Origin of the sequence: Citrobacter sp. Cpo030 (genome assembly GCF_030333005.1) — a bacterium.
Taxonomy (GTDB): Bacteria; Pseudomonadota; Gammaproteobacteria; order Enterobacterales; family Enterobacteriaceae; genus Citrobacter; species Citrobacter portucalensis.
This window is the reverse complement of the sequence record NZ_JAOWGT010000074.1, coordinates 230687-344574: the sequence shown is the minus strand read 5'-3', so window position 1 is coordinate 344574 and position 113888 is coordinate 230687. Positions and strand designations below refer to the sequence as shown.

General features: G+C 51.9%; 107 protein-coding genes, 1 tRNA gene and 1 pseudogene (1 of these 109 cut by a window edge). 58 read left to right on the top strand and 51 right to left on the bottom strand.

Translation table 11 applies throughout. The features are described from left to right. Positions 1 to 210: 210 nt before the first annotated feature. From OGY37_RS20945 to OGY37_RS20925, 5 genes and pseudogenes are all read right to left on the bottom strand, one after another. Positions 211 to 2544 carry a primase-helicase zinc-binding domain-containing protein gene (locus tag OGY37_RS20945; protein ID WP_286621747.1) on the bottom strand — a complete coding sequence of 778 codons (2334 nt, stop codon included), beginning with the start codon at positions 2542 to 2544 and terminating at the stop codon, positions 211 to 213. 14 nt (positions 2545 to 2558) lie between these two features. Then, positions 2559 to 2759 (bottom strand): annotated as a pseudogene (locus OGY37_RS20940) (DUF5375 family protein); the annotation flags it as partial. Further along, the gene (locus OGY37_RS20935) at positions 2758 to 2985 is read right to left on the bottom strand and encodes a hypothetical protein (RefSeq protein ID WP_095062104.1); all 228 of its coding nucleotides are present in this window, start codon (positions 2983 to 2985) and stop codon (positions 2758 to 2760) included. The pseudogene OGY37_RS20940 and the gene OGY37_RS20935, both read right to left, overlap by 2 nt. Next, positions 2982 to 3533, bottom strand: a complete 552-nt coding sequence (locus tag OGY37_RS20930; protein ID WP_286621743.1) for a host cell division inhibitor Icd-like protein — start codon at positions 3531 to 3533, stop codon at positions 2982 to 2984. The genes OGY37_RS20935 and OGY37_RS20930 overlap by 4 nt, the downstream gene beginning before the upstream one ends. Beyond that, the gene (locus OGY37_RS20925) at positions 3530 to 3796 is read right to left on the bottom strand and encodes a helix-turn-helix transcriptional regulator (protein ID WP_181517938.1); all 267 of its coding nucleotides are present in this window, start codon (positions 3794 to 3796) and stop codon (positions 3530 to 3532) included. The genes OGY37_RS20930 and OGY37_RS20925 overlap by 4 nt, the downstream gene beginning before the upstream one ends. A gap of 540 nt (positions 3797 to 4336) precedes the next feature. Between OGY37_RS20925 and sid the strand changes: the two genes are divergently transcribed. The 4 genes from sid (at position 4337) to OGY37_RS20905 (ending at position 7196) form a co-directional block, all read left to right on the top strand. After that, positions 4337 to 5080, top strand: coding sequence for a capsid size-determining scaffold Sid (gene sid / locus OGY37_RS20920; RefSeq protein ID WP_286621739.1), 744 nt, complete (start codon positions 4337 to 4339; stop codon positions 5078 to 5080). Between the two features lie 3 nt (positions 5081 to 5083). Further along, positions 5084 to 5323: an ogr/Delta-like zinc finger family protein gene (locus tag OGY37_RS20915; protein WP_286621737.1), complete on the top strand. Its 240-nt coding sequence runs from the start codon at positions 5084 to 5086 to the stop codon at positions 5321 to 5323. Positions 5324 to 5338: 15 nt separating this feature from the next. Beyond that, positions 5339 to 5905, top strand: a complete 567-nt coding sequence (locus OGY37_RS20910; RefSeq protein ID WP_286621734.1) for a phage polarity suppression protein — start codon at positions 5339 to 5341, stop codon at positions 5903 to 5905. Positions 5906 to 6197: 292 nt separating this feature from the next. Continuing rightward, positions 6198 to 7196, top strand: a complete 999-nt coding sequence (locus OGY37_RS20905) for a DUF4365 domain-containing protein (protein ID WP_286621731.1) — start codon at positions 6198 to 6200, stop codon at positions 7194 to 7196. Positions 7197 to 7461: 265 nt separating this feature from the next. On the opposite strand, the gene OGY37_RS20900 is transcribed toward OGY37_RS20905, so the two are convergent. After that, positions 7462 to 8631 (bottom strand): tyrosine-type recombinase/integrase, encoded by a 1170-nt coding sequence (locus OGY37_RS20900; RefSeq protein ID WP_286621729.1) that lies wholly within the window; start codon positions 8629 to 8631, stop codon positions 7462 to 7464. Positions 8632 to 8793: 162 nt separating this feature from the next. Further along, positions 8794 to 8888 (bottom strand) — tRNA-Sec (locus tag OGY37_RS20895). A 290-nt stretch (positions 8889 to 9178) separates the two neighbouring features. On the opposite strand from OGY37_RS20895, the gene OGY37_RS20890 reads away from it, so the two are divergent. From OGY37_RS20890 to OGY37_RS20850, 9 genes are all read left to right on the top strand, one after another. Next, the gene (locus OGY37_RS20890; RefSeq protein WP_279275362.1) at positions 9179 to 10561 is read left to right on the top strand and encodes a glycoside-pentoside-hexuronide family transporter; all 1383 of its coding nucleotides are present in this window, start codon (positions 9179 to 9181) and stop codon (positions 10559 to 10561) included. A 10-nt stretch (positions 10562 to 10571) separates the two neighbouring features. Next, positions 10572 to 12890 (top strand): alpha-xylosidase, encoded by a 2319-nt coding sequence (gene yicI, locus OGY37_RS20885; protein WP_148361313.1) that lies wholly within the window; start codon positions 10572 to 10574, stop codon positions 12888 to 12890. 534 nt (positions 12891 to 13424) lie between these two features. Then, positions 13425 to 14978: a BglG family transcription antiterminator gene (locus OGY37_RS20880; protein WP_148361314.1), complete on the top strand. Its 1554-nt coding sequence runs from the start codon at positions 13425 to 13427 to the stop codon at positions 14976 to 14978. Between the two features lie 26 nt (positions 14979 to 15004). After that, positions 15005 to 15475, top strand: coding sequence for a PTS sugar transporter subunit IIA (locus tag OGY37_RS20875; protein ID WP_063941167.1), 471 nt, complete (start codon positions 15005 to 15007; stop codon positions 15473 to 15475). Positions 15476 to 15494: 19 nt separating this feature from the next. After that, complete coding sequence (locus tag OGY37_RS20870; RefSeq protein ID WP_003827230.1) at positions 15495 to 15815, top strand: PTS fructose transporter subunit IIB; 321 nt, start codon at positions 15495 to 15497, stop codon at positions 15813 to 15815. A gap of 26 nt (positions 15816 to 15841) precedes the next feature. Next, positions 15842 to 16933, top strand: a complete 1092-nt coding sequence (locus OGY37_RS20865; protein WP_003827232.1) for a PTS fructose transporter subunit IIC — start codon at positions 15842 to 15844, stop codon at positions 16931 to 16933. Positions 16934 to 16944: 11 nt separating this feature from the next. Further along, positions 16945 to 17796: a class II fructose-bisphosphate aldolase gene (locus OGY37_RS20860; protein WP_003827234.1), complete on the top strand. Its 852-nt coding sequence runs from the start codon at positions 16945 to 16947 to the stop codon at positions 17794 to 17796. Positions 17797 to 17876: 80 nt separating this feature from the next. After that, the gene (locus OGY37_RS20855) at positions 17877 to 18737 is read left to right on the top strand and encodes a ketose-bisphosphate aldolase (RefSeq protein ID WP_003827236.1); all 861 of its coding nucleotides are present in this window, start codon (positions 17877 to 17879) and stop codon (positions 18735 to 18737) included. A 49-nt stretch (positions 18738 to 18786) separates the two neighbouring features. Beyond that, positions 18787 to 19464 (top strand): D-lyxose/D-mannose family sugar isomerase, encoded by a 678-nt coding sequence (locus tag OGY37_RS20850; protein WP_003827238.1) that lies wholly within the window; start codon positions 18787 to 18789, stop codon positions 19462 to 19464. A gap of 42 nt (positions 19465 to 19506) precedes the next feature. Here OGY37_RS20850 and OGY37_RS20845 read toward each other — a convergent pair whose 3' ends face one another. Further along, positions 19507 to 21216, bottom strand: a complete 1710-nt coding sequence (locus tag OGY37_RS20845) for an AsmA family protein (RefSeq protein WP_286621727.1) — start codon at positions 21214 to 21216, stop codon at positions 19507 to 19509. 121 nt (positions 21217 to 21337) lie between these two features. Further along, the gene (xanP, locus tag OGY37_RS20840) at positions 21338 to 22729 is read right to left on the bottom strand and encodes a xanthine/proton symporter XanP (protein WP_003024026.1); all 1392 of its coding nucleotides are present in this window, start codon (positions 22727 to 22729) and stop codon (positions 21338 to 21340) included. Positions 22730 to 22954: 225 nt separating this feature from the next. Between xanP and gltS the strand changes: the two genes are divergently transcribed. Further along, positions 22955 to 24160 carry a sodium/glutamate symporter gene (gene gltS, locus OGY37_RS20835; RefSeq protein WP_003024029.1) on the top strand — a complete coding sequence of 402 codons (1206 nt, stop codon included), beginning with the start codon at positions 22955 to 22957 and terminating at the stop codon, positions 24158 to 24160. Positions 24161 to 24202: 42 nt separating this feature from the next. Here the strand turns inward: gltS and recG are convergent, their stop codons facing one another. From recG to gmk, 5 genes are read right to left on the bottom strand one after another with little or no spacing between them, the layout of a single operon-like run. Beyond that, positions 24203 to 26284 (bottom strand): ATP-dependent DNA helicase RecG, encoded by a 2082-nt coding sequence (recG, locus tag OGY37_RS20830; RefSeq protein ID WP_286621725.1) that lies wholly within the window; start codon positions 26282 to 26284, stop codon positions 24203 to 24205. Positions 26285 to 26289: 5 nt separating this feature from the next. Further along, positions 26290 to 26979 carry a tRNA (guanosine(18)-2'-O)-methyltransferase TrmH gene (trmH, locus tag OGY37_RS20825; RefSeq protein WP_284969165.1) on the bottom strand — a complete coding sequence of 230 codons (690 nt, stop codon included), beginning with the start codon at positions 26977 to 26979 and terminating at the stop codon, positions 26290 to 26292. 4 nt (positions 26980 to 26983) lie between these two features. Continuing rightward, positions 26984 to 29098, bottom strand: a complete 2115-nt coding sequence (spoT, locus tag OGY37_RS20820) for a bifunctional GTP diphosphokinase/guanosine-3',5'-bis pyrophosphate 3'-pyrophosphohydrolase (RefSeq protein ID WP_286621723.1) — start codon at positions 29096 to 29098, stop codon at positions 26984 to 26986. Positions 29099 to 29116: 18 nt separating this feature from the next. Then, positions 29117 to 29392: a DNA-directed RNA polymerase subunit omega gene (gene rpoZ, locus OGY37_RS20815; RefSeq protein ID WP_000135058.1), complete on the bottom strand. Its 276-nt coding sequence runs from the start codon at positions 29390 to 29392 to the stop codon at positions 29117 to 29119. Positions 29393 to 29446: 54 nt separating this feature from the next. Beyond that, positions 29447 to 30070: a guanylate kinase gene (gene gmk, locus OGY37_RS20810; RefSeq protein WP_003024042.1), complete on the bottom strand. Its 624-nt coding sequence runs from the start codon at positions 30068 to 30070 to the stop codon at positions 29447 to 29449. Positions 30071 to 30331: 261 nt separating this feature from the next. Here gmk and ligB point away from each other — a divergent pair, with 261 nt between their 5' ends. Continuing rightward, positions 30332 to 32011 carry an NAD-dependent DNA ligase LigB gene (gene ligB / locus OGY37_RS20805; RefSeq protein ID WP_286615378.1) on the top strand — a complete coding sequence of 560 codons (1680 nt, stop codon included), beginning with the start codon at positions 30332 to 30334 and terminating at the stop codon, positions 32009 to 32011. Here ligB and OGY37_RS20800 read toward each other — a convergent pair. Further along, entirely contained in the window at positions 32008 to 32625 is a 618-nt protein-coding gene (locus tag OGY37_RS20800; RefSeq protein ID WP_003024049.1) for a trimeric intracellular cation channel family protein, read from the bottom strand. The genes ligB and OGY37_RS20800 overlap by 4 nt on opposite strands. Before the next feature lie 444 nt (positions 32626 to 33069). Between OGY37_RS20800 and OGY37_RS20795 the strand changes: the two genes are divergently transcribed. Together OGY37_RS20795 and OGY37_RS20790 are read left to right on the top strand one after the other, a co-directional pair. Beyond that, positions 33070 to 33741 carry a hypothetical protein gene (locus OGY37_RS20795; protein WP_126956508.1) on the top strand — a complete coding sequence of 224 codons (672 nt, stop codon included), beginning with the start codon at positions 33070 to 33072 and terminating at the stop codon, positions 33739 to 33741. A 13-nt stretch (positions 33742 to 33754) separates the two neighbouring features. Further along, positions 33755 to 34195 carry a hypothetical protein gene (locus tag OGY37_RS20790; protein ID WP_149335520.1) on the top strand — a complete coding sequence of 147 codons (441 nt, stop codon included), beginning with the start codon at positions 33755 to 33757 and terminating at the stop codon, positions 34193 to 34195. A gap of 102 nt (positions 34196 to 34297) precedes the next feature. Here OGY37_RS20790 and OGY37_RS20785 read toward each other — a convergent pair whose 3' ends face one another. Then, the gene (locus tag OGY37_RS20785) at positions 34298 to 35161 is read right to left on the bottom strand and encodes a YicC/YloC family endoribonuclease (RefSeq protein WP_003024052.1); all 864 of its coding nucleotides are present in this window, start codon (positions 35159 to 35161) and stop codon (positions 34298 to 34300) included. 125 nt (positions 35162 to 35286) lie between these two features. Between OGY37_RS20785 and rph the strand changes: the two genes are divergently transcribed. Next, positions 35287 to 36003 (top strand): ribonuclease PH, encoded by a 717-nt coding sequence (gene rph, locus OGY37_RS20780; RefSeq protein WP_003024054.1) that lies wholly within the window; start codon positions 35287 to 35289, stop codon positions 36001 to 36003. A gap of 65 nt (positions 36004 to 36068) precedes the next feature. Then, the gene (pyrE, locus tag OGY37_RS20775) at positions 36069 to 36710 is read left to right on the top strand and encodes an orotate phosphoribosyltransferase (RefSeq protein ID WP_003837602.1); all 642 of its coding nucleotides are present in this window, start codon (positions 36069 to 36071) and stop codon (positions 36708 to 36710) included. A 66-nt stretch (positions 36711 to 36776) separates the two neighbouring features. On the opposite strand, the gene slmA is transcribed toward pyrE, so the two are convergent. The 3 genes from slmA to coaBC all read right to left on the bottom strand — a co-directional run bounded on the left by slmA (position 36777) and on the right by coaBC (position 39146). After that, the gene (gene slmA, locus OGY37_RS20770; RefSeq protein WP_003827257.1) at positions 36777 to 37373 is read right to left on the bottom strand and encodes a nucleoid occlusion factor SlmA; all 597 of its coding nucleotides are present in this window, start codon (positions 37371 to 37373) and stop codon (positions 36777 to 36779) included. A gap of 116 nt (positions 37374 to 37489) precedes the next feature. Next, a complete protein-coding gene (gene dut / locus OGY37_RS20765; protein WP_003827259.1) occupies positions 37490 to 37948 on the bottom strand; it encodes a dUTP diphosphatase in 459 nt (152 codons plus the stop codon). After that, positions 37926 to 39146 carry a bifunctional phosphopantothenoylcysteine decarboxylase/phosphopantothenate--cysteine ligase CoaBC gene (gene coaBC / locus OGY37_RS20760; RefSeq protein ID WP_095533115.1) on the bottom strand — a complete coding sequence of 407 codons (1221 nt, stop codon included), beginning with the start codon at positions 39144 to 39146 and terminating at the stop codon, positions 37926 to 37928. Before coaBC ends, dut begins: the two co-directional genes overlap by 23 nt. Positions 39147 to 39317: 171 nt before the next feature. On the opposite strand from coaBC, the gene radC reads away from it, so the two are divergent. The 4 genes from radC to mutM all read left to right on the top strand — a co-directional run bounded on the left by radC (position 39318) and on the right by mutM (position 41592). Beyond that, entirely contained in the window at positions 39318 to 39983 is a 666-nt protein-coding gene (gene radC / locus OGY37_RS20755; RefSeq protein WP_286552015.1) for a RadC family protein, read from the top strand. A 276-nt stretch (positions 39984 to 40259) separates the two neighbouring features. Continuing rightward, a complete protein-coding gene (gene rpmB, locus OGY37_RS20750) occupies positions 40260 to 40496 on the top strand; it encodes a 50S ribosomal protein L28 (protein ID WP_003024071.1) in 237 nt (78 codons plus the stop codon). Positions 40497 to 40516: 20 nt separating this feature from the next. Next, positions 40517 to 40684 carry a 50S ribosomal protein L33 gene (rpmG, locus tag OGY37_RS20745; RefSeq protein WP_003024094.1) on the top strand — a complete coding sequence of 56 codons (168 nt, stop codon included), beginning with the start codon at positions 40517 to 40519 and terminating at the stop codon, positions 40682 to 40684. 98 nt (positions 40685 to 40782) lie between these two features. After that, entirely contained in the window at positions 40783 to 41592 is an 810-nt protein-coding gene (gene mutM, locus OGY37_RS20740) for a bifunctional DNA-formamidopyrimidine glycosylase/DNA-(apurinic or apyrimidinic site) lyase (RefSeq protein ID WP_286621718.1), read from the top strand. Positions 41593 to 41630: 38 nt separating this feature from the next. Here mutM and coaD read toward each other — a convergent pair whose 3' ends face one another. Together coaD and waaA are read right to left on the bottom strand one after the other, a co-directional pair. Continuing rightward, on the bottom strand, positions 41631 to 42110 hold the full coding sequence (gene coaD / locus OGY37_RS20735) for a pantetheine-phosphate adenylyltransferase (protein WP_003024099.1): 480 nt from the start codon (positions 42108 to 42110) through the stop codon (positions 41631 to 41633). An 8-nt stretch (positions 42111 to 42118) separates the two neighbouring features. After that, positions 42119 to 43396 carry a lipid IV(A) 3-deoxy-D-manno-octulosonic acid transferase gene (gene waaA / locus OGY37_RS20730; RefSeq protein WP_003827291.1) on the bottom strand — a complete coding sequence of 426 codons (1278 nt, stop codon included), beginning with the start codon at positions 43394 to 43396 and terminating at the stop codon, positions 42119 to 42121. Positions 43397 to 43804: 408 nt separating this feature from the next. On the opposite strand from waaA, the gene rfaQ reads away from it, so the two are divergent. The 6 genes from rfaQ to OGY37_RS20700 all read left to right on the top strand — a co-directional run bounded on the left by rfaQ (position 43805) and on the right by OGY37_RS20700 (position 50505). Then, a complete protein-coding gene (gene rfaQ / locus OGY37_RS20725; protein WP_149280794.1) occupies positions 43805 to 44872 on the top strand; it encodes a lipopolysaccharide core heptosyltransferase RfaQ in 1068 nt (355 codons plus the stop codon). Continuing rightward, positions 44869 to 45993 (top strand): glycosyltransferase family 4 protein, encoded by a 1125-nt coding sequence (locus OGY37_RS20720; RefSeq protein ID WP_126317225.1) that lies wholly within the window; start codon positions 44869 to 44871, stop codon positions 45991 to 45993. The genes rfaQ and OGY37_RS20720 overlap by 4 nt, the downstream gene beginning before the upstream one ends. After that, the gene (gene rfaP / locus OGY37_RS20715) at positions 45986 to 46786 is read left to right on the top strand and encodes a lipopolysaccharide core heptose(I) kinase RfaP (protein WP_148361320.1); all 801 of its coding nucleotides are present in this window, start codon (positions 45986 to 45988) and stop codon (positions 46784 to 46786) included. The genes OGY37_RS20720 and rfaP overlap by 8 nt, the downstream gene beginning before the upstream one ends. Positions 46787 to 46907: 121 nt before the next feature. Further along, positions 46908 to 48293: an O-antigen ligase family protein gene (locus tag OGY37_RS20710; protein ID WP_286621714.1), complete on the top strand. Its 1386-nt coding sequence runs from the start codon at positions 46908 to 46910 to the stop codon at positions 48291 to 48293. Beyond that, positions 48290 to 49327, top strand: coding sequence for a glycosyltransferase family 9 protein (locus OGY37_RS20705; RefSeq protein WP_003827303.1), 1038 nt, complete (start codon positions 48290 to 48292; stop codon positions 49325 to 49327). Before OGY37_RS20710 ends, OGY37_RS20705 begins: the two co-directional genes overlap by 4 nt. A gap of 71 nt (positions 49328 to 49398) precedes the next feature. Further along, positions 49399 to 50505: a glycosyltransferase family 9 protein gene (locus tag OGY37_RS20700; RefSeq protein ID WP_057066870.1), complete on the top strand. Its 1107-nt coding sequence runs from the start codon at positions 49399 to 49401 to the stop codon at positions 50503 to 50505. Positions 50506 to 50565: 60 nt separating this feature from the next. On the opposite strand, the gene rfaC is transcribed toward OGY37_RS20700, so the two are convergent. Genes rfaC through rfaD form a run of 3 tightly spaced genes read right to left on the bottom strand, consistent with a single transcriptional unit; the run spans position 50566 to position 53513 of the window. Beyond that, positions 50566 to 51528 carry a lipopolysaccharide heptosyltransferase RfaC gene (gene rfaC / locus OGY37_RS20695; RefSeq protein WP_126956496.1) on the bottom strand — a complete coding sequence of 321 codons (963 nt, stop codon included), beginning with the start codon at positions 51526 to 51528 and terminating at the stop codon, positions 50566 to 50568. Between the two features lie 3 nt (positions 51529 to 51531). Further along, positions 51532 to 52578, bottom strand: a complete 1047-nt coding sequence (gene rfaF / locus OGY37_RS20690; protein ID WP_284968662.1) for an ADP-heptose--LPS heptosyltransferase RfaF — start codon at positions 52576 to 52578, stop codon at positions 51532 to 51534. 2 nt (positions 52579 to 52580) lie between these two features. Continuing rightward, positions 52581 to 53513 carry an ADP-glyceromanno-heptose 6-epimerase gene (gene rfaD / locus OGY37_RS20685; RefSeq protein ID WP_003827312.1) on the bottom strand — a complete coding sequence of 311 codons (933 nt, stop codon included), beginning with the start codon at positions 53511 to 53513 and terminating at the stop codon, positions 52581 to 52583. A 214-nt stretch (positions 53514 to 53727) separates the two neighbouring features. Between rfaD and kbl the strand changes: the two genes are divergently transcribed. Continuing rightward, positions 53728 to 54924 (top strand): glycine C-acetyltransferase, encoded by a 1197-nt coding sequence (gene kbl / locus OGY37_RS20680; protein ID WP_286621709.1) that lies wholly within the window; start codon positions 53728 to 53730, stop codon positions 54922 to 54924. A gap of 9 nt (positions 54925 to 54933) precedes the next feature. After that, entirely contained in the window at positions 54934 to 55959 is a 1026-nt protein-coding gene (gene tdh, locus OGY37_RS20675) for an L-threonine 3-dehydrogenase (RefSeq protein WP_003024132.1), read from the top strand. A 52-nt stretch (positions 55960 to 56011) separates the two neighbouring features. Here tdh and OGY37_RS20670 read toward each other — a convergent pair whose 3' ends face one another. Next, positions 56012 to 56698 carry a lipopolysaccharide core heptose(II) kinase RfaY gene (locus OGY37_RS20670; protein WP_003827317.1) on the bottom strand — a complete coding sequence of 229 codons (687 nt, stop codon included), beginning with the start codon at positions 56696 to 56698 and terminating at the stop codon, positions 56012 to 56014. A gap of 484 nt (positions 56699 to 57182) precedes the next feature. Here OGY37_RS20670 and OGY37_RS20665 point away from each other — a divergent pair, with 484 nt between their 5' ends. After that, complete coding sequence (locus tag OGY37_RS20665; RefSeq protein ID WP_003827319.1) at positions 57183 to 58217, top strand: glycosyltransferase; 1035 nt, start codon at positions 57183 to 57185, stop codon at positions 58215 to 58217. Here the strand turns inward: OGY37_RS20665 and OGY37_RS20660 are convergent, their stop codons facing one another. Genes OGY37_RS20660 through gpmM form a run of 3 tightly spaced genes read right to left on the bottom strand, consistent with a single transcriptional unit; the run spans position 58218 to position 61994 of the window. Beyond that, positions 58218 to 59153, bottom strand: coding sequence for a divergent polysaccharide deacetylase family protein (locus OGY37_RS20660; protein WP_286621707.1), 936 nt, complete (start codon positions 59151 to 59153; stop codon positions 58218 to 58220). It lies immediately after the preceding gene. A 3-nt stretch (positions 59154 to 59156) separates the two neighbouring features. Then, the gene (gene envC / locus OGY37_RS20655; RefSeq protein WP_286621831.1) at positions 59157 to 60416 is read right to left on the bottom strand and encodes a murein hydrolase activator EnvC; all 1260 of its coding nucleotides are present in this window, start codon (positions 60414 to 60416) and stop codon (positions 59157 to 59159) included. A gap of 33 nt (positions 60417 to 60449) precedes the next feature. Continuing rightward, entirely contained in the window at positions 60450 to 61994 is a 1545-nt protein-coding gene (gene gpmM / locus OGY37_RS20650) for a 2,3-bisphosphoglycerate-independent phosphoglycerate mutase (protein ID WP_003827325.1), read from the bottom strand. A gap of 247 nt (positions 61995 to 62241) precedes the next feature. On the opposite strand from gpmM, the gene OGY37_RS20645 reads away from it, so the two are divergent. The 5 genes from OGY37_RS20645 to cysE all read left to right on the top strand — a co-directional run bounded on the left by OGY37_RS20645 (position 62242) and on the right by cysE (position 65410). Then, positions 62242 to 62673, top strand: a complete 432-nt coding sequence (locus tag OGY37_RS20645) for a rhodanese-like domain-containing protein (protein WP_003024148.1) — start codon at positions 62242 to 62244, stop codon at positions 62671 to 62673. A 53-nt stretch (positions 62674 to 62726) separates the two neighbouring features. Continuing rightward, complete coding sequence (gene grxC, locus OGY37_RS20640) at positions 62727 to 62978, top strand: glutaredoxin 3 (RefSeq protein WP_003024152.1); 252 nt, start codon at positions 62727 to 62729, stop codon at positions 62976 to 62978. Positions 62979 to 63024: 46 nt separating this feature from the next. After that, on the top strand, positions 63025 to 63492 hold the full coding sequence (gene secB / locus OGY37_RS20635) for a protein-export chaperone SecB (protein ID WP_003024155.1): 468 nt from the start codon (positions 63025 to 63027) through the stop codon (positions 63490 to 63492). Continuing rightward, positions 63492 to 64511: an NAD(P)H-dependent glycerol-3-phosphate dehydrogenase gene (gene gpsA, locus OGY37_RS20630; protein ID WP_008786462.1), complete on the top strand. Its 1020-nt coding sequence runs from the start codon at positions 63492 to 63494 to the stop codon at positions 64509 to 64511. The genes secB and gpsA overlap by 1 nt, the downstream gene beginning before the upstream one ends. 77 nt (positions 64512 to 64588) lie before the next feature. Beyond that, a complete protein-coding gene (cysE, locus tag OGY37_RS20625) occupies positions 64589 to 65410 on the top strand; it encodes a serine O-acetyltransferase (protein WP_003024160.1) in 822 nt (273 codons plus the stop codon). 181 nt (positions 65411 to 65591) lie between these two features. Here cysE and trmL read toward each other — a convergent pair whose 3' ends face one another. From trmL to OGY37_RS20600, 5 genes are all read right to left on the bottom strand, one after another. Next, a complete protein-coding gene (gene trmL, locus OGY37_RS20620; RefSeq protein WP_032945354.1) occupies positions 65592 to 66065 on the bottom strand; it encodes a tRNA (uridine(34)/cytosine(34)/5-carboxymethylaminomethyluridine(34)-2'-O)-methyltransferase TrmL in 474 nt (157 codons plus the stop codon). A 40-nt stretch (positions 66066 to 66105) separates the two neighbouring features. Further along, a complete protein-coding gene (gene lldD, locus OGY37_RS20615) occupies positions 66106 to 67296 on the bottom strand; it encodes an FMN-dependent L-lactate dehydrogenase LldD (RefSeq protein WP_003827330.1) in 1191 nt (396 codons plus the stop codon). Next, positions 67293 to 68069 carry a transcriptional regulator LldR gene (lldR, locus tag OGY37_RS20610; protein WP_003827331.1) on the bottom strand — a complete coding sequence of 259 codons (777 nt, stop codon included), beginning with the start codon at positions 68067 to 68069 and terminating at the stop codon, positions 67293 to 67295. The genes lldD and lldR overlap by 4 nt, the downstream gene beginning before the upstream one ends. After that, positions 68066 to 69721, bottom strand: a complete 1656-nt coding sequence (gene lldP / locus OGY37_RS20605) for an L-lactate permease (protein WP_286621706.1) — start codon at positions 69719 to 69721, stop codon at positions 68066 to 68068. The genes lldR and lldP overlap by 4 nt, the downstream gene beginning before the upstream one ends. Positions 69722 to 69983: 262 nt before the next feature. After that, entirely contained in the window at positions 69984 to 70346 is a 363-nt protein-coding gene (locus OGY37_RS20600; RefSeq protein ID WP_003827333.1) for a YibL family ribosome-associated protein, read from the bottom strand. A gap of 292 nt (positions 70347 to 70638) precedes the next feature. On the opposite strand from OGY37_RS20600, the gene OGY37_RS20595 reads away from it, so the two are divergent. Then, a complete protein-coding gene (locus OGY37_RS20595; protein ID WP_003827334.1) occupies positions 70639 to 70845 on the top strand; it encodes a hypothetical protein in 207 nt (68 codons plus the stop codon). A 12-nt stretch (positions 70846 to 70857) separates the two neighbouring features. On the opposite strand, the gene mtlR is transcribed toward OGY37_RS20595, so the two are convergent. The 3 genes from mtlR to mtlA form a co-directional block, all read right to left on the bottom strand. After that, complete coding sequence (mtlR, locus tag OGY37_RS20590; RefSeq protein WP_003024179.1) at positions 70858 to 71445, bottom strand: mannitol operon repressor MtlR; 588 nt, start codon at positions 71443 to 71445, stop codon at positions 70858 to 70860. Continuing rightward, positions 71445 to 72593 (bottom strand): mannitol-1-phosphate 5-dehydrogenase, encoded by a 1149-nt coding sequence (gene mtlD, locus OGY37_RS20585; RefSeq protein WP_003827336.1) that lies wholly within the window; start codon positions 72591 to 72593, stop codon positions 71445 to 71447. Before mtlD ends, mtlR begins: the two co-directional genes overlap by 1 nt. A 220-nt stretch (positions 72594 to 72813) precedes the next feature. Next, positions 72814 to 74730 carry a PTS mannitol transporter subunit IICBA gene (mtlA, locus tag OGY37_RS20580; protein WP_003827337.1) on the bottom strand — a complete coding sequence of 639 codons (1917 nt, stop codon included), beginning with the start codon at positions 74728 to 74730 and terminating at the stop codon, positions 72814 to 72816. Between the two features lie 530 nt (positions 74731 to 75260). Between mtlA and OGY37_RS20575 the strand changes: the two genes are divergently transcribed. From OGY37_RS20575 to OGY37_RS20535, 9 genes are all read left to right on the top strand, one after another. Beyond that, positions 75261 to 75623: a DUF3302 domain-containing protein gene (locus tag OGY37_RS20575; protein ID WP_003827338.1), complete on the top strand. Its 363-nt coding sequence runs from the start codon at positions 75261 to 75263 to the stop codon at positions 75621 to 75623. Positions 75624 to 75625: 2 nt separating this feature from the next. Continuing rightward, on the top strand, positions 75626 to 76762 hold the full coding sequence (locus OGY37_RS20570; protein ID WP_191228018.1) for an HlyD family secretion protein: 1137 nt from the start codon (positions 75626 to 75628) through the stop codon (positions 76760 to 76762). Positions 76763 to 76859: 97 nt separating this feature from the next. Beyond that, complete coding sequence (locus OGY37_RS20565) at positions 76860 to 77468, top strand: glutathione S-transferase (RefSeq protein ID WP_126317232.1); 609 nt, start codon at positions 76860 to 76862, stop codon at positions 77466 to 77468. A gap of 98 nt (positions 77469 to 77566) precedes the next feature. Then, on the top strand, positions 77567 to 78958 hold the full coding sequence (gene selA / locus OGY37_RS20560; protein WP_126317233.1) for an L-seryl-tRNA(Sec) selenium transferase: 1392 nt from the start codon (positions 77567 to 77569) through the stop codon (positions 78956 to 78958). Beyond that, positions 78955 to 80799 (top strand): selenocysteine-specific translation elongation factor, encoded by a 1845-nt coding sequence (gene selB, locus OGY37_RS20555; RefSeq protein WP_126317234.1) that lies wholly within the window; start codon positions 78955 to 78957, stop codon positions 80797 to 80799. Before selA ends, selB begins: the two co-directional genes overlap by 4 nt. Positions 80800 to 80987: 188 nt before the next feature. Further along, positions 80988 to 82139, top strand: a complete 1152-nt coding sequence (yiaY, locus tag OGY37_RS20550) for an L-threonine dehydrogenase (protein WP_003827343.1) — start codon at positions 80988 to 80990, stop codon at positions 82137 to 82139. A 92-nt stretch (positions 82140 to 82231) separates the two neighbouring features. Beyond that, a complete protein-coding gene (aldB, locus tag OGY37_RS20545) occupies positions 82232 to 83770 on the top strand; it encodes an aldehyde dehydrogenase AldB (RefSeq protein ID WP_003827344.1) in 1539 nt (512 codons plus the stop codon). A 250-nt stretch (positions 83771 to 84020) separates the two neighbouring features. Then, positions 84021 to 84344 carry a DUF3302 domain-containing protein gene (locus OGY37_RS20540; protein WP_003024200.1) on the top strand — a complete coding sequence of 108 codons (324 nt, stop codon included), beginning with the start codon at positions 84021 to 84023 and terminating at the stop codon, positions 84342 to 84344. Positions 84345 to 84349: 5 nt separating this feature from the next. Beyond that, positions 84350 to 85486, top strand: coding sequence for an HlyD family secretion protein (locus tag OGY37_RS20535; RefSeq protein WP_003827345.1), 1137 nt, complete (start codon positions 84350 to 84352; stop codon positions 85484 to 85486). Between the two features lie 7 nt (positions 85487 to 85493). Here OGY37_RS20535 and OGY37_RS20530 read toward each other — a convergent pair whose 3' ends face one another. Further along, positions 85494 to 86456, bottom strand: coding sequence for a LysR family transcriptional regulator (locus OGY37_RS20530; RefSeq protein WP_126317236.1), 963 nt, complete (start codon positions 86454 to 86456; stop codon positions 85494 to 85496). 121 nt (positions 86457 to 86577) lie between these two features. On the opposite strand from OGY37_RS20530, the gene OGY37_RS20525 reads away from it, so the two are divergent. Beyond that, positions 86578 to 87318 carry a MipA/OmpV family protein gene (locus tag OGY37_RS20525; RefSeq protein ID WP_286621703.1) on the top strand — a complete coding sequence of 247 codons (741 nt, stop codon included), beginning with the start codon at positions 86578 to 86580 and terminating at the stop codon, positions 87316 to 87318. 99 nt (positions 87319 to 87417) lie between these two features. Here the strand turns inward: OGY37_RS20525 and OGY37_RS20520 are convergent, their stop codons facing one another. Together OGY37_RS20520 and OGY37_RS20515 are read right to left on the bottom strand one after the other, a co-directional pair. Further along, positions 87418 to 89373: a glycoside hydrolase family 127 protein gene (locus tag OGY37_RS20520; RefSeq protein WP_198579408.1), complete on the bottom strand. Its 1956-nt coding sequence runs from the start codon at positions 89371 to 89373 to the stop codon at positions 87418 to 87420. Positions 89374 to 89383: 10 nt separating this feature from the next. Next, positions 89384 to 90784: an MFS transporter gene (locus OGY37_RS20515; protein WP_286621701.1), complete on the bottom strand. Its 1401-nt coding sequence runs from the start codon at positions 90782 to 90784 to the stop codon at positions 89384 to 89386. Positions 90785 to 91036: 252 nt separating this feature from the next. On the opposite strand from OGY37_RS20515, the gene OGY37_RS20510 reads away from it, so the two are divergent. Continuing rightward, a complete protein-coding gene (locus OGY37_RS20510) occupies positions 91037 to 91852 on the top strand; it encodes a helix-turn-helix domain-containing protein (RefSeq protein ID WP_279275377.1) in 816 nt (271 codons plus the stop codon). A gap of 77 nt (positions 91853 to 91929) precedes the next feature. On the opposite strand, the gene araD is transcribed toward OGY37_RS20510, so the two are convergent. The 8 genes from araD to yiaK form a co-directional block, all read right to left on the bottom strand. Continuing rightward, positions 91930 to 92628: an L-ribulose-5-phosphate 4-epimerase gene (araD, locus tag OGY37_RS20505; protein WP_286621699.1), complete on the bottom strand. Its 699-nt coding sequence runs from the start codon at positions 92626 to 92628 to the stop codon at positions 91930 to 91932. Then, positions 92622 to 93482 (bottom strand): L-ribulose-5-phosphate 3-epimerase, encoded by an 861-nt coding sequence (locus OGY37_RS20500; protein WP_191235924.1) that lies wholly within the window; start codon positions 93480 to 93482, stop codon positions 92622 to 92624. Before OGY37_RS20500 ends, araD begins: the two co-directional genes overlap by 7 nt. Next, complete coding sequence (gene ulaD / locus OGY37_RS20495) at positions 93475 to 94137, bottom strand: 3-keto-L-gulonate-6-phosphate decarboxylase UlaD (protein WP_126956584.1); 663 nt, start codon at positions 94135 to 94137, stop codon at positions 93475 to 93477. Before ulaD ends, OGY37_RS20500 begins: the two co-directional genes overlap by 8 nt. After that, entirely contained in the window at positions 94137 to 95639 is a 1503-nt protein-coding gene (locus OGY37_RS20490; RefSeq protein ID WP_286621698.1) for an FGGY-family carbohydrate kinase, read from the bottom strand. The genes ulaD and OGY37_RS20490 overlap by 1 nt, the downstream gene beginning before the upstream one ends. 98 nt (positions 95640 to 95737) lie before the next feature. Next, positions 95738 to 97057, bottom strand: a complete 1320-nt coding sequence (locus OGY37_RS20485; protein ID WP_286621697.1) for an MFS transporter — start codon at positions 97055 to 97057, stop codon at positions 95738 to 95740. Between the two features lie 31 nt (positions 97058 to 97088). After that, entirely contained in the window at positions 97089 to 98021 is a 933-nt protein-coding gene (locus tag OGY37_RS20480; protein ID WP_286621696.1) for a DUF4862 family protein, read from the bottom strand. A 13-nt stretch (positions 98022 to 98034) separates the two neighbouring features. Next, complete coding sequence (locus tag OGY37_RS20475) at positions 98035 to 98499, bottom strand: YhcH/YjgK/YiaL family protein (RefSeq protein WP_003827357.1); 465 nt, start codon at positions 98497 to 98499, stop codon at positions 98035 to 98037. 11 nt (positions 98500 to 98510) lie between these two features. Beyond that, the gene (gene yiaK, locus OGY37_RS20470) at positions 98511 to 99509 is read right to left on the bottom strand and encodes a 3-dehydro-L-gulonate 2-dehydrogenase (RefSeq protein WP_003827358.1); all 999 of its coding nucleotides are present in this window, start codon (positions 99507 to 99509) and stop codon (positions 98511 to 98513) included. 217 nt (positions 99510 to 99726) lie between these two features. Here yiaK and yiaJ point away from each other — a divergent pair, with 217 nt between their 5' ends. Both yiaJ and OGY37_RS20460 read left to right on the top strand, forming a co-directional pair. Then, the gene (gene yiaJ, locus OGY37_RS20465) at positions 99727 to 100542 is read left to right on the top strand and encodes an IclR family transcriptional regulator YiaJ (protein WP_003827359.1); all 816 of its coding nucleotides are present in this window, start codon (positions 99727 to 99729) and stop codon (positions 100540 to 100542) included. Positions 100543 to 100659: 117 nt separating this feature from the next. Beyond that, on the top strand, positions 100660 to 101133 hold the full coding sequence (locus tag OGY37_RS20460) for a 4Fe-4S dicluster domain-containing protein (protein WP_149280778.1): 474 nt from the start codon (positions 100660 to 100662) through the stop codon (positions 101131 to 101133). A 34-nt stretch (positions 101134 to 101167) separates the two neighbouring features. Here OGY37_RS20460 and avtA read toward each other — a convergent pair whose 3' ends face one another. Together avtA and malS are read right to left on the bottom strand one after the other, a co-directional pair. Next, positions 101168 to 102418, bottom strand: coding sequence for a valine--pyruvate transaminase (avtA, locus tag OGY37_RS20455; RefSeq protein WP_126956466.1), 1251 nt, complete (start codon positions 102416 to 102418; stop codon positions 101168 to 101170). 176 nt (positions 102419 to 102594) lie between these two features. Then, a complete protein-coding gene (malS, locus tag OGY37_RS20450; RefSeq protein ID WP_286621695.1) occupies positions 102595 to 104625 on the bottom strand; it encodes an alpha-amylase in 2031 nt (676 codons plus the stop codon). A 316-nt stretch (positions 104626 to 104941) separates the two neighbouring features. Between malS and OGY37_RS20445 the strand changes: the two genes are divergently transcribed. Beyond that, entirely contained in the window at positions 104942 to 105766 is an 825-nt protein-coding gene (locus OGY37_RS20445) for a protein bax (protein ID WP_003827364.1), read from the top strand. A gap of 44 nt (positions 105767 to 105810) precedes the next feature. On the opposite strand, the gene xylR is transcribed toward OGY37_RS20445, so the two are convergent. Next, positions 105811 to 106989: a D-xylose utilization transcriptional activator XylR gene (gene xylR, locus OGY37_RS20440; protein ID WP_003827365.1), complete on the bottom strand. Its 1179-nt coding sequence runs from the start codon at positions 106987 to 106989 to the stop codon at positions 105811 to 105813. A 361-nt stretch (positions 106990 to 107350) separates the two neighbouring features. On the opposite strand from xylR, the gene xylA reads away from it, so the two are divergent. From xylA to yiaB, 3 genes are all read left to right on the top strand, one after another. After that, a complete protein-coding gene (gene xylA / locus OGY37_RS20435) occupies positions 107351 to 108673 on the top strand; it encodes a xylose isomerase (RefSeq protein WP_003024252.1) in 1323 nt (440 codons plus the stop codon). Positions 108674 to 108744: 71 nt separating this feature from the next. Beyond that, positions 108745 to 110199 (top strand): xylulokinase, encoded by a 1455-nt coding sequence (xylB, locus tag OGY37_RS20430; protein WP_286621694.1) that lies wholly within the window; start codon positions 108745 to 108747, stop codon positions 110197 to 110199. 167 nt (positions 110200 to 110366) lie between these two features. Continuing rightward, entirely contained in the window at positions 110367 to 110732 is a 366-nt protein-coding gene (gene yiaB, locus OGY37_RS20425; RefSeq protein ID WP_126317247.1) for an inner membrane protein YiaB, read from the top strand. On the opposite strand, the gene OGY37_RS20420 is transcribed toward yiaB, so the two are convergent. Beyond that, positions 110729 to 111724, bottom strand: a complete 996-nt coding sequence (locus OGY37_RS20420) for an acyltransferase (protein ID WP_003827371.1) — start codon at positions 111722 to 111724, stop codon at positions 110729 to 110731. The two genes, yiaB and OGY37_RS20420, sit on opposite strands and share 4 nt — an antisense overlap. A gap of 172 nt (positions 111725 to 111896) precedes the next feature. Between OGY37_RS20420 and OGY37_RS20415 the strand changes: the two genes are divergently transcribed. From OGY37_RS20415 to glyS, 3 genes are all read left to right on the top strand, one after another. After that, positions 111897 to 112205, top strand: a complete 309-nt coding sequence (locus OGY37_RS20415; RefSeq protein WP_020996059.1) for a YsaB family lipoprotein — start codon at positions 111897 to 111899, stop codon at positions 112203 to 112205. A gap of 95 nt (positions 112206 to 112300) precedes the next feature. Beyond that, positions 112301 to 113212 carry a glycine--tRNA ligase subunit alpha gene (glyQ, locus tag OGY37_RS20410; RefSeq protein WP_001168551.1) on the top strand — a complete coding sequence of 304 codons (912 nt, stop codon included), beginning with the start codon at positions 112301 to 112303 and terminating at the stop codon, positions 113210 to 113212. A gap of 9 nt (positions 113213 to 113221) precedes the next feature. Continuing rightward, on the top strand, positions 113222 to 113888 hold the start of the coding sequence (gene glyS, locus OGY37_RS20405) for a glycine--tRNA ligase subunit beta (RefSeq protein ID WP_008786433.1). It continues 1403 nt past the right edge of the window; the window shows 667 of its 2070 coding nt (coding positions 1–667); it begins with the start codon at positions 113222 to 113224; its stop codon lies off the right edge, out of view.

The following is a 113888-nucleotide window of genomic DNA, read 5'->3' as shown; positions in this document are numbered from 1 at the left end:
TGTGATTTTTGCTCGTTCTGGATCTGTCCAGTCGGGCGATGCGCGGGGTGATAAAAAAGTTTTTTCAGGTTTTACTGTTCACCTCTGGTTTTTTATTAATAATTTCATAGTGATAAAGGGTGAATAAACGGTGAAGGGTGAACAGTGGATTGTTCACCTTGTGGCAATAGCCAGAAAGGAAAAGACCGGCTGTTGCCGGTCTGAGTGAGGTTATGTTGCTGCGGGGTCGTCGCACTTCGGCAGCCAGTCGCCGTAGCTTTCCTCTTTCAGCGACAGGTTGGTTTGTATCCCCTGCTTGGTGTGTCGCTTCTCATAATTCAGGCCGTACTCTTTCAGCATCATGGGTAGCCCCAGCCCGAACATTTTCAGGCTGAGCACGTTCCTGTACCCGTTAGCCTCCATATAGGCCAGATACGCGTGATAGAGGTATTTACGGTAATTACGCGGGATGATACTGGCATTCCCCATAAACATCCCGTTGGTCTGTGGGAGCATTTCCAGATAGCCGCAAAAATCAAATGTCGGGTCAGCATCGCGCTTAATGCTGAGCGCCTCGTCGGAGTTCTGCTGTGACTGGAGCAGTCCGCGCGCTGCCATCGGGTCGCTGAATTTCTGCATAAGCTGGCGCACGATGACGGCCAGCTCGCGTGCAATTTTATCCCTGAGCTGCGGGTCGCGTTCCTCCGGGGCAATCTGCTCCGGGAAATGAATAATCACCCGGCGACGGGAGACGCCGCCGCTGCGGTCGGTGAAGCGCATCGGGTTATTGTTCACGGCCAGAATCACCGCCGGAATATGCGTTGAGTACGGATTCTGGTATTTCGGGTCAACTGAAACTGCATCGCCGCCGGTGATGGCCTTGAGTCCTGCGCCGTCACCGCTCCATTTTTCCTGGTCTGGCAGACGGATAAGCGAGAAGCCAATCAGGGAGGCACGCTTGCGCGGGTCTTCCAGTGTGTCGATATCGGCTGACGTGGCGTTATCTTCCCCGGCGAGTAGGGTCGCGATTTCGGCCAGAATACTTTTGCCGCTCCCGCCGGGACCGGTGACTTCGAGAAAGAGCTGCCAGTCGTAACGGTTCGCCAGCACCATAAACAGCGCAGCCAGAATCACGTCGCGTTTTTGTGGATTTTTACCGGCCGCACGGTCGAGCCAGCGCCAGAAGTTCGGCGCGTGAGTCTCCAGCGTTTCCCCTTCCACCGGCGGGGTAAAATCCACATCACACAGCGTGCGCAGCCAGTGCGATTTATGGTGCGGGCTGAATACGCCGCTTTGGGTATCGAGTACCCCGTTGCGAAAGCCAATCAGACGACGTGCCGGTGTATCCTGCTGCGGAATAATCAGTTTCAGGGTCTCCACCACCGAGGCAATTTTCCCGGACGAGAACGGGGCGCGCAGACGCTGGAATAAGTCAGCCACATTTCGTGAAAAAGTGGCGGCAGGGATATTTTTCCAGATGCCGTTTTCATAGCGGGACAGGAGCTGGCCGTTCGCATCCACCGCCAGCGCTTCGCCGTAATGCTCATGCACCCGCAGAGCCTTGTCGCTGGCGCTCATGGCGGTAAATTCCGCCTCGCTCATGGTATCAAACGGACTTTGCGCCGGTGGCCGGATGGCGTCATAAATGGCTTTCCGCGTGGCTTCCTCGCCGTGCTGCGTAAACGCATCATTCCAGTCACCGAACACTGGCGGCAGGGCAACAACACCCTCACAGGCTTCTGCGGCCGCGACGGCTTTTTTCTGGCCGTCGCCGTTAAGGTCGCGGTCGGCTGCGAGGACAATCTGACAGGCCGGGTATTTGTGACGGGCAAGGCTCGCCAGAGAAAGGAGGTTTACGGAGGACAGCGCCACCATGACGGTTTCCCCGGTCAGATGATGCACGGTGAGCGCGGTTGCATAACCCTCCGCAATCCACAGGCGTTTTCCGGTCTGTTTCTGTCCTTCGATGATATGACATGCCCCTTTGACCTGGCCGCCTTTCAGGGTGCGTTTGAGACCGTCAGAACTAATAAGCTGAAGGTTAACCAGTGCGCCGGTATCATCATACAGCGGGACAACCACATCGCCGTCGCGGAACGTCACGCCGCCGGTTTTATGTATGGCGGTGAGCGTCAGACATTCCAGAGCGGGGAAACCCTTGCAGGTGAGGTAGGCATTGCCGGTGGCCGGTCGGGTTTTCTCCATGAGCCTGACGGCCAGCGCGGCCGCCGCTTTGCGGTCGGCCTCCGTTTCAGCCTCTGCGGCCGCAATCACTTCCGGGGCAACCGGCGGCAGGTTGCCGGTCACGGCGTTTATCTTTCCGGCAGCCACTGACGGGGTCACGCCAAACACTTTCTCTACCAGCTTAAGCCCGTCACCTGCGCCACACTGATTGCAGAACCACGTCCCGCGCCCTTCTTTATCGTCAAAGCGGAAACGGTCAGAGCCGCCGCACACTGGGCAGGACTGATGGCGGTTTTTAATCACCTTCACACCCAGCGCCGGGAGAATGCGCGGCCAGTGGCCACATGCCTGTTTTACGGTGTCCGTTACGTTCATTTTCATCGTTGTTTTCTCCCTCAGTGCAGTACCGGCGACGTGATATGACGGGCGCAAAGCTCATCCATCACGGCCAGCCCGAGAAAGGACAGCGATGGCGCGGCTTTGAGTGGTCCGGCTTCCATTAAATCCTCCAGCAGTGCACAGGCAATCTGGCGGCCTTTTTCCTCGCCGTGCTGGCGCAGGTAGAAGCCCTCCAGCTCGGCGGCAATGGCTTTTTCATACGTTACCCTCCCCGGTCAGCCACTGCTGATTGCAGCGTTCGACCACGCCGTCGAGCTGGGTGGTCATGAGGTAAATCACGGAGGTGAGCTGTAACTGCTGCGCCGGGTCACGCCTAACGGTCGCGCAGTCCTGCACCTGCATCAGGTCGCCGACGAGCTGGCCGACATTGCGCATATGCTCAAGACATTCGAGGTCGCGGGCGGTAATGGTGGTGTGTCTCATGCGCGCACCTCCGCAACCGGCAGACGGCCAGCGAACGAGAGAACGTAATCGCGAACGAGAGAAAGGCGTGCGGCGTGCTCATCACCGGCAACGGTGCGGAGCATACAAATACGGGGTTTACGGTCTGCGCGACGAACGGCGGCAAACACAAAGACAAATTGCGGGTGTGACGGGGTGAGGGTCGTAGCCATAAGGGCAACCTCCATTGAGTAACGGTTATCGCCACCACCGGAGCTGCAAATCTCATGGGTGGTGGCCCGGACGGGGTTTGCAGTACCGGCCTCAATGGATACCGGCCAGCCCGAAGGCTGCCCCGCCCGGACCACCATTATCTGACAGGAGCCACGGTGTAAACACCACAGCCCGAAAAATGGGTGTGCCTGAGCTACGACGTAAAAAAAGACGCATGGCGCGTCCGGTGTCGCCATTGAGTTACACGGGCTGCAAATCCCGGCTGCCGATTTTGCGACAGCGGGAAAACTATACCTGGAAACGGCGAAAAGAAGCAAGCCAGAAAAAGGGGCTGTTTGCTGAACGGTCATCATCATGCGTCATAGCCCCGGTTGCGCTCGGCAATGCGATCCGCCATCCATGCAGTGATTTCAGACTGCGCCCACGCCACATTTTTTCCACCGAGGGAGATTTGTTTCGGGAAGGCTTCCCGGCTGATGAGGTCGTAAATGGTCGAGCGGGACAGGCCGCACAGATGCATCACTTCGGGCAGACGGATAAAGCGCTCGTGAACGGTATCAGAAACCGGCATCAGCGGGGCGGCAGGGGCAGAAGACGGGGAAGAAAAAGTGGTGTGCATCGGGCTACCTCACAAAGTCCATACAGTGCCGGTCGTGTCCGTCCGGCTTCGGGTAGCTCTCTATTTTGTGAATATTTTTACGCAGGGCAACAAGTCATTTTGTAGTACTCCACCACACAACAGAGCGATTTTTATACAGTGGCAAACGTTGGCCGTTTTTTGGTAAACGTTGGCAAACCGGTGGCCCATTGCTGATTACTTTTGTTTATACATTTCTATTTTTTAATCGCTAAAAAATCTAAGAAGCTGGCTGGCTGAACAAAGTGAAGGGTGAACAGTGGTGAACAGACGGTGAACAGTCAGACCTTCAACTGTTCACCCTTTAACTTACTGTATTACTTATCTTTTTATTTAAGGTGAACAGTGGTGAATAGTTATAAGTAAAAAAACAAACGGTGAGTAAGGTTTTCCTGCGACCTTTCTCTGGCCAGCCGGTTTTTAAGGTCTGTTTGTGCCAGCACTCTGACAACGGTAATGAATCGTGTTGTTGTGCAGGAGGCGTCAGAATCATTTCAGGTTGAACACACGGAGAGCCTGAACATGAAACCCGAACTCATTATCAAAGCCATGCAGACCGTTATCAGTAAACAGGATGAAGGCGCGGAACAACGTATTGCCGGTGCGCTGACCGCACTTAACGAAGCAAAAGACGCACACACGGCCAGCATGGGTAAACTCAGCGACATTGAGGCTTCCATTCAGCGTTGTGAGCAGGAACGACAGACCGCGCTCAGTGAAAGTGCACAGGCCGAACAGGACTGGCGCAGCCGCTTTCGAACTCTGCGCGGCAACCTCACTCCTGAACTGAAAGCTGAACACAGTAATCGTATCGCCAGCCGCGAACTGGCTGATGAGTTCACCGGTCTGATTACCGAGCTGGAGAAAGACAAAGGCCTCGCCATGCTCGACGCATGCTCCTCCGGTACGGCTTATATCAGCGCCCATGAAAAAGCGTTCACCACTTACGCCAACAGCGAGTGGAAGAAGGCGTTAGCCGGTATCAGCCCCGCACTGTTACGTGCCTTTCTGTTGCGTATACGGTCGCTGGAAATGAGCGGAGAAACCTCGCCACGTGCGACCGTGACCCGCGAGCTGGGTGATGCCCTGAATCTGCAGTCAGCCCTGTATCATTTTGATATGGAGCAGGAGCCGGTTCTGTCCGTAACGGGCATGAATCGCCCGGTCATAACCGGGGTTGATATGGCGCTGTTAAGAAGCCCGGCCAGACGGATGAAGCTTGCCGCTGAACTGGCCGCAAAAGATCACGAACAGGCAGAGGGCTGAATTATGTTTCACTGTCCGTTCTGCAAAAAGACCGCGCACGTCCGTACCAGCCGGTATCTGTCGGAAAACGTCAAACAGCGTTATCACCAGTGTACCAATATCGAATGCTCGGCCACTTTCCGCACCATCGAGTCGGTTGACGGTGTGATACGTCCCGCACCGGAGAAAACCGACCCCGCCCCGGTGACGCCATCGCCGCCGCGTAAAGTACAGGGCTGCTACAGCTCGCCGTTCCGGCATTAATCAGGAGAGAGACACGTGACCACTGTGACCATACAGCAGGCCTTCGAGGCCTGTCAGATGAACAAAAATACCTGGCTGAAACGTAAAGCCGAACTGGCAGACCTTGAACGGGAATACCGTGAACAGCTCCTTGCCGGTGACGAACAAATCCCGCGCAGAGTGCAGGATTTGCGCGACAATATCGATGTGAAAAAATGGGAGATTAATCAGGCCGCCGGTCGCTATATCCGCTCACATGAGGAGGTGCAGCACATCAGCATCCGCAACCGGCTCCATGACTTTATGCAGCAGCATGGCGCGGAGCTGGCCGCCACGCTGGCACCTGAGCTGATGGGATATCACGAACAGCTTCCCGCAGTAAAACAGAGCGCCATGCAGCACTCGGTTGATTATCTGCGTGAAGCCCTGTCGGTGTGGCTGGCCGCCGGTGAAAAAATTAATTATTCCGCGCAGGACAGCGACATTTTAACGGCCATCGGATTCAGGCCTGATGCGGCTTCGCGGGATGATAATCGCCAGAAATTCACCCCGGCACAGAACCTGATTTACACCCGCCGACGTGCAGAACTGGCCGCACGGTAGCACGCAAAAAAATCCCCGAAAATTCCGCTATTTTTCCCGAAAAAAGCCATGCATCCATAAGGTGCATGGTTTTGCATGCAAATCCCCGTATTTTATTTTCCCCACCACGCCAGTACCGGCGCGGCCTGAGCCGGTTCATGCACCTGCATTAAAAGCAACCTCTTAAGCGGGCAGGCGTGGCGGGGAGAGCATTGCGCGTGGAGGTTTGCTTCTATAAATAAAGTTCATGGAGTTATACAATAAGTAAAAGCATTCAAAGAATGCGGAATAATAATTCTTTAAGGCGATGACAATGAAATCAATCGATATTAATCATCAAGGGCAGCTTGGAGTTGCATGGGTGACATGGATTGTTGAAGGGCTATGGGGGGCTGGGGTAGAGATCATATCTGCACATAATGATGATGGAATTGACGCGTTGATTATGCTTAAGAGACGGCGTAACTCGTCATATGCAGGACCTACAGGAGATATTATCTTTGCGCAGATAAAAACTGGATATGTTAAAAAATGCCCTACGGGTGACTATTCTATAAATCTAAAAGCCGATTATCTTCAAAGTCATTTGCCTCGATGGTTGTCTTATCCGGGACCAGTAGTAATCATTAATGTTATTCCACCAAGGCTTAATAATGGACAGCCTTTGGCATTCTGGGCGAATTTAAGAACTGATTGTTATAACAAGAGAACTGGCTCTGTTAATTTTCTTTTTAGAAATAAATTTGATCTTTTAAGTAAGTCTGATTATTCAAATTTATGTTGGCGGTGGGCTGAGCTAAGGAAGCTTCCTGTAATAAAGGGAAATAAAGAAGTGCCTCTTGATGTTCCAGAAATAAATATAAAAGATGTTTCTAAATCATCCAAGGGCATTTTGGATTCCGCAAGAAAATATTATCTTCAGTGGAAGGTGTTTAGTAAAAAAAATCCTGATTTGTTTATAGCAAGTATAACATGGCGGGGGTGGAATCATATAACAAGATTCAGCCGACCAAATGATACAAAATTCCAATCATTGCTATTATTGCCCGTTGCCATGCGTATGCTTTTAAAAAAAGAAGGGCTTACTATTACAACATTAAGTGCCAAAGAAAACATGCGCCTAAAATGTGGTCAAGAAAGAGTGAGGTGGTATGAGTCTATAACAGTACGTGTGACTTTCTATGAGCGACATGAAACTGTTATACGACTCATCATGGAATGTACTGAAATAAAACATAAAGGAAAAGTAAAATCCTTTGAAAAATGTTTTTATTCTCTTCATGAATTAGCTAGGAGGAAATCCTTCGGCTAAAGTTGGAGGAATGGGTGTCGGCGCCGTACCTAGAACGATTGTCGCTGTTAAGCTGACCTCACTCCTTTAGATCTCAGGGGAGCACTCTGACATAGGCGATTCCACCCATTCAACCACCACTGATGTTAACAAAGTTGATTTAATTATGCAAATTGCGTTTACTCAGAGATAATCTAAATAAAAGAAGCATGTTCTAACTCTTTAGCTAGAAATAAAGAATCAGTTTGCATATTATTAGAATAAACTATTAATCATTGAAGAATAGTTATTGACTGTATAAGTGATTGGAATACCACTGCATCATTTCTCTCCGTTTTTCAAAATACTGAGCATGATTATAGGTTCCTCGAATACTATTCTTATCAACATGCGCTAATTGCATTTCAATCCAAGCACTATCAAATCCCTGTTCATGCAATATTGTCGACATGGTATGGCGAAAACCGTGACCTGTAGCACGTCCTTTGTAACCCAGTAACTCAATCACTTGTGAAACGCTTTCTTTAGAGATTGGCTTACTACGGTTGTTCCTGCCAATAAAGATGTAAGGGTATTGGCCGGTAATAGGTTTAAGCTGTTTAAAAAGGTCAACTACCTGAGTAGATAAAGGAACAATGTGAGGCCTACGCATTTTCATACGTTCCGCTGGTATCTCCCATATACCTTTTTCGAGGTCTACTTCTTCCCACGTAGCAAAGCGCATCTCCTGCGTTCTTACACCAGTCAGCATGACTATCTTCGTAGCATTTTTGGTGATGATGCTACCGGTATACGCTTCGAGATCCTGAATAAAATGAGGCAATTCTTCGGCAGATAGAAATGGATGATGTTTTTGCTTAGGAACAGCCAGAGCGATGGCTAAATCAGGCGCAGGATTGTATTCAGCGCGGCCAGTTATGATTGCATAGCGATAAACCTCACCGCACCTCTGACGCACCTTACGTGTTTTCTCAAGTGCCCCACGCTTCTCTATTCGTCGCAATACTTCAAGCAGTTCTAACGGTTTGATTTCACTGATAGGGCGTTTACCAATGAACGGGAACACATCTTGTTCAAATGTCTTAATGATTTCTTCGCGATAGGCCACTGTCCAGCGGTCAGCTTTGTTGGCGTGCCATTCTCGACATATAGCTTCGAATGAGTTTTCAGTGGAGAGCTGCTGAACCAGTTTCTGGGCTTTGCGTTCCTCAACCGGGTCAATGCCATTGGCAACTTGCTTACGAGCGGTCTCACGCTTCTCACGTGCTTCAGCTAGGCTCACAAGGTCGTAGCTGCCAAATGACATTAACCGCGCTTTTCCGGCAAAGCGGAAACGGAAACGCCAGCCCTTCGAGCCATCGGGATTGATAAGCAATGACAGGCCTTGCCCGTCGTTCAATGTGTATGGCTTGTCTTGGGGCTTTGCTCGTTTGATTTGTATATCTGTAAGTGCCATGTGTATAAGCCAAAAATGTGTATAAAAAATCTATACACATCACTATACATATTTTTCATGGATTCAGGGAGATCTTGTCGGACTGCTACGGATGATTAATCTACAATGGTGATTGAAAATAAAGGGTTTTTAAGACTTTCTCGGATGGGTGAGGAGGAACTTTGGCGGAAGATCACAGGAGTCGAACCTGCCCGGGACCGCTGGCGGCCCCAACTGGATTTGAAGTCCAGCCACCTCACCGGAGATGACGATCTTCCGCGCCTCGATTGCTACATGGAGGCGGGGCGCATTATAGCTACTTCCAAACGTTTCCACACCCCCTCACTCACTTTTTTAACTTCCGTTTCGCTATACCATGACCAGTTTCAAATAAATCCCCGCAAAATCCATTACTTACACTTAGACACATTTTCAGACGCTACCCTGATCACAGAAAACAAGAATCGTAATTTGATAACGAGATATCGGAATACCCGCGCTCACAGGGATGGTTTACAAGAACTGTAACCGGTATCTGTGCGTGTGAAAGTGCTAACAAGGATGCGTAATGAAAAGTGAGATTTTGTCCGTTAAAGAGAAGATTGGCTACGGCATGGGCGATGCCGCCAGCCACATCATCTTTGATAACGTTATGTTATATATGATGTTCTTCTATACCGATATTTTTGGTATCCCGGCCGGTTTTGTCGGCACGATGTTCTTACTGGCTCGCGCGCTGGATGCTATCTCAGACCCTTGCATGGGACTGCTCGCCGACCGCACCCGTTCGCGCTGGGGGAAATTCCGCCCGTGGGTGCTGTTTGGCGCTCTGCCATTTGGTCTGGTCTGTGTGCTCGCCTACAGCACGCCGGATCTCAGCCTGCACGGCAAAATGATTTATGCCGCAATCACCTACACGCTGCTGACCCTGCTTTATACCGTGGTGAATATTCCCTACTGCGCGCTGGGCGGTGTGATAACCAATGACCCAACGCAGCGTATCTCCCTGCAGTCATGGCGCTTTGTGCTGGCGACGGCGGGCGGCATGCTCTCCACCGTGCTGATGATGCCGCTGGTGAATCTGATTGGCGGTGAAGATAAAGCGCTGGGCTTCCAGGGCGGGATTGCCGTGCTCTCGGTTGTGGCGTTCCTGATGCTGGCGTTTTGCTTCTTCACCACCAAAGAACGTGTGGAAGCGCCGCCGAGCAGCAACTCAATGCGTGAAGACCTGCGCGACATCTGGCAGAACGACCAATGGCGCATCGTCGGCCTGCTGACCATCCTCAACATCCTGGCCGTCTGCGTACGCGGCGGGGCGATGATGTATTACGTCACCTGGATTCTGGGTACCCCGGAAGTGTTTGTCGCCTTCCTCACCACCTATTGCGTCGGCAATCTTATCGGCTCTGCGCTGGCAAAACCGCTGACTGACTGGAAATGCAAAGTCAGCGTCTTCTGGTGGACGAACGCCCTGCTGGCGGTCGTCAGTCTGGCAATGTTCTTCGTGCCGATGCACGCCAACCTCACCATGTTTGCCTTCATCTTCGTGATTGGCGTACTGCATCAGCTCGTGACGCCAATCCAGTGGGTGATGATGTCCGATACCGTTGATTACGGCGAGTGGTGTAACGGAAAACGTCTGACGGGGATCAGCTTCGCGGGCACGCTGTTCGTGCTGAAGCTGGGTCTGGCGTTCGGCGGGGCGATGATCGGCTGGATGCTGGCGGGCGGCGGTTACGATGCCGCAGCGAAAACCCAGAACAGCGCCACCATTAGCATCATTATCGCATTGTTCACGATTGTCCCAGCTATTTGTTACCTGTTGAGTGCCGTGATTGCCAAACGCTTCTATACCCTGAAAACGCCGTATCTGACGGAAATCATGAGTCAGCTGGCTCACGGTGCGCACCGCAATCAGCAGGATTTTTCGACGAAAGAATTACAGAACTAAGGAACCAACGATGAAAATTAGCGACGGAAACTGGCTGACGCAGCCTGGCCTGAATTTAACTCACCCGATTCAGGTGTTCGAGGTCGAACAGCAGGGTAACGAGATGATTGTCTACGTTGCGCCGCGCGATGTGCGTGAACGTACCTGGCAACTGGATACTCCACTCTTCACCCTGCGCTTTTTCTCGCCGCAGGAAGGCGTGGTTGGGGTGCGTATGGAACACTTCCAGGGCGCGTTGGATAACGGTCCACATTATCCGCTGAACGTGCTGCAGGACGTCAACGTAGAGATACAAAACACCGCTGAATTTGCCGAACTGAAAAGCGGTAATTTGAGCGTGCGGGTCACTAAAGGCGAGTTCTGGTCGCTGGATTTCTTGCGTAACGGCGAACGTATTACCGGCAGCCAGCTGAAAAATAACGGCTACGTGCAGGACACCAACAGCGGGAAAAACTATATGTTTGAACGCCTGGATCTGGGCGTTGGCGAAACGGTGTACGGTCTGGGTGAGCGCTTTACTGCGCTGGTACGTAACGGCCAGACGGTGGAAACATGGAATCGCGATGGCGGCACCAGTACCGAGCAGTCTTACAAGAACATCCCGTTTTATCTCACCAACCGTGGTTACGGCGTGCTGGTAAACCATCCGCAGTGCGTGTCGTTTGAAATTGGCTCTGAGAAAGTGTCAAAAGTGCAGTTCAGCGTTGAAAGCGAGTATCTGGAATATTTCGTCATCGACGGCCCTACGCCGAAAGCGGTGCTGGATCGTTATACCCGCTTTACTGGTCGTCCGGCGCTGCCGCCAGCCTGGTCATTCGGTTTGTGGCTGACTACATCGTTCACCACTAATTACGATGAAGCGACGGTGAACAGTTTTATCGACGGGATGGCCGAGCGCAATCTGCCGCTGCACGTCTTCCATTTCGACTGCTTCTGGATGAAAGCCTTCCAGTGGTGCGACTTTGAGTGGGATCCGGTGACCTTCCCTGACCCGGAAGGCATGATCCGCCGCCTGAAAGAGAAAGGGCTGAAGGTCTGCGTATGGATAAACCCCTATATCGGCCAGAAATCCCCGCTGTTCAATGAACTGAAAGAGAAAGGTTATCTGCTCAAGCGCCCGGACGGCTCCCTGTGGCAATGGGATAAATGGCAGCCGGGCCTGGCGATTTATGACTTCACCAATCCTGAAGCCTGCGAGTGGTATGCCAACAAGCTGAAAGGTCTGGTGGATATCGGCGTTGACTGCTTCAAAACTGACTTTGGTGAACGCATTCCTACTGACGTGCAGTGGTTTGACGGTTCCGATCCGCAGAAAATGCACAACCATTATGCGTACATCTACAACGAACTGGTATGGAACGTGCTGAAAGAGACCGTCGGTGAAGAAGAGGCAGTGCTGTTCGCCCGTTCGGCCTCGGTCGGCGCGCAACAGTTCCCGGTGCACTGGGGCGGTGACTGCTATGCCAACTATGAATCAATGGCCGAAAGCCTGCGTGGCGGGTTGTCCATCGGCCTGTCCGGCTTTGGCTTCTGGAGTCACGATATTGGCGGCTTTGAGAATACCGCCCCGGCGCACGTCTACAAGCGCTGGTGTGCGTTTGGGCTGCTCTCCAGCCACAGCCGCCTGCACGGTAGTAAATCCTACCGTGTGCCATGGGCGTACGATGATGAATCCTGCGACGTGGTGCGCTACTTCACTGAGCAGAAATGCCGCATGATGCCGTACCTGTATCGCGAAGCGGCGCGCGCCAATGAACTCGGAACGCCGATGATGCGCGCAATGATGCTGGAGTTCCCGGACGATCCGGCATGTGATTATCTCGACCGCCAGTACATGCTGGGCGATAGCGTGATGGTTGCGCCGGTGTTTAGCGAGGCGGGTGATGTGCAGTTCTATCTGCCGGAAGGACGCTGGACGCATCTGTGGCGTAACGACGAGGTGGCGGGCAGCCGCTGGCATAAGCAGCAGCATGACTTCCTGAGTCTGCCTGTTTATGTGCGCGACAATACACTGCTGGCGCTGGGCTGCAATAACCAGAAGCCGGACTACGCCTGGCACGAAGGGACGGCGTTCCAGCTGTTCCATCTGCAGGAGGGTCGGGAGGCGATTTGTGAAGTCCCGGCGGCTGACGGTTCGGTTATCTTCACGCTGAAAGCGACGCGCACGGGTAATACCATCACCGTGCAAGGAAGTGGCGAAGCACGTAACTGGACGCTGTGTCTGCGTAATATTATGCAGGTTAGCGGCGTGAAGGGCGGCTCGTCTGTGGGCAGTGAGTGGGGAACGGTTGTCACGCCGGATGCGATTGTGTTGACGATTACCCTGTAAGTAAATCTCAACGTGGGCTGGATGGCGACGCAATGCGTTTTATCCGGCCCACGCTGCGAGCAGCATTCCAGATCTGAAAATCCAAAACATCCTGAATTAAATTTTTATCTCCCCATATTTGAGAGCGATATCACTCTGAATCCCACGAAAAATGTGATCTGCGCCGTAAATATCTCACTATTTCCTCTTTTTGTCTTATTTCTGTCCGGATTACTGGACACGATTTAGTATTGTTGGCGCATCGTAGTCCTCTTATATTTATCATCACGGATTACACGTGGAGCATAAATGCTTCTTTATAACCTAAATAATTCGAGTTGCAGGAAGGTGGCGACGCAGCGAATCCCCTGAACGTACATAAGTACGTGACTGGGGTGAGTGACAAATCTGTCGGGAACAGATTTGAACGTCGCGGAGCGACGGCCCTTAAGGGCGAGTCTCATGGATGAGACGAGTAACTCAAAAGCCAACGCACATGCAGCTTGAAGTATGACGGGTATAGATATTTAATCTGGTATGTAATAAGGGTAAATAATGCAAATGATTACCTCGCGACAAAACAGATTATTAAAATTTCTTCTGTCTAAGAAGGAATATGTCACGCTGCTGAAAGTTGCCGAGTATTTATCTGTTTCAGAGAAAACTGTGCAGCGCGATCTGCGCTTACTGGAACCATGGTTATCAGAATGGAAAATAGCCATCGATAAACGTGCTGGTGCTGGGGTGATATTAAGTGCCGATAATATTACCGACCTTTTATATATGGACCAGTTATTAGGAACGGAGGGTGATGATGCTGACGGCATGATGAATAATTCACGGCGAGTAAAGATAGCTTCACAATTATTAAGCGAAACGCCGCATGAAACGTCGATCAGTAAATTATCCGAACGTTATTTTATTAGTAGCGCATCGATTGTGAACGATTTGAAAGTAATTGAATCCTGGATTACCCCACTGGGCCTGTCGTTGATTCGCAGTCAGAGCGGCACGCACATCGAAGGTAGCGAGAGCGGTGTGCGCCAGGCGATGGCGTCGCTGATTAACGGTGTGATTAACCATAATGAACCTGGTAACGTGGTTTATTCACGCCTTGACCCAGGCAGTTATAAAGCCTTAGTGCATTACTTTGGCGAAGAAGATGTTTTATTTGTCCAGACGTTATTACAGGAAATGGAGAACGACCTGTGCTGGTCGCTCGGCGAGCCTTATTACGTCAATATCTTTACCCATATTCTGATCATGATGTACCGCATCACGCGGGGCAATGCGCTTCCGAGAAAAGAAGAGAGCATCACTACCTGTGATGAGAACATATTTTCCATTGCCAGTCGCATGATTCAGCATATCGAAAAACGCATTGCCCACCCGCTGCCGGAAGACGAAGTCTGGTTTATATATCAATACATTATCTCCTCGGGTGTGGTGATTGAAGAGCATAATGACGTGAGTGTGATTGGTCATATGCACTCCAGCGACGAAGCGCGTTTGATTACCCATCGGTTGATTGCCACCTTCGCCGAGATGGTCGACAGCGATCTTAGCCAGGACACGGCGCTGTATGACGGATTGCTGATCCACATTAAGCCGCTGATTAACCGACTGAACTACCAGATCCGCATTCGTAATCCGTTGCTGGAGGATATCAAAGGCGAGTTGCAGGACGTGTGGCGTCTGACCCAGTGTGCGGTAAATCGGGTGTTTAGCAGTTGGGGCGAGCGGGCCGTGTCGGAAGATGAAGTGGGATATTTAACCGTGCATTTTCAGGCCGCAATGGAGCGTCAGATAGCGCGTAAACGCGTACTACTGGTCTGTTCAACGGGTATCGGCACTTCTCACTTACTCAAAAGCCGTATTCTACGCGCCTTTCCGGACTGGACTATCGTCGGCGTGGTGTCGGCAGGCAGCCTGCCCTCTGTACTGACAGACGATATTGAACTGGTGGTATCGACGATTAATTTACCCGCGGTTGCCATGCCGGTCGTGTATGTCACTGCCTTCTTCAATGATGCGGATATTAAGCGGGTAACAGAAACGGTTATTACGGAAAAATTACATCGGGCGACGTCGCTGGTCGTTGAAAATTAATGTCTGAACTCCATGAGGTATGATTGATGGACATCACGAAAATACTCAATACAAATCGCGTTATTTTGGACATGAAGGCTACAAGCAAAACGGAGGCTATTGAGGAACTGACGGATATTCTGCAAAAAGATGGAGCAATTAGCTGTCGCGAAACGTTTATTCAGGATGTCTGGCAACGTGAGTCAGAAGGCTCGACCGGCTTCGAAAACCATATTGCGATCCCGCACGGGAAATCCTCGGCGGTGGTCAATACCACGCTGGCGATTGGGCGTACCCGCCAGGAGATTCCCTGGGAAACCCTGGACGGCAGCAATGTACGGTGCATTATTCTGTTTGCCGTACGTCTTGAAGATCAAAACACCACCCATATTCGTCTGCTTTCGCAGGTTGCTGGTGCGTTGGCAGATGACGACATTATTGAACAACTATTAGTTGAAAGTAGTCCACAAAAAATTATTGAGCTTTTTAGCCAATATGCTGAATCCAATGTCTGCTAAATAAAATGTGGAGCATGTTATGAATATTGTTTGTGTTGCCGCCTGTACGGCGGGTATTGCGCACACCTATATTGCCCGTGAGAAGTTAATTAAAGGTGCCAAAGCGCTTGGTCATAATATAAAAGTTGAAACCCAGGGCACCATTGGCACAGAAAACGAACTGCTGACAGAAGATATTTCTGCGGCTGATGTCGTGATTCTTGCTGTCGATGTAAAAATAAAAGGGGAGGAGCGATTTTCAAACAAACGCATTGTGCGAGTAAAAACTGAAATCGTCATAAAGTCGCCCATTCAGTTTCTTGAAAAGGTCGAAAAATCATTAGTTAATAATAACCAGTAGCGATCCTCATTCTGGAGGGATTTCACATGAGTGAAAATAAAATTCCGCTATCTCAGGAAATAAAAAAACATTTATTAACGGGAATTTCGTGGATGATCCCGTTAATTGTCGCCGCCGGGATCTGTATTGCTCTCGGGCAAATACTTGGCGGCACTAACGTCGGTGAAAAAACAGGAACCATTCCCTGGATGCTCAACCAGATTGGCGGCTGGGGGATGGGGTTAATCGTACCGCTGATTAGCGCGGCGATTGCGTACTCCATTGCTGACCGTCCGGGATTCGCGCCGGGTCTGATTGTCGGCTTCGTCTGCGGAGAAATTCATACCGGTTTTATCGGCGGGATGCTGGGCGGATTTCTGGTCGGTTATACCGTCCTACTGCTCAAGCGCTATATCCGTTTGCCGCAGTCGATGCAGGGGTTGATGCCCATCATGGTGCTGCCGGTACTGAGTACCGTTATCGGCGGCCTGTTGATGATGACGCTGATTGGCAAGCCGATTGCCTGGCTGCAGGACGCGTTGATTCATCTGCTGGAGTCTATGCAGGGCGGATCCCGCTTTCTGATGGGCGCTATCCTCGGTGCGATGGCGACATTCGACTTCGGTGGGCCGGTGAATAAAACCATGTCGCTGTTTGCTGACGGCATGCTGGTCAGCGGCGTGTACGGTCCGGAAGCGGTGAAGTTTGTCGGTTCGATGATCCCTCCATTTGGCATTACGCTCTCTTTCCTGCTGACGCGTCACAAGTACACCCGTGCGGAACGTGAGGCGCTGAAGGCCGCATTCCCGATGGGGATCTGCATGATTACCGAAGGGGTCATTCCGATTGCGGCACGCGACCTGCTGCGCGTGGTGGGCTCCTGCGTGGTGGCATCGGCGATTGCGGGTGGCCTGATTATGGTGTGGGGTGTCGAAAGCCCGGTACCGCACGGTGGCATGTTTGTGGTTCCGCTCTTTACGCATCCGCTGCTGTTTTGCCTGGCGCTGGGGATCGGTACGGTGATTTGCGGTGTCATGCTGTCGCTGTGGAAGAAACCGGTAACCGAGCGTGATGAAGAGTTTGACGAACTCAGCGATCAAAAGCTGAAAGACGAAGAAATCACCTTCACCCTGGAATAACCGGAGGCCTTATGTTTGCCGATATGAAAAGCATGGTGACCAAAGCCTGGCGCGAGCAGTACGCGCTGCTGGCCATCAACTGTATGAACCTGGAAAGCGCCCGCGCAGCGGTGCGAGTGGCGGAGAAACACCGTGCGCCCATCATTCTGAATTTGTATCAGGGGCATCTGGAGCATTTTCCGGCCCCGATAGCGGCAGCGGTGGTCAAAACGCTGGCAGAGGAAGCCTCGGTACCGGTCGCGCTGGCGCTGGATCATGGAAAGGATCCTGTACGCATTCGCCAGGCTTTTCGCGCCGGATTCAGCGGCTTAATGATCGACGCCTCCGCCTTTGCGCTGGAGGAGAACATTCGCCAGACCCGGGCGGTGGTTGAGCTTGCAGCCAGCGTTTCTCTGTGCGTGGAAGGCGAGCTGGGTCATTTGGCCGATGCTCCGTGCTATGACCACGCCGCTAACGCTGATTTGATGACCCAGGCCGCCGACGTGGAACCCTTCATCCAACAGACCGGGATCGATTTGCTGGCGGTGTCGGTGGGTACAGCACACGGCATGTACGCGCCGGGTATCACACCTGCTATTGATTTCCTGCGGCTGGAGGAAATAGCCCGGTTATCAACGGTGCCGCTGGCGCTGCATGGCGGCAGCGGAACGCCGTTTGACCAGCTACAGCGCTGCCCGACGTTTGGCGTCGCCAAGATAAACGTTGGTGCGGCGGTTTTCGAAGCCGGAAAGGCTGCGCTACTGCATACCCTGTGTCGCGACACATCCGGTGAACTCGTTGATGCCCTGGCCCTGATGGAACAGGCCTGCGAGGAAGCCATTATTCCGTACCTGCAGGCCAGCGGCGCTATCGGCAAAGCCTGATTCATTTTCTGTAACGCCTTCTATGCCTCTGCGATGACGCACTGGCAGGGCTTTCTACACCCTGAAACTGGAGAATTAACATGTTAGTTTCGATGAAAGAATTACTGCAACCTACCCGTCAGCACGGTTTTGCCATCGGCGCATTCAACGTGGCGGACAGCTGCTTTGTACGCGCAGTAGTGGAAGAAGCGGAAGCGACCAACACCCCGGCGATTATCTCCATTCACCCCAGCGAACATGATTTTGTCGGCGATGCGTTTTTTAGCTACGTCCGTGATATCACCATGCGTAGCCCGGTTCCCTTTACTCTGCATCTGGACCACGGCGCTTCGGTTGAGCATGTCTTGCGGGCGATTCAGTGTGGGTTTACCTCGGTGATGATTGATGGCTCGCTGCTGCCATATGAAGAGAACGTGGCGCTGACCCGCGAAGTGGTCAAACTGGCGCATGCGGTAGGTGTTTCGGTGGAAGGGGAGTTGGGAACGATTGGCCAGACCGGGACGTCAGTGGAAGGCGGCGTGTCGAAGGTTACTTATACCGATCCTGCTCAGGCAGAGGATTTTATCGCCCGAACCGGTGCAGACACGCTGGCGGTGGCGATTGGAACCGCGCACGGGATCTACCCGAAAGGGATGCAGCCAGAGCTGCAAATGAACATCCTGCGCGATATCGCCGGACGTGTGGATATTCCGCTGGTGCTGCACGGCGGTTCCGCGAACCCGGATGCGGAAATTGCCGAATCCGTGACGCTGGGCGTTGGCAAAATCAACATTTCCAGCGATATGAAATACGCTTACTTCCAGAAAGTCCGCGAAATCCTGGCGAAAGAAACCTGGTGGGACCCGAACGTAATCTATCCGGAAGCCATTAGCGCCGCGCGGGACGTTATCCGCCACAAAATGAAACTGTTCGGTTCAACCGGCAAAGCATCACTTTACTAACGGCATGCAGGCGGGGCGACCCGCCTCTTTCGCAACAAGGAAAAGTGGAATGAAACGTTCACACATTAATTATGCCGTCGATAAAGCGCATGCCATCGCTGAGACTTTTCGGGTCTGTCTGCCTGATTTTGCGTATTTTACGGTCGATGCCTGGCGGCAACAGGATCAAACTCTGTGGCGTGAAGTGCGCGATCTCCAGTTGGGCTGGGATATTACCGACTTCGGGCACGGAGATTTTGCGCAAACGGGGCTGACGTTACTAACGTTGCGCAATGGTTTGATGGGGTCAGCGGACTACCCCAAACCGTACGCCGAAAAGATGTTGCAAATTCAGCAGGATCAGCAAACGCCATGGCATTTTCATCGCCATAAAATGGAAGATATCGTTAATCGCGGCGGCGGTGATTTGTGTATGCAACTGGCGTGGGCCACGCCTGATGATGAGTATGACGCCCGACGCGTTGTTGAGGTTAGCGTGGATGGTCAGCGGCGTACAGTTAACGCTGGCGAGACGCTGGTATTGAAACCGGGACAAGGAGTGTGCCTGCCACCGCGCTTGTATCATCGCTTTTGGGCGGAGAAGGCGTTTGTGCTGGGCTGGGAAATCTCGATGGTCAATGACGACCAGCATGACAACCACTTTTTGGAACCTGGCGGTCGCTTCCCGTTGATTGAAGAAGACGAGCCGGTGAAATGGCTGTTGTGCAGTGAATATATTCGCTTATGAGCATGAGTAGGCCCGGTAAGCGAAGCGCCACCGGGCAATAAATCATTGTGCAGGTGGTGGTGCAGTGACTTCACTCCCCGAAACCACGCCCGCCTGCATGGTTTGCGTTACCTGCTGTTTCTCCACGTTCACCGCATGCAGCTGACCGTTGACCGTTGGCTTGAGCGGCACATCGGCCTGAATATTGCCGCTGGCGGTAAGCTGGATGTTGCCATCGCCGGAAAGCGGCAGTGCGGGCCAGCCCCACTGCTGCAGGATCGTCATTGGCACGCCGCGCCCGTTTAGGCTGACCTGCGTCTGGCGCTGAGGTAGCTGCGAAATGCTGGCAGTGGCCTCCAGCAGTCCTTTTTCCGTATAGGCGCTCAGTTCGCTGATATTGATGGTGCTGCTGTTTGCCGTCAGCGCCAGCGAAGGGCGACGCACGTCGGTACGGTTAAAGGTAGCGGCAGCGGCGTTGAGGGTGGCGCTACCGCTCCAGATCCCCCACTGATTGTTCTGTACCAGCCCGAGGTTAGCACCGTAGCCGTCCAGCGCGGTGAGCTGCCACGGGAAATTGGGGTCGATATCTATCACCAGATTACGGCTGGCACTAAATTTCTTCAGCGTCAGGCTGTTTAACCACGCTGGCAGGGGTTTCATCCACAGCTGCTTCCAGTTTTCCGGCAGCGTGTATTCCAGACCAGCAATAGCGGCATCGTCAAGGACCAGTGCTTTGTTGCTGCGCATCCAGTTTCCGGATGTTCTGACCATACCGCCTTCCCAGCGGGTGGTGAACTGGCGCAGCGCAATGCCCTGAGGTGAGAACTCGGCGTTCAGAATCGGATCGAAGAAGTGCAGAGAGCCGTAAATAAACTCGCTGGCGTTCATCGACAATTTTCCTTCCTGAGTTTGCCAGTCGTCCTTGCTGAAGGTCATGTTGCGCAAGCTCAGATCGAGATCCGTCACCGCCCAGTCGGGGCCTTGCAGACGGGCATCCGTCACTTCCAGACGACCAATTTGCAGGGAAGGAATAGTGCTTAACGGGGCAAAAAAGTCGGCCAGCGATTTGTCGCTTTGCAGCCGGATATCGTTCAGGCGCAGATTCTCCACAACCCAGCTCCCGTCTGCATTGCGTTGCGCTACGCCGGTTAATGCCCCACGCGCCACGTCAGCGCCAATATTGCTTAGCGTCACCCGGTCATGGTCGATGCTGCCTTCAATCAAGACGTTGGTAGTTGGAACATCGTTGAGCGTCAACGAACTGGCGCTGAGCTGAATTTGCGCTTTGCTCCCGAGAATTTTACCTGCCTCAGGGCTCCAGGGAATGACGCCGCCGTTAACGCGCTGGGCGCTGAGGTTCCACTCGCTGCCGGGGCTGTTAAGCGCCATATCCTGCAATTGCAGGCGATCGGCCTGGAACGGCAACGGCGCTGTTTGCTGGGAAAGATTCAGCGTGCCGTTTTGCAACAAAATGATGTCTACGTGCCGCGGGTCGGTGATTTGGCGGCTACTCAGCCCAATATCGACCGTTTTAGCGACCAGCGTTGCGGGCTGACCATCCCGGCCAAAGGTGACGTTTTCCAGCAGAATATGGGAAGGGGAAGAAAACCGGTGATCGATGGCATCAAACGCCAGATGGTAGCTGCTGTTCTCCGAAACCCAGGCGCTGACGTGCTCTGCCCCCCAGCGGGTTTGCAGTAGAAAATAAAGGCCGAGAATCGCCACTGCAAGGGCGATCAGCACGTAAAGAAGCAGCTTTCCAATAAATTTCATGGTCTTCCATCCCGCGAAGTGCACATAGTCAAGTTATGCACGATTTAGGCGCAATGCTCAAGGCGGGAATGGTGAAAGAGCGTTACAGCGGCGTTGATTCAGAACCAACGCCGCATTTTGCTTATTGCTTTTCTGGCGGGAATACCAGATTCAGAACGATTGCGGTAATACCGCCAGCGGCGATACCGGAAGAGAGCAGGTTTTTCACCCAATCCGGGGCGAACTGGAGAATCAGCGGCTGCTGGGAAACACCCAGACCAACTGCCAGCGACAGCGCGATAATCAGAATCGCGCGGCGGTTCAGCGGCTCGCGGGACACGATACGCACACCGGATGCTGCGATAGTACCGAACATTACCAGCGTTGCGCCGCCCAGTACCGGCTCAGGAATATGCTGTACAAAACCGCTGACTGCCGGGAACAGGCCCAGCGCGATCAGCATCAGCGCCACCACAAAACCAACGTAGCGGCTGGCGACGCCCGTTAACTGAATAACCCCGTTGTTCTGGCCAAAACAGGAGTTCGGGAAGGTGTTGAACACGGCGGAAACAAACGAGTTCAGACCGTTCGCCAGCACGCCGCCTTTCAGGCGCTTCATATACAGCGGACCAGAAACCGGCTGCTCGGAGACATCAGAGGTGGCCGTAATATCGCCGATGGTTTCCAGTGAAGTGATCATAAAGACCAGCATCAGCGGCAGCAGTAAACTCCAGTCGATGCCCAGGCCATAATACAGCGGCGTTGGCACCATCAGCAGGTCCTGACTTACCGGTGCGGTATTTTGCGGCAGCATGTCCATAAACCAGGCCAGCAGATAGCCTGCCGCCATCGCAATCACCAATGACGCAACGCGCAGGTAAGGGTTACGTTGACGGTTAAGCAGGATGATTAGCGCCAGCACCACGCCTGCCAACAGTAAATTCTTCGGCGCACCAAAGGTGTTGTCGCTCATTGCGGCATAGCCACCGCCAATCGATGTCAGACCCACCTGAATCAACGACAGGCCGATAATCATCACGACCACCCCTGAGACCAGCGGAGTAATAATACGACGCGCCAGGTGCAGGACACGCGAGATAACCATCTCGGTGCAGCTTGCCAGCATCAGTGTACCGAACAGCGCCGCCATCATGGTTGGGACATCTGCGCCACCGGTTTTTAGCGCCGTACCGCCCATAATCAGTGGCGCAACAAAGTTAAAGCTGGTGCCCTGAATGGATAGCAGCCCTGAGCCTACTGGTCCCCAGGCTTTGATCTGAATGATAGAAGCTACGCCGGAGGCGAACAGCGACATACTGATAATGTGTTGAGTATCCTGAGCCGGTAAACCAAGCGCCTGGCAAATTAACAGAGCAGGGGTGATCACCGCGACGAACATGGCCAGCAGATGCTGACAGGCGGCAAACAGGGTCTGGGCTAACGGGGGGCGATCTTCAAGACGGTAAATCAGTTCACTGTTGTGAGTCTGCGCAACCGGTTGCGCATTTGTTGACTCTACGGCGTTAACGGACATCAGAGGCAATCCCATGGTGGAAAAGCGGTGATTTTATCTGACCAGGGCAGAAAAGCAAACGTTTGCTAGCAGGTATTCTTAATATTTAAAACGGATAAACAAACATTTTTATATAACTTTTCATCATTTTCTGCTTAAAATCCACTCCGAAAACTCAATAAGAGCTAAAAATCGGTCTGGAATGCATCGTGCGTGATTGTGCTAAACGCACTAATGGAGCTGTAAATGTTTTATCTCGATACGTTATCAACGCTGGTTGCGGCAACCCTTGTGTTGCTGCTGGGACGTAAGCTCGTCCAGTCTGTTTCCTTCCTGAAAAAATACACCATTCCCGAACCCGTTGCAGGTGGATTGCTGGTGGCGATTGCGCTGCTGGTGCTGAAAAAAAGCATGGGTTGGGAAGTGAACTTCGATATGACCCTGCGCGATCCGCTGATGCTGGCCTTTTTCGCCACTATCGGTCTGAACGCCAATATCGCCAGTCTGCGTGCTGGTGGCCGCGTGGTGGGTATCTTTCTGATTGTGGTTGTTGGCTTGTTGCTGATGCAAAACGCCATCGGTATTGGTATGGCGACCCTACTGGGTCTGGACCCGCTGATGGGTCTGATCGCTGGCTCGATCACCCTCTCTGGTGGACACGGAACCGGGGCCGCGTGGAGCAAGCTGTTTATTGAACGTTATGGCTTCACCAATGCGACTGAAGTGGCGATGGCTTGCGCAACGTTTGGTCTGGTGTTGGGCGGACTGATTGGCGGCCCGGTGGCACGCTATCTGGTCAAACACTCTACCACGCCAGACGGTATGCCGGACGATCAGGCCGTGCCGACCGCATTTGAAAAGCCGGACGTTGGGCGCATGATCACCTCGCTGGTGCTGATTGAAACCATTGCTCTGATCGCTATCTGTCTGACGGTGGGTAAAATCGTTGCGCAAATGCTGGTTGGAACAGTGCTGGAATTGCCGACCTTCGTCTGCGTGCTGTTTGTTGGGGTGATCCTCAGTAACGGTCTGGCGCTACTGGGTTTTTATCGGGTGTTCGAACGTGCAGTTTCGGTGCTGGGTAACGTAAGTCTGTCGCTGTTCCTGGCGATGGCGTTGATGAGCCTGAAGTTGTGGGAACTGGCTTCACTGGCCTTGCCGATGCTGGCAATCCTGGTTGTGCAGACTATTTTCATGGCGCTGTACGCGATATTCGTCACCTGGCGCATGATGGGTAAGAACTACGATGCCGCCGTGCTGGCAGCCGGACACTGTGGTTTTGGCCTCGGCGCGACGCCGACGGCGATTGCCAACATGCAGGCGATTACCGAACGTTTTGGACCATCCCATATGGCGTTTCTGGTGGTGCCGATGGTGGGGGCGTTCTTTATCGATATCGTCAACGCGCTGGTGATTAAGCTGTATCTGCTGTTACCGATTTTCGCGCAATAACGGCTGTGCGGCGGGGTAACATCCGCCGCCGCTATGAATTAACTACGCGTTGGAGTAGCGTTCGGTTTCCGGCATCCAGCGCTCTATCAGTGCCAAGGCCTGTTGCGGATAACATTCGTGAATATGGCGGGCTATGCGCTGAACTTCCGGGATAATCGCCTGATCGCGCAGTAAATCTGCGACCTTGAATTCTGCCGTTCCGGTCTGGCGAGTACCTAACAGCTCGCCGGGGCCGCGAATCTCTAAATCTTTTTGCGCAATTACGAATCCATCGTTGCTGTCTCGCAGAACCTGCAGGCGTTTCTGCGCGGTTTTAGACAGCGGTGATTTGTAGAGCAGGACACAGTGGGAGGCCACCGCGCCACGGCCTACGCGACCACGCAACTGGTGCAACTGGGCCAGACCTAAGCGTTCCGGGTTTTCAATAATCATCAGGCTGGCATTGGGTACGTCCACGCCCACTTCAATCACCGTGGTGGCAACCAGCAGATGCAGTTCACCCTGCTTAAAGGCCGCCATTACTGACTGCTTCTCAGCGGGCTTCATGCGCCCGTGTACCAGGCCAATATTGAGTTCTGGCAGCGCCAGTTTAAGCTCTTCCCACGTCGCTTCTGCCGCCTGAGCTTCCAACAAGTCAGACTCTTCAATCAGCGTACAGACCCAGTATGCTTGACGTCCTTCGTGGGTACAGGCGTTGCGCACGCGATCAATAATATCGCTGCGGCGGGTATCCGGAATGGCGACTGTGGTGACCGGCGTACGCCCCGGAGGGAGTTCATCGATAACCGATGTGTCGAGGTCAGCATAGGCTGTCATCGCCAGGGTGCGCGGAATCGGCGTGGCGGTCATGATTAGCTGGTGTGGATGGAAACCCTGCTGCTGACCTTTCTCCCACAGTGCCAGACGCTGATGTACGCCGAAGCGGTGCTGTTCGTCGATGATAACCAGCGCCAGCCCGTTGAACTGCACCTGTTCCTGGAAAATCGCGTGCGTGCCGACAATCATCTGCACCTGACCGCTGGCGATAGCTTCCTGTTGCGCCAGACGCGCTTTACCTTTCTGCTTGCCCGCCAGCCAGCCCACTTCAACGCCCAGTGGCGCGAACCAGTTGCGGAAGTTATTTGCATGCTGTTCAGCCAATAATTCAGTAGGAGCCATTAGCGCAACCTGTTTACCATGTGCGATAGCCCGCAGCGCAGCCAGCGCGGCAACCAGCGTTTTACCGGAGCCGACATCACCCTGCACCATGCGCATCATCGGCACATCCAGCGCCATATCGCGTTCAATCTCAGCGGTAACGCGGGCCTGCGCGCCAGTAGGTTTGAACGGCAATGCTGCCAGCAGCTTATCTTTTAGCGCGTTGTTAGCACTTAACGGCTGGGCGTGAAAACGCTGTGCCCCGGCGCGTAGCGCCAGCATGCTGAGGTTATGCGCCAGCAGTTCTTCGAGAATCAGACGTCGCTGCGCCGGATGTTGTCCGGTTTCCAGATCGCTGAGTTGCAGCGACGGTGGGGGGCGGTGCAATGTGCGCAGTGCTTCGGGTAGGCTCATCATGCCCTGTAACAGCTCTGGCGGCAGCAGTTCGGCAATGGCGCAGGTATCGAGCAGATCCAGTGCCTGATCGGTCAGCTTGCGCAGCGTGGCCTGCTTCACACCTTCGGTGGTTGGATACACTGGTGTGAGTGTTTCCTGCAATTCTGGCGTGCTGAGATCGCCTTGTACGCGGTATTCCGGGTGAATCATCTCTGCGCCGTATTTCCCGCGTTTGGCTTCGCCGTAGGCCAGAACCCTACGCCCGGTAGCAAGGCTGTTTTTCATCGCTGCACTGAAGTTGAAAAAGCGCATGGTGAGAATCCCCGAGCCATCGCTGATTTGACAGGTCATCATCCGGCGGCCGCCGAAGGTGATATTGCAGTTCAGCACTTCGCCTTCAACGGTGGCATAGACACCCGGCAGCAGTTCGCCAATTGGGTACAGATGGGTACGGTCTTCGTAACGCAGAGGAAGGTGGAGCAGGAGGTCCTGCACGGTGTGCAGGCCAATTTTCGCCAGTTTACTGCTTTGCGCTGCGCCAACGCCGGTCAGAGAGTTGAGTGGGATGGCATCCAGTAAACGGCCTTTCATCGCGTTTATCTCGCAGATTGCATAGTGGCCCACCACGTTGCATTGGCTTCAATTTCGCCCTGCGTGTTTACGTGAGGGTAGGGAAGACCTTTGCGCTTAGCGACATTCGCCAGCACCGGATAACCGCCTTCAAACAGTAAGCGCTGCTGCTCTTCTTGTGGCAGCATGCTGTTTTCTCGTCGGTACATCCCCGCGTTTTGCCGCTGGCGCTGTGCTTCGTACAGAATCAGCGCAGAGGCGACAGAAACGTTCAGCGACTGCACCATGCCAGTCATGGGAATGATGATGTCCTGGTCAGCCAGATCCAACGCTTCCTGAGTGATGCCGGTTTTCTCCTGGCCCATCAGGATGCAGGTGGGGCGCGTGTAATCAATCTCGCGAAAATCCACGGCTTTATCTGACAGATGGGTTGCCAGGACCTGCATGCCCCGGCTTTTTAAATGTGTGACCGCATCGCCAATAGTCGGGTGGGTCTTGACTTGCACCCAACTGTTACTGCCTGCGGCAGAAGAGAGCATAGTGCGCATGCGGCTACCCGGCCAGACGGCGTGGACTTCATGCACGCCGACCGCATCTGCAGTACGAATAATCGCAGAAACGTTATGAGGTTTGTGAACCTGCTCCATGCAGACGGTCAGATCGGGCTGACGACGTGCGAGCATCTCGCGGATACGTGCATAGCGCTGTTCATTCATAAGACTAGTTTCGGTTACGGGTGACTTTTATCACGTCCGGCATGACGCGGATTTTGCGCATGATATTCGCCAGGTGCACACGATCGCGAGCGGTCAGGCGAATAAAGGCGCTATAAACGCGGCCATCTTTCTCTTCCGTATTCAGACTTTGAATATTGGAGGTGGTCGTGTTGATTGCCGCCGTCAGGTTCGCCAGAGCACCTTGGTGGTTAAACATATCCACCTTAATCTCGGTGATGAATTCCTGCTCCGTCTCATTATCCCATTCCACCGCCATAAACTTCTCTGGCTCTTTCTGGTAGCCACGAATATTACGGCAGGACTCATGGTGGATCACCAGACCTTTACCCGGACTGACGTGGGCAATGATTGGATCGCCTGGAATTGGACGACAGCATTTCGCGAAGGTGATCAGTACGCCGTCAGCGCCTTTGATCGGCAGATGACCATGGCCGGATTGTGCTGGTACGTTCGCTGTTGCTTCGCCCTGCTGGAGGTTTTTCGCTACCACCACGCTCATGGCGTTACCCAGACCGATTTCTGCGAGCAGATCGTCAAGCGTGGCGAGCTTCATGCGCTCAAGCTCACGCTGAATGCTCTCTGGCGGGATCTCAGCCAGTTTACGGCTACCGCCCAGGGCATGGTTGAGCAGTCGACGCCCCAGACTGACGGAATCATCGCGCTTGAGGTTTTTCAACAGTTGGCGAATCTTGGCGCGCGCTTTCGAACTGACGACGAAGTTTAGCCACGCGGCATTCGGACGTGCGCCCGGCGCGGTAATAATCTCAACTGTCTGACCGCTAAAGAGCGGTTGTGAAAGCGGGTAAGGCTGTCTGTCTACGCGTGCGCCGACGCAGGCGTGACCGATATCGGTATGCACAGCGTAGGCGAAGTCGACAGGTGTTGCACCGGCAGGCAGTTCGACAATGCGCCCTTCCGGTGTGAAAACATAAATCTCATCCGGGAAGAGATCAGATTTAACGCTTTCAATAAATTCAAACGAGCTACCGGCGCTCTGCTGCAGTTCCAGCAAGCTTTGCATCCAGCGCTGAGCGCGGATTTGCGCAGTGGTGCTGCTTTCGCCGCCGTGCTCTTTGTAAGCCCAGTGCGCTGCGACACCCATCTCTGCCATCTGGTCCATGTCTTCAGTACGAATCTGTACTTCAACCGGGACGCCATGAGGGCCGATCATTGAGGTGTGCAAAGACTGATATCCGTTCGCTTTCGGAATGGCGATATAGTCTTTCACGCGACCAGGGCGTGGTTTGTACAGGCTGTGCATCTGGCCGAGTACGCGATAGCAGGTATCGGAATCATGAACGATGACGCGAAATGCGTAGATATCCATGATGGAGTGAAAACGCTGCTCTTTGAGCACCATTTTGCAGTAAATAGAGTACAGGTGCTTCTCACGCCCGCTTACGCGACACGGAATACCAGCCTCCTGCAAACGCCCTTCGATTTCCGAGAGGATTTTTTGGATCATCTCTTTGCGGTTGCCGCGAGCGGCTTTAACCACTTCTTTAATCACGCGATAGCGGTTTGGGTACAGCGCTTCAAAACCCAGCTCTTCCAGCTCGGTTTTAATGTGATGAATACCTAAACGGTGTGCCAGCGGACTATAGATTTCGAGGGTTTCACGGGCGATGCGGCGACGCTTGTCCGGACGTAATGAGCCTAGCGTGCGCATGTTGTGGGTGCGGTCGGCAAGTTTGATGAGAATGACGCGGATATCCTGCACCATCGCCATAATCATCTTGCGAAAGTTTTCAGCTTGCGCCTCTTTCTTATCGCGAAACTTAAGCTTATCAAGCTTCGATACCCCTTCTACCAGCTCTGCAACGCTTTTACCAAAAAGCTGTTCCATGTCCTGATAGGTGGCTGGGGTATCTTCAATCACGTCATGCAGCAGCGCAGCCATCAGCGTTTCGTAGTCGAGTTTCATCTCGGCCAGAATGCAGGCTACCGCTACCGGGTGCGTGATATAGGGTTCACCGCTTGAACGTGTCTGGCCCTCGTGAGCGTCACGTGCAACGAGATACGCCTGCCGAAGACGCTTAATCTGGTCTTCCGGCAGGTAGTTTTGAATCAGTTGATTCAGGCTTTCAAACAGATACAAGGGCGACCCGCTTTGTGATTAACGACGACCTTCAGCAATAGCGGTAACGGCTTGTAATTCAGCGGCTTCCTGCTCTTGCTGTTCCTGGCGCTCACGCACGTCGAGGATCTGGTTGTTGATCAGACCTTCTTCGATTTCGCGCAGCGCGATAACGGTAGTTTTATCGTTTTCTTCCGGTACGAGCGGATCCTTTCCGCCTACCTGCATCTGACGAGCGCGACGCGCGGCGACCAGTACCAGGTCAAAACGGTTACCAATTTTCTCTACAGCGTCCTGAACAGTTACGCGTGCCATACTTAAAATGCTCCACAGGTGAAGAAATGACTGGGCATGATACTGAATGTGGGTTCAGTCTGCCAACAGTTTGCTGATTAAAGCGTCATGACGCTGCTTTTGGCGGCTCATGCGCAGACGTTCGGCGCGAATGATGGTTTTCAAATCGCCCAGGGCGGTGTCGAAATCATCATTCACAATAAGATAATCATATTCGGCGTAATGGCTCATTTCTGCAACAGCTTGCGCCATACGTTTCGCGATCACGTCTTCGCTATCCTGACCGCGGCCACGCAGGCGGCGGTCCAGCTCAATCTTAGACGGTGGCAAAATAAAAATACTGCGCGCATGCGGCATTTTTTCACGAATTTGCTGCGCACCTTGCCAGTCGATATCTAAAAAGACGTCTACGCCGGATGCTAATACTTGCTCAATGGTTTCACGCGAGGTGCCGTAGTAATTACCGAAAACCTCCGCGTGTTCCAGGAACGCGTCTCTGCCAATCATTGTTCTGAATTCATCATGGTTCACAAAGAAATAGTGTTCACCGTGCACTTCCCCCGGGCGCGGTGCGCGCGTGGTGTGCGAAACAGAAACCTGGGTGTCATACAACGGTTGGGTCTTTAATAAAGCCTGAATCAGGCTGGATTTACCCGCGCCACTGGGGGCAGAAACAATATAAAGCGTGCCTTGAGCCATGAGTATCTTAATGTATGTGATTGTCGAAAGAGAGCCTACATACGGGCTTATTATACACGTAGCCGCTATGTGACGTAGCCCTTGTCACACTTTTTGCGCATGTTTATTGCGTTTTGCGTACCAGTTTCCTGTTTTATCGATGATTTGCAGCAATACATGTAAATGTCCGGAAAGCTGTTCGCAGGATGAATTTTTGCCGCTCTGTTTCTATTTCACTTCGCGCTATACCTGCCGGGAAACGTATCGTTCAGCGGAGATAGCATGGGATTATGGAAATGCATAGGGCTGGTTTTGCTAATGGGGTATCTACCCGTATGGGCGGTATGCCCCGTCTGGTCGCCTGCCAGGGCAAACGAGGAAATTTCACGACTACAGCAGCAGATTACACAGTGGAATGACAGTTACTGGAAACAAGGGGAAAGTGCCGTAGACGACGGCGTTTATGACCAGCTCAATGCGCAACTAATTCAATGGCAGCGCTGTTTTGGCGATGAAGCCCCATCAGATCTTTCTGCGCCCCCAATAAGTGGCACCGTCTCGCATCCTGTTCCCCATACGGGCGTTCGAAAACTTGCTGATAAGCAAGCGCTACAGCAATGGATGCACGCTCGCAGCAATCTCTGGGTGCAACCGAAGGTGGATGGCGTGGCGGTGACGTTAGTCTATCGCAATGGCAATCTGGTACGGGCGATTAGCCGTGGTAATGGCCTGCAAGGCGAAGACTGGACGCAAAAGGTTCTGCAGATCCCTTCCGTACCACATTCCACCAGGGGGAAACTCGCTAACAGTACGTTGCAGGGTGAGATATTTTTGCAGCAAGAGGGGCATATTCAGAAGCAGAGCGGGGGAATGAATGCCCGCTCGAAGGTTGCTGGATTGATGATGCGCCAGGGCAATCCGGAAATGTTACGCTCGCTGGCAATTTTTATCTGGGCCTGGCCTGATGGTCCGGCGGTCATGTCTGAAAGACTGGAGCAGCTCACGGCTGCCGGGTTCAGTTACACGCAACGCTATACTCAGGCCGTGAAGAATGCGGATGACGTCGAAAAGTCGCGCATCAGGTGGTGGAGTTCAGCATTACCTTTTGTGACGGATGGTGTCGTGGTGCGAACGGCAAAAGAACCACGGGCACAGTATTGGCTACCCGGACAGGGTGACTGGCTGGCGGCGTGGAAACATCCTCCCGTGACGAGGGTATCTGAGGTAACGGGTATTCAGTTCTCCGTTGGTAAAAGCGGGAAAATTGCGGTGGTTGCATTGCTGACTCCCGTCATGCTGGATGATAAACGCGTACAGCGCGTCAATATTGGCTCCGTCCGACGCTGGAATGAATGGGATATCGCGCCTGGCGATCAGATTCTGGTGAGCCTGGCCGGACAAGGGATACCCCGTATAGACGAGGTGGTCTGGCGCAGCACTCAGCGTACTAAGCCAATACCCCCCGAGGGGCGCTTCAATTCATTAACCTGTTTTTATGCTACAGCGGAGTGCCAGGAACAGTTTGTTGCCAGACTGGTCTGGCTGGGTGGCAAAGAGGTGCTGGGGCTGGAGGGGATCGGCGAGGCGGGATGGCGAAAGCTCCATCAGGCGTATCGCTTTGAACATATCTTTTCCTGGCTTGGGTTAACTCAGGAACGGTTACAGTCCACACTTGGTGTAATCAAAGGGGAGAAGCTGTGGCATCAGTTCAACCTGTCGCGCGATCTCCCGTTCACGCGCTGGGTGATTGCTATGGGAATACCGTTAACACAGGCAACGCTAAATGCCAGCCGGGATAGTTCGTGGCAGCAGTTAAAAGAACGCGATGAGCAAAGCTGGCGGCAGCTTCCTTTCATGGGTGAGCGGCGGGCACGGCAGGTTATTCAATGGCTGGAGGATCGAGAGGTTACAGCGCTGAGCAATTGGTTAGCTGCTCAGCGCATCGCGGGCTTTATGCCTTAATGGCCTTCGTGGCGATAGTAAAATACCGGCAGACCTAACTTCAGGCGCAGCGCCAGTAATCGGGCGGTAAAGCCGAAGAGCAGAGTAGAGATAACCACTACATCATGACTGGAGACATAATGCTGTAGCACGATGTACAACACAGCAGCGGCGAATGATACGCCAGCATACAGCTCTTTCTGGAACACTAACGGGATTCGTTTGCAGAACATGTCGCGTAATACGCCACCGAAGACGCCGGTCGTGACCGCAGCGACCACGGCGATAATCGGTCCATGGCCCATATCCAGTGCCACCTGAGCACCGATAATAGAAAAAACCACCAGGCCCAGCGCATCCAGTACGAGGAATATTTTGCGCAGATAGGGCATGACGGGAGCAATAATGGTGGTGAGTACCGCAGCGGTCGCCACGATAATGACGTATTCAGGGTGCTTTACCCAGCCAAGAGGATAGTGGCCGAGAAGAATATCGCGTACCGATCCGCCGCCAATGGCCGTCGCGGTGGCAATGATGATGACGCCAAATGTATCCATACGACGACGCCCAGCAGCAAGCGCACCGGTCATGGCTTCGGCAGTAATACCAATTAAATATAAAACGTGTAACAGCATGTATTCCCCCTGATTTGCTGGGGGCTAAGGTTAACGATTTGTGCGCCTTGTCACGATTGAGATTTTCTAAGGTGAAGTGATTTTAATAACTACAGCTAATGATGGTTTGGCGAAAATACCATATGATGTGCGATATCACGATATTAATGATGTTGATAAATGATGAGAAAATATAATGCGTAGTGGGAGGTTATAAACATGCTCATCGGAAAAAACGCGTAGAGCCGCCGTTTACTGGCGAGCCACGTATGATATTTCATCAAACTATCCCCCTGACCATAGGACAAGTTGACACTCCAGAAGCCATTAGGGACGTCATCCTGAGTAAACTCTGATATGCAGCGGCTTCTATTCTGAAAAATGGTTCCCCTCAGCTATCGCCTCTATGCGTGTAGGCGCATTTACAGCAAAATTTTCAGCATTAAGTGAGTCGGAGTGATAGACATGAGCGTAAGAGAGGAAATTCAGGATGGTAGAGAGGCTGGAATTTTAAGAAGCGGGATAATCTACACCGAAGTTTTGGGGTGGGTAGATATGGGACACGCTCGAGGAGATGATGTCAGAAAGTTACTCTCGGATATGCATCAAGGCGAGCATTCAGGAAAGGATTATTACGATGTAAAATACACTCAAAGCATGGGAAGAGGAGGCCTCACAATTGGGAAGTTTATCAGATGGAGAATTAGAAAAGGGCGCAGCTTATTTGAGCGATATAGTATAGCGCTTTCCATGATGATGGCGCTTGCTCATCGTTTTGAAGGTTTACAGTCAAATTTCCCCTTTTATCTTTACACCGACAGCGGTTTCAGTGGTGAGGATTTAGTATCCGATTTGCTGGGATTCTACCGCGTCTTCTCATATAGTAACCCATTCCCGCTATTGCAGCCCGTCAGCAAAGAGGAAGCCCTCAGACGTTGGGATTATTATGGTCCAATAGGCTCTTTTAAAAACACCTCATTCCAACCGATTTTATTTCCCGATCCGATGAAATCAGCTTTAGCTCTTCCTGTAAAAGGTGTTTTACCTTCATTCATGAGAACAGTGATACCTTACAGCGACTTCAGTTCTGGTAACGTTAAAATAGTTTCCAGAGATGGAACGGTCGTTAACTGGTAAAAAAGGGAAACATATGAAACAGGCAGTCATAATAGTGCTGATGGTAATAGCTATATGCAGCTCTTATTTCTGGCCTAATATTAAAATGAGACTTGCAGGTAACGCACAATATACAGAGTTTGATAAAGCCAAATATGATTATTACACTCCCAAAGTTTTAAAAAAAATGCCGAGAATATCCCAAGTGTATGACTTTAATTATACGAACATTTCTGGCCCTAAGGCTGATGTATGGAGTGTGACGTTCTATAATACCAGGGATACGTGGAAAATTAGTGAATATCTCTCAATGGCGGGCTATGAAAAACAGGAAAAATGCGATATAGAGGCAGAATGCTGGCGCCTCAGGGGATCTGATGAAGTACTGACAGTTGTGAATATGAACAGCAGCAACGCTGTTCGGGTTGATATTCTGAAGAGTCTTTATAACGACAAATATATGCCAGATAAATAATTACTCCAATTTTATATCAATCAGCACTTATTGGCGGTAGGGATAGCCCGCATTTAGCAGGCTATCCTGTGCTTTACGATAGTATAGGTATGGTACGCAAAATTACTCGATATTCTGAATCTGCTCGCGCATTTGCTCGATCAGTACCTTCAGTTCAATCGCGGAATTCGTCACTTCGGCATTGATAGACTTGGATGCCAGAGTGTTCGACTCACGGTTGAATTCCTGCATCATGAAGTCCAGACGACGGCCAACGGCCTCTTTTTTCTTCAGAATGTTGTAGGTTTCTTTGACGTGGGCTTCCAGACGATCTAATTCTTCTGCCACATCGATACGCTGCGCCATCAGCACCAGTTCTTGCTCAAGGCGGTTATTCTCCAACTGCACTTGGGCATCTTCCAGTTTGGCTACCAGACGCTCGCGCTGCCATTGCAGGATTTCCGGCATATGAGCACGCACTTTTGTGACTTCAGCACTGACGCCTTCCAGACGCTGCTCGATCAGCGCTTTCAGCGCCTGACCTTCGGTTTCACGTGCGACGATGAAGTCATCCAGCGTACCATCAAGCGCGGCGAGGATTTCGGCGGCAATGGCGTCCAGATCCTGCTCCTGGGCAGCCATTACGCCTGGCCAGCGCAGGATATCAACCGGGTTGATTTCACCTTCATCGCTCTGCATTTTGACCCAGTTAGCAGCGCTAACGAGCTGTTTAGCGAGCTTTTCATTCAGAATCAGTTCGCCCTGGGCGCTGGCATCAGGCTCAAAACGCAGCGTACATTCGACTTTACCGCGCGTCAGACGCGTGCGGATACGCTCGCGAACAACGGGTTCAAGACTACGGAACTGCTCCGGCAGGCGAAAATAAGTTTCCAGATAACGCTGGTTTACCGAGCGCATTTCCCAGGTGGCGCTACCCCATTCACCCTTGATTTCACGCCGGGCGTAGGCGGTCATGCTGCGGATCATAGACGTTCCTGTTTTTAAAGATGAGATGGGAGGATTATAGCCATCCACGTCTTGTCAGGATAGGAATAACAGTCGGAAGTCCGTATAATGCGCAGCCACATTCGTTTCAAGCCGGAGATTTTATCATGCGTCCAGCAGGTCGTAGTGCCAATCAGGTGCGTCCCGTCACCCTGACCCGTAATTATACAAAACACGCTGAAGGCTCCGTGCTGGTCGAATTTGGTGATACCAAAGTGCTGTGTACCGCCTCTATTGATGAAGGCGTACCGCGTTTTCTGAAAGGTCAGGGCCAGGGCTGGATCACCGCAGAATATGGCATGCTGCCACGCGCTACGCACACCCGTAACGCCCGTGAAGCGGCAAAAGGTAAGCAGGGCGGTCGTACCATGGAAATCCAGCGTCTGATCGCCCGCGCGCTGCGCGCAGCTGTTGACCTGAAAACGCTCGGCGAATTCACAATTACGCTGGACTGCGATGTAATTCAGGCCGATGGCGGTACGCGCACCGCATCAATTACCGGCGCATGCGTTGCGTTGGCTGATGCGCTGAACAAGCTGGTGGCGAGCGGTAAGCTGAAAACTAACCCGATGAAAGGGATGGTCGCTGCGGTTTCCGTGGGCATTGTGAATGGTGAAGCACTCTGTGATCTTGAGTACGTTGAAGACTCTGCTGCTGAAACCGACATGAACGTAGTGATGACTGAAGACGGTCGTATTATAGAGGTTCAGGGCACGGCGGAAGGCGAGCCGTTCAGTCATGAAGAACTTCTCACCCTACTGGCATTGGCCCGAGGGGGAATCGAATCCATTGTAGCGACGCAGAAGGCGGCGTTAGAAAATTGATTTTAAAGGCGACTGATGAGTCGCCTTTTTTTTGTCTGTAATAAAGTGAGATGAGGAGCGAATCCATGAAACCGTATCAGCGTCAGTTTATTGAGTTTGCGCTTAGCAAGCAGGTACTAAAGTTTGGCGAATTTACGCTGAAATCCGGGCGCAAAAGCCCCTATTTCTTCAACGCCGGGCTGTTTAATACCGGGCGCGACCTGGCACTGTTAGGCCGTTTTTATGCCGAAGCGCTGGTGGATTCCGGTATTGAGTTCGATTTGCTGTTTGGCCCTGCCTACAAAGGTATTCCGATTGCGACCACAACGGCCGTTGCGCTGGCGGAACACCACGATAAAGATTTGCCGTACTGCTTTAACCGTAAAGAGGCGAAGACCCACGGTGAAGGCGGGAATCTGGTCGGTAGCGCACTAGAGGGACGCGTGATGCTGGTGGATGATGTTATCACCGCAGGTACGGCGATTCGTGAGTCGATGGAAATTATCCAGGCGAATGGCGCCACTCTGGCGGGGGTACTGATTTCTCTCGATCGTCAGGAACGCGGTCGCGGCGAGATTTCCGCGATTCAGGAAGTGGAACGTGATTATGGCTGCAAGGTGATTTCTATCATTACCCTGAAAGATCTGATTGCGTATCTGGAAGAGAAACCAGAGATGGCGGAACATCTGGTGGCAGTACGGGCCTATCGCGAAGCGTACGGCGTTTAATAACTGCCGGATGGCGCTGCGCTTATCCGGTCTACGTAACCCCGTAGGCCGGACAAGACGAAATCGCTACTGCAATTGAGCGGCAACCAACGGCCAGCGGGTGTCAAAATCATCCGTTGGGCGGTATTTAAATTCGCTACGTACAAACCGGGACAGCATACCTTCGCAGAAAGCCAGTAACTGGCTGGCCAGCAGCGTTTCATCCACGGTGTAGCCTTCACCTTCACGCATTCTTTTTTCTCGCAGAACCTGGCGCAACTGCGCTTCAATGCGCTCAAAAAGTTGGTTAATGCGACCTTGCAGACGGTCTTGCTCGAACATCAACGCGTGTCCGGTCAGAATTCGTGTCAGGCCAGGATTACGCTCACCAAACCCTAAAATCAGCAGAACGATCAGGCGCAGACGCGCGTTGGTGTCCTTTTCATCTTTCAAAATCAGATTGATACGCGTAATCAAACTATCTTCGATAAACTCAATCAGGCTATCGAACATACGGGTCTTGCTGGGGAAATGGCGATACAATGCCGCTTCGGATACGCCAACTGAGGCTGCCAGCTTTGCTGTGGTGATGCGTTGGCTACCATCGCTGGACTCAAGCATCAGTGCCAGAGACTGAAGTATTTCTTCGCGACGATTCCTTTTCGCAGTTTGCTTTTCTACCATGTTACAAAATACCCCTGAAAATAAGCTCTTGCCAGGCAGGCATCCACACAGCGACCGCAAACTGATGTTTGCGGTGTGTTATTGCGTTATTACGCTATGGGATACTTTTCTGCGGGTTACTTGCGCCCGGAATGGCCGAAGCCACCTTCGCCACGATCGGTGGCTTCAAACTCTTCCACCAGATTAAATTCAGCCTGCACGACCGGTACAAATACCATCTGCGCGATACGTTCGCCCGGCTCAATAGTGAAGCTGTCCTGACCACGGTTCCAGACGGACACCATCAGTTGGCCCTGGTAGTCGGAATCAATCAAACCAACCAGATTGCCCAGCACGATACCGTGCTTATGGCCCAGCCCGGAGCGCGGGAGCATTACCGCTGCCAGAGAAGGATCGGCAATGTGGATAGCTAACCCGGTTGGCACCAGCGTTGTTGCGCCCGGCGCCAGCTCTACGGCGTCATCAAGACAAGCACGCAGGTCAAGTCCGGCAGAACCAGAAGTGGCGTACGTCGGGAGCGGAAATTGTTGCCCTACGCGCGGGTCCAGAATCTTAACGTCGATTTTTTTCATCATAACGGGTCACGATCTCGTCGAGTAATAATTGGCCCAGGAGTTCTTTACGCTCAAGCGGTAAGACTTTGTCTCCATCCTGCCAAAAAAGGTGTAATGCGTTGCTATCGCTGTTAAACCCTTGAGTAGACAGCGAAACGTCGTTCGCACAGATCACATCAAGGTTTTTGCGGATGCGTTTTTGCCGGGCATATTCTTCCACATTATTTGTTTCGGCGGCAAACCCAACGACAAAAGGACGGTTAGCATCCAGTGCGGCAACACCGGCGATAATGTCCGGGTTTTTGACCATTTTTACTGTTAATTCATCACCCTGCGTCGCTTGTTTTTTTATTTTTTCGTGGGCGACAGTTTCAGCGCGATAATCAGCGACTGCAGCGCAGCCGATAAAAATATGCTGTTGTTGCACCGCAGACTGCACAGCGGCTTCCATTTCCAGCGCGGTCATCACATCAACCCGCTGAACAAATGGTGGTGTGGATAACGAAACCGGACCCGATACCAGTGTGACGTTTGCCCCGCGCTTTGCGGCAGCGGCCGCGATTGCAAACCCCATCTTCCCGGAACTGTGGTTGGAAATATAACGCACGGGATCAAGCGGTTCACGCGTCGGACCCGCCGTAATCATGATGTTGAGATGTTGCAGATCGTTGACAGGTGAAAAATGTTCTGCCGCCATATCCACAATCGTTAACGGATCCAGCATACGTCCAGGGCCGATATCACCACATGCCTGGCTACCGCTGTCAGGGCCCCAAATGAGCAAACCGCGTGAGGCAAGAATACCCAGATTGTGCTGAGTCGCGGCAGCGCGATACATCTGCTGGTTCATGGCTGGCAGTACAGCAACAGGAGCAGGCGTTGCCAGACAAATCGTTGATACCAGGTCGTTGGCCATACCTGCGGCGACACGAGCAATCAGGTCTGCTGTAGCGGGCGCCAGGATGACCAAATCGGCCCATTTTCCCAGCTCAATGTGGCCCATCGCAGCTTCGGCTGCGGGGTCAAGCAGGCTGTCGGAAACGGGATAACCAGAAACCGCCTGTAAACTCAGGGGAGTAATAAATGCTTTTGCCGCTTCGGTCATCGCCACGCGGACGTCAGCACCGCGTTCCCGTAAACGACGCACCAGCTCAGGGGTCTTGTACGCAGCAATACCGCCACTGACGCCAAGTACGATTTTTTTACCGGCCAGGCTCATCATGATCTTTCCTGTTGGGTTTCACCAGAAGGCGGATATTTTATCACAATCCGCAATTTGTCGTGCTTTTGACCGTACTCCACTTTGCGAGGCGCTACGAAGAAGTGAAAACAGCGCGTCGATTCACCGTCGGTGTTATGCCACTATGCGGACGCGAGAGGAGGGAGAAGCATGGAAAATACAGGAAGTATGATGCCCCGGGAAAAGCTGTTGGCACAGGGGGCCAGTTCTCTGACCGATGTTGAGCTTCTGGCTCTTTTTTTACGTACCGGCATTCAGGGTAAAGATGTGCTTACGCTGGCGAAAGAGATGCTTCAGCATTTTGAGTCGTTGTATGGACTATTGTCTGCTGATTACATGGATTTTAGCTATGTTCAGGGAATCGGTATCGCGAAGTACGCACAGTTGAAGGGGATTGCGGAGCTGGCAAGACGCTACTACAAAGTGCGAGTGATAGAGGAGCGTGCTCTACTGAGTCCGGAAATGGCGCGAGAATTTCTGCAAAGCCAGCTTTCGCAAGAGGAACGCGAGATCTTTCTGGTGATCTTTATGGATTCTCAACATCGCGTGATTAAACACAGCAAACTTTTTTCCGGTACGCTTAGCCATGTCGAGGTACATCCGAGAGAAATTGTCCGGGAAGCGATAAAAATGAATGCTTCTGCGGTGATCCTTGCGCATAATCACCCTTCGGGGTGTGCAGAGCCGAGTAAAGCAGATAAACTCATCACCGAGCGTGTTGTGAAATGCTGTCAGTTCATGGATATCCGGGTGCTTGATCATCTGGTCATTGGGCGCGGAGAGTACGTTTCTTTTGCGGAACGCGGTTGGATTTAACGCACTTTACGCGATCCATCGGGATCTTTGTCTGTTCGGGACTTGAGCACATCGCTGACTCAGCGTATACTACGCCACCTTTGAGAATCTCGGGTTTGGCATTTGGGCCTGGCAATCGAGAGTTCGCAAATACGCAAAATCATTCTTGTTGCGTCCAATGACGAGGCAACATTGAAAGATTAAGTGTATTGAACTGCGATAACCGGGCTGAGAAGCCTGACGAGGCGCCAATACCCCATACGAAGCTCGAGCTAATTTGATTTTTGGAGAATAGACATGTCCCGAGTCTGCCAAGTTACTGGCAAGCGTCCGGTGACCGGTAACAACCGTTCCCACGCACTGAACGCGACTAAACGCCGTTTCCTGCCTAACCTGCACTCTCACCGTTTTTGGGTTGAGAGCGAGAAGCGTTTTGTCACCCTGCGTGTATCTGCTAAAGGTATGCGTGTTATTGATAAGAAAGGCATCGAAACAGTTCTGTCTGAACTGCGTGCCCGTGGCGAAAAGTACTAAGTACTAAGAGGAAATAAATCATGGCTAAAGGTATTCGTGAGAAAATCAAGCTGGTTTCTTCTGCTGGTACTGGTCACTTCTATACCACTACGAAGAACAAACGTACTAAGCCGGAAAAACTGGAACTGAAAAAGTTCGATCCAGTTGTTCGTCAGCACGTTTTATACAAAGAAGCGAAAATCAAATAATTTTCGTTTTGATGTAAAGAAAAACCCTGCCTCGGCGGGGTTTTTTGTTTTCTGGCCGTCCCCATATTAATGAGACCTGACATACCGCCGGAGATACTATGCCTGAATTACCTGAAGTCGAAACCAGCCGTCGTGGTATTGAGCCGCATCTGGTGGGGGCAACGATTATGCACGCGACGGTGCGTAACGGTCATTTGCGTTGGCCAGTATCTGAGGAAATCTATCGTCTGAGTGATCAACCTGTCCTCAGCGTACAGCGGCGAGCGAAATACCTGCTGCTAGAACTGGCGGATGGCTGGATAATCATTCATCTGGGGATGTCGGGTAGCTTGCGTATCCTTCCTGAAGAGCTTCCGGCAGACAAGCACGACCACGTTGACTTAATGATGAGCAACGGCAAAGTTCTGCGTTATACCGATCCCCGTCGTTTTGGTGCCTGGCTGTGGACTAAAGAGCTGGATGGACATAATGTCCTCGCCCATCTTGGCCCTGAGCCGCTGAGCGACGATTTCAACGCCAATTATCTACAGCAGAAATGTGCAAAGAAGAAAACGGCGATTAAACCCTGGTTGATGGATAACAAGCTGGTGGTGGGTGTGGGTAATATCTACGCCAGCGAGTCGCTATTTGCGGCTGGGATTCATCCTGACCGTCTTGCGTCATCGCTGTCGAAAGATGAGTGTGAATTGCTGGTACGCGTTATCAAGGCGGTGTTGCTGCGTTCTATTGAGCAGGGCGGGACGACGCTGAAAGACTTTCTGCAAAGTGACGGTAAGCCTGGCTATTTTGCCCAGGAGCTGCAGGTCTATGGGAGAGAAGGTGAACCGTGTCGTGCATGCGGCGCACCGATTGTTGCGACAAAACACGCCCAGCGTACAACGTTCTATTGCCGTCGCTGTCAGAAATAGTGTCATTGCTGGCCGGATGCTGCATCCGGCCTGGTGCATTACTTCAGTTTACTCATTAACGCCTGATGGACGTTTTCCGGCAAAAAGTGTGTCACGTCACCCTGGTGGCGGGCAACTTCTTTCACCAGTGACGATGAGATAAAAGACCACTCTTTAGATGGCATCAGAAAAACGCTTTCCAGTTGCGGCATAAGGTGGCGGTTCATATGGGCCAGCTGCATTTCATATTCAAAATCGGCTACCGCGCGCAGGCCACGGATCAGAATGTTCGCCTGATTATCACGGGCAAAGTTTGCCATCAGATCGCTGAATCCCAGCACTTCCACATTGCCAAGATGCGCCGTTGCCTGTTGTGCCAGCTCAACGCGCTCTTCCAGAGTAAACATCGGCTTTTTACTGGGGCTTGCGGCAATCGCCAGAATTACGTGATCAAACATGCTTGTAGCACGCGTCACGATATCAAGGTGGCCGTTAGTAATAGGATCAAAGGTTCCTGGATAAATCGCCCGTTTTTGCATGACTTGCCTCAATGCGTTTTGGGTGGCAGGTAAGGTTCCAGCAGTTGCAGCAGACGCTGTAGCGCGCCCTGATTTTGATACAGAACTTCAACTGCGTGACGGCCATAAAAATTACGATAATCTGCATCGGTCAGTAAGGAAGAGACCTCTTTCACCAGCGTAGTTGCGTCGGTGACGGTGATCAATCCGCTTGCCTGTTCGAGACGGGCGCAAATATCTTTAAAATTAAACGTATGTGGTCCCATCAACACCGGAATAGCATGCGCTGCCGCTTCCAGCGGGTTGTGTCCACCACGTTCAACCAGTGAACCGCCGACAAAAGCAAGGTCGGCAATGCCATACAGCAACATCAGTTCACCCATGGTATCGCCGATCACAACCTGAGTACCTGATGATGGAACTTCACCCGAAGAACGAGTGGTATAGCTTAGTCCAGCCTGGCGTACAAGGTTAATGGCATCCGGGAACCGTTCTGGATGTCTGGGAACCAGAATCAATAAAAGATTCGGGAACTGATTTAATAACGCCTGATGAGCGGCAATGATGATGCTTTCTTCACCGTCGTGGGTGCTGGTTGCAATCCATACCGGGCGGTGAGGCGCCCATTGACGACGTAATGTCACCGCTTTTGCGGCCAGTTGCGGTGTGACGGATATATCAAACTTCAGGCTGCCAGTAACGGTGACTTGATTGCTTCTGGCGCCAAGCGTAATAAAACGTGCGCCATCTTCTTCGTTTTGTGCGGCAATCAACGTAATTCGACGCAGTAGTCTGCCAACAAATTTACCTAGTTTCGCATAACCAGCGGCTGAACGAGCAGAAAGCCGTGCGTTGGCAATGACCAGAGGAATGTGGCGCTTATGGAGTGCCGCGATCAGATTTGGCCACAGCTCGGTTTCCATAATTAACACCAGTTTGGGGTCAACTTTATTCAGAAAACGGTTCAGGGCATCCGGTAAATCGTAAGGCAGATAAATATGCTGAACGTCAGTGCCAAAAGCAGATTGTACCCGCTCGGAACCGGTTGGCGTCATGGTGGTGACCGTGATCGGCAAGTCGGGATAACGGTGGCGCAGAGCGCGGACTAATGGGATTGCAGCCAGCGTTTCGCCCACAGAGACCGAATGAAGCATGATGCCGCCGGGTTTTAGCGGGCGGCGATAAAAGCCGTAGCGTTCGCCCCAGCGTTTACGGTAGGCCGGAGCCTTACGTCCGCGCACCCAAAGCCGTATCCAGATCAAAGGCTGAATAAGGTAGAGCAATGTGGTGTAAAGCAACTCAAGCATGGGCGTTAGCTGGCTAATGGATGTGCTGTGGATTCTATGTATTTACCCGGTGCTTTGCTATTACTTTTGCCATTCAGGGACCAATTAGACGCTAAAGTGGTCAATCTGACGTGTGATAGACCATTAAGTTACATTCTGGCGTAACTCTTTGAAATTAAAGTCAGGGGCTAGAGAGGATAACAAAATTGGTTTTAAAGTTGACATTAATCTGCGCTAATGAATTGATTGGAAAGACGAAAAGAAAAATGTGCTTAACTTTTATTCGTATCGGATTGCCACTAAAGAAGTGGTACACTAGCGCGCAAAATTTTAGTGCGATATCAGTAATCAGGCAACTGTTGAGCTTGGGGCGGTAGCGTGCTTTTTTTTGCTTAACGGTATCGGACACTCTCAACAAAAGAGCCGCTTGTGGAAAAGTTATTCAGAAATATCCTGGTCATTAAAATGCGTTTTCATGGCGATATGCTGCTGACAACCCCCGTCATCAGTACATTAAAACGTAACTATCCTGATGCCAAAATCGATGTGCTCCTTTACGAAGACACAAAGCCGATTTTATCTGAAAATCCGGAAATTAATGCGCTATATGGAATCAGTAAGAAAAACGCCACGACAAAAAAGAAAATCGCTAATTTCATTTCATTAATAAAAAAATTACGCCAAAACCAATATGATTTAGTAATCAACTTGACCGATCAGTGGCTGGTTGCACTATTGGTCCGCTTTTTGTCCGCTGATACAAAACTTTCTCCTGATTTCCCGCACCGTCAGAAGCCTTTCTGGCAGAAGAGCTTTACGCATCTTGTGCCGATTACTGGCGACCATATCGTCGAGCGTAACCTGTCGATTCTGAATCCACTTGGGCTTAAAACACTCAAGCATGAACTGTCCATGCACTACGCTCCTTCCCATTGGAAAAATATCCATGAACAGCTAAAACAGCTCAACGTGGGTGAGCGCTATGTGGTTATTCAGCCAACCGCACGTCAGATCTTTAAATGTTGGGATAACGAGAAATTTTGTGAGGTTATTGATGCCTTACAGGAACAAGGTTATCCGGTTGTGCTGACCTCTGGACCTGGGAAGGAAGACCAGGAATGTATCCATGATATTGCTGAGGGATGTAAATTATCTCCCGTCACCGCGCTTGCGGGTAAAACGACGTTTCCTGAATTGGCTGCTCTCATTGATCATGCGGCGTTGTTTATCGGTGTTGACTCCGCGCCTATGCATATTTCCGCAGCGGTGAAGACCCCTATCATTTGTTTGTTTGGCGCGACGGATCATATCGCATGGCGGCCATGGGCGGAAAATGTCACGCTACTATGGGCTGGAAACTATCAGCCAGTACCGCCAAGAGAGCAGCTGGACCGCAGTTATAAATATCCGTCAGTTATCCCTGCGGAGGATGTTATTAACGCCGCCTGGCAAGTGCTCAATGGCGACGCGCCAGAAATTGAGGTGAATGCACAATGATTGTTGCCCTCTGTCTGTACAAATATTTTCCCTATGGTGGGCTACAGCGTGACTTTATGCGTATCGCTAAAACGATCGCGGCGCGCGGGCATCATGTCCGAGTCTATACACGAGCCTGGCAAGGGGAGCGCCCGGCGGAATTTGAGTGCGTTGATGTCCCGGTTACCGCACATTCCAACCATGGAAGAGATAAACAGTATCAGACGTGGGTTCAGCAGCATTTAACTCAGTACCCGGCAGACCGTGTCCTGGGTTTTAATAAAATGCCGGGGCTGGATTATTACTACGCAGCGGATGTGTGTTATGCGGCGAAGGTAGCGAAAGAAAAGGGGTTCTTGTATCGCTTAACGGCGCGATACCGTCACTACGCAGCCTTTGAGCAAGCTGTGTTTAAACCAGGGATGAAGACAAAGTTGCTGATGCTGACTACAAAACAAATCCTTGATTTTAAAATGTATTACCATACGGAAGACGAGCGCTTTCAGCTTCTTCCGCCCGGCATCTATCCCGATAGAAAATACAGTAGCCAGGCCCCCGGTAGCCGTGAACGCTACCGTGAAGCCATCGGCATCACTCCGGATCACTTCTTATTGTTGCAGGTTGGTTCTGATTTTTCACGAAAAGGAGTCGGCCGCTCAATTGCCGCTGTCGCCGCACTGCCTGAGGGTATCCGTCGTCAAACCCAGCTCTTTGTTGTTGGTCAGGATAAACCTCGCGCATTCGCTGCGCAGGCAGAAAGAATGGGTGTGAAAGAGAACGTCCATTTCTTTGCTGGGCGTGATGATGTTGCACATCTGATGGCGGCTGCGGACGTGTTATTACATCCGGCGAAGCAGGAAGCTGCGGGAATTGTACTGGTTGAAGCTATCGCAGCGGGTTTGCCTGTGCTCGTGACGGAGGTCTGCGGGTACGCACCTCACGTAGCGGCGGCAGGATGCGGTGTTGTATTGAGTGAACCTTTTGAGCAACATGCGCTTGATGACGATTTGCATAAGGTCCTGGCGGATAGTTCTCTTCGTGAAAAGTGGGCGAAAAATGCGCGGCATTATGCGGATACGCAGGATCTTTATAGTTTGCCAGAACATGTAGCGGATATTATTACAGGTGAATTGCATGGTTGAGTTAAATGAACCCTTTGCCACATTGTGGAAGGGAAAAGACCCATTCATCGAGGTTAGAAAGCTTCAGGGTGAGGTCTTTCGGGAACTAGAAACCCGTCGCACACTTCGTTTTAGCGTTGCTGATAAGAGCTATTTTTTGAAGTGGCACCGAGGTACCACTTATAAAGAAGTCATTAAAAATCTACTGTCACTTCGTATGCCGGTACTGGGTGCCGACCGTGAGTGGAATGCCATACACCGTTTAGCCTCCTTAGGCGTTGATACGATGCATGGCGTTGCATTTGGCGAAACGGGTTGGAATCCGGTAAAGAAAACCTCTTTTATCATTACCGAAGATTTAACGCCAACTATTAGCCTGGAAGATTATTGTGCGAATTGGAGTGTTGAACCCCCGCATCCGCACGTAAAAAGAATGCTGATTCAACGCGTAGCCGATATGGTTCGCGCGATGCATCTTGGCGGTGTTAACCATCGTGATTGTTATATTTGCCATTTCTTACTTCATCTTCCATTTGATGATAAAAATGAAGATAGTCTAAAAATTTCGGTGATCGATCTGCATCGGGCACAAATTAGAAATAAAGTGCCATTACGTTGGCGTAATAAGGATCTTACTGGACTTTATTTTTCATCCGATAATATTGGATTGACGACTCGAGATTATTATAGATTTTTAAAAGTATATTTCAACCGTAACCTGAAAGATATTATTAAGAATGAGGGTGTGTTCATTGAACAGGTTGAAGGAAAAGCCAGAGCCATTCGCGAAAGAACAATTCGCAAATCATTGTGATTTTAACTGTAAAAATATGTTGTAAATGGAATTTGTATTTCATGGAATGAATTCATACTATGTCTCTTCTTGCATTTTTTATTTATAAATATGTGTCGGGTTTTGTTTCAATAGGGTTTATATGAATTCAAATACACAAATGCAAACCTCATGTAAAGGTATTGCAGTTTATTTGTTGTTAGTTTCATTTTGTGTTCTATGTTTTATCTGGCCTATCCAGAACTCAATTTTACCAACTAATAGAAATCTCTTTATATACTTAAGTACGGCATTAGTGCTATACTTTTACGTCCGTAAAAAATATGTATCTATTGAGCTTAGTCGACTGGCGAAATATGCTGTCGCTTTAATTCTTATTTTTCTCGTATTTACACTGGTCAATGGGTTATTTGTTGCAATTGATGTGGGGAAAATGTTGCGCGGTTGGCAGGGACAATACCTGCGTGCGGGGCTATTATTCTTTGTTGGACTCTTTTTGTATCCAATCTGTAAGTATCATTTTAAATATATAACGGCCAATAAGGTATTGTCTTTAGTTGTTCTGTGTTCGCTAGGGGTGATATTTATTCACCTGCTGCAGAATATCTATTTTTATATCAAGACGGGAACGATACTCTGGGGTGAGACGTGGATTGTACCAACTCGTACCGAGATGAGCTTCCAGATAAACATGGTTACGGGAATTTTACTGGCAGAACTTGCCTGTCGACTGTTCCTGGGCCGTAAGTATCTTATTTTCAGCAACAAATTGATGGCTGCCTTTATTTTGCTGTGCTTCATCTGTTCAGCATTAGCGAAGACCCGCTGGGGCACTATTGGTCTGATTGGTAGTACGATTTCTATCTGCGTATTTATTGCCTTAAAAGCGATTAGCCGAAAGAACTTGCCGAAGCTCTGTCTGGCTGCACTGGTCGTTACGATAGTACTAGGCATTATAGGCTACACTTCCTGGCATCAGGACTCCCGCTGGAAAAGCCTAAGCATGGATATGGTTGCTGGCTGGGATCTGGGTATGCACAGTCGTTGCTATAACGGTTTTGATGGCCCGTTGATGCAGGACAGCACTGGCCGCATAATGGATGACTCGAATAGTTGCCGGGCATCGTTCTTCCGTCAGGGGAGCGAACTGATCGCTGAATATCCGTTTGGTGCGGGTCCGCGAAAAGATGCATTCTTAGTGCTTCTGCAGGAAAAATATCACGACCCTATTATTCAGCAATCTAACAGCCATTACGGGTTGATTGATGTCGCGCTTCAGAACGGTGTCCTTGGGCTTATCAACTGGCTGGTATTCGTCATGTTGATGATCCTTATTGGCTGGCGTGCATTCTCTCGTGATTTAATAATTCCGGGTCTGTACTTGTCTCTTTTAACGGTGAGCTTCTTGTTCCGTAGTGGTGTAGATAACATGATGCGCGATCACTACCTTGAGCAAAACCTTGCGTTATCAGGTTTAATGCTGGGTCTGATCTTTACGAGTAATAAAATATCACGGGCTAAAAAATGAAAGTTTTAATTATTCGTAGAGATAACATTGGTGACTTGATACTGACAACGCCGCTGATCTCGACTATTGCAAAAGACATGAATTGCAAAGTTGATTTGTTGGTTAACACCTACAATCAATCGATTATCGAAAATAATCCTCATGTAGGTAAAGTTTTCTTATACAGCAAGCTGCACCACCGTTCTAAAGGCACATCTAGCCTTAAGGTATTGTTTCAGCGCCTGAAGACGATTATCGATCTGCGTCGTGCTAAATATGATGTCGCGATTATTGCCAAAGAGCATTGGGATAAACGACCTTTACAGTGGGCAAAATTAGCGGGTGCTAAAAGAATTATCGCTATTGGTAATGACTGCCCGGATATTGTCACCGATGCTATTCCTGAAACTCAGGAGCAGCTTCATCTGGTCAATTTATTGAATAGATTAACGGGACCGCTAGGCTGTACTTCTAAACCAGGTCCGCTGGAGCTGTATGTCACACCACAAGAACTGGCTGATATAAAAGCAAAGATAGAATTTCCACAGGACAATTTACCTGTTTATGGGTTGCAGATAAGTTCCCGAAGAGAAGAACAACAATGGCAAAAAGAAAAGTTTGTTGAGCTTGCTCATAAACTTGCAGCCATACAGGCGTGCCATATTATGTTATTCTGGTCTCCAGGAAAATCAGATAATAAATTACATCCCGGTGATGATGATAAGGCTGATTTTATCAGCGCGCAATGTGCCGATCTGCCGATTATTCCAGTAAGAACGAATAGCGTTCGTGAGCTGATGGCCGGTATGTCACTATGCGATCAGATTGTGACCAGCGACGGCGGTGCCTTGCATATTGCTGCTGGGGTGCGTAAACCAGTGGTGGCGCTGTTCGGCAACAAGGCTGCATGGCTATGGACGCCATGGGGTGTGCCGTACGAAATGCTGCAAGGAAAAGATTATGATGCTCGCAATATTAGCGTCGATGATGTATTTACGCGGTTTGTAAGTCTGCAGGAGCAAGTGCGTAAAAATACGGCAATGGATGAAGCATAAGTTTACTTATTGCTATAGATAAGTTGATATATTGATCTCTATCTGGCGATAGATTAAATAGGTTTTATTTAATGATTAGAGCATTGAGAAAAAAAATTCAGCTATTACTGGTTAATCTTTTTTTAATGATATACACCCGTAAGAAAGATTTTTCTTTTAGTCAGCAAGAATTTGAAAATCAGGATAAAAATCAGCTGAAGAATATCCTGATTTATTCTTCAACGGCGCTGGGTGATTTCATGATGAACTCTCCAGCAATTCATGCGCTCCGCCAGACATATCCTTCTGCGACAATCACCCTGATTTGCCACAAAAAGATGTATGACTTCCTCAAAGGGGGGAGTGACTGGGACGATCTTATCTCATGGGATAATAAACTCACTACCCTCCCGGCATTGGTTAAAGAGATCAAGAAACGTGGAACGCCAGACCTGACGGTAATTCTTCACTCACATACACCTTACGATTTCCTTAGCGCCATTATTGCTGGCACAAAGTATGTCTTTGTGGATAACGATAAGCAGGACATCCCACTCGTAAGTAAATGGGCAACCAACAGAATTAGTAAATTCGTTGGGCATACTATTCAGCGAAAGCTGGAGCTTATCATGCCGTTGCTGAATGAAAAGCCAGACAACAGTATGCACCTGCCGTTTCCTGTCGAACGTACGGTGAGCGAGGAAGATTCAAAGCTGCGCTGGATTGGTTTTCAAATGGGAGCATCATCCTTTAAGAAATGCTGGCCTGTTGAGCGATTTGTCACTTTCGCAAACCAACTTTTTGCCCATGATGATGTGCGTGTCGTCCTGATTGGCGCGCCGAATGAAGTGCCTCTGCAGGACGAATTTTTGCAAAAGCTGGATAGCCGCTTTCATGACCGCGTGAAGCCACTTATCGGTAAAACGACGCTTAAAGGGCTTATTCAGGAAGTGAAGAATATGGACCTGCTGGTAACATCTGATACAGGACCTATGCACCTTGCCGTGGCAATGCGGGTACCGACGGTGAGTATGTATGTGATCACCTCACCTTATCTTTATGGCCCCTATCAGGACCCTCAATTGCACAAGGTGGTTTACAAAGCCTATACGACGCTGGATGAAATTAAGTATCGTTCAGCGCTAGAGAAGGTGAGTTGCGAAGAGATCATGGCGCATGTAAAACCATTCCTACAGTAAGCTTACCGATGCTCTGCATGTTCTGATAAGCGTGCAGAGCCCCCGTCCCGAGTCGGGGGGTTATACGTCGGACGGTAGGTGTGTTAGTACTTGCTGAGCGGTGAGTAACGACAGTTTTCCTTCCGGAGCAATGCACGTTAACTGATTCTTACCGTAGCCACCAATGAGCCCTGGGTCGGTGGGACCATACAGCGTAACGTTTGGGCGATTGAGCGCGGCGGTCAGATGACTAAGGCCTGTATCAACCGAAACTACAAATTCAGCACCGGCGAGGATACGCGCAATTTCCTCAAGACTCATCCTTGGCAATACATCGACATTATCAAATCCTTTCGCAATTCTTCTTGCTCTTTCCTCTTCATGCGCTGCTCCCCAGGGAAGTTTAATGCGAATCCCTGTCTTCGGTATCAGCGTAATAAGGTCCCGCCAGTGTGCTTCTGTCCAATGTTTATCATCTCGCGTGGTCGCATGTAAAAATACAGCGTAGGGCTGCAAATTGGACGTTTGCTGTTTTACAAAATGCTGCGCAATCGCGTAATCACCCTGCGACTGCGGTTTAACATATCCCAAGCTTTTGGCGAACAATTCACGCGTACGTTCTACCGCGTGCTGCTGTTTGGCTATGTGATGTTTGCGATTATAAAACAGACTTGCCAGCGGTTCGCGGGCTGTGCTCCAGTCCATACCATGCTTGATGCCACGTGCCAGACGTGTCACCAACGCCGCGCTTTTAACCAAACCCTGAGCATCGATTATCGCGTCATACTGCTGTAAACGCACCGCATCACGAAACGCTTTACGCTCGGCTTTAATCGGCGCTGAAAACCAGGCTTTACGCCAGCGACGGATCGCCACTGGAATAACCCGGTCAACGGCTGAATGCCAGGAGGGGATTTGAGCGAACCCTTCTTCCACCACCCAATCAAATTGAATACCCGGAATAGCCTGCTGAGCATCGGTTAATGCGGGCAACGTATGCAGTACATCGCCCATAGACGACGTTTTAACGATCAGAACCCGCATCCGTCAGGCTTCCTCTTGTAACAACAGATCGTTGAGTTCTTCCAGTACGTGCTGGGGTGTAATGTCAATCAGGCTCTGATGATAGCCTTCTGCCGCATCGCCCTTACGCACTTTGTGATAACCCGTAATCAGGCGAATGACACGCGCCTTGTGGGAAAGCGGAGGCGTAAAATCCGGGCTGCTTGGACCATACAATGCGACCAGTGGACGGTTCAGCGCCGCGGCCACGTGCATTAATCCAGAGTCGTTGGTGACCACCGCTTTGCAGGCTGCGAGAAGGATGACGGCCTGCTCCAGCTGTGTTTCGCCCGCCAGATTACGGCACCATGCCTGCTGTTCAACGCTCAGCGTCGCCAGGATCTCATTGCCGGCTTCATGGTCTTTTGCTGAGCCAAACAGCACAATCTGATGGCCTTCATCGATCAGCTGCTTTGCCAGTTCTGCATAGTGGTAATGTGGCCAGCGTTTCGCCGGACCAAATTCCGCGCCAGGGCAAAAGCCGATGATGGGGCGTTCGGCAGAGAGGGAAAACTGACTACAGGTCAGTGATTTCTCGCCTTCGCTGACCTGCAACTGCGGCCATAGCAGAGGCTGCGGCAAATCTTTGGCTGTCAGCATCACGCCTTTATCATAAGCCAGAGCCACATAGCGCTCGACCATCAGTGGCCATGCGTCTTTATCCAGTACGCGCGCATCGTTTAGCAGACCGTAGCGCATCTCGCCACGCCAACCTGTACGATGGGGAATACCCGCAAAGAACGGCACCAGAGCGGATTTAAACGAGTTAGGCAGCACAAAAGCGCGGTCATAGCGCTTCTCACGCAGACTGTGGCCGAGTTTACGGCGCTCGCCGATCTCCAGCGCGCCGTGCCCCAACGGCATGGCGATAGCTTCGTTGACTTCTGGCATGCGCGACAATAACGGACGGCACCATGCAGGTGCCATCACGTCGATTATCGCCTGGGGATAGCGCGCCTTGAGCGTGCGATAGAGACTTTGCGACATCATCATGTCGCCCACCCAAGACGGGCCAACCACCAAAATTTTCATACTTACGCGTCGCGGTTCAGCCAGGCCATATATTCCGTGACGCCTTCGGCGACGGTTTTAAACGGCTTGTCATAGCCCGCTGCGCGCAGGTTCGTCAGGTCTGCCTGGGTAAATGCCTGGTAGCGGCCTTTCAGTTTTTCCGGGAATGGAATGTACTCAATGCTGCCTTTTTTGTGGTACGCCAGCGTAGCATCGGCAACGGCCTGGAAAGATTCCGCACGACCTGTACCGAGGTTAAAGATGCCGGAAACCCCGTTTTCCAGGAACCACAGGTTTACCGCAGCTACGTCGCCTACGTAAACGAAATCACGTTTGAAGTTTTCACTGCCTTCGAACAGTTTTGGTGTTTCGCCATTGTTAAGCTGGGTGTTGAGGTGGAAAGCAACGCTTGCCATGCTGCCTTTGTGGCCTTCACGCGGTCCGTAGACGTTGAAATAGCGGAAGCCAACAATCTGAGAATTGGCTTCTGGCAGGATCTGACGCACGTACTCGTCGAACAGGAATTTTGAGTAGCCGTAGACGTTCAGCGGTTTCTCATATTCACGAGACTCGATGAAATCAGAAGTGCGACCGCCGTAGGTGGCGGCAGAGGATGCGTACAGGAACGGGATTTCACGTTCCAGGCAGTAGTGCAGTAGCTCTTTGGAGTATTGATAGTTGTTATCCATCATATACTTGCCGTCCCACTCGGTGGTTGAAGAGCATGCGCCTTCGTGGAAAATCGCTTCGATATCGCCGAAATCTTCCCCGGCCATAATCTGGATCAGGAAGTCTTCCTTGTCCATGTAGTCAGCAATATTCAGATCCACCAGGTTAACAAACTTGGTGCCGTCTTTCAGGTTGTCCACCACTAGAATGTCGGTGATACCTTTATCATTCAGAGACTTAACGATGTTGCTGCCGATAAAGCCCGCGCCGCCGGTAACGATGATCATAAATGTAACCTTTGAATTATGGAGTCAGAGACAATCTCAGACACGAATACTTCTATCATATCACTACATGGCTTAGGCTTCAGCCATTCACCGATAAGCCGTGCGGGTACACGTGATTTATGCTTCATTTTGAAGAAGTGATGATGCGTCATCTCGTATCAACGTATAGCTTTGGGTAATATGTGCTGAAATTTGCCCAGTCTGGAGAATTGAAATGCGTGGGGATTTTTACAAACAGTTAACGAACGATCTCGAAACCGCACGTGCGGAAGGATTGTTTAAAGAAGAACGCATTATTACATCTGCCCAGCAGGCGGATATTACCGTGGCGGATGGAAGCCACGTTATTAACTTTTGTGCGAACAACTATCTGGGGTTGGCTAACCATCCGGAACTGATTGCAGCGGCAAAAGCGGGTATGGATTCTCACGGATTTGGTATGGCTTCGGTTCGCTTTATTTGCGGTACCCAGGACAGCCATAAGCAACTGGAGCAAAAACTGGCGGCATTCCTCGGAATGGAAGATGCCATCCTTTACTCTTCCTGCTTCGACGCCAACGGCGGCCTGTTTGAAACGCTGCTGGGTGCAGAAGACGCAATTATTTCCGATGCCCTGAACCACGCTTCTATCATTGATGGCGTGCGTCTGTGTAAAGCAAAACGTTTCCGTTACGCCAACAACGATTTGGTGGAACTGGAAGCTCGCCTGAAAGAAGCGCGTGAAGCAGGCGCTCGCCATATCCTGATCGCCACTGATGGCGTGTTCTCTATGGATGGTGTGATCGCTAATCTGAAAGGCGTTTGCGATCTGGCGGATAAATACGACGCGCTGGTCATGGTTGATGATTCCCATGCCGTCGGTTTTGTCGGCGAAAATGGTCGTGGCTCCCATGAATACTGTGACGTGATGGGTCGCGTGGACATCATCACCGGTACGCTGGGTAAAGCACTCGGCGGCGCATCCGGTGGTTACACCGCAGCGCGCAAAGAAGTTGTTGAGTGGCTGCGTCAGCGTTCCCGTCCTTATTTGTTCTCCAACTCACTGGCACCGGCGATTGTTGCGGCTTCCATTAAAGTGCTGGAAATGGTTGAAACTGGCAGCGACCTGCGCGATCGTCTGTGGGCGAATGCACGTCAGTTCCGTGAGCAAATGTCTGCCGCAGGCTTTACGTTAGCCGGTGCGGATCACGCGATCATCCCGGTCATGCTGGGTGATGCAGTAGTGGCGCAGGCGTTCGCCCGCGAGCTGCAAAAAGAGGGAATTTACGTTACCGGATTCTTCTATCCGGTGGTTCCAAAAGGCCAGGCGCGTATCCGTACCCAGATGTCTGCGGCGCATACCCCTGAGCAGATTACGCGTGCTGTTGAGGCGTTCACACGCATTGGTAAACAACTGGGCGTTATTGCCTGAGGATGTGAAATGAAAGCGTTATCCAAACTGAAAGCGGAAGAGGGCATTTGGATGACCGACGTTCCTGAACCGGAAGTCGGTCATAACGATTTGCTGATTAAAATCCGTAAAACAGCCATCTGCGGGACTGACGTTCACATTTATAACTGGGATGAATGGTCGCAAAAAACCATCCCGGTACCGATGGTCGTTGGGCATGAATATGTCGGCGAAGTTGTTGGCATCGGTCAGGAAGTTAAAGGCTTTAAAATCGGCGATCGCGTTTCAGGCGAAGGTCATATCACCTGCGGGCATTGCCGTAACTGCCGCGGTGGACGTACTCACCTGTGCCGCAATACGACCGGTGTCGGTGTAAACCGCCCTGGCTGCTTTGCGGAGTACCTGGTGATCCCGGCATTTAACGCATTTAAAATCCCGGACAATATCTCCGACGACCTGGCGTCTATCTTCGATCCGTTCGGTAATGCAGTGCACACGGCGCTGTCGTTCGATCTGGTTGGGGAAGATGTGCTGGTTTCCGGTGCGGGTCCAATCGGTATTATGGCGGCGGCGGTCGCGAAGCATGTTGGCGCACGCCACGTGGTGATCACCGACGTTAATGAGTATCGCCTTGAGCTGGCACGCAAAATGGGTATCACACGCGCGGTCAATGTGTCGAAAGAGAATCTGACCGACGTGATGGCTGAACTGGGTATGACCGAAGGGTTTGATGTGGGCCTGGAGATGTCCGGGGCGCCGCCAGCGTTTCGCGCCATGCTGGACACCATGAACCACGGTGGCCGTATTGCTATGCTGGGTATTCCGCCATCTGATATGTCCATCGACTGGACCAAAGTTATCTTTAAGGGGCTGTTTATTAAAGGTATCTACGGTCGTGAGATGTTTGAAACCTGGTACAAAATGGCTGCACTGATCCAGTCTGGACTGGATTTGTCGCCGATCATCACCCATCGATTCTCCATCGATGAATTCCAGCAGGGCTTTGACGCGATGCGTTCAGGCCAGTCAGGGAAAGTGATCCTGAGCTGGGATTAGTATTAAGCCGGTAAGAATGAATAGCCAGATATGATTAATATCTGGCTATTTTTTACTTGCCGCGAATTTTTCGTGAAAGTCGGCGAAGCTTTTCTTTCAATAAAATCAGGTTATAAACGAAGCCATGACCCTGAATATCGATATTGTATTTATTCCGGAGCGTGAGGATATCGTTCGCCTGGCATATTTTCATAATGCCTTTGCATGAAAGATCGATAACTTTAAGTTCACCAGATGGCGTTCTAATAAAATTTCCAGGGTGAATATCATTCGATGCAAGACCTGCATTGTGAAGTTTAATAATACAGTTTTTCACCTCTTCGGCATTACTTTCGTTGATTTCGGCAAGGGGTTTTCCATCAATGTATTCATGCACGGTTGACACTTCAACACATTGACGAAAGTGACATTTTTCGGCAACGTAGTACAGATCTGCAGTACAGGCGCGTTGCTCTGGAGTTAAGCGTGCCAGTCGTTTAATCATATGTGAATAAAAGGGCCCGGAAATAAAGTTTAGCGCTTTTTTTTCAAAGCGATTGTCTATTTCACGATCGTTCTTGACAATAAACTTTTTATTTTCATATTCGACAAGATGGACGCTGCGAAAACCATTTTCAGCATTCAGTTGTTTCCCTTTTATTTCATTATTTGATATTTTTTTCATCAACAAAGGGAAATTAATTTTTTCTTTCTTGAAATAAACATTAAAGTCATTTAATTCAACCTTACTAATGTTCATTAAATTCGCCTTCGTATATTAATCTGTTGTGGATAGTCATGCTCTGTATTATACAAAATTGTATCGACGGTGGTTAGTTAATACATGCTTTTATGTAAAAGACACATAAACAACAGTGTTATGCTCTATCTAATTGAAAGTAATTGATTAATTGCTTTACGTTATGAAAATTTCATGACTTAAAGCATCAATGTAGCAAGAGTGCTTTGGTCATCATTACATTTGCACTGTTCATTTTGTGATAGAGATCAAGTTAGTATAACAAAATCCTTTGTCATACACAGGTAACAACTAAGTTGGCTATTCGTGCTGTTTTTTGTTTCTCGGACGTGTAAGTAAATAGGTTATCAATCTAGCTAATATAAATTTATAGGAATGCTGGCCTATTTCTCTGGAAATTGTACCTCTTGTTAAGCCTTAATAATATCTTAATAATTGGGTGATAGAGTAACGACAATCCCATAGATTAGATGATTACCCTACGATGCAAAGTAAATATAAATTAAGCGTTATTATCCCGTTATATAATGCCGGTAGTTACTTTCGTGACTGTATGGAGTCGTTAATTGCGCAGACCTGGAAAGATCTTGAAATCATTATTGTAAATGATGGTTCTACGGACTGCTCAGTCGATATTGCGCAATACTATGCAGAAAAATATCCCCATGTTCGGCTGCTGCATCAGGCCAACCAGGGTGTCTCTGTCGCGCGAAACCTTGGCCTGGATGTCGCTGTGGGGGATTACATCGCATTCGTTGATGCCGATGATGAAGTCTATCCGGAGATGTATGAGACATTGATGGGAATGGCCTTGCAGGACAACCTTGACGTTGTACAAAGCAACGCAGACTGGAGTTCGCGGGAAACATCCCGAGTCTGGGTATCCATTCCAACAGATCGTCTGCGTTCTACCGGTATTCTCTCCGGCCCAGACTGGTTGCGTATGGGGCTTGCTTCGCGCCGCTGGACGCATGTTCTCTGGATGGGGGTATATAGAAATGACCTCATTAAAGAACACAATATAAGATTTATCCCTGGGTTACATCATCAGGATGTCATGTGGAGTACGGTGTTTATGTTTAATGCCACTCGTGCGAAATATACGGAAAAACCATTATATAAATACTACCAACACGATGGCTCAATTAGCCACATGAAGCGGCAGGGTGAAGCGAATTTAAACTATCAACGGCACTATATAAAGATCACTCGCCTGCTGGACGAACTTAATCATAGCTACGCTAACCGCATCACTATCTATCCTGAGTTTAAGCAACAAGTGATTTATGAGGGACTGCGAGTATGTCATTGTATTCGTAAAGAACCCGATCCACAGATCCGCCAGCGCATGATTGCTGAAGTATTTGTATCGGGTATGTTCAAGCGTATGGTGAGTAATATCTGCAGCGTAAAGCTGGGTTATCAGGTGCTGTTGTGGGCTATCCGTTTTAGCCAGTGGCGCGATAAATCATTGACGCCGCGCCGCCTGGCCCATTTAACGCTGGATAGTAAAGACTGATTATTGCCAGCCCTGCCACTGCAAGCGCATATACTGCACCAGCGTGCTTTGGGTGATGCTTTCGCCGAGCACGCTGAAGAAGCGGCTGGCGTACACCGGCTCTAACGGCTGTTTCGGTTTGCATAATTTCACCCCCCGGAAAGGATTACGCGGTGCATCAGGCGTACCGTTCTTCGGTGGCGTGAGGTTTGGTCTGGAGGTATCCACCTGTGGTTCATTGAGCAAGCTGCTTGGACGAACCAGCGTGATGTCGGCTGGCAGGCTATACAGCATCTGCTGCAGAACGCGAACCGTAGACGGGTGAGGGTGGCCAATGGCGATTGCGGAACCGTTGCGGCGCGCAAGCTCGACGGCACGATTAAACTGACGGCGAATATCGGCTTCGTTTTGCGTGTCATCCAGGAAGACTTTGCGTTTGATGACCTTCACACCGGCACCTGACGCTGCGCGCATTGCCTGGCTGTTACCGATGGTCATGCTGTCCAGGAAGTAGAGGTCGTAACGTTCCAGCGCCTGCATCACCTTCTGCATGCCGAAAAGACTGGAGGTCATCGCGCTGCCCATATGGTTGTTCAGACCGACCGCATTCGGTACTTTGCTTACCGCGTCGCGAATGATCCTCTCAATCTCTTCGCTGCTCATTTCAGGGCGTAACGTGTCTTTCTCTAACGGCTGCTTGCTCAGCGGCGCCATTGGCAGATGGATTAAGACTTCATGCCCGCTGTTATGCGCTTTGATTGCCATTTCACGCGCATGTGGGGCGTTAGGCAGAACGGCAACGGAGATGGTAGAAGGCATCGCCAGTACCTGGTTTTCAGTGTGTGGGCGATAGCCGAAATCATCAATGACGATGGCGAGTTTGCCAGCAAATACAGGTGTTGCGAAGGCCAGCAGACTGGCGAGAGAGAGTAGTAGACGACGAAATTGTTGTGGCAAAACTTATCTTCCCAACCACGGCTGTGGATTGACCGCCTGACCCTGGCGACGAATTTCGAAATAGAGTGCCGGCCTGCCCTGACCGCCGCTGCTACCCACAAGTGCTATAGGCTGCCCGGCGCGAACCTGCGTACCGACGCTGACCAGTGCGCTCTGGTTATAACCGTACAGGCTCATATCGCCTTTACCGTGTTCAACGACGACCACCAGGCCATAGCCCTGCAGCCAGTCCGCCAGAATGACGCGACCATCGGCAATGGCTTTAACTTCGGTGCCTTCGGATGCGCCAATAACCATCCCCTTCCAACGTAGCTCACCCTGCAGCTGTTCGCCATAACGATGTAGAGTTGGACCACGAACGGGCCAAAATGCCTGACCGCGTGGCGAACCCAAACCGCCGGTACGCGACATCAGTGATTTTTCACTTTCGGTCGGTTTATAGGTTGAGCCTTTTCGTGACGCATCCTGTTGCTTCTCGCGTACTGCCTGCGCCTCGCGTGCTTCACGTTCCGCACGCGCTTTGGCTGCGGCTTCGGCGCGGGCAATGCTGTTGCGCAGACGGGATTCGTTGGCGCGCATTTCGCCCAGTTGCTGTTGACCCTGTTGAATCGATGATTCCAGACTCGAAAGCGTTTTCTGGCGTTCGTTACGTGCCTGTTCCAGCTTAGCCTGCTGAGCGCGCTGTTCGTACAGTAGCGTCTGCTGTTCGCTCTGCTTATCTTCCAGCTCGGCTTTTTGCGAGTCGACCTCTTCGCGGGTTTGTTTCAATTGCGCGATAGTTTCCTGTCGCGCCTGGTTCAGATAGCCGAAATAGGCCTGCAGGCGTTGCCCGCGCTGGCTTTCTTCACCGCTAAGAATGAGCTGAATGCCGGTGTGTTCGCCCTGGCGAAAAGCTGCGTCGAGTTGGGCTGCCAGGCTGCGTTCTTGTGCGGCCCGCTGTTTTTCCAGCTTCGCGAGTGCTGCGTTCATCTCTGCGATTTGTGCATTCAGCTGCGCCAGTGAGTTTTGCGTTTCGCGCAACTGCCTTGCGGCAACGGCGATGGCTTGTTCCTGAGCTTTAAGCTGAGCGAGGAGGGTGGCGCGTTGTTGTTGTTGTTGACGTACCGCGCGTTCTTTTGCCGCGATATCGGCCTGAATAGATTTGAGCTGGTCGCGTTCGTCCGCGTGGGCGGAAAAGGCGCACAGCAATACGCCAGCGCTAAGCGCGCTGGCGTAGAACAAGGGCCTGACTGAAAACTTACGCGGTTTCACGGCCCGAGTGATGGTATTAATCGCCTTTCCCCTCATGGGGAGGGATTATTCCACGATGAACAGCGGCTTACCAGTCATCTCTTGCGGGATTTCCATACCCATCAGCGTCAGCATCGTCGGGGCGATATCAGAAAGTTTGCCGCCTTCGACTGCTTTAACGTTCTTGCCACCGACATAAATCAGCGGAACGGGCAGGTTGGTGTGCGCAGTATGCGCCTGACCGGTGGACGGATCGCGCATTTGCTCTGCGTTACCGTGGTCTGCGGTGATCAGCAACTGACCCCCAACGGATTCAACCGCTTTCGCGACCTGTTCAACGCAGTGATCCAGCGCTTCAACCGCTTTAACCGCTGCTTCCATCACCCCGGTATGACCAACCATGTCGCCGTTCGGGTAGTTACAAATGATGGTGTCGTATTTTCCGCTCTCAATCGCCGCAACCAGTTTTTCGGTCAGCTCAGCAGAGCTCATCTCTGGCTGCAGATCGTAGGTCGCAACTTTCGGCGAGTTGATCAGGATGCGATCTTCGCCTTTGAACGGCTCTTCTACGCCGCCGTTGAAGAAGAAGGTCACGTGCGCATATTTTTCGGTTTCGGAAATACGCAGCTGCGTTTTGTCGTGCTTCGCCATCCACTCGCCAAGGGTGTTAGCCAGAGATGCTGGTGGGTAAGCAACCGCAGTTTTGATGTCGGCCGCGTATTCGGTCAGCATCACAAAGTTGAGGTTAACGACTTTCTTACGGGCGAAGCCGTCGAAATCAGCGTTAACAAACGCACGAGTGATTTCACGCGCACGGTCTGCACGGAAGTTCATGAAAATCAGCGTATCGCCGTCTTCCATGGCGGCTTCAGCCTGGCCTTCGGCACGGATCACAGTCGCTTTCACGAATTCGTCGTTTTCGTCGCGGGCATAAGCAGCCTGCAGACCTTCAACCGCCGTAGCGAACTGGAACTCACCTTTTGCCAGCGTCATCAGGTCATAAGCCTGTTCAACGCGATCCCAACGGTTGTCGCGGTCCATCGCGTAGTAACGACCGATGATGGACGCTACGCGGCCTTTGCCCAGCGCGGCAAATTTCTCTTCGAATTTCTGCAGTGAATGTTCAGCGCTGCGCGGCGGGGTATCACGGCCATCAAGGAAAGCGTGCAGATAGATTTTCTCAGCGCCACGTTCAGCGGCCATTTCTACCATCGCCATGATGTGATCTTCGTGGCTGTGAACGCCGCCCGCAGAGAGCAGGCCCATGATGTGTACCGCTTTGCCGCTATTTTTGGCCTGGTCGACCGCATTGGTCAGCACCGGGTTAGCGAAGAAAGTACGCTCTTTAATTTCTACATCCAGACGGGTCAGGTCCTGATACACGATGCGGCCCGCGCCCAGGTTGACGTGACCCACTTCGGAGTTGCCCATCTGGCGATCGGGCAGGCCAACTTCCAGGCCAGACGCATCAATCAGGGTATGCGGACGTTTTGCCCACAGGGCATCCATTACCGGGGTTTTGGCATTAAAGATGGCGTTATCCTGGCTGTCTTCGCGATAGCCGTAGCCATCCAGAATCACCAGTACCATAGGTTTTTTAGAAACCGACATTGCGACAACCTCACACTTAATAGATAAAAATAATTGCGTAATTTTACTACAGCTGAATCGATAAAGTAGCCCCAGAAGATCAAATAATCGACCAGAGCGCGCCGCAGAGGGCGTGGTTTTAGGTTTTTTTTTCCGTAGCGCCCCGCAAAAATGCAATCCAATGCACGCTCTGGCTGTATTTGCGCCAACGCGCAGGTATACTCCTTTCCTGGTTTTTTAATCACTGAGTCGGGAGTTGTTACCCCCCATGCAAGAAATTATGCAATTTGTTAGTCGCCACCCTGTATTGAGTATCGCCTGGATTGCGTTACTGGCGGCTGTATTATTTACCACGTTTAAGAGCCTGACTTCCAAAGTGAAGGTGATTACACGCGGAGAAGCCACACGTCTCATCAATAAAGAAGACGCCGTTGTCGTGGATTTACGTCAGCGCGACGACTTCCGCAAAGGCCATATCGCTGGCTCCACTAACCTGCTGCCGAGCGAAATCAAAGCCAACAACTTTGGCGAACTGGAAAAACACAAAAACAAACCTGTTATTGTGGTTGATGGCTCAGGCATGCAGTGCCAGGATTCAGCAACTGCGCTGATTAAAGCCGGTTTTGAGCAGGTGTCTGTACTGAAAGATGGCGTAGCGGGCTGGAGTGGTGAGAATCTGCCACTGGTTCGCGGCAAGTAATTTACCCGTCTTCTTTCATGCCGCAGGGTAAAAAGAACACTGGAGAATAAGTCATGGCCAATATTGAGATCTATACCAAAGCAACCTGCCCGTTTTGCCATCGCGCAAAGGCGCTGTTAAACAGCAAGGGTGTGAGTTTCCAGGAGCTTCCGATTGACGGTGATGCCGTGAAGCGTGAAGAGATGATCAAGCGCAGTGGCCGTACTACGGTTCCGCAGATTTTTATTGATGCACAGCACATTGGTGGTTGTGACGACTTGTATGCGTTGGATGCGCGTGGTGGACTGGATCCGCTGCTGCGTTAAGGCGTACCGAAGTATTTAAAGGACAACACTAAAGGGTTTTCTCAACATGTCAGAACAAAATAACACTGAAATGGCTTTCCAGATCCAACGTATTTATACCAAGGATGTGTCTTTCGAAGCGCCAAATGCACCGCATGTTTTCCAGAAAGATTGGCAGCCAGAGGTTAAACTGGATCTTGATACCGCATCTACCCAACTGGCAGATGACGTGTATGAAGTAGTGCTGCGTGTCACCGTAACGGCTTCCCTGGGTGAAGAAACTGCGTTCCTGTGCGAAGTTCAGCAGGGCGGTATTTTCTCCATCAGTGGTATCGAAGGGACTCAAATGGCGCATTGCCTGGGCGCATACTGCCCGAACATTCTGTTCCCGTATGCCCGCGAATGCATCACCAGCCTGGTTTCACGCGGTACGTTCCCGCAACTGAACCTTGCGCCGGTCAACTTTGATGCGCTGTTCATGAACTATTTACAGCAGCAGGCTGGCGAAGGTACTGAAGAACATCAGGATGCCTGATGAACCAAAGTAATGCTTCAATGACTGTGATTGGTGCCGGCTCGTACGGCACCGCTCTTGCCATCACCCTGGCAAGAAATGGCCATCAGGTTGTCCTGTGGGGCCATGATCCTAAACATATCGCGACTCTCGAGCACGATCGCTGCAACGTCGCGTTCCTTCCTGATGTGCCTTTTCCCGACACGCTGCGCCTGGAAAGTGATTTAGCCACAGCGCTGGCCGCCAGTCGTAATATTCTGGTGGTGGTGCCGAGCCACGTCTTTGGCGAAGTGCTGCGTAACATCAAACCATTGATGCGTCCTGACGCGCGACTGGTCTGGGCGACAAAAGGTCTGGAAGCGGAAACAGGGCGTCTGCTGCAGGACGTCGCGCGTGAAGCGCTGGGGGACTCAATTCCACTGGCGGTTATTTCCGGCCCGACGTTCGCCAAAGAGCTGGCTGCGGGCATGCCGACGGCGATTTCTCTGGCCTCGACGGACGACACCTTTGCTGACGATCTCCAGCAGTTGCTGCACTGCGGCAAAAGCTTCCGCGTATACAGCAACCCGGATTTCATTGGCGTACAGCTTGGCGGTGCGGTGAAAAACGTCATTGCCATTGGCGCAGGGATGTCTGACGGCATCGGTTTCGGCGCGAATGCACGAACCGCATTGATCACCCGTGGGCTGACCGAAATGTCTCGTCTTGGTGCGGCGCTGGGGGCCGATCCTGCCACCTTTATGGGGATGGCGGGTTTAGGCGATCTGGTGCTGACCTGTACCGACAACCAGTCGCGCAACCGTCGTTTTGGCATGATGCTCGGCCAGGGGATGGACGTGCAGGGTGCGCAGGACAAAATTGGCCAAGTGGTTGAAGGCTATCGCAATACGAAAGAAGTTCGTGAATTGGCGCACCGTTTTGGTGTTGAGATGCCAATAACCGAGGAAATTTATCAAGTATTGTATTGCGGAAAAAACGCGCGCGAGGCAGCATTGACGTTATTAGGCCGTGCACGCAAGGACGAGCTGAGTCGCCACTAGCTGTAAGGAACTGTTGAATATAACGACCCGATCCGCGAAGAACGGATCGGTCGTTTTGCTACCTTCTGGAGTACGCAATGCCGTGTGAAGAACTGGATATCGTCTGGAAAAACATTAAAGCGGAAGCCCGGGCACTGGCGGAATGTGAGCCAATGCTGGCCAGTTTTTACCACGCAACGCTGCTCAAGCATGAAAATCTCGGCAGTGCGCTAAGCTATATGCTGGCGAATAAACTCGCTTCTCCAATCATGCCCGCCATTGCGATTCGCGAAGTCGTAGAAGAGGCCTACGCGGCTGATCCTGAAATGATTGCCTCAGCGGCCTGCGATATTCAGGCAGTACGCACGCGTGACCCGGCTGTCGATAAATATTCCACTCCACTGCTGTATCTGAAGGGCTTTCATGCGCTTCAGGCCTACCGTATCGGTCACTGGCTGTGGCATCAGGGGCGTCAGGCGCTGGCGATATTCTTGCAAAATCAGGTGTCCGTTACCTTCCAGGTAGACATTCATCCGGCGGCAAAAATTGGTCGTGGGATTATGCTCGATCACGCCACCGGCATTGTGGTCGGTGAAACCGCGGTGATTGAAAATGACGTCTCTATTCTGCAATCCGTCACGCTGGGCGGGACCGGTAAAGCCGGCGGTGACCGCCACCCGAAAATTCGTGAAGGCGTGATGATCGGCGCGGGAGCAAAAATTCTCGGCAACATTGAAGTCGGGCGCGGCGCGAAGATTGGCGCAGGTTCGGTCGTGCTACAGCCCGTACCGCCGCATACCACCGCCGCAGGCGTACCGGCGCGCATCGTCGGCAAGCCTGACAGCGATAAACCGTCTATGGATATGGATCAGCATTTCAACGGGATACATCATACGTTCGAATACGGCGATGGAATCTGATTTCGAGCTATCTTACTTGTCATCTTGAACCCGGGCTGTGCTCGCCATCCTCACGTACTACGTGTACGCGCAGGTCGGCAAGCGCAGTCCGTGTCCAACCTGACTGCTCCGATAACGCTCGAAAAATAATGGTAAATTCTTTCGTAGGTCGGATAAGGCGTCAGCCGCTATCCGACAAAAATCAACTACGCAATACCGCGCCGGGATAACCTAACTGGCGCCAGGCCTCATACACCACCACCGACACCGCATTCGACAGGTTCATGCTGCGACTGTCCGGCATCATCGGAATACGAATTTTTTGTTCGGCTGGCAGTGCGTCGAGGATGCTGGCTGGCAGACCGCGAGTTTCCGGGCCAAACATCAGATAATCCCCATCCTGATAGCTTACCGCGCTATGCGCTGGCGTACCTTTGGTGGTCAGGGCAAACAGACGTTGCGGATTTTCTGCGGCGACGAAGGCGGCGTAATCAGGGTGGCGTTGCACGGCGGCAAATTCATGGTAATCCAGCCCCGCGCGGCGCAGGCGCTTGTCGTCCCAGGTAAAGCCCATTGGCTCAATAATATGCAGACGAAAGCCGGTGTTGGCGCAAAGACGGATAATATTGCCGGTATTTGGCGGGATTTCTGGTTCGAATAATACGATGTTTAGCATGCTGCCCCCTTAAGTACGGGGCAGCATAGCAAATTAACGTTTACGCCGCATTTCCACGTTTGGGCTGCATCGGGTAGTCAGCCACCTGTTTGCCCAGTTCTTGTACCAGTGAATCACGGCTGATTTCGCTAATCGATTTTGCACCGGTCAGGGTCATTGCCACCCTCATCTCTTTCTCGATCAGATTTAGCAGATTCGCCACCCCGGCCTGACCGTGGGTGGCCAGCGCGTACAGATAAGCACGTCCCAGCAGAACACTATCCGCGCCCAGCGCAATCATACGTACGACGTCCAGGCCGTTGCGGATCCCACTGTCTGCCAGAATGGTGATATCGCCTTTTACCGCATCGGCAATGGCGGGTAGCGCGCGAGCTGAAGACAGCACGCCGTCTAACTGGCGACCACCGTGGTTAGAGACAACAATACCATCCGCGCCAAAGCGTACGGCGTCTCGGGCATCTTCGGGATCGAGGATCCCTTTGATCACCATCGGACCATCCCAAAATTCGCGGATCCACTCGAGGTCTTTCCAGGAAATCGACGGGTCGAAGTTATTCGCCAGCCAGCCGATGTAATCCTCAAGACCGGTAGGTTTACCAAGATAAGTCGAGATATTACCTAAATCATGTGGGCGACCGTTCAGGCCAACGTCCCATGCCCACTGTGGATGGGTGACTGCCTGCCAGTAGCGGCGTAGTGCGGCATTTGGGCCGCTCATCCCGGAATGTGCGTCACGGTAGCGTGCGCCCGGGGTTGGCATATCGACGGTAAAGACCAGCGTGGAGCAACCCGCCGCTTTGGCGCGCTCCAGCGCGTTGCGCATAAAGCCGCGATCGCGCAGAACATATAGCTGAAACCACATCGGACGTTTGATGGTTGGAGCGACCTCTTCAATCGGACATACGGATACCGTGGAAAGCGTAAACGGAATGCCTTTGGCATCAGCGGCGGCGGCGGCCTGAACTTCGCCCCGGCGCGCGTACATGCCACACAGACCGACAGGTGCAAGGGCCACCGGCATGGAGAGCGTTTCGTTGAACAGCTTTGTCTCCAGGCTCAGGTCGGACATATTCTTCAGCACGCGCTGGCGCAGCGCCACCTCCGACAGGTCTGCCACGTTACGGCGCAGAGTGTGCTCTGCATACGCCCCACCGTCTATATAGTGGAACAAGAAGGGGGGTAGGATGCGCTGGGCTGCGGCGCGATAGTCGCTGGCTGCTGAAATAATCATGCGTTGTTCTCCCTGCTATTCTCACCAGGGTCACCGGGCAGGCGGGTGATACGCGCCTGGCGGGCCTGATCTTCATCAAATCGTTTAATCGTAGTGTGGACAAAACTGAGGTGCGCCATCATTGCTTTACGCGCTCCGTCGGCATCTCCGGCAACAATCGCATCCAGGACGGCCTGATGCTGCGCCGTCAGTTGCGAAAATACAGGCGGCACAAGGTACATACGCTGGCGGCTCTGTTTCACCGAAGACTGCAATACGTCGAAGAAACCGCGCATGGTCTGTAACAGCACCACGTTGTGCGAGGCTTCCGCAATGGCGAGGTGAAAGCGAACGTCTGCCTGCGAGGCGAGATCTGGATCTTCGCTTTGTGTGGCCTCGAAACAGAGTCTGATCTTCTCTTTGTCGGCAGCAGTGGCACGCATAGCTGCATGCCAGGCGGTGCTGGCTTCGATGGCGTGGCGGGCTTCCAGAATATCGAAACTGTAATCAGGATCGTCCGCCAGCAGGGTTTTCAGCGGCTGAACGATGTTTTGTTCAGACCATGCTTCATGCTGCCAGCGGATAAACGTCCCGCCGCCACGACGGCTAATCAACACACCTTCACTCACCAGCTTGGCTAACGCCTCGCGCAGCGAGTTGCGCGATACGCCGAGCTGTACGGCCAGTTGGCGCTCAGCGGGCAACTTCATGCCCGCCTCCAGCTGTTGTTCTTCAATCAGCGCCCGCACACGAGATGCGACTTCGTCTGACAGGCGTCTGGGCATCACTATCATGGAATCATCCAGGTTAAGACATAGGCCTGCAGCGTGGTAATCACACCCACCATGCAGGTGAAAATCAGGCTGTGCTTCACGGTAAAGCGGAACAGATCAGACTCTTTCCCCACTAATCCCACTGCCGCACAGGCGATAGCGATAGATTGCGGAGAGATCATCTTGCCGGTCACGCCGCCGGTGGTATTTGCGGCCACCATCAGCACATCCGAAACGCCGATTTGCTGAGCGGCCGTGGCCTGCAGGGCGGCGAACAATGCGTTTGATGAGGTGTCGGACCCGGTCAGGAATACCCCCAGCCAGCCGAGGAATGGCGAGAAGAAGGTAAAAGCGCTGCCGGTGTGCGCCAGGGCCAGTGCCAGGGTGGATGAAAGCCCGGAGTAGTTAGAGATAAACGCGAACGCCAGCACCATCCCGATGGAGTAGATAGGCAGCGCCAGATCTTTCAACGTGCTGCCAAAGGTCTGCAGCGCAGCAGATGGCTTCATCTTCAGCCAGACGATAGACAGCAGGGCGGCAAACAGTATTGCGGTGCCGGTCGCGGAGAACCAGTCAAATTTGTACACCGCCGCGTAGGCCGTGGCTTCGTGTACGACCGGCGGCATACGGGCAACCAGCTTGTCGAGGAACGGAACCGGAATATTGACCACCCAGTGGTACATCGCGCCGCCGGGCGCAAACAGCGCTTTAAACGGCGGTATGCTCCACAGCGTGACGGTAGCGGTCAGGAACAGGAACGGTGACCAGGCGCGTACCACCTGCCCAGCGGTGTAGCGGGTGCGCGACAGGTCCATATCGGCCTGCGAAGCGCCCATATCGCCAAAACGGAAGATGCGTACCGGCTGCCAGCGTTTCAGGAACAGCGTCAGACATACCAGTGAGACCAGAGAAGATATAATGTCCGGCAGTTCCGGCCCGATAAAGTTAGAGCTGAGGTACTGTGCGATAGCAAACGAGCCGCCAGCGACCATCACCGCAGGCCAGGTTTCTTTGACGCCGCGCCAGCCATCCATAATCGCCATAATCCAGAACAGCACGATAATGGTCAGGAACGGCAGCTGACGCCCTACCATCTGGCCAATCTCGAAGCTGTCCAGTCCGGTAACCTGACCGGCAACCAGAATCGGAATGCCCATTGCGCCAAAAGCGACCGGCGCGGTATTTACGATCAGGCACAAACCTGCCGCATACAGCGGGTTAAAGCCAAGACCAACCAGCAGTGCGGCGGTAATCGCTACCGGAGCGCCAAAGCCTGCCGCTCCTTCGAGGAATGCCCCAAAGGAGAAACCAACAATCAGCATTTGCAGACGCTGGTCTGGGGTAATCGAGAGTATCGAGGAGCGGATAATGTCGAACTGCCCGGTCTTCACCGAGATTTTATAGACGAATACCGCGGCGATAATGATCCAGGCAATCGGCCACAGACCATAGAAGAAACCGTACACTACGGATGCCAGAGCGTGATCGACCGGCATTTTGTAAAACAGCAGGGCGACCGACAAAGCGATCACCACCGTCCATGACGCCGCAACATAGCCTTTGAGCTTGAGCTTAATCAGGGCGAAGAAAAAGAACAGGATAGGGAGCGATGCGATCAGACTGGAAAGCCAGATGTTACCGGCCGGGTCGTAGTTCTGTTGCCAGAGATTCATTGCAGGTCTCCTGGGGGCCGCCGACATAATGGAATGAGTCTGTGCTCATCTCCAGGTCACATTATGTGTAAAAGTGGCCCTGCCAATATTGTTGTGTAGGGGTAATGACAATGAATGGTTAATCAAATGTTATTTATTGGCAACGGTATTGTACGCACATTTTAATGAAATGTGAGGTGCTGGTAGGATCTGGTTAAAATTGGTAGGGCCAATTGCGAGGGGAAATGAAGGACCGGGCAAGCGGATGTTGCCCGGTGGGAGATTAGAACTCGCTCTTCGCGAAGCCCGTCATCTCTTTCAGGCCCATTTCACGGCCAAGCTCGGTCATCGGGTGGACGACGATCAGGCCGCGCACGCTCTTCTTCAGTTTGCCCATGTCAGCCTGCTCTTTTTTGGTGATGGCCCGACGGAACGGAAGTTTTGTCAGCTTTTGCGCTTCTTTGCTCAGCTTCTGGCTGTGAACTTCACGCAGGCGTGCGATCTCGGCTTCCAGAGTTTCTTTCTCTTTTTCCAGCTCGGCGTATTTGTCGGCGGCTTCAACCAGGGACAGGTCTGCCTGCTGGTGGCGAATAGCGTCCAGACGATCGCTCAGGCGTTTAATTTCGTTTTTTTCGACTTCTTTCATAGGATAGCTTCTGATAAAAATAGGATGAATATCCTATAGTATGCGCGCAGAGCGGGATTATTCACAACTGCTCGAAGATAAATAATCAAATACCGTAAGTATTAATTAGCTAATGATAATGTTACTGCATTGATTAACAAGGAATTTTAAGCGATAAGATCGGCCGTGGTGCTTTTTATTGGCATGTTCGTGGTGAAGCACGTTTTCCTCAATATAAACACCCAACTGATCCTAAACTTAAATGATCAACCGCACAGGCTGAGCGCGGTTAATACATGGAGGAGGGAAGATTATGGCGAAAATAGGTGAGAACGTTTCGGTCCTGATTGATAAAACTGTCGATTTTATGGCTTCAAGCCAGGCTTTTCGCGAATATTTGAATAAAACACCGCCGCGCAACGTTGTCCCTTCAGAAATACCGCAGGAAAACGCGCAGCTGTATCTGCAACGTCTGGCGTACTATCGGCAGCTGTATCGACCGCAGCAGGAAGAGAAATAAGCAAACATCGTCTTATTTTTGAAAGGCTTTTTTTAAGCTGATTTTAGAAATCAGCTCGGTCAGGGAAAGGACCATGGTGGATCGTACCATCTGCTGGTAACGCTGGATCTGCATGGCATGCAAACCAGAGTCTGAGGTATCAAACTGGGGTGGCGGCGGGAGTGCCGTCACGCAGTGAAGTTCACCAAACGGTCCAAGAATTTCGTCGTCGGTGAATGCGTATTCGTTGCCGTCGTGATTCAGCTCCTCCCGCAGCGCCATCAGGAGCTCCGCATCTTCGTACTCCGGGCGACTGAGTACGCCCAGGCCGTAGATTAACTTCAGACGAACAGAAAGATCGCCCAACGGACCATCGCCGTCGAGCAGCGGTTCTACGGCGTATTTCACCGCATAGTCGTCTTTGCGAAATACCTGAAGCACAAGGATATTCACCGCCTCGGTGAGCAGTTCTACGGCGGTGATGAGGAAGCTGCGTACGGTTTTGCCAGCATTCAGACGCTCAAGCACACGATTTTCAAAGGCCTGCGTTTGTTCCATTATTGCCTGCATATCTGACAATCTATTATTCAGGCGCAGGATATCCTGCGCCAGGTCCTGCATCATTTCTTTGCGTTATACGCGTTAACAGCCTCAAGCACGACATCACTGTTGGCATCCAGCCCGGAAACTTGCGCCAGCGCGGCCTGTGGACCTTTTTCGTCAATCAGTGCGGCCAGTTCCTGTGCCTGCGGATCTTCTTCGCTGCGATAGTGCATCGCTGCCGCAATACCGGTAACCAGATTCGCATGCGGCAAACCATATTCCAGCGTACCCAGCAGTGGTTTAATCAGGCGGTCGCCTGCGCTAAGTTTACGCAGCGGCTGACGACCCACACGCTCAACGTCATCTTTCAGATACGGGTTTTCAAAACGGCCGAGGATTTTCTGAATGTATGCCGCATGTTTTGCTGCATCAAAGCCATAGCGTTTGATCAGTACCGCGCCGCTCTCTTCCATCGCACCTTTTACCACTGCGCGGATTTTCTCGTCGAGAATCGCGTCACGGATGGTCTGATGACCGGTCAATTTTCCGAGGTACGCGGTTATAGCATGCCCGGTGTTCAGCGTGAAGAGTTTACGTTCGACAAATGCCATCAGGTTATCAGTTAATTCCATTCCTGGGATATTTGGCAGTTCACCTTTGAACTGTGTTTTGTCGACAATCCACTCACTGAAGGTTTCTACGGTAACTTCCAGCGGATCGTTGGTTGCTGAAGCCGAAGGCGGAACAATGCGGTCCACGGCAGAATCGACAAAGCCAACATGTTCTTCAACCCAGGCTTTATCTTCATCTGCTAACGCGTTCATTACATGGCCTTTCAACTGAGTCGTTCCGCGCACCATGTTTTCACAAGCGATGATATTTAGTGGAGTAGTGATTCTCTGCGCCTTGCGTTTAACCAGCCCTTTGGCGATGGCCGGAGCGATACGCTCAAGCACGACCGGTCCGACGGCGGTAGTGACTAAATCTACGTGGGCAATCAGTTCAACAACATCATCGCCGATGCTGCTCACGGCGTTGACACCGGAGACGGTATCAACCTGCTCGTTTTCACCCACGACATGAACCTGATAGCTATGACGGGCATTCAGGGCATCGAGCACGACCTGATTTACATCCGCGAACGTCAGCTGTATCCCCGCGTCCGCCAGCAGTTTGCCGATAAAGCCACGACCGATATTACCTGCGCCAAAATGTAATGCTTTCATAGTATTAACCTTCATTAATGTTTTTACCCAAGAGGGCTGGGGTGAGGCTTTTCCCTCAACCTAACCCTCTCCACAAGGGAGAGGATATCGCCTTCATATTTCGAACTGCAGATGCGTTGGCTCTCCTCGCTCACCCCAGTCACGTACTTATGTACGCTCCTGGGGATTCACTGCGTTGCCGCCTTCCTGCAGCTCGAACTATTTTGGAGATACTTAAGCGTTAAGCTTTTTTACCCGCCAGCAGTTCCAGAACTTCATCCACGCTGGTGGTATGGGCCAGACGTTCGATCACGGATTCATCATCCAGAGCGTTGGTCAGGCTGGTAATCACCTGGATGTGCTCGTTGTTACGCGCTGCGATGCCAATCACCAGGCGGGCAATATCGTCTTCTTCTTCACCGAAGCGAACGCCTTCCGGGTACTGGCAGAACACCACACCGGTTTTCAGCACGCGGTCTTTGGCTTCAACCGTACCGTGCGGTACTGCGATGGACTCACCCAGGTAAGTCGGGGTCAGTTTTTCACGGTCCAGCATCGCCTCAACGTATTCTGGCTCAACGTAACCGCCTTTCACCAGTTGCTCACCAGCAAAGCGAATCGCTTCTTCTTTGTTAGCCGCTTTACGGCCAAGGAAGATGTTCTCCGCACCCAGTTTGAACAGGTGGGTATCACCCTCTTCAAAGCTGTCTTTCAGGTGGTCGCGAACTTTCTCCTCGTTCACGTTGTGGCGCTGCGCAGCGACCAGACGTTCGGTCAGGTTGGAGTACAGGCCACTGTCGAGGAAGTTGGTCAGCGAAATGTGCTGTGCCTGAGGCACCTGGCGCATCGCGCGTTCAGTCAGGTCACGGTGGGTAATGACCAGATCCACATCCGGCGGCAGATTGTTAATCGCGCTGTTAGTGACGGAAATCTGAGACAGCCCCGCATCCTGCACTTTCTTACGCAGTACGCCCGCACCCATGGCGCTGGAACCCATACCAGCATCGCAGGCAACGATGATTTTACGCACATGGCTCAGGTCGTTGGTTACATCGCCAGCCGCCAGCGGAGATGCGCCTTTGGATTCCGCTTTCATGTCGTGCATACGACGGGTTGCGGCATCAATGTCATCATCTTCTTTCACTTTGCTGGTTTTCAGCAGAATGGCTGAGACCACAAAAGAGACTGCCATAGCCGCGCAGATAGCAGCGATGTTAGCGAAGTAAGCACCCTTCGGCGTCATTGCCAGCACGGCCAGGATAGAACCCGGAGACGCCGGAGAAACCAGACCGCCGTTCAGGATAGTCAGGGTAAATACGCCAGTCATACCGCCGAGAATAACGGCCAGGATCAGGCGCGGGTTCATCAGCACGTACGGGAAGTAAATTTCGTGGATACCACCCAGGAAGTGGATGATAGCCGCGCCGCCTGCAGACTGCTTAGCGCTGCCGCGACCGAAGAACATGTACGCCAGCAGGACGCCCATACCCGGACCCGGGTTAGCTTCAATCAGGAAGAAGATGGATTTGCCCATCTCATGGGACTGCTGAATACCCAGCGGTGAGAAAATACCGTGGTTAATGGCGTTGTTGAGGAACAGGATTTTCGCCGGTTCAACGAAGATAGATGCCAGCGGTAGCATGTCATGGACAACCATGAAGTTAACGCCTGCCGCCAGAATTTTTGACAGCGCTTCAACCAATGGGCCAATGCCAAGGAATGCCAGAATGGCGAGGATCATACCGATGATGCCAGCGGAGAAGTTATTCACCAGCATCTCAAAACCGGATTTGATCTTACCGTCTACCCAGTTGTCGAAATGTTTGATAGCCCAGCCGCCCAGCGGACCTGCGATCATCGCGCCGAGGAACATTGGCATATCTGCACCGACGATAACGCCCATGGTGGTGATAGCGCCAACCACGCCGCCACGCTCGCCGCCAACCAGCTTACCACCGGTATAACCGATCAGCAGCGGCAGCAGATAGGTGATCATCGGGCCGACTAGCTTCGCCAGCGTTTCGTTCGGCAACCACCCTGTCGGAATGAATAATGCGGTGATAATACCCCACGCGATAAACGCGCCGATATTTGGCATCACCATGTTGCTGAGGAATCGACCAAAGCTTTGCACCTTGATCTTAATATCGGATGACATAAAAACACCCCTTCTTATGTTTGCTATCGCGCAGGCTGAAAGCCCGAGGTTTGTTAATGTAGCGGCAGGAGGTAGCCGGACCCTGTAGATACTGCGAAATCTGGCACTGAATCGTTCAACTGTCCAGTCGACGGCCTTTTATGTGACATTCGTCACGTAAATATAGGGTGTATGGCGTTAGTTAATGTGATTTGCATCACAAATTAACGGTACAAAAAAACATCACAGGGTTAGATTTAATGAAAAATGGGGATTAAATGTGAACTAATTCACATTTTTGGTTTTGCTGTTTGTTGAATCTTTGTGATGTGGATCGCAAAGTATTTTCATCTGGATTTGAGCAGATGTGATCTGCGGCAGATTCTACTCCTGACATTTTTATTGCAAAACAAAGCAACTTCTCGCCAGAAAAAATATTTTTTTTGTGATATGGCGAAAACCCCTAACTGCAGTTATGTTCAAAACATCAGCCAGGGTGCATACGGCTGCCGGCATAAAAAAACTCTAATTAGCGTGAATTCGAGGCAGGTATGTTTCTAAATTATTTCGCACTGGGCGTGCTGATCTTCGTTTTTCTGGTTCTGTTTTACGGAATCATCGCCATTCATGATATTCCCTATAACATGGCTAAAAAACGTAACCATCCCCATGCCGATGCCATCCATACTGCAGGATGGGTGAGCTTGTTCACTCTTCATGTTATTTGGCCGTTCCTGTGGATCTGGGCCACGCTCTACCAGCCTGAAAAGGGATGGGGAATGCAGTCACACATCACACCGACCGGAAAGGAGTCAGACCCTGAGATTGCCGCGCTGGCAGCGCGAATCACCCAGTTGGAAAAAAGACTGGATGGGGAGAAAAAAACCGATAACTCCACCTTTCCGGAGATTTAATCATGGATTTGTTGATAGTCCTGACCTATGTGGCCTTTGCCTGGGCCATCTTTAAAATATTCCGTATTCCGGTAAACCAATGGACGCTTGCTACCGCTGCATTAGGTGGGGTGTTCATTGTTGCGGGATTGATTTTATTAATGAACTATAACCACCCGTATACCTTTACGGCGCAAAAAGCGGTTATTTCAATTCCGGTCACTCCGCAAGTCACAGGAATTGTTAGTGAGGTAACGGATAAGAATAATCAGCTCATTAAAAAAGGCGATGTGCTGTTTAAGCTCGATCCGGTACGTTATCAGGCGCGTGTAGACAGACTGCAGGCCGACCTGGTAACCGCGACGCATAATATCGACAACCTAAAAGCGCAACTGTCGGAAGCGGTCGCTAATACCACTCGCGTATCTGCGGAACGTGACCGCCTGTATAAAGATTATCAACGCTATTTGAAGGGCAGCCAGGCGAAGGTTAACCCGTTCTCTGAAAGCGATATCGACAACGCCCGGCAAAACTATCTGGCACAGGATGCGTTGGTCAAAGGCTCGGTTGCAGAACAGACGCAGATTCAGAGCCAATTAGACAGTATGGTCAACGGTGAACAATCTCAGGTTGCGTCCCTGCGTGCCCAGCTTGCCGAAGCCAAATACAACCTTGAACAGACGGTGGTTCGTGCGCCCAGCAACGGTTATGCCACGCAGATTTTAATTCGCCCGGGAACCTATGCCGCGGCATTACCTTTGCGCCCGGTCATGGTGTTTATTCCTGAACAAAAACGGCAAATCGTGGCGCAATTCCGCCAGAACTCGCTGCTGCGCCTTAAACCAGGCGATGAAGCGGAAGTGGTGTTTAATGCACTGCCTGGTCAGGTTTTCTCCGGTAAGTTGACCTCCATTCTTCCGGTTGTGCCGGGCGGTTCTTATCAGGCGCAGGGGGCATTACAGTCCTTAACGGTGGTGCCGGGTACCGATGGTGTGCTGGCCACAATTGAGCTGGATCCGAATGCCGATGTGGATGCGCTGCCGGACGGTATCTATGCCCAGGTCGCAGTCTATTCCGACCATTTCGCTCACGTGTCGGTAATGCGTAAAGTTCTGCTGCGCATGACCAGTTGGATGCATTACCTTTATTTGGATCATTGAGACTGCCATCACCTGCCATTTTCAGTGACCTGAGCCATACTAAGCGGTGCCCCACAATCGTTGGGCAGCGCTTTTTAGTTGGCAAAAAGGACCCGGCATGAAACTCATTGGCAGCTATACCAGCCCTTTTGTGCGTAAAATTTCGATTCTGTTACTGGAAAAGGGCATTACCTTCGAATTTGTGAATGAACTCCCCTACAACGCGGATAGCGGCGTGGCGCGCTATAACCCGTTAGGCAAAGTACCTGCGTTGGTCACCGATGAGGGCGAGTACTGGTTTGACTCTCCTGTCATCGCGGAATATATAGAGCTACTGGATATTGCACCAGCCATGCTGCCGCGTGATCCGCTGGCTGCGCTGAAGGTACGCCAGTTGGAAGCGTTGGCAGACGGCATTATGGATGCTGGTTTAGTTTCGGTGCGCGAACAGGCTCGCCCTGCCGCGCAGCAGTCAGAAACTGAATTGTTACGTCAGCGTGAGAAGATCACCCGTAGTCTGGATGTGCTGGAAGGCTATCTGGTGGACGGTACACTGAAAACGGATACGGTTAACCTGGCAACCATTGCGATTGCCTGCGCCGTCGGTTATCTCAATTTCCGTCGGGTCGCACCTGGCTGGTGTGTGGACCGTCCGCGTCTGGTCAAACTGGTGGAAACGCTCTTTCAACGCGAAAGTTTTGCCCGTACAGAACCGCCAAAGGCTTGATGCGTATTATGTCCGCCTGAGCAAAGTCACGGTACAATCCTTCCTATATTGATATCCCTCTCTACGGTGGAGAGGGTCACCAACAGCCAGGCCCTTTCATGACAAGCGACTTGCGTTCACTCTACAGCCAGCTTCCTGCTATCGATCGTTTATTGCGCGATAGCGCCTTCTCAGCCTTACGTGAATCTCACGGTCATACCCGGGTGGTTGACCTGCTGCGTCACATGCTCGACGAAGCCAGAGAAGCTATTCGCGACACGCATGCGCTCCCGGCATGGTGTGAAGACTGGGCGCAAGAAGCCAGTGCCCGGCTGGAACGAGAATCACAAAGCGCACTGCGTCCAGTGATTAACCTGACCGGAACGGTGCTGCACACCAACCTTGGTCGCGCGTCGCAGGCCGAAGAAGCAATTGAGGCGGTGGTACAGGCGATGCGCACGCCGGTGACGCTGGAATACAGTCTGGATGATGCCGGTCGGGGACATCGGGATCGGGCCCTGGCGGATTTACTCTGCCGTCTGACGGGGGCGGAAGACGCCTGTATCGTCAATAACAATGCGGCAGCTGTTCTGCTTATGCTGGCTGCCACGGCGAACGGCAAAGAGGTGGTTGTGTCTCGCGGCGAGCTGGTGGAAATAGGCGGCGCGTTTCGTATTCCGGACGTTATGTGTCAGGCCGGATGCCTTCTACGCGAGGTGGGGACCACCAACCGGACGCATGCGAAAGATTACCGCCAGGCGGTGAATGAAAATACCGCTCTGCTGATGAAAGTGCATACCAGTAATTACAGCATTGAAGGCTTCACAAAGTCGGTGGATGAGGCGGAGCTGGCCGTCATTGGCCAGGAGCTGGATGTTCCGGTGGTGGCGGATTTGGGCAGCGGTTCGCTGGTCGATCTCAGCCAGTATGGCTTGCCGCAGGAGCCGATGCCGCAGCAACTGATTGCTGCTGGCGTCAGTCTGGTGAGTTTCTCCGGCGATAAACTGCTGGGCGGGCCGCAGGCCGGGATAATTGTCGGTAAAAAAGAGATGATCGCTCGTTTGCAGAGCCATCCGCTGAAACGCGCATTACGGGCAGATAAAATGACGCTGGCTGCTCTGGAAGCGACGCTACGGCTCTACCTGCACCCTGAAGCACTGGCGGCGAAGTTGCCGACGTTGCGCCAGCTCACCCGCTCACAAGAGGCAATCCACGCGCAGGCACAGCAATTACAGGCACAGCTTGCAGAACATTACGGTGATGAGTTCGCCCTGAATGTGATGCCTTGCCTGTCGCAGATTGGCAGCGGCTCACTACCTGTTGATAGGCTGCCCAGCGCGGCGCTAACCTTTACCCCACATGACGGGCGCGGGAGCCGCCTCGAAGCGTTGGCAGCCCGTTGGCGTACGCTGCCCGTGCCGATTATTGGGCGAATTTATGATGGCCGCTTATGGCTGGATCTGCGCTGCCTTGAAGACGAGACCCGGTTTATGGAGATGATGCTGAAATGATTATTGCAACCGCCGGACACGTTGACCACGGAAAAACAACGTTATTACAGGCGATTACTGGCGTAAATGCCGACCGTCTGCCGGAAGAAAAAAAGCGCGGCATGACCATCGATCTCGGTTATGCCTACTGGCCGCAGCCGGACGGGCGGGTGCTGGGGTTTATCGACGTTCCTGGACACGAAAAGTTTCTGTCCAACATGTTGGCGGGGGTCGGCGGCATCGATCACGCGTTGCTGGTGGTGGCGTGTGATGATGGCGTAATGGCGCAAACCCGTGAGCATTTGCAAATTCTGCAGCTGACGGGCAATCCGCAGATCACCGTGGCGCTCACGAAAGCCGACCGCGTAGACGAAGCAAGAATTGAAGAGGTGCGTGCGGAGATTCAGGCCACGCTGGGGAATTATGGTTTCGCGGAGTCGGTGCTTTTCGTCACTGCGGCCAGTGAAGGCCGTGGCATCGAGGAACTGCGTGACCATTTGTTGCAATTAACGTCGCGCGAGCATGCCCGCGATCACAGCTTCCGCCTGGCGATTGACCGCGCCTTTACGGTCAAAGGCGCAGGGCTGGTGGTGACCGGGACGGCGCTCAGCGGTGAAGTGAATGTCGGTGACACGCTGTGGCTCACGGGCGTCAACAAACCGATGCGCGTACGTAGCCTGCATGCACAAAATCAGGCCACCGACCGCGCGCAAGCGGGACAACGTATTGCGCTGAATATTGCCGGCGATGCGCAAAAAGAAGAACTAAACCGTGGCGACTGGCTGCTTTCCGATGCGCCGCCAGAGGCTTTTACCCGCGTGATTGTTTCTTTAGAACATGCCGCGCCGCTGATGCAGTGGCAACCGCTGCATATTCACCACGCGGCTAGCCATGTTACCGGGCGTATCTCGCTGCTTGAAGGGACACTGGCGGAACTGGTGTTTGATACACCACTCTGGCTCGCCGATAACGACCGTCTGGTGCTGCGCGATATTTCTGCCCGTACGACGCTGGCTGGCGCGCGCGTGGTCACGCTCAATCCGCCGCGTCGCGGAAAACGTAAGCCGGAGTATTTGCAGTGGCTGTCGGCGCTGGAAAACGCGCAGACTGACGGTGACGCTCTGGCGCTGCACCTGACGCGTGGGGCGGTGAATATTCCTGACTTTGCCTGGGCGCGTCAGCTCAATGGCAACGGTATGCGTCCGTTGATTGAGCAACATGGATTTATTCAGGCGGGATACAGCCTGTTGAATGCCCCCGTTGCCGCGCGCTGGCAGCGGAAAGTTCTCGATACGCTGGCGACCTACCATGAGCAGCACCGTGATGAACCAGGGCCCGGGCGCGAGCGCCTGCGCCGTATGGCTTTGCCGATGGAAGACGAAGCGCTGGTCTTGCTGCTGATTGAAAAGATGCGCGAGAGTGGCGCCATCCATAGCCATCATGGCTGGTTGCATTTGCCGGAACATAAGGCGGGTTTCAGCGATGAGCAGTTGGCACTCTGGCAAAAAGTAGAACCGCTTTTTGGCGATGAGCCGTGGTGGGTGCGCGATTTGGCAAAACAGACGGGCACGGATGAGCAGATGATGCGTGTGTCATTACGTCAGGCGGCGCAGCAAGGCATCATCACCGCGATCGTGAAAGATCGTTATTACCGTAACGATCGGATTGTGGCCTTTGCCAATATGATCCGCGAACTGGATCAGGAACGGGGATCGACCTGTGCAGCCGATTTTCGCGACAGACTTAACGTCGGGCGCAAATTGGCTATTCAGATTCTGGAATATTTTGACCGCATTGGTTTTACTCGTCGTCGGGGAAATGATCATTTATTACGCGATGCATTGCTGTTCCCTGAAAAATAATGAAACAATTAATTCATGGATTAAATGAATTAATACAAAATAGATGTTGATTGAAATAAGCACATTAGATTATGAACCTAATGTGCTTTTTAATTGTGAGTGTTATTAAAATAACAACCACGATCATATTTTGTTGGAAATTTCACTCGTATGCTTCCTACCTCTTTTGAGTAATTAAGGATCGTACAATGGCTGCTTCAACATTTTTTATTCCTTCTGTGAATGTAATTGGCGCTGGTTCATTAAAAGATGCAATGAATACAATGGCGGAATATGGTTTTCGCCGTACGCTGATTGTCACGGACGCCATGCTGGCGAAATTAGGTATGGCGAGTGAAATTCAAAAAGCGCTGCAGGAACGTGATATTTTCAGCGTAATTTATGATGGTACGCATCCTAACCCTACGACCAGTAACGTTGCTGCTGGCCTGAAAATGCTGAAAGAAAATGACTGTGATAGTGTTATTTCTCTCGGCGGCGGTTCCCCGCACGATTGTGCGAAGGGGATTGCGCTGGTGGCGGCTAACGGCGGCGATATTAGTGATTACGAAGGCGTTGACCGCTCTGCAAAACCGCAGCTGCCGATGATTGCCATCAACACCACGGCGGGTACGGCATCTGAAATGACCCGCTTCTGCATCATTACCGATGAAGTACGCCACATTAAAATGGCGATTGTGGATAAGCATGTTACGCCGCTGCTGTCCGTCAATGACTCCTCGCTGATGGTCGGTATGCCGAAGTCTCTGACGGCGGCTACCGGTATGGATGCGCTGACTCACGCTATTGAAGCCTATGTTTCTATTGCCGCGACCCCTATTACCGATGCGTGCGCGCTTAAAGCCGTCACCATGATTGCGGAAAACCTGCCGGTCGCCGTGGAAGAGGGCAGCAATGCTCAGGCGCGCGAAGCCATGGCCTATGCGCAGTTCCTCGCAGGTATGGCCTTTAACAATGCCTCTCTGGGATACGTGCATGCGATGGCGCACCAGCTGGGTGGCTTCTACGATTTGCCACACGGAGTATGTAATGCCGTACTGCTGCCGCATGTACAGGTATTTAATAGCAAAGTGGCTGCCGCCCGCCTGCGCGATTGCGCCTCGGCAATGGGTGTGAACGTTGCTGGTCTGAGCGAAGAGCAAGGGGCAGAAGCCTGCATCGCGGCGATCCGCGAACTGGCGCAGAAAGTGAATATTCCAGCCGGGTTGCGTGAGCTGAACGTGAAAGAAGAAGATTTTGCCGTTCTGGCGACTAACGCCCTGAAAGATGCATGTGGTTTCACTAACCCGATTCAGGCGACACATGAAGAAATCATGGCGATTTATCGTGCTGCCATGTAATTCGTGATACCTGTCGTAAAGCAGTAAAAGGCTGGCGAATTATTCGCCAGTCCCGTCTACCCTTGTAGTACCCCTACAGCAAGGAGACGGTCATGACCAATAACCCCCCTTCAACGCGTATTTACCCCGGCGAGTATGGTTACCCTCTGAAGTTAAAAGCCCGATACGATAACTTTATCGGCGGTGACTGGGTCGCCCCGGCGGACGGTGAGTATTACCAAAACCTGACACCGGTGACCGGGCAACTACTGTGCGAAGTGGCCTCTTCCGGCAAAAAGGACATCGATCTGGCACTGGATGCCGCGCACAAAGTAAAAGACAAGTGGGCGCAGACATCCGTGCAGGACAGAGCGGCGATTCTGTTCAAAATCGCCGATCGTATGGAGCAAAACCTGGAACTGCTGGCGACGGCAGAAACCTGGGATAACGGTAAACCCATCCGTGAAACCAGCGCGGCAGATGTGCCGCTGGCGATTGACCATTTCCGCTATTTCGCGTCCTGTATTCGTGCACAGGAAGGGGGAATCAGCGAGGTTGATAGCGAAACCGTGGCTTATCACTTCCATGAACCTCTTGGCGTGGTAGGGCAAATTATCCCGTGGAACTTCCCGCTATTGATGGCCAGCTGGAAGATGGCACCCGCCCTGGCAGCCGGTAACTGCGTGGTGCTGAAACCCGCGCGCCTGACGCCACTGTCCGTACTGTTGCTGATGGAAGTCATCGGCGATCTGCTCCCGCCTGGCGTGGTGAACGTGGTCAACGGCGCAGGGGGGGAAATCGGTGAGTATCTGGCGACGTCAAAACGTATTGCGAAAGTGGCGTTTACCGGCTCAACGGAAGTCGGGCAGCAGATCATGCAGTACGCCACGCAGAACATTATTCCTGTCACGCTGGAACTGGGCGGGAAATCACCCAATATCTTCTTCGCGGACGTGATGGATGAAGAAGATGCGTTCTTTGACAAAGCGCTGGAAGGTTTTGCATTGTTTGCCTTCAACCAGGGCGAAGTATGTACCTGTCCGAGTCGTGCGCTGGTACAAGAATCCATTTACGAACGTTTTATGGAAAGAGCCATTCGTCGGGTGGAAAGTATCCGTAGCGGCAACCCGTTAGACAGCGTGACGCAAATGGGCGCACAGGTGTCGCATGGTCAACTGGAAACCATTCTGAATTACATCGACATTGGTAAGAAAGAAGGAGCAGATGTTCTCACCGGCGGGCGGCGCAAGCAGCTGGATGGCGAGTTAAAAGAGGGTTACTACCTCGAACCGACCATTCTTTTTGGTAAGAACAACATGCGGGTTTTCCAGGAGGAGATCTTCGGGCCGGTACTGGCTGTCACGACGTTTAAAACCATGGAAGAGGCGCTGGAAATCGCTAATGACACCCAATATGGGCTTGGCGCTGGCGTCTGGAGTCGTAACGGAAATCTGGCGTACAAAATGGGACGTGGGATTCAGGCGGGGCGAGTTTGGACCAACTGTTACCATGCTTACCCTGCTCATGCGGCGTTCGGCGGCTACAAGCAGTCGGGCATCGGGCGCGAGACGCATAAGATGATGCTTGAGCATTATCAGCAAACCAAATGTCTGCTGGTGAGCTACTCTGATAAACCACTGGGGCTGTTTTAATTTCACGTCACCTACTGCCCGGTCGCGTTTAGCGTACCGGGCATCAAGTTATGTCCTCAGGTAAGTGGCTGGGGTGAACGAACGCAGCCAACAAAGAAGCAGCTCAAAAGACGACGGGTATATATAAACCCATATATCGTTATATAAATAAGATAATTGCATCCAATCTGGTCATTCCAATACTATTATCAACTCTATTGTTTAAATCAAATTGCATCCGAAATTCTTAATTTAAATCCCTGAGGCAAATATGTTCCTTAATTATTTTGCATTAGGAGTGCTTATTTTTGTATTCCTGGTCATTTTTTACGGGATTATTATTCTGCATGATATTCCCTATCTAATTGCAAAGAAACGTAACCATCCTCATGCCGACGCAATACATGTTGCGGGTTGGGTTAGTTTGTTTACCTTACATGTTATTTGGCCCTTTTTATGGATCTGGGCAACGCTTTATCGCCCGGAGCGCGGATGGGGTATGCAGAGCGCGGATTCTTCCCTGATCCAGCTTCAGGCAAGGGTTGCGGATCTGGAAAAGAAACTGGGTGAGGCCAAGACCTCTCCGGCGGAGTAATATCGATGGATTTACTGATTGTTCTGACCTATGTGGCGTGTGCATGGTCAATATTTAAAATTTTTAAAATTCCTGTAAATAAATGGACAGTTCCTACCGCGGCATTAGGCGGTATATTCATTGTTTGCGGACTTATATTACTGATGAATTATAACCATCCGTATACATTTAAGGCACAAAAAGCGGTAATTTCTATTCCCGTGGTGCCGCAGGTAACGGGTGTAGTGACAGAAGTGACGGATAAGAAGAATACGCTAATCAAAAAAGGCGAGGTTCTGTTTAAGCTTAATCCAGGGCGTTATCAGGCGCGGGTCGATCGCCTGAAGGCTGATATTGTCACCGCACAGCATAAAGAGCAGGCTCTGGTTGCGCAGTTAGACGAAATGAAAGCCAACACGCAGCGGGCAAAGGCCACGCGTGACAAACTGGCAAAAGATTACCAGCGCTATGCGCAGGGGAGTCAGGCGAAGGTGAATCCTTTTTCTGAACGCGATATCGATGCGGCGCGCCAAAACTACCTGGCGCAGGAAGCCTCGGTGAAATCCTCCGTTGCAGAACAGCAGCAAATTCAGAGTCAGTTAGACAGCCTGGTACTGGGTGAGAATTCGCAAATTGCCAGCCTGAAAGCACAGCTAGCGGAAGCAGAGTTTAACCTGGACCAGACCGTGGTTCGCGCGCCCAGCGATGGTTACGTCACGCAGGTGCTGATGCGCCCAGGAACCTATGCCGCCGCACTGCCGATGCGTCCGGTAATGGTATTCATCCCGGATCAAAAAAGACAAATTATCGCCCAGTTCCGTCAAAACTCGCTGTTGCGGCTGGAGCCAGGCGATGAAGCGGAAGTGGTGTTTAACGCTCTGCCGGGTAAGGTGTTTAGCGGTAAACTGGCCGCCATTAGTCCGGCAGTACCGGGTGGTACATACCAGTCGAACGGGGCGCTGCAATCTTTAAACTCTACGCCCGGTTCGGAAGGGGTGATCGCCACGATTGAGCTGAACGACAATGCGGATGTGAACGCGTTACCTGATGGGATTTACGCCCAGGTCGCCGTTTACTCTGACCACTTCGAACATGTGTCGGTCATGCGCAAGGTCTTACTACGGATGACCAGCTGGGTGCATTACCTGTATCTCGACCATTAGACGCAGGCTATTTTGCTTGCTCAGTCTGCTGCTCCAGCGACTGAGTAAGCTGCTGGCGGATCTCTGCCAGCATCTCATCAAGAATAAACTGTACCCGCCATGGCTGATATTCGCGCTTGCGGAAAATCGCCACCAAATCCAGCCACCATTCATGTTGTTCTGAGAAACATGGAACCAGCAATCCTGATTGAACGTCTTTTTGTACACTCGCATTCGGCGCAAAAACAATGCCCAGATGGTTACGTGCCAGCGCCAATGCAGACTGTGTATTGTCGCAGACATAATTTCCGGTCACCCGATAATCGTGCATTTCCTTGCTGCCAGCGGAGGTGAAGCGCCAGATATTGGCATCATCTATCATCATGGAATCAATAAGAATGCAGGAATGTTCTTCCAGTTCTTCCGGACTCTTAATAGGATGTTCTTTGATATATTCAGGGCTGGCAAAAGCCGTTACTGCATATTTGGTAATGAAACTAGCGACCAGTGATTCATCTTTAGGGTGTGCATAAGTGATTAAAACATCACAATCATCAGGAAAGTCGACACCCTCATAAAATGCCTTTCGTTCAAGGTTATATGTTTTAAGTGAGAGGCTAATGCCGCCGATATTTTGGATTTTTGCAATAACATGTTGCGATAAGTAAGCAATAATACCGGTTGGGGCATATACCGTTACTTTGCCACGTTTCTCGTGCTTATAATCAGCAATGAAATTATTTAACTGCTCGTTTCTGTCTAACATGTCATTGATGTAAGGAAGTAACGCTATACCAAACGGCGTGAGGGTCAGCTGCCGGGTGGTGCGGTCAAACACCTTTAATCCAACTTTTGATTCAAAATCAGCAAGATATTTACTGACATTGGCCTGCGCGATGCCGAGAACAGTAGCGGCATGACTGATATTTTCACTGGCAGCGATTACCGAAATAATCTTCAGCTCCCGGTGTTTAAGTTGTAATTTATTCATCGCCAAGCCCAATATATATAATTTTTTATATATTACTATATAAATATGAACCTTGCACCGATGAAATTGTAAGCATTATTATGCACCAGCTTTGTAGCTTATTTTAAAATGGAATGTTGGCATGTTAATTAAACACAATATTGTGGCGCTGCTCGCCTTTTCTTTTATGGCGAGTGCAACTGCCGCAGAGTTTTCTATTGGCGCTGGTGCTGTATATAATGAATCACCTTATCGCGGATATAATGATAATGTTCACGCAGTACCGCTTGTCAGTTACGAAAGTGAATCATTTTATTTTAGGCAAACAACGCTAGGTTATATTTTGTCTAAGAGTGAAAGTAATGAATTTAGTATTACTGCCTCTTATATGCCGCTTGAGTTTGATCCCGGCGATAATGACGATCATGCGATGAAAAAGCTGGATAAGCGTGACGCAACTGCAATGGCGGGTGCCGCGTGGTATCACCATGAAAGATGGGGTAGCGTGAAAGTCTCCGCCGCTGCGGATGTGCTGGACAACAGTAATGGCTGGGTAGGGGAAGTTTCACTGTTCCGTCCAATGCCGATGGGCAAGCTGACGCTGACGCCATCGATTGGCGTGCTCTACTATGACGAAAAATTCAATGAATACTACTACGGCATATCGGGTACTGAGTCCCGTCGTAGTGGCTTATCAAGCTATTCCCCAGGCGATAGTTGGACACCGTATGTTGGCCTGTCCGCTAAATACGCATTGACCACTAACCTGACGCTGCTGGCAAGCGCCAACTATAGCGCACTGCCGGATGACATTAAAAATAGCCCAATGGTTGATCGCGATGACAGCTTCACCTTTATGTCCGGTCTGACCTGGCGTTTCTGATTTAAATATGTGCCTGATGGCGCTTTGCTTATCAGGCCTACGTGGATGGGTTTTGTAGGCCGGATAAGACGTGAAGCGTCGCCATCCGGCACGGTTTAATTACTGCTCGTTTATCCAGATACGCATTTCGCCTTCACCACGGTTTGCCCAGCTAAACCACGGAATAAACGTCAATGTATGCGCCTGACGCGAAGTTGGGGAAACATCGTAGTGCCACAACGATTGTTGTGCTGCATCGGCTGTACTTTGCTTCACGCCTTCAGCCTGAATTAACATTTTATGGCTGAACAGCCCCTTACCCTCGAATACTCTGAACTCACTCTCTTTTGGCAACCACAGATTATGCAATTCCTCGCCGTTGTCGGCTTGCTCCAGGCAATACACCAGCGGTCCACGCTGAATAGCGACCTTACCAGCAACATGGCGCACTAATGGATTTCCGTACACCCGACGCACCGGCATTGGCAGGGTCAGACTGAGCGTATCGCCTTCCTGCCAGGTTCGGCTGATGTGCAAATAGCCTTTGCGAATATCCTGCTCAACTGGCTGACCATTCAGTAAAACCTGCGGTGCGGTGCACCAGTCTGGCAGGCGCAGGGCCAGGGTGTGATATATCGACTGCGGTGATTCGATGGCGATTTTCACCTGCTCATGCCATGGATAATCCCCGCTAATGCGCAGCTTGAGCGAGCCATCCGCCACGGGGACTTCCATGCTATTGCCCACGTACATATTGATATACAGCGCGTCCTGACGTGGTGTGTAGATGTAATGACCAATTGAGGTTAACACGCGGGCGATATTCGGCGGGCAACAGGCGCAGCCAAACCAGCGCTGACGAACGGGTTTCACGTGGTCATAAATATGATTGAATTTTAATGATTTAGGATGCACTTCCAGCGGGTTCACATAGAAGAAGTGCTTGCCATCGAGCGCCATCCCGCCCAATACAGTGTTATACAGGGCGCGCTCCATCACGTCGGCATACTGGCTGTCTGCCTCCATCTCCAGCATTCTGCGGGCGAACATCATTAGACCGATTGAGGCGCAGCTTTCCGCATACACGGAGTCGTTAGGCAGATCGTAATCACTGCTAAACGCCTCGCCGCTGCTTTGTGAACCGATCCCGCCGGTAATGTACAACTGACGCTGGGCCATGTTTTTCCACAGACGCAGGCAATCCTGACGTTTGCCTTCGTCCTGGCTCAAGCGTGCCAGATGCGCCACGCCGGTCATCAGATAAACAAAACGTACTGCATGACCGATCGCCGTTTGCTGTTCTGAAATGGGCTGATGAGCCTGGCTATAGGGTTTATCCTTCACCATCCATGCCGGGCCGTAAGTATGCCAGTAAGAGGTTTGGCCACGCTTTTCGTACTCTTCATCATAGAAATGGGGTTGCGCGCCGCGCTGTTCCACAAAGTAATTTACCAGCGCCATATAGCGTGGTTGCTGGGTCACTTCGTATAAGCGCATTAACGCCAGCTCAATTTCCGGGTGTCCCGGATAGCCGCGCAGTTGATTCTCTCCAGGCCCGAAAACGTTATCGATGTGGTCTGCCAGGCGGCACACTACGTCTAAAAGACGACGTTTTCCCGTCGCCTGAAAGAACGCGACGCCTGCTTCGATCAAATGACCTGCACAGTACAACTCATGACACTCGGCGAGGTTAGTCCAGCGTTCATCTGGGGCTTTCACTGTAAAGTATGTATTGAGATAGCCGTCTTCACACTGCGCAGCGGCCACCAACTCGATGACCTCATCTGCGGTTTTCTCAAGTTCCGCATCAGATTTCTGGCACAGGGACCAGGCGACTGCCTCCAGCCATTTCGCTACGTCGCTATCCTGAAAAACCATGCCGTAAAATTCGCCATCCTGCAGTCCTGCGGCGATACGAAAGTTCTCTATTGCATGACTTGGTTCCGCCTCTGCAATGCGGTCATTGAGCGCATCCCATTGGTAGGGGATCACGACATCACGGACCAACTGTTGGTATTGTCCGAGGAACGGATCGCTGACGGTGAGCTTATGCAGGTCGACTTCCAGTACGTTCATTTCGTGCTCCTTAAGGCTGTACATGACGCTGATGCAGATCGGTGGCAATGCGCGACATCATCGGATTATTGAGTTTGCAGATGCGGACAGACAGCGCCAGCAGCAGGTGGAACAGTGCGGGCAGCAGCGTTTCCATCGCGGTAATTCCTTGCAGCGAACTGGAGGTTTGATTACCAGCGCCTGGCTGATAGGCGACAAAAATAAACAGCAGGCTGATGATCCCCGCGCTCGAGGCCCAGGCCAGCTTGATGAAAAACAGGTTGAAGGCGAAATTCATGCCGGAAGAACGCACGCCGGTTTTCCACTCGCCGTAGTCGTCGGCAAAGGCCATCAGCGAGAAGTGCAGTGGCAGCGTGAAGCCCAGAATAATGCCGTTGCCGAGGATCACCGCCAGCCATAATGTTTGATAAGCCGAACCGGTTGGCAGGAACCACATCATCACTGCCAGGGCTGCCAGCACCAGGTTGGTGTAGTAATAGAGTTTGACGGTATCTATACGGCGGGTCAGCGGGCTGACAACCACTGAACCGATGATGGACGCAAAGGTCACCATGGTGAAAAACAGCGACGTGTAAGCGGTACTGCCTTCCAGCACGTAGGTAATGAAATACATGTACCCGCCGCCACGAATATTGAAGACGTTAATCAGCAGGAAAGACATCACCAGCATCAGCAGCAACTGGTCATTTTTGCGTAGCCCACCAATGTGTTCACGCAGGGTAAATTTCCCCATCATCGCCAGCGGCACACGCTCGCGAACCCAGAAGAAGCAGCACAGGAACATCACCACAGCGATGGCGCACAGGATGCCCACGCCGAACTGATAACCCTGCGCGGCATTGCCCTGACCCAGAATATCCACCATCCACGGCAGACCAACGGAGACAAGGAATCCCGCCACGCCGCACAGCACAAAGCGCCAGGACTGACAGGCGATCACCTCGTTATGGCGGGTCGTCATGGTGTTGATCAGCGCACAATACGGTACGTTGATGGCGGTATAGCCGACAGAAAGCAGTAGATAGGTGCCGAATGCCCAGGCGATTTTTACGCTCATGCTGGCGTCAGGGACGGTAAACGTGAGTACGCCAATGATGCCAATGGGAATTGCCACCCACAGCTGCCATGGGCGAAAACGCCCCCAGCGGCTTTGCGTGCGGTCGGCAAGTATGCCCATTATCGGATCGGAAATGGCATCAAATACGCGCAGGGCAATAAACAATGTACCGACCAGCGCGGGCGTTAACCCGAAGACATCGGTGTAGAAAAATGTCAGGAAGTTCATGATCAGACAGGTAATTACCGTCCCGCCAGCATCGCCTAACCCATAACCTATTTTTTCACGCAGGGATAATTTGTCGTCCTGGGCACGTTGTGCCAAATCAGATGTCGTAATCGGAGCCGAAGTCATAAATAACTCCCGGAGAGGATGTTCAGAAAGTATCCCGCTACGTTGCGGGTTATTTGTTTGTAATTTGCAAAGTACGTTATTTATTCTGCACGAAATGTTTGGGTCAACAAGGGAAGAGAAAAGTATAAAAAGATGACAATTCCGACTTCATTATAAAAATGTGATTTCGATCCGGCGAAAAGCAAGTTTATCGTGAATAATCAATGATAAAGATCGGTTTAAATAATGCAATAAGCGGGAATTTGAATATATATGCTCGAATTATCCATGTCTCTTCCGATTAAAGTGCAAAATGGTGGGCTATTTATTTCCCGAGGCGTGGGAAGCCATCCGGCGCGGCAATTGCAATCCTGGGAAATTATCTTTGTCGAAAAAGGGACATTAACGATTCGCGAAGGCCAGACCGTTTTTTGCGTGAATGCCGGAGAAAGTTTGCTGCTATGGCCGCAGCGTTCGCATATTGGTGTGGGACAGTTTCCGGCTGATTTGAAATTTTACTGGCTACACTTTGAGGTGACAGCAGAAAACGATGCTTCACTTACAGAACCGTTGCTTGCGATTCCTCAGCATGCCCGGGTTAGCGAGCCACAAAATATTATTTCGCTGTTTCGCCAGTTCTTACGCGAGCAGGAAAATATTCATCGCAGCGTTGCGCTGGAACTGATCCTACTGCTGATTTTGCAGCAAATCTCCGCGGCGGCTAGCGAGCAACCCGCAGATAGCCCCGGCAATGCGCTGGCATGGAAAGCGCAACAAATAATCCACACCCAGTTCCACCTGCCGATTAGTGCTTCAACTCTGGCGAAAGAGTTGCATTGCAATGCGGATTATCTGGGGCGTGTATTCCGTAGCGCTTTCCGGCTGACGCTAACTGAAGCATTGCATCGCCAGCGGGTAAGGGCGGCAGAAAAACTGTTGATCAGCGATTCGTTGTCGCTTACCGAAGTGGCGATTAAATGTGGGTTTAATGATGTGGGTTACTTTCGCAAAATCTTTCGTAAACATACCAGCCTGACGCCTGCGGCGTGGAAACGGCGCTACTGCAAAGAGCATATTAATTCGGCGTAAATGAGGATCGCCGGGTGGCGCTATGCTTACCCGGCCTACAAAATGACAGACCAGTGCAAGCACAGCGCCGCCGGACGTTAGTTTTGCCCGTAATACGCATTCACACCGTGTTTGCGCAGATAATGTTTATCCAGCAACTCAGGCTGCATATCCGGCAACTGCGGAGCCAACTGGCGCGAGAACAGCCCCATGTAGGCGCACTCTTCGAGCACCACGGCGTTATGTACGGCGTCTGCGGCATCTTTACCCCAGGCAAACGGACCGTGTGAATGCACTAACACTGCCGGAACTTGCATCGGGTTCAGGTCCCGTTGCTCAAAGGTCTGAATGATCACCTCACCGGTTTGATATTCATATTCGCCATTGATCTCTTCAACGGTCATCAGCCGGGTACACGGAATAGAACCATAGAAATAATCGGCATGCGTGGTGCCCCATGCCGGGAGATCAAGACCCGCCTGCGACCAGATCGTCGCGTGGCGTGAGTGAGTATGGACGATTCCACCGATCTCAGGGTAGCGACGGTACAGCGCCAGATGGGTTGGCGTGTCAGATGAGGGTTTTTTACTGCCTTCAACCACGTCGCCGCTTGCAATATCCACCACCACCATATCGTTGGCGGTCATCACGTCATATTCCACGCCGGACGGCTTAATCACCATCAGCTTACGCGTTTCATCCACAGCGCTGACGTTACCCCAGGTAAAGGTGACTAAACCATGAGCCGGAAGCGCCAGATTGGCCGCCAGCACCTCGGCTTTCAGTTGTTCTAACATGAAAATCCTCCTTCCTGCATACGTGCTTCTATCCAGCGTCGTGCCTGGATAATTTCCAGTACCGGCTCATTCGCTTTTTCAGTCCACATTTCAATCAGAAACGACCCGCGATAGTTCAGCTCATGCAGCGTTTTGAAGATACCAACAAAGTCCACGCACCCTTCGCCAAAAGGGACATCGCGAAACTGGCCCGGATGGGTTTCGGTTACCGGCAGCGTGTCTTTCAGGTGGATAGCGGCGATACGGTCGATGCCCAGCGTCAATTCGGCAGTGACGTCATTACCCCATGCGCTGAGGTTGCCCACGTCCGGATAGACGGTGAACCACGGCGATGACAGCATTTCATCCCACTTTTTCCACTTGCTAATTGAGTTCATAAAAGCGGTATCCATGATTTCTACCGCCAGCATGACCTGCGCGGCGGCGGCTTGCTCGACTGCCCATGCCAGCCCTTCGGCAAAGCGCTGCTGCGTACCTTCGTCATGTTCCTCGTAATAGACGTCGTAACCTGCCAGTTGAATAGTGCGGATACCCAAATCGCGCGCGAGACGAATGGCTTTGGTCATGATGTCGCGTGCCCGAATACGGACTGATTCATCGCGGCTGCCAAACGGAAAACGGCGGTGGGCGGACAGGCACATTGAGGGGATTGCCACGCCGGTTTCCAGCATCGCACTCACCAACGATGCACGCTGAGCAGGGCTCCAGTCGAGACGCGACAGGCGTTCATCGGTTTCATCCACCGACATCTCGACGAAATCAAAACCACAGCTTTTCGCCAGCACCAGACGCTCCGGCCAGGAGAGGTCTTTCGCCAGCGCTTTTTCATAGATACCTAACGGATGATTACGCATACTGTGCTCCCCAGATGGCGTCGATTTGCGCATGGAATTCAGCGGCAACCTGCGTTGGGTTTTGCGCCCCAGCCAGCGCGCGTCCGGCGATAAAGGCTTTAACGTTGATATCGCGAAACAGCGGCAGGTCGGCGGGCGTAATCCCGCCGGTAATCGACAACTCCAGACCGATATCGGAAAGCGCTTTCATGCGCGCCAGATCCGCTTCTCCCCATTGTTGTCCGCTGGCCTGAGCATCGCGGCCACGATGGTAAATTGCCTGGCGAACCCCAACGCGATACCAGTCACGGGCATCATCCAGCGTCCAGTTGCCGAACAGTTCCATCTGAATTTCGCCGCCGCAGGACTGCGCGACGCCATGGCCTTTCTCCACCGTCGCCAGTGGGGCAGCGCAGATGATGGTCATCCAGTTAGCGCCAGCGCCAAATGCTTGCTGTGCGAGGGTTTCACCCGCATCGGCCACCTTCCAGTCGGCAACGATGATTTTATTTGGACACTGAGTACGCAGCGCTTTCACGGCAGCCAGGCCTTCGGTTAAGCAGAGAATCGTCCCTGCCTCAACGATATCGACGCTCTCTTGTAGCAGTGCGACATCGTGTTGGGCCGCCTGCAGGTTGGTGTGGTCGAGCGCCAGTTGCAGTAATGGTCGACTCATCATTCGTGCTCCTTAATGCGGGCGTGATAGCCCTGTAGTGCGGTAATTAAATTCTGGTATTGGCGGTATTTACGCTGGTAGATCGCATGCGCGGCGGCGTCTGGCAGCAGTGTGCGCACCGGGTGCTGTAAGCTACGCTGCGCTTCGCTGAAATTGTGATAAACGCCGGTGCCTACGCGGGCGGCAAGCGCTGCGCCAAAGCAACCGGTCTCTTCAATCTGCGGCAGCTCGATACGTAAGCCGCTGACGTCTGCCAGCATTTGCATCCAGATGTCGGAGTGGGCCGGACCTCCGGTGACGCGCAGGGTATGTGCCTGTGTAAAACGTTCGCGCATGCGGTTCAGGTGGGTCATGTGGCTGAAAACAACGCCTTCGTAGATGGCCTGTAATAAGTGGGCACGAGTGTGTATAGCCTGCATGCCATAAAAGCCGCTGGTCATCTCCAGCCCGGCGTTGCTGCCGTACAAAAAGGGCAGAAAGAAAAGCGCGCTACCGGCTTTCGGTAAGCTGGCAACGGCCTGATTAATCTCATCAAAAGAGAGTTCGCCCCACTGGGCGGTAAACCATTCCAGATTGCCGGAGGAGGTCGGACTGGCTTCATGAACAATGTACTGCCCGTCATTTACATAGCGACCATAAACATAGGGATGGGGCTCGTGGTCGCGCAGGCCGTGAGCGATCCCGCTGGTGACGGCCCAGGTACCCATCACCGCGTTGAGGGTGCGTTCATCTTCGATACCGGCGCAGAGTGCGGTGGAAACCACATCAAACAGTCCGCCGACGACGGGGGTACCCGCCGCCAGACCGGTGATGGCGGCTGTCTGAGCGGTGATTTCCCCGCATATTTCTGCTGAACCAATGATGGGGGGCAGGGCATTGTCGATTTCACTGATGCCCAGCCACTGGGTCAGCCTCGGGTCGTACTGACCCGTGGTCATGTTGTAGAGGTTCGACTCGGAGATATTGCTCTCTTCGCAGCCTTTGACGCCGGTTAAGCACCAACGCAGGTAGTCATGACCCATCATGACGCTTCCAATTTGCGCGTAGCGCTGAGGGGAGTTCTCTTTCACCCAGCGCAGGAGCGATGCCGGATGCCCGGTCCACAATGTCTGGCGGGTGACCGGGTAGAGCTGCTCAGGGATCCCATCCTGCTGCCAGCGCTGAACGATGTCCATCGCGCGTCGGTCAGAAGAGAGAATGGCATTGCCTAGCGGCTTATCTTGCTTATCGAGAAGGAACAGACCTTTGCCCTGAGCAGATATGCCGACGCCTTTGATTTGCTCACCGCACACGCCTGTACGCTTTAACAGCCCGGCAATGGTCGCGACGCACTGTTGCCACAGTTGGTGCATATCGCGTTCGGCGTAACCTGGTAATGGCGATATTGTCTGCAGCGATTGCCGGTTAATTCCCTGTTCATGACCTTTGGCATCATACAAACCTGCTTTCAGATATGTACCGCCGCAATCAATACCCAGCCAGAAGGTCGCTTTCTCACTCATCTTTGTTATCTCATTTTTGCCGGATGGCGCTGCGCTTATCCGACCTGGGACGGTTGCTAGCTGTAGGCCCGGTAAGCGAAGCGCCACCGGGCATTGTTTTAAGCTGTACGTTTATGTGGATTCAGCGTCTTTAGCGGCGCGACGCCGGCATCGCATTTCGCTGGCAGCAGCAGCGCCATCAGCGCGGCCAGAGCCAGTGAAATGGCCAGGCAGTAAACGCCCGCATCTTTGCTGTACAGGGTGATGAGAACGCCGACCGCGTAAGGGCCGCAGAAGCCACCGAGGTTGCCGAGAGCGTTGATGACCCCACGTGCGCCACCTGCCATTTCTGCGCTGAACAAACGCGCCGGAATAGTCCAAAACACGCCCGCAGCCGATTGCAGGAAGAATCCGCAGCCGACCAGCGCGGCATAAGCCAGCCAGACGTTATTTTTCAGCGCCACAGAGAGGAACATGCACAAGGCGAAGCCAATCAGCGGCAGGCAGACGAACAGCTTGCGTTTACCGGTGCGGTCAGAGAGTGAAGAGAACAGGAACATCCCGGCAATTGCGCCGACGTATGGCAGAATGGCGAGCATGCCGACCTGTCCCATGCTGCTGTGCGTCAACTCTTTGAGGATGGTCGGCAGCCACAGGGTGTAACCGTAAATCCCGGTCTGATAGAAGAAGTTCAGCGCGATTAGCTGCCACATGGTTTTATCGGACAGCACTGCACTCAGAGAGGCATTTTTGACTTCGGTTCCGGCAATGGCTTTTTGCTCGGCGGCCAGCGTCTCAACGAGGTAATTTTTCTCGGCCTCAGAGATCCAGCGCGCTTCCTGTGGACGGTCGTAAACGGTATAGGCCCACAGCACCAGGACGACGACAGACAATAAACCTTCAATGATAAACAGCCAACGCCAGTCGAGAACGGTAATGATCCAACCCGAGAGCGGGGCGGTGATGATCCCGGCAATCGGCACAAACATAATCACAATCGCATTGGCGCGACCGCGTTCTGCATCGGGGAACCAGTTACTGATCATCGTCAGCACGACCGGCAGCATGCCGCCTTCGGCAACGCCGAGTAAGAAGCGCAAAACCAGCAGTTGATACTGATTTGTGATTAAGCCCGTCAGAACGGAAATGACCGCCCAGGCAACCAAGGACCAGCCGATAAATTTCTTGCCGCTGCCGTGAACGGCAATTTTTCCGCCGGGAACCTGCAAAAATAGATAGCCGATAAAGAAAATACCGCCGGCCAGACCGGCCATGGTGGCGGAAATACCTAATTCCTCATCCATTCCGCCGGGCATCGCGAATGCGATATTGACGCGGTCCATATAAGAAATAATACAGGCGATGAGAATAGGTGGAATAATCCGTAGCCAGCGCTGACGGGGTATGTCTTGAAGTGTAGGGCGAGAGGTCATGTTCATATTAATATTCTCGTAGAGTAGTATTTTATTTTTATAGTTTTGCTTTATTTAATGCGGCGATACCGTCGCGCAATATCGCTACACGATGGTTCACATCTGCACTGGCGTTTATTTCCAGCAATTTAATGCCAGAAAATTGCAATGGATCGGCTCCTGCGCAGGCGAATAATTCGCGGGCATGCTCCGTGGTCATCAGGCCTTCTGGACAGAAAGGGGCAAACGGTGCATGTAAGTCCTGCCACTCGCCGTATTCCCCCGTAAGCGTGGTGCCGGAGAACATCAGTGCGCCCAGTTTCCCAGCCCGTTTGGCCTGCTGCGTGTGGGTCAGCGGTAGAGTGAGGTTCCGTCCTTCAATGGCCGAGCGCGCCCAGTTAATGCACACGCTGATGCCATATCCGGTTATCGCGTCCAGCACGTTGTCTAACGGTAAAAAGCCTTTGCGTGGCGCGGGACCTGTCATGGCATCGCAATGTTCCAGCACCAGATCGCAGGACCAGTCCCAGCGGGTAATTTCTTTCAGTGAACGAGCAAACGCGTCGGTGGCCTGATCGACGTTCGGGTTGCCTGCTAGTGGGGCCGCATGCAGCTCCAGCGCGATTACTTTTCCGCCGTTGGCCGCATTGATATGGTTGATTTTCTGCTGCAGATGACGGTAATACGCCACGCAGGCTTTACGCTGTTCTTCGTCGCTGGAAGCCAACCCGAAGCCACCATTAGTACCGCGACGGCGCATGGTTTCCATAATAGCCGTGACCACGATTTGCCAGTCGCCCGGCGTATGGCGTAACAACCATTCGTCGCCTAACGGATGCAGATTTTCAAGGCAGGGCTGCTCCAGTCCGCGAATATCCGCTGTATCGGAGAGCTGTCGCCAGAATTCCTTCTCTTCCTCTTCACCCTTTTGGTGAAATGAGGGTGCACAAGGGTACGCACCGATAATATAACCGGTAGTGTTAGCTTTCATTTTTGTGCTCCTTTTATAAAACTGAAATAGCAACCTTCACGACTATTTTGCGGATCGGCGTGGCGACAGTTTTATGACATGCTGGACGATGAACATCCTGCGGGAAGAATATGGCGTAACTTCCCGGAATCATTTCAATGAAAGATTCATGTTCGCTGGCGTGATAAAAAATAATATCGCGCTGTTCTAATAACGATTCACTGATTTGGTTATTCCCGGTATCAATGGCGATCCCGATTTTCTCTTCACCCCAGGCCAGAAACTGAATATCCAGATAGCGGCGATGCACCTCAGGACGATTTTCGGCAACGTCACGCGTGGTTAAATCAATAATTTGCGCGAAGATATTTTTACCGTCGATCTCCACCACGCCCGGCTCCAGTTTGCGAAAATCTGCGGTGCGCAGAAAGTCGAGCGCCCTTTCAATCGCAGCAGGCAAATGGCATGGGTTAGGTTGAGCAATATGTCCGAAGATCATGGTGTTGCTCCTTACAGGGCCTGAATTTTTGCCCAGACGCTGTCGTCAACGGTGATACCGTTCCGGCGATTTTCTTCCAGTAGCTTTGTAAACTCGTGGCCCGGCAGACGGACAGGCGTGTTTTCATCTGCGCGTTCGGCGGTGGTGATGAAATCCATAATCCGCTGTAGCTTGGCATCACGGGTGGCGCCATCAATCAGCTTATCCACTTCAATGGCGATAAATATCTGTGAAACGCCATATTCATCGCTATTATCCTGGGTGACTTCCGCAACGGAAGAGCCATCAGAAAGCAGAGTGGCAATCATATCCAGCACAATCGACAGACCTGAACCTTTCCAGTAACCCATTGGCAATATGCGACGGTTTTTTTCTATAACGCCCGGCTCTTTGGTGAGATTGCCTTCATCATCAAAGCCACCATCTACCGGCAGTTCGCGACCGGCCAGGCGATTCACTTCCAACATGCCGTAGGAGAACATCGACATCGACATATCAACCATGGTGATTGGCGATGAGGGGATCGCGACGATCAGTGGGTTAGTGCCAATGCGGCACTCTTTCGAACCCCACGGCGGCATGACAGCAATCGAGTTAGTCCAGCAGATACCGATGTAACCTTTCTCCGCCGCCTGCCAGCCATAGCTGCCGCCGCGCATCCAGTGGTTGGCGTTACGCAGTGCGACCAGGCCAATACCGTGATCGGAGGCCAGCTCAATGGCTCTGTCCATCATCTTTTTCGCCGTCAGATTGCCGATCGAACGCTGAGCATCCCATTGTTCAATCGCCCCCAGGCTGGTAATGCGTTGCGGTTTGGCCTCAGGAATGATGTCGCCGTTATCCAATTGCTGAATAAAACGAGGAAAACGATTCACACCGTGCGAATAAACGCCGGACTCGGTAGTGCGCGCAAACATTTCGGCACAGGCATCGGCGGTTTCAACGGCAATACCGCGTGCCAGCAGTACCCGATTGAACGCATCTTTCAACTGCTCAAAAGTGACTTTCATTCCTGTTTCCTTGTTTAAATTTGATCGCTTTTTTATCTCTAAATTTCACTATGCGAAATCTGATTTCAAATATAGCGATCAAATTTTGACAGATCAACGGGGTGGTCTATTTTTTAAAATCATCAAAATCAAATAGTTGTGTTTTTTCGGTTCAGATCGTGAACTGAAACACACTTTGCGCTACCATCAGAGCGCGACGAAAAGGGGAGCGGAAGCGATGGGCACAAAAGAGAGTGAAATGACGCAAGACAAAGAGAGGCCAGCCGGAAGTCAGAGCCTGTTCCGTGGTTTGATGTTGATTGAGATTCTGAGTAACTATCCGAATGGGTGCCCATTGGCCCATCTGTCTGAACTGGCCGGGCTGAACAAAAGTACTGTGCATCGACTCCTGCAAGGGCTGCAGTCCTGCGGATATGTCACGCCTGCACCTGCTGCGGGTAGCTATAGGCTGACCACCAAATTTATCGCCGTTGGGCAGAAGGCGCTGTCGTCACTGAATATCATCCATGTTGCCGCTCCGCACCTCGAAGCGTTGAATATTGCTACTGGTGAAACAATCAACTTCTCCAGCCGTGAAGATGACCACGCGATTCTGATTTATAAGCTGGAACCGACGACGGGCATGCTGCGTACTCGCGCTTATATCGGTCAACATATGCCACTGTATTGCTCCGCGATGGGTAAAATTTACATGGCGTTTGGGCATGCGGATTATGTGAAATCTTACTGGGAGAGCCATCAGGATCTGATTCAGCCGCTGACCCGCAATACCATTACCGGTTTACCGGCGATGTACGACGAATTGGCGCAGATCCGCGAAAGCAGTATGGCGATGGATCGGGAAGAGAACGAATTGGGCGTTTCCTGTATTGCCGTGCCGGTGTTTGATATTCATGGTCGGGTGCCGTACGCAGTGTCAATTTCACTCTCTACCTCGCGACTTAAGCAGATAGGGGAAAAAAATCTACTCAAGCCGCTACGGGAAACCGCGCAGGCCATTTCAAATGAGCTGGGTTTTACCGTTCGCGATTAGGCACATGCCAGGCGTCGTTCAGGCACCTGACACTATTTAACCGTTTCCCCTGTCCGATCAAAGCGTCAGGGGCGGTCTCTCTGGCACTCTGTGGTTTTCACGCAGAAGGAGGGGGCAATGAACGCGTTTATTATGGCGGATGCGGCAAAATGTATTGGATGTCGTACCTGTGAAGTTGCCTGTGTCGTCGCGCATCAGCAAAACCAGGACTGTGCGTCGGTCTCTTCTTCTGCGTTTATCCCGCGGATTCGGGTAATCAAAGACGACGCCTTTACCACGGCGGTCGCCTGCCATCAATGCGAAGACGCTCCCTGTGCGAATGTTTGTCCAACTCACGCCATTCGTCGTGAACATGGGCATATCTTCGTTGAACAGGCACGTTGTATTGGTTGTAAAAGCTGTATGCTGGCCTGCCCGTTTGGGGCAATGAATGTCGTCGCCCGTTCGTCGCGGGTGCAGGCGATAAAATGCGATTTGTGCTGGCATCGCGAGACGGGGCCAGCGTGTGTCGAAGCCTGCCCGACCAGCGCGTTGCAGTGTGTTGATGCCGTCAGTATTCAGCGCCAGCGCCTGCGTTCACAGCCGCTGTGAAGTGAGCCCGACCCACACCTGGGTCGGGTTTGCGTTAGCCTTCCAGCCAGGCGCGTTCGATCTCTTCAGCCAGAATCTTCACGCCAGCTTCGATTTTCTCAGGTTCTGGTACGTAGTTCATCCGCATGCACTGATGGGTATGCGGCCAGGGTTTATCCAGACCTGGGAAGAAGTAGTCACCAGGAACCATCAGCACGCCGCGCGCTTTCAGACGCTGATACAACAGTTCGGTAGTGATAGGCAAATCTTTGAACCATAACCACAGGAAAATAGCCCCTTCTGGTTTATGAATCAGGCAGCGATCTTCTGACAAGTAGCGGCGAATAATCGCAATCGTCTCCTGAACGCGCTGATAGTAAAACGGCTTGATAACCGTTTCGGACAGGCGCAGCAGATCGTTACGTTTAATCATCTCACACATCATTGCCGGACCCATTCCGCCAGGAGCCAGGCTGATGATGCCGTTCATATTGGTAATCGCAGTGATGATTTTTTCATTTGCGATAATGATGCCGCAGCGGGAGCCTGGCAGACCCAGCTTGGAAAGGCTCATGCACAGCACAATGTTGGGGTTCCACAGCGGACGCGCTTCGCTAAAAATGATGCCGGGGAACGGTACGCCATAGGCGTTATCAATCACCAGTGGGATCCCATGCTGGTTGGCCAGCCGGTCCAGCTTCATCAGCTCGTCGTCGGTGATCACGTTGCCTGTCGGGTTAGTGGGGCGCGACACGCAGATCATCCCCGTCTCTTCACCGATGTGCAGGTGTTCAAAATCAACGTGATACTTAAACTGGCCTTCCGGTAACAGTTCGATGTTCGGACGTGCGGAGACAAAGAGATCCTCTTCCAGCCCGGAATCGGCATAGCCAATGTATTCCGGCGCTAACGGGAATAACACTTTTTGCGTTGTTCCGTCAGCGCGGCGTCCGGCGAACAGATTGAATAAGTAGAAAAACGCGCTCTGACTGCCATTTGTCAGTGCAATATTTTGTGGTTCGATATCCCAACCCTGCTTCTCACGTAGCAGTTTCGCCAGTTCAGACAGTAGCTCGGTTTTCCCTTGCGGACCGTCATAATTGCAAAGCGCATCAGTGGCTTTGCCGTTTTCCAGCATATCTGTCAGCAGAGACTGGAAGTAATTTTGCATCTCTGGAATTTGCGCCGGATTACCACCGCCGAGCATGATGGCGCCTGGGGTGCGTAAACCGTCGTTGAGGTCCTCCATCAGGCGGGTGATGCCTGAATGGCGGGTAAATTTGTCGCCAAAAAGTGAGAATGTCATAGCAGGGGGTCTGTCGAACTGAGTAGTAAAGTGGCTAACCATAGCGCTACCTATGGCAGGGTGCAAATCAGGGGGGAGGGGCTGGATTGATGTTTTATGCTGCAGATGTTTACCTGGCTGGTTTTTTATTTTGTGTTGAGCTTCCCGCTGTATGCACAGCGAGAAGCCTGTTGGGATCAGGGCTGACCGGCCCACACCACCATCACCTTATCGTCGCCATGCTCGCGGATAAATCCGTATCCCTGCTTCAATGTCAGCGTGGTCTGTTTACCGGCACCGATGGCGGGATGTCTGGCCCGGAACTGACTGATGCGTTGCCAGTGAGCGACGCTGGCAGCAGATTCCCCGGTAACATCCTGCCAGTTCATTTCTGAGCGCGTACCCTGCAATGGGTCTGAACCTGTTGGTCCAAAGGGCCGGGCCGACTCGTCGCCGTAAAAGAGTTGTACCGCGCCTGGCGCCAGCAGCAATAGCTCGGCAGCTTTATCTCCACCTTCGCGGAACAGACGCGTATCGTGCGAGGATAGATAGCTCAGAACGTTGAAATCTTGCAATTTTTCCGCCATCTGTTGCCAGGTGAGATCCATACTCGCCAGACAATCGACGGCCTTTGCCGCCTGCTCCTGATAGTCGAAATTGATCATCGCATCAAAGCCGTGACGGTAATAGTCGCTTTGCATCACGCCATGACCCCAAGCCTCGCCGGTCATCCAGAAAGGTTTGTCATCAAGCGCTTTATCCGGGTTCGCTTTCTTCCATTCAACCAGTGCCGCGCTGGCCTGTGTTTTTAACTGCTGCCAGGCGGGAAGTTCGACGTGTTTGGCGGTATCGACCCGAAACCCGTCAATCCCGTAATCACGCACCCACTGGCTGAGCCAGTGGGTCAGATAATCGCGGGGCGTGTAACCAGCAATAGCTTTAGCGTGCGTATCCGGTTTGTGTTGATAAAAGTTTGGTAGCCCGGAAGGCGTGGTGGATTCGGTTTTCAGATCGGGCAGGAAAGCCAGCGACATGGTCAGGTCGTCAAAACCCGGATTGTCGTAATCGCCAATATCGGTGCGGATCCAGTTTTTCCCCCACCATTTTTCCCAGCCTGCTTTATCGCTGAAGTTGATGTAATCATTAAAGCTGTGCCAGCTTTGCCCGGCGGCTGGCTTCCAGTCCGTCCAGCGTTCACCGAGCGTGTTTTTCAGTTCATCGCCCGACAAGTACAGGGCCCCAAACTGATACTCCTGCATATCCGCCAGCGTGGCGTAGCCGGTATGATTCATGACGACATCAAACAGGATGCGAATGCCGCGCTGGTGCGCGCCGTCAACCAGCGCACGCAGGTCAGCTTCATTACCCATATTCGCGTCGAGCGTGGTCCAGTCCTGAGTGTAATAGCCGTGGTAAGCATAATGGGGGAAATCGCCTTTGGTGCCACCGCCGACCCAGCCGTGGATTTGCTCAAACGGCGCGCTGATCCATAACGCATTGACGCCCAGTTGTTGCAGATAGTCGAGTTTGCTGGCAAGACCGCGTAAATCGCCCCCGTGGAAGGTGCCAATTTCCTGCATGCCATCGCTGCGCCGACCGTAGCTGTGGTCGTTGCTCGGGTCACCATTTACAAAGCGATCCGTCAGGACGAAGTACACCGTAGCGTTATGCCAGTCGAAAGCGGCTGGGGCGTCAGTTTCCGCCCGTTCCAGCAGCAACAGTCCGTTACTGGCTGCAGCAGGCTGTAGGGTAATCGACCCATTTTTTACCGTTGCCGTTTGCTGGCTGTAGAAATCACGTACCACGGCACCTTCCGGAAAGGTCTGGCTCACATCCAGTGTTAACGGCGAACCATCCCATTTCGGGCACTGGCGAATCTGGGTCGTGACAGGGTCAGCGGCGCTTTTTACCGAGAGCATCAACGTTGGCGTTCCGGAGCGGGTATCCACTTCCAGCGTGTAATCGCCGTCTTTGAATAAGCGCCACTGCGGCGGGGCGCCTTCACACGGTTTTAGTGACAGCATCTGGTTGAGTTTTATTGCATCAGCAGGCTGCCAGCACTGTTGGTCAAAATTTAGGATTAAAGGACGCGTACCCTTCGTCAACGCTGCATGGCTGACGAATTTACCCGTACCTTCCGCTTCGAAGGTGGGGAGTCCCTGAGAAGTCCATGATGAGGCGATGGCAATGCCGGGCATGAGCGCCAGCGCAACGGCGGCAAGTTTCATAATGCTGTCCTTGGTGCTGCAATTTTCGCCAGTTTGCCAGTGAAATCAGGCCGGAAACTCCTCCTTTGAGTCGATTCCGCCAGGAGGAGAAGTGAGGGTGAGCGATCGCGCGCAAAAAATGAACTTATTTTGCGATAACCTCCACATTTTCTTCGAATTAATAGCACCCTGAACCGTTAATGCGTGACATGGTTTCAGAATTGGACTATTCCTTTGGGTGCTCTTGACGGCTATTTTTGATATGATTTGAGATTCATCTCTCATTTTTGTGAAAAATATAAGGTGTTGGAATGTATAAATCCGACCAGGAGACCTAATGATATTGACTCCCATTCGACGATATGGGGCAATGATTCTTATGTTACTCACCGTTGCATTTTCGGGTGAGGTGCTGGCAAAGACACACACGGCGACAACGAGTCACAAGCCCCAGGTAATCAAGACAAGTAATACACAGGTAAGCAGTAAACAAGAGTATTCTCGCAATAGTGCAAAGAGTAGTTCACTTCCTGATTTGCGAAAATACCCTTCCGGAACACCAAGGAAAAAAGCGTTTCTCCGGACGGTTATGCCTTATATTACCAGTCAAAATGCTGCCATTACGGCGGACCGTAACTGGCTGATTTCAAAACAGTACCAGAACCGCTGGTCACCGACTGAGCGTACGCGTATGAAAGACATCGCGAAGCGCTACAAGGTGAACTGGTCTGGCAACACGCGTAAAATTCCGTGGAATACGCTGCTTGAGCGCGTAGACATTATCCCGACCAGTATGGTGGCAACCATGGCTGCGGCTGAAAGTGGCTGGGGTACGTCGAAGCTGGCGCGTAGCAACAACAACCTGTTTGGCATGAAATGTGGCAAAGGTCGTTGTAACAATGCACCGGGTAAAGTGAAAGGCTACTCACAGTTTGAATCGGTGAAAGAGTCGGTGAATGCCTACGTCATTAACCTGAACACGCATCCGGCTTACTCTTCTTTCCGTAAGTCACGTGCGCAGCTGCGTAAAGCCGATCAGGAAGTCACCGCTACCGCGATGATTCATAAGCTGAAGGGTTATTCCACTAAAGGACAGAGCTACAACAACTATCTGTTCGCAATGTATCAGGATAACCAGCGTTTAATCGCCGCGCATATGTAATTCTGTGTGCCGGATGGCGGCTTCGCCGCATCCGGCAATATTCCTCACAGCAACACTTCGCTGTTCACATCGCGATACTCTTTGGGCGTCGTGTCATACTCTTTCTTAAAGACCGAATAAAAGTATTGCAGAGACGGATAGCCGCACATCTGTGAAATTTCGTTGATTGAAAGCGTGGTAGAAATCAACAGGCTGCGCGCTTTTTCCAGCTTTTCGGCATGAATCACGGCGTGGATAGTCTCTCCGACCTCTTCTTTAAAACGCTTCTCCAGATTCGAACGAGAAATCCCCACTGAATCCAGCACTTGTTCAACCTTAATACCTTTACAGGCATGGTTGCGGATAAAGTGCATCGCCTGAATCACCGCCGGATCGGTTAATGAACGGTAGTCGGTTGAGCGGCGTTCAATGACGCGCACCGGAGGAACCAGTGTACGTTGCAGCGGCAGCTCTTCATTTGCCAGTAAACGATGTAAGAGTTTAGCGGCCTGATACCCCATCTGCCTGGCTCCCTGGGCCACGGATGACAGCGCCACCCGCGACAGATAGCGGGTCAGTTCTTCGTTGTCGATCCCAATCACACACAGCTTTTCCGGTACTGGAATATGCAGGTGCTCGCAGACTTGCAGGACGTGCCGTGCCCGCGCGTCGGTAACGGCGATAATACCGGTTTGCGGCGGTAGTGTTTGTAGCCAGTCCGCCAGACGATTTTGCGCGTGCTGCCAGTTTTCCGGTGCGGTTTCCAGCCCCTGATAGACAACGCCGCGGTACTTCTCTTTGGCAACCAGCTGGCAAAACGCATATTCACGTTCCGCGGCCCAGCGTTTGCCGCTTGAAGAAGGCAGACCATAAAACGCAAAGCGGTTAACCCCTTTCTCTTTCAGATGCAGGAAAGCGCTTTCTACCAACGCGTGGTTATCGGTGGCGATGTAATGTACTGGGGGATAATCTTGCTCCAGATGGTAGGAGCCTCCAACACCGATAATGGGAACCTCCACATCGGCAAGTAATTGTGCAATGTCATCATCGTCATAATCAGCAATAACGCCGTCGCCTAACCAGTCTTTAATATTATCGATACGGGCGCGGAAATCTTCCTCAATGAATATATCCCACTCGGATTGCGATGCCTGTAAATATTCACCCACTCCTTCTACCACCTGGCGGTCATAGGCTTTATTGGCATTAAATAACAGAGTGATGCGGTGACGTTTATCAAACATAAGAACCTGTCCTGGAAAGGTTAACGTGGGCCTGTCGATACTAGCAAAATCGCAGGTACGACTGCTTGATGAAGCGTGACAAATTTCTTATTTGCCTGGTGCTACGCAAAATTCACATACTGCCAGTGGGATGACAATTGCCATTTTTTATCTGCGCATTACGGTTTTTTGTTTATTGGCTAACCTTCGATCGTGATCGCTTTTTTATTTCGTTTTTCAGAGCGTTTTTTTGGGAGCCAGCGCACGTTTGGGTATTCTCTTAATAGCGGTGTGAAATAACGTAATTGAGCAATAAATCAGGAAATTCCAGTATAGCTACATCGCAGTTTACTTACCGTATTACCTGATTATGGAGCTTATTATGCCGGCTTATTTTGACCAACTCGATCGTGTTCGTTTTGAAGGCACTCAATCCACCAACCCGCTCGCATTTCGCCATTACAACCCTGACGAAATCGTATTGGGCAAGCGCATGGAAGATCATCTGCGTTTTGCTGCCTGCTACTGGCATACCTTCTGCTGGAACGGGGCGGATATGTTCGGTATGGGCGCTTTCGATCGTCCATGGCAGCAGCCTGGTGAAGCTCTGGCGCTGGCGAAACGCAAAGCGGATGTGGCATTTGAGTTTTTCCACAAGCTGAACGTGCCTTACTACTGCTTCCATGACGTGGATGTTTCGCCGGAAGGTGCGTCTTTGAAAGAGTACAAAAACAACTTTGCGCAGATGGTTGATGTGCTGGCGGCAAAACAGGAACAGAGCGGCGTGAAGCTGCTGTGGGGTACAGCAAACTGCTTCACTAACCCACGCTACGGTGCGGGTGCGGCCACAAACCCAGATCCAGAAGTGTTCAGCTGGGCAGCCACGCAGGTGGTTACGGCCATGGATGCCACGCACAAGTTAGGTGGTGAAAACTACGTTCTGTGGGGCGGTCGTGAAGGTTATGAAACGCTGCTGAATACCGATCTGCGTCAGGAACGTGAGCAGATTGGTCGTTTCATGCAATTAGTCGTGGAACACAAACACAAAACTGGTTTCCAGGGCACTTTGCTTATCGAGCCGAAACCGCAGGAACCGACCAAGCACCAGTACGACTACGATGCGGCGACCGTGTACGGATTCCTCAAGCAGTTCGGTCTGGAAAAAGAGATCAAACTGAATATTGAAGCCAACCACGCTACGCTTGCAGGCCATTCGTTCCATCACGAAATCGCCACCGCTATCGCGCTGGGTCTGTTTGGCTCTGTCGATGCCAACCGCGGCGATGCACAGCTGGGCTGGGATACCGACCAGTTCCCGAACAGCGTAGAAGAGAATGCCTTGGTGATGTACGAAATCCTGAAAGCGGGTGGCTTCACCACCGGCGGCCTGAATTTTGATGCCAAAGTACGTCGTCAGAGCACCGATAAATACGATCTGTTCTATGGTCATATTGGCGCGATGGATACCATGGCACTGTCGCTGAAAATTGCGGCCCGTATGATTGAAGACGGTGGCCTGGATCAGCGTGTGGCTAAACGTTATGCCGGTTGGAATGGTGAGCTGGGCCAGCAAATTCTGAAAGGCCAGATGACGCTGACAGAAATTGCGCAGTACGCTGAACAACACAACCTGGCGCCAGTGCACCAGAGCGGTCATCAGGAATTGCTGGAAAATCTGGTAAACCATTATTTGTTCGACAAATAACGGGTCTCTGAGAACGTCCGTAAGCCCGGTCTGCTAGCGCTACCGGGCCTTTCTTTAAGGAACGATGCCTTATGTATATCGGGATAGATCTTGGCACATCAGGCGTAAAGGCCATTCTGCTCAATGAGCAGGGCGATGTGGTGGCTTCACAAACGGAGAAACTCACCGTCTCGCGCCCGCATCCGTTATGGTCAGAACAAGACCCTGAGCAGTGGTGGCTGGCAACGGATCGCGCGGTAAAAGCACTGGGTCAGCAGCATTCACTCCGCAAGGTGAAAGCGTTGGGGATTGCCGGGCAGATGCACGGTGCGACGCTACTGGATGAACAACAGAAGGTATTGCGTCCGGCTATCTTATGGAACGACGGTCGCTGTGCTGAAGAGTGCGTGATGCTGGAGAATCAGGTTCCGCAGTCTCGATCGATCACTGGCAACCTGATGATGCCTGGCTTTACCGCGCCAAAACTGCTGTGGGTGCAACGCCACGAGCCGGAGATTTTCAACCAGATTGATAAAGTCCTGCTGCCGAAAGATTACCTGCGTTTGCGCATGACCGGTGATTTTGCCAGCGATATGTCTGATGCGGCAGGGACAATGTGGCTGGATGTCGCGAAGCGTGACTGGAGCGATGTCATGCTGGCTGCCTGTAAACTGACTCGCGCACATATGCCTGCGCTCTATGAAGGCAGCGAGATTACCGGAACCTTATTGCCAGACGTCGCCAAAGCCTGGGGAATGGAGGAGGTTGCGGTGGTTGCCGGAGGCGGTGATAACGCGGCGGGCGCGGTTGGCGTAGGCATGATGAATGCCGGTCAGGCGATGCTTTCGCTGGGGACATCCGGCGTCTATTTTGCGGTGAGTGATGGTTTCCTAAGCAAACCGGAAAGTGCGGTTCACAGTTTTTGCCATGCTTTGCCTGAGCGATGGCATCTGATGTCTGTAATGTTAAGTGCGGCATCGTGTCTGGACTGGGCGGCAAAATTAACCGGACTGGCGAGCGTTCCTGCGTTGATTGACGCTGCGCAACAGGCGGATGAACACGCGGAGCCGGTCTGGTTTTTACCTTATTTGTCCGGCGAGCGTACGCCGCATAACAATCCGCAGGCCAAGGGCGTATTTTTCGGTCTGACGCATCAGCATGGTCCGGCAGAACTGGCACAGGCGGTGCTGGAAGGTGTGGGTTTTGCGCTGGCTGACGGTATGGACGTGGTACATGCCTGTGGCATTCAGCCCGCCAGCATTACGCTGATCGGCGGCGGGGCACGTAGCGAATACTGGCGTCAGATGCTATCTGACATCAGCGGATTGCAGCTGGATTACCGTACCGGCGGTGACGTTGGCCCTGCACTCGGCGCGGCGCGCCTGGCGCAAGTTGCCATGAATCCGCAAACGTCGTTATCAGAGTTACTGCCTCAGCTTACGCTGGAGCAGGCGCATTATCCTGACGCGGAGCGTCATGCTCGTTATCAACAGCGTCGAGAAACCTTCCGTCGTATCTATCAGCAATTACAACCGCTGATGTCCTGACCACTTTCCCCTCTGGCTAGCAGAGGGGAATTTGCCGCATGCATATATCCACAAAAATAATAAATTATACGTATGGATGTATTCTGAAAGTCCTGTGTAGTCGCTTTTTTCTGTGTTGTCTTTAGCGGGTTATTCATATTGTATCCATGATGGATAAGGAGATCCCAATGAAGACAACCAGGCTGTTGCCATGGATATTATTCCTCTCAGGCATACTGACTTACAGTATCGGTTTATGGCGCGCATGCCCGTTACTGAGCGGCAAGGGGTATTTTTTGGGGGCATTGATGACGGGGATGTTCGTTACGTATGCCTATCAACGTGCAGTAAATCTCAATCAAATTGATGAACGCTTCGCTTCCGTGTGTCAGATGGTGGTGCTCATCACGATAGGGTTGTTGCTGGTGGGGGTGTGGAATGCCCCGTTGGCGCCCTTTGAAATAGGGTTATACCCGGCAGCATTCTTCGTCTGTTTAATGGGGCAATTTTTACTGCAGCGTTCGCGTAATCAGGCGCTGCCTGGAGACACCTAACTCACCAGCCTGCGCGTATCGATACGTTGCAACAATACGGACAGCAGCAGGCTTCCCGCCAGCGTGGCGCTGAAAATCCACAGCATATCCAGCGGTGGCCAGTTTTTGAGTTCAATTCCGTTGGTACGTAGTGCGTGAATGATCAGCGCATGAAAACCATATATGCCCAATGAATGGCGAGAAATAAGGCCCAGTAGCGGCAGAGTACGTGTGCTGAGCGTATTTTTGACCAGCGTCAGGAGCGAGGCGGCGCAAATAAATACCGCAGGGCCGCAGTAGAGGTACCAGGTATCGGCAAAATTGCCTCGCCAGCGCAGTTCATGCAATGTGCCACGAGAAATAATAAATACTGCGGTAATAAATACCGTCGCACAGAGCCAGCTGAGCGCACGCTTTTGCGTATCCATCATGCCAATCGCCCGGCCCAGCATGCCGTACAGGATGTAATAGAAAGTATCGCCACTGATGTACAGGTTGACTGGGAGCCACTCAAAGCCGCCGATTTTTTGCGAGACGGTATTGGGATTGGCAATCACCCCAATCACAACCATGAGCGCCAGTAGCATCTTGCCGCTGATATTTTTCACCTGTATCAGCGGAGAAACCAGGTAGATGACGGCGATCGCGAAGAAAAACCACAGATGATAGAACACCGGCTTTTGCAGCAGGTTCTTCAGCGACAGCTCAGCGTTGATCGAGGTAAACAGCAGGATATAGGCCAGTGCCACGCTGCTGTAAAACAGAATGCAAAGCGCGATGCGCAGGAAATGGCGCGGTTTGGCGCTACGCTCACCAAAGAACAGATAGCCCGAAATCATAAAGAACAGCGGAACGCTGACGCGAGAGGCTGAATTGAGCACGTTAGCCAGATCCCAATTCAACGGGCTGACGCTTTGCGCATTGGTGATGTACCAGGTTGTGGTGTGGATCATCACGACCATTAAACAGGCTATCCCGCGCAGGTTATCAATCCAGAAAATTTTGGGCTGCATCAGTTCCTCTGTGTCCATTAAAAAAAGTCTGACCGATATTTTGCGAACGTAGCTCACTGGAATAATCCGAGTTCTTACGCTAAAGCTTGAGATGGTCTGATGAGATTCTCAAAATAGGATCTGTTTCCAGACACTAATAATAAGACTGACCAGCAAACCAGGCGGTAATAAAATGATGATGAAGTATTTCTTTCCCGCGATCGCTGCCCTTTTGCTGGTAGCGTGCGCTGACACACAATCGTCTGCACCTGCGCAGAAAGCGCAAAAGGTTAAGGTCAGTGCCACGCGTTCGCTGGATATGGAGTCATTGTGCAAAAATGAGGCGGCGCAACGCTACAACACTGGCGCGCAGAAAATTGATATCTCCGGCCTGGAACAATTCCAGGGCAGCTATGAGATGCGTGGTTCTACCTTCCGTAAAGAGAGTTTTGTCTGTTCTTTTGATGCAGACGGGCAGTTTTTGCACCTTTCCATGCGCTAAGTTCCCCCTTTTTCCCGTTTCGTACTGTATATCTTGCAGCCAGCGGGTATACTGATCGCTTCCTTTAAATCCACACGTATCCAGCACGAAATAATATGCAAAAGTTTGATACCAGGACCTTCCAGGGCTTGATCCTGACCTTACAGGATTACTGGGCTCGCCAGGGCTGCACCATTGTTCAACCATTGGACATGGAAGTCGGCGCGGGAACATCTCACCCAATGACCTGCCTGCGTGCGCTGGGGCCGGAACCGATGGCGACTGCTTATGTGCAGCCTTCTCGTCGTCCGACCGATGGCCGCTATGGCGAAAACCCGAACCGCTTACAGCACTACTATCAGTTCCAGGTAGTGATTAAGCCTTCTCCGGACAACATTCAGGAGCTGTACCTGGGTTCTCTGAAAGAGCTGGGTATGGACCCGACCATTCACGATATCCGTTTCGTGGAAGATAACTGGGAAAACCCGACGCTGGGTGCCTGGGGTCTGGGTTGGGAAGTGTGGCTGAACGGCATGGAAGTGACGCAGTTCACCTACTTCCAGCAGGTTGGTGGTCTGGAATGTAAACCAGTAACCGGGGAAATTACCTACGGTCTGGAACGTCTGGCCATGTACATTCAGGGCGTAGACAGCGTTTACGACCTGGTCTGGAGCGACGGCCCGCTGGGTAAAACCACTTACGGCGACGTGTTCCATCAGAACGAAGTGGAGCAATCCACCTACAACTTCGAATACGCCGACGTGGACTTCCTGTTCACCTGCTTCGAGCAGTACGAGAAAGAAGCGCAGCAGCTGCTGGCGCTGGAAAATCCGCTGCCACTGCCTGCGTATGAACGTATTCTGAAAGCCGCCCATAGCTTCAACCTGCTGGATGCGCGTAAAGCCATCTCCGTCACCGAGCGTCAGCGCTATATCCTGCGCATTCGCACCCTGACCAAAGCAGTGGCAGAAGCTTACTACGCTTCCCGTGAAGCCCTTGGCTTCCCGATGTGCAACAAAGACAAATAAGAGGCGGCCATGTCTGAGAAAACTTTTCTGGTGGAAATCGGCACTGAAGAGCTGCCACCAAAAGCACTGCGCAGCCTGGCTGAGTCCTTTGCTGCAAACTTTACCGCGGAGCTGGATAACGCTGGCATCGCGCACGGCAACGTTGAGTGGTTCGCCGCGCCGCGTCGTCTGGCGCTGAAAGTCGCGAATCTGGCGGAATCTCAACCCGATCGCGAAGTTGAAAAACGCGGTCCGGCCATTGCCCAGGCGTTTGACGCTGAAGGCAAACCGAGCAAAGCGGCAGAAGGTTGGGCACGTGGCTGCGGCATCACGGTTGATCAGGCTGAGCGTCTGACTACCGACAAAGGCGAATGGCTGCTGTACCGTGCGCATGTAAAAGGCGAAAGCGCAGAAACGCTGCTGCCAAACATGATCGCCACGTCACTGGCGAAGCTGCCTATCCCGAAACTGATGCGCTGGGGCGCGTCTGATGTCCACTTCGTGCGTCCGGTTCACACCGTGACCCTGCTGCTGGGCGACAAAGTGATTCCGGCAACGATTCTGGGCATTCAGTCCGATCGCGTGATCCGCGGGCACCGCTTTATGGGCGAGCCGGAATTCACCATCGATTCTGCCGATCAGTACCCGGAAATCCTGCGTGAGCGCGGCAAAGTAATTGCGGATTACGCTGAGCGTA

What these genes read in the sequence shown, in the direction of transcription:
- OGY37_RS20945 (WP_286621747.1), bottom strand. Translation starts at nt 2,544, where the DNA reads ATGAAAATGAACGTAACGGACACCGTAAAACAGGCATGTGGCCACTGG.
- OGY37_RS20935 (WP_095062104.1), bottom strand. Translation starts at nt 2,985, where the DNA reads ATGAGACACACCACCATTACCGCCCGCGACCTCGAATGTCTTGAGCAT.
- OGY37_RS20930 (WP_286621743.1), bottom strand. Translation starts at nt 3,533, where the DNA reads ATGATGATGACCGTTCAGCAAACAGCCCCTTTTTCTGGCTTGCTTCTT.
- OGY37_RS20925 (WP_181517938.1), bottom strand. Translation starts at nt 3,796, where the DNA reads ATGCACACCACTTTTTCTTCCCCGTCTTCTGCCCCTGCCGCCCCGCTG.
- sid (WP_286621739.1), top strand. Translation starts at nt 4,337, where the DNA reads ATGAAACCCGAACTCATTATCAAAGCCATGCAGACCGTTATCAGTAAA.
- OGY37_RS20915 (WP_286621737.1), top strand. Translation starts at nt 5,084, where the DNA reads ATGTTTCACTGTCCGTTCTGCAAAAAGACCGCGCACGTCCGTACCAGC.
- OGY37_RS20905 (WP_286621731.1), top strand. Translation starts at nt 6,198, where the DNA reads ATGAAATCAATCGATATTAATCATCAAGGGCAGCTTGGAGTTGCATGG.
- OGY37_RS20900 (WP_286621729.1), bottom strand. Translation starts at nt 8,631, where the DNA reads ATGGCACTTACAGATATACAAATCAAACGAGCAAAGCCCCAAGACAAG.
- OGY37_RS20890 (WP_279275362.1), top strand. Translation starts at nt 9,179, where the DNA reads ATGAAAAGTGAGATTTTGTCCGTTAAAGAGAAGATTGGCTACGGCATG.
- yicI (WP_148361313.1), top strand. Translation starts at nt 10,572, where the DNA reads ATGAAAATTAGCGACGGAAACTGGCTGACGCAGCCTGGCCTGAATTTA.
- OGY37_RS20880 (WP_148361314.1), top strand. Translation starts at nt 13,425, where the DNA reads ATGCAAATGATTACCTCGCGACAAAACAGATTATTAAAATTTCTTCTG.
- OGY37_RS20875 (WP_063941167.1), top strand. Translation starts at nt 15,005, where the DNA reads ATGGACATCACGAAAATACTCAATACAAATCGCGTTATTTTGGACATG.
- OGY37_RS20870 (WP_003827230.1), top strand. Translation starts at nt 15,495, where the DNA reads ATGAATATTGTTTGTGTTGCCGCCTGTACGGCGGGTATTGCGCACACC.
- OGY37_RS20865 (WP_003827232.1), top strand. Translation starts at nt 15,842, where the DNA reads ATGAGTGAAAATAAAATTCCGCTATCTCAGGAAATAAAAAAACATTTA.
- OGY37_RS20860 (WP_003827234.1), top strand. Translation starts at nt 16,945, where the DNA reads ATGTTTGCCGATATGAAAAGCATGGTGACCAAAGCCTGGCGCGAGCAG.
- OGY37_RS20855 (WP_003827236.1), top strand. Translation starts at nt 17,877, where the DNA reads ATGTTAGTTTCGATGAAAGAATTACTGCAACCTACCCGTCAGCACGGT.
- OGY37_RS20850 (WP_003827238.1), top strand. Translation starts at nt 18,787, where the DNA reads ATGAAACGTTCACACATTAATTATGCCGTCGATAAAGCGCATGCCATC.
- OGY37_RS20845 (WP_286621727.1), bottom strand. Translation starts at nt 21,216, where the DNA reads ATGAAATTTATTGGAAAGCTGCTTCTTTACGTGCTGATCGCCCTTGCA.
- xanP (WP_003024026.1), bottom strand. Translation starts at nt 22,729, where the DNA reads ATGTCCGTTAACGCCGTAGAGTCAACAAATGCGCAACCGGTTGCGCAG.
- gltS (WP_003024029.1), top strand. Translation starts at nt 22,955, where the DNA reads ATGTTTTATCTCGATACGTTATCAACGCTGGTTGCGGCAACCCTTGTG.
- recG (WP_286621725.1), bottom strand. Translation starts at nt 26,284, where the DNA reads ATGAAAGGCCGTTTACTGGATGCCATCCCACTCAACTCTCTGACCGGC.
- trmH (WP_284969165.1), bottom strand. Translation starts at nt 26,979, where the DNA reads ATGAATGAACAGCGCTATGCACGTATCCGCGAGATGCTCGCACGTCGT.
- rpoZ (WP_000135058.1), bottom strand. Translation starts at nt 29,392, where the DNA reads ATGGCACGCGTAACTGTTCAGGACGCTGTAGAGAAAATTGGTAACCGT.
- gmk (WP_003024042.1), bottom strand. Translation starts at nt 30,070, where the DNA reads ATGGCTCAAGGCACGCTTTATATTGTTTCTGCCCCCAGTGGCGCGGGT.
- ligB (WP_286615378.1), top strand. Translation starts at nt 30,332, where the DNA reads ATGGGATTATGGAAATGCATAGGGCTGGTTTTGCTAATGGGGTATCTA.
- OGY37_RS20800 (WP_003024049.1), bottom strand. Translation starts at nt 32,625, where the DNA reads ATGCTGTTACACGTTTTATATTTAATTGGTATTACTGCCGAAGCCATG.
- OGY37_RS20795 (WP_126956508.1), top strand. Translation starts at nt 33,070, where the DNA reads ATGAGCGTAAGAGAGGAAATTCAGGATGGTAGAGAGGCTGGAATTTTA.
- OGY37_RS20790 (WP_149335520.1), top strand. Translation starts at nt 33,755, where the DNA reads ATGAAACAGGCAGTCATAATAGTGCTGATGGTAATAGCTATATGCAGC.
- OGY37_RS20785 (WP_003024052.1), bottom strand. Translation starts at nt 35,161, where the DNA reads ATGATCCGCAGCATGACCGCCTACGCCCGGCGTGAAATCAAGGGTGAA.
- rph (WP_003024054.1), top strand. Translation starts at nt 35,287, where the DNA reads ATGCGTCCAGCAGGTCGTAGTGCCAATCAGGTGCGTCCCGTCACCCTG.
- pyrE (WP_003837602.1), top strand. Translation starts at nt 36,069, where the DNA reads ATGAAACCGTATCAGCGTCAGTTTATTGAGTTTGCGCTTAGCAAGCAG.
- slmA (WP_003827257.1), bottom strand. Translation starts at nt 37,373, where the DNA reads ATGGTAGAAAAGCAAACTGCGAAAAGGAATCGTCGCGAAGAAATACTT.
- dut (WP_003827259.1), bottom strand. Translation starts at nt 37,948, where the DNA reads ATGATGAAAAAAATCGACGTTAAGATTCTGGACCCGCGCGTAGGGCAA.
- coaBC (WP_095533115.1), bottom strand. Translation starts at nt 39,146, where the DNA reads ATGAGCCTGGCCGGTAAAAAAATCGTACTTGGCGTCAGTGGCGGTATT.
- radC (WP_286552015.1), top strand. Translation starts at nt 39,318, where the DNA reads ATGGAAAATACAGGAAGTATGATGCCCCGGGAAAAGCTGTTGGCACAG.
- rpmB (WP_003024071.1), top strand. Translation starts at nt 40,260, where the DNA reads ATGTCCCGAGTCTGCCAAGTTACTGGCAAGCGTCCGGTGACCGGTAAC.
- rpmG (WP_003024094.1), top strand. Translation starts at nt 40,517, where the DNA reads ATGGCTAAAGGTATTCGTGAGAAAATCAAGCTGGTTTCTTCTGCTGGT.
- mutM (WP_286621718.1), top strand. Translation starts at nt 40,783, where the DNA reads ATGCCTGAATTACCTGAAGTCGAAACCAGCCGTCGTGGTATTGAGCCG.
- coaD (WP_003024099.1), bottom strand. Translation starts at nt 42,110, where the DNA reads ATGCAAAAACGGGCGATTTATCCAGGAACCTTTGATCCTATTACTAAC.
- waaA (WP_003827291.1), bottom strand. Translation starts at nt 43,396, where the DNA reads ATGCTTGAGTTGCTTTACACCACATTGCTCTACCTTATTCAGCCTTTG.
- OGY37_RS20720 (WP_126317225.1), top strand. Translation starts at nt 44,869, where the DNA reads ATGATTGTTGCCCTCTGTCTGTACAAATATTTTCCCTATGGTGGGCTA.
- rfaP (WP_148361320.1), top strand. Translation starts at nt 45,986, where the DNA reads ATGGTTGAGTTAAATGAACCCTTTGCCACATTGTGGAAGGGAAAAGAC.
- OGY37_RS20710 (WP_286621714.1), top strand. Translation starts at nt 46,908, where the DNA reads ATGAATTCAAATACACAAATGCAAACCTCATGTAAAGGTATTGCAGTT.
- OGY37_RS20705 (WP_003827303.1), top strand. Translation starts at nt 48,290, where the DNA reads ATGAAAGTTTTAATTATTCGTAGAGATAACATTGGTGACTTGATACTG.
- OGY37_RS20700 (WP_057066870.1), top strand. Translation starts at nt 49,399, where the DNA reads ATGATTAGAGCATTGAGAAAAAAAATTCAGCTATTACTGGTTAATCTT.
- rfaC (WP_126956496.1), bottom strand. Translation starts at nt 51,528, where the DNA reads ATGCGGGTTCTGATCGTTAAAACGTCGTCTATGGGCGATGTACTGCAT.
- rfaF (WP_284968662.1), bottom strand. Translation starts at nt 52,578, where the DNA reads ATGAAAATTTTGGTGGTTGGCCCGTCTTGGGTGGGCGACATGATGATG.
- rfaD (WP_003827312.1), bottom strand. Translation starts at nt 53,513, where the DNA reads ATGATCATCGTTACCGGCGGCGCGGGCTTTATCGGCAGCAACATCGTT.
- kbl (WP_286621709.1), top strand. Translation starts at nt 53,728, where the DNA reads ATGCGTGGGGATTTTTACAAACAGTTAACGAACGATCTCGAAACCGCA.
- tdh (WP_003024132.1), top strand. Translation starts at nt 54,934, where the DNA reads ATGAAAGCGTTATCCAAACTGAAAGCGGAAGAGGGCATTTGGATGACC.
- OGY37_RS20670 (WP_003827317.1), bottom strand. Translation starts at nt 56,698, where the DNA reads ATGAACATTAGTAAGGTTGAATTAAATGACTTTAATGTTTATTTCAAG.
- OGY37_RS20665 (WP_003827319.1), top strand. Translation starts at nt 57,183, where the DNA reads ATGCAAAGTAAATATAAATTAAGCGTTATTATCCCGTTATATAATGCC.
- gpmM (WP_003827325.1), bottom strand. Translation starts at nt 61,994, where the DNA reads ATGTCGGTTTCTAAAAAACCTATGGTACTGGTGATTCTGGATGGCTAC.
- OGY37_RS20645 (WP_003024148.1), top strand. Translation starts at nt 62,242, where the DNA reads ATGCAAGAAATTATGCAATTTGTTAGTCGCCACCCTGTATTGAGTATC.
- grxC (WP_003024152.1), top strand. Translation starts at nt 62,727, where the DNA reads ATGGCCAATATTGAGATCTATACCAAAGCAACCTGCCCGTTTTGCCAT.
- secB (WP_003024155.1), top strand. Translation starts at nt 63,025, where the DNA reads ATGTCAGAACAAAATAACACTGAAATGGCTTTCCAGATCCAACGTATT.
- gpsA (WP_008786462.1), top strand. Translation starts at nt 63,492, where the DNA reads ATGAACCAAAGTAATGCTTCAATGACTGTGATTGGTGCCGGCTCGTAC.
- cysE (WP_003024160.1), top strand. Translation starts at nt 64,589, where the DNA reads ATGCCGTGTGAAGAACTGGATATCGTCTGGAAAAACATTAAAGCGGAA.
- trmL (WP_032945354.1), bottom strand. Translation starts at nt 66,065, where the DNA reads ATGCTAAACATCGTATTATTCGAACCAGAAATCCCGCCAAATACCGGC.
- lldD (WP_003827330.1), bottom strand. Translation starts at nt 67,296, where the DNA reads ATGATTATTTCAGCAGCCAGCGACTATCGCGCCGCAGCCCAGCGCATC.
- lldR (WP_003827331.1), bottom strand. Translation starts at nt 68,069, where the DNA reads ATGATAGTGATGCCCAGACGCCTGTCAGACGAAGTCGCATCTCGTGTG.
- lldP (WP_286621706.1), bottom strand. Translation starts at nt 69,721, where the DNA reads ATGAATCTCTGGCAACAGAACTACGACCCGGCCGGTAACATCTGGCTT.
- OGY37_RS20600 (WP_003827333.1), bottom strand. Translation starts at nt 70,346, where the DNA reads ATGAAAGAAGTCGAAAAAAACGAAATTAAACGCCTGAGCGATCGTCTG.
- OGY37_RS20595 (WP_003827334.1), top strand. Translation starts at nt 70,639, where the DNA reads ATGGCGAAAATAGGTGAGAACGTTTCGGTCCTGATTGATAAAACTGTC.
- mtlR (WP_003024179.1), bottom strand. Translation starts at nt 71,445, where the DNA reads ATGCAGGACCTGGCGCAGGATATCCTGCGCCTGAATAATAGATTGTCA.
- mtlD (WP_003827336.1), bottom strand. Translation starts at nt 72,593, where the DNA reads ATGAAAGCATTACATTTTGGCGCAGGTAATATCGGTCGTGGCTTTATC.
- mtlA (WP_003827337.1), bottom strand. Translation starts at nt 74,730, where the DNA reads ATGTCATCCGATATTAAGATCAAGGTGCAAAGCTTTGGTCGATTCCTC.
- OGY37_RS20575 (WP_003827338.1), top strand. Translation starts at nt 75,261, where the DNA reads ATGTTTCTAAATTATTTCGCACTGGGCGTGCTGATCTTCGTTTTTCTG.
- OGY37_RS20570 (WP_191228018.1), top strand. Translation starts at nt 75,626, where the DNA reads ATGGATTTGTTGATAGTCCTGACCTATGTGGCCTTTGCCTGGGCCATC.
- OGY37_RS20565 (WP_126317232.1), top strand. Translation starts at nt 76,860, where the DNA reads ATGAAACTCATTGGCAGCTATACCAGCCCTTTTGTGCGTAAAATTTCG.
- selA (WP_126317233.1), top strand. Translation starts at nt 77,567, where the DNA reads ATGACAAGCGACTTGCGTTCACTCTACAGCCAGCTTCCTGCTATCGAT.
- selB (WP_126317234.1), top strand. Translation starts at nt 78,955, where the DNA reads ATGATTATTGCAACCGCCGGACACGTTGACCACGGAAAAACAACGTTA.
- yiaY (WP_003827343.1), top strand. Translation starts at nt 80,988, where the DNA reads ATGGCTGCTTCAACATTTTTTATTCCTTCTGTGAATGTAATTGGCGCT.
- aldB (WP_003827344.1), top strand. Translation starts at nt 82,232, where the DNA reads ATGACCAATAACCCCCCTTCAACGCGTATTTACCCCGGCGAGTATGGT.
- OGY37_RS20540 (WP_003024200.1), top strand. Translation starts at nt 84,021, where the DNA reads ATGTTCCTTAATTATTTTGCATTAGGAGTGCTTATTTTTGTATTCCTG.
- OGY37_RS20535 (WP_003827345.1), top strand. Translation starts at nt 84,350, where the DNA reads ATGGATTTACTGATTGTTCTGACCTATGTGGCGTGTGCATGGTCAATA.
- OGY37_RS20530 (WP_126317236.1), bottom strand. Translation starts at nt 86,456, where the DNA reads ATGAATAAATTACAACTTAAACACCGGGAGCTGAAGATTATTTCGGTA.
- OGY37_RS20525 (WP_286621703.1), top strand. Translation starts at nt 86,578, where the DNA reads ATGTTAATTAAACACAATATTGTGGCGCTGCTCGCCTTTTCTTTTATG.
- OGY37_RS20520 (WP_198579408.1), bottom strand. Translation starts at nt 89,373, where the DNA reads ATGAACGTACTGGAAGTCGACCTGCATAAGCTCACCGTCAGCGATCCG.
- OGY37_RS20515 (WP_286621701.1), bottom strand. Translation starts at nt 90,784, where the DNA reads ATGACTTCGGCTCCGATTACGACATCTGATTTGGCACAACGTGCCCAG.
- OGY37_RS20510 (WP_279275377.1), top strand. Translation starts at nt 91,037, where the DNA reads ATGCTCGAATTATCCATGTCTCTTCCGATTAAAGTGCAAAATGGTGGG.
- araD (WP_286621699.1), bottom strand. Translation starts at nt 92,628, where the DNA reads ATGTTAGAACAACTGAAAGCCGAGGTGCTGGCGGCCAATCTGGCGCTT.
- OGY37_RS20500 (WP_191235924.1), bottom strand. Translation starts at nt 93,482, where the DNA reads ATGCGTAATCATCCGTTAGGTATCTATGAAAAAGCGCTGGCGAAAGAC.
- ulaD (WP_126956584.1), bottom strand. Translation starts at nt 94,137, where the DNA reads ATGAGTCGACCATTACTGCAACTGGCGCTCGACCACACCAACCTGCAG.
- OGY37_RS20490 (WP_286621698.1), bottom strand. Translation starts at nt 95,639, where the DNA reads ATGAGTGAGAAAGCGACCTTCTGGCTGGGTATTGATTGCGGCGGTACA.
- OGY37_RS20485 (WP_286621697.1), bottom strand. Translation starts at nt 97,057, where the DNA reads ATGAACATGACCTCTCGCCCTACACTTCAAGACATACCCCGTCAGCGC.
- OGY37_RS20480 (WP_286621696.1), bottom strand. Translation starts at nt 98,021, where the DNA reads ATGAAAGCTAACACTACCGGTTATATTATCGGTGCGTACCCTTGTGCA.
- OGY37_RS20475 (WP_003827357.1), bottom strand. Translation starts at nt 98,499, where the DNA reads ATGATCTTCGGACATATTGCTCAACCTAACCCATGCCATTTGCCTGCT.
- yiaK (WP_003827358.1), bottom strand. Translation starts at nt 99,509, where the DNA reads ATGAAAGTCACTTTTGAGCAGTTGAAAGATGCGTTCAATCGGGTACTG.
- yiaJ (WP_003827359.1), top strand. Translation starts at nt 99,727, where the DNA reads ATGGGCACAAAAGAGAGTGAAATGACGCAAGACAAAGAGAGGCCAGCC.
- OGY37_RS20460 (WP_149280778.1), top strand. Translation starts at nt 100,660, where the DNA reads ATGAACGCGTTTATTATGGCGGATGCGGCAAAATGTATTGGATGTCGT.
- avtA (WP_126956466.1), bottom strand. Translation starts at nt 102,418, where the DNA reads ATGACATTCTCACTTTTTGGCGACAAATTTACCCGCCATTCAGGCATC.
- malS (WP_286621695.1), bottom strand. Translation starts at nt 104,625, where the DNA reads ATGAAACTTGCCGCCGTTGCGCTGGCGCTCATGCCCGGCATTGCCATC.
- OGY37_RS20445 (WP_003827364.1), top strand. Translation starts at nt 104,942, where the DNA reads ATGATATTGACTCCCATTCGACGATATGGGGCAATGATTCTTATGTTA.
- xylR (WP_003827365.1), bottom strand. Translation starts at nt 106,989, where the DNA reads ATGTTTGATAAACGTCACCGCATCACTCTGTTATTTAATGCCAATAAA.
- xylA (WP_003024252.1), top strand. Translation starts at nt 107,351, where the DNA reads ATGCCGGCTTATTTTGACCAACTCGATCGTGTTCGTTTTGAAGGCACT.
- xylB (WP_286621694.1), top strand. Translation starts at nt 108,745, where the DNA reads ATGTATATCGGGATAGATCTTGGCACATCAGGCGTAAAGGCCATTCTG.
- yiaB (WP_126317247.1), top strand. Translation starts at nt 110,367, where the DNA reads ATGAAGACAACCAGGCTGTTGCCATGGATATTATTCCTCTCAGGCATA.
- OGY37_RS20420 (WP_003827371.1), bottom strand. Translation starts at nt 111,724, where the DNA reads ATGCAGCCCAAAATTTTCTGGATTGATAACCTGCGCGGGATAGCCTGT.
- OGY37_RS20415 (WP_020996059.1), top strand. Translation starts at nt 111,897, where the DNA reads ATGATGATGAAGTATTTCTTTCCCGCGATCGCTGCCCTTTTGCTGGTA.
- glyQ (WP_001168551.1), top strand. Translation starts at nt 112,301, where the DNA reads ATGCAAAAGTTTGATACCAGGACCTTCCAGGGCTTGATCCTGACCTTA.